The organism is Virgibacillus sp. W0181 (genome assembly GCF_051846915.1).
In the GTDB taxonomy this organism is placed as follows: Bacteria; Bacillota; Bacilli; order Bacillales; family Amphibacillaceae; genus JBPYCR01.
In genome coordinates, this window is record NZ_JBPYCR010000010.1 from 1 (window position 1) to 93,517 (window position 93,517).

The following is a 93,517-nucleotide window of genomic DNA, read 5'->3' on the forward strand; positions in this document are numbered from 1 at the left end:
CATTACATCAGTCGCAGACAAGAGAAATCAAATACCAAGAAAATCTTTAAATTATCAAACACCATTGGAAACATTATCAAGGTACGTAAACGAATCAGATTTGTCTAGCTTATATTGACAAATGAAACTATATATATTTTATCATACATATGACACGAATCAGACTCATATATGCATTAAAAAATCCTAAACAAAAGTGTCTAGGATTTAATCTTTTTATCCACGAAATTCATTTTCATCTTTTATTTCCGCACGCATTCCTTCGATGGATTCTTCACGGCGCTTATTTTTTGATTTTATTTGTTGTTTTTGTTCCTCTGAAGCAAATTCCATTGATTCTTTAGCTTCGTCCATGTTTTCAAGTGTATTTTGTACCATACTTTGTAGCTTTTCTGCATTATCGGAACGATCATCGGGTTTTGCACGTTTATTATCCAAACATATTCTCTCCTTTTATTAAAATTTGAATAGAAATCATCTGTTTTAGTTTGTCTTATATACATTTTATTATGCAAAAAATTAACGCCTTTCTCCTATGAGAGAAAGACGTTAACTTAATGGGTTTTACTGCTTTACTTGTTGATCGGTCGAGTTTTTATAAGATTCGTGCAGCTTATCTTCCACAGTTCGTTCAATTCGTTCCATGAAAATTTGGTTTTCCAATATATTCTGACGATTTTCAGCGACCAGATCGTCAAAAGTAATTCTCTTTTTTAGCGAAATGGCTATCACTCCCTTTATGGAAGTATTCCCCATTTGTTAATTAAATATACCATATGAACATAAAAATGGATAAAAATATCACCCCTGTAAACATTTGCTTAAGGGGTGAATGTAAAATTATGCTTCTAGTTTACTGCGTAACACAAGTTGTAATATCCCGCCATGACGGTAGTAATTAATTTCCACATCACTATCAAAACGAGCAATGGCTTTGAACTCAGTCTCTTTCCCTTCATCATCAACAGCGACAACAGTAACTTTTTGATTTGGTTCGACACTTTCATCAATGTCTATGTTGAATTTTTCTTTTCCAGTCAGACCTAGCTTTTCAGCGTTTTGCCCTTTTTCAAATACTAACGGGATAACACCCATCATTACAAGGTTGGAACGGTGAATCCGCTCGTAACTTTCTGCGATAACTGCTTTTATGCCTAATAGATTAGACCCTTTCGCAGCCCAGTCACGGGAGGAACCCATACCGTAATCTTTACCGCCCATCACGATTAATCCTGTGTCATCTTCTTTATATTTCATTGCAGCATCATATATTGGCATGACTTCGCCTGTTGGCCAATAGGTTGTATATCCACCTTCTGTGCCTGGAGCAAGCAAGTTACGAATTCGAATGTTTGCAAATGTCCCACGCATCATGACTTCGTGATTACCTCGGCGCGACCCATATGAGTTAAAGTTTCTAGGAGATACGCCTTGTTCCTGTAAATATTGTCCAGCAGGCATATCTTTAGCAATTGCTCCTGCAGGTGAAATGTGATCCGTCGTAATTGAATCTCCAAATTTACCAAGCGCGCGTAAATTATTCAACGGTTTAATTGAATCCAACTCTTTTGACAAGCCAGTAAAAAATGGCGGATTTTGAATGTATGTTGATTCGCTATCCCATTCATATAAAGGCTCATCCGTTGTGTTAATTTCATTCCATTTATCATTTGATTCAAAGATATTTTCATACTCTTTGCGGAAGATTTCCGGATTTACAACACTGTTAACTGTTTTTTTGATTTCTTCCATAGAAGGCCAGATGTCTTTCATGTAAACAGCATTTCCATCCTTATCCTCGCCAATCGGCTCTTTTACTAAGTCGATGTCCACCGTTCCCGCCAATGCATAAGCAACGACAAGTGGCGGTGAAGCTAAATAATTCGCTTTTGTTAATGGGTGAATACGACCTTCAAAGTTCCGATTACCTGATAGAACAGAAGAAACAGTCAAATCATTTTCCATAATCGCCATTTCTATTTCTTCTCTTAGTGGCCCTGAGTTACCGATACAAGTCGTACATCCGTAACCAACAAGATTAAAGCCCAACTCATCAAGGTATTTGGACAAGCCGGAATCATCAAGGTATCTTGTTACTACTGTCGACCCTGGTGCCAAAGAAGTTTTTACATATGCGGGAACTTCTAAGCCTTTTTCAACCGCATTTTTAGCTAAAAGACCTGCACCTAGCATAACATATGGGTTTGATGTATTGGTACAAGATGTAATTGCTGCGATAGCCAATGCACCTGTTTTCATTACAGATTTTTCACCATTAGGATGTTCGATCGTTACTTCTTTGTCAAATTCTGATTTATCTAAACCAAAGCCTTGGTTTCCTACTGGAGCAGTGATGGCTTTATTGAATTCTTTTTTCATATTAGACAAAGCAATACGGTCTTGTGGTCGTTTTGGACCTGCCAGGTTTGGTTCCAATTCAGAAAGATTAATTTCTATTGTTTCTGTATATTCCGGATCCGGCTGGTCAGAAGAATACCATAAGTTATTTGCTTTACAATATTTCTCAACGAGTGCAATTTGCTCTTCATCGCGACCTGTTAAGCGCAAGTAATTCAATGATTCATTGTCGACTGGGAAAAACCCACAAGTAGCTCCATATTCCGGGGCCATGTTCGAGATGGTTGCACGATCCGCGAGTGGCATATCTTCTAGTCCTGGTCCGTAATATTCCACGAATTTCCCTACGACGTTCTTATCGCGCAACACTTGTGTAACGGTTAATGCGAGATCTGTTGCTGTTGTACCTTCAGGGAAACTTCCCGTGAACTTGACTCCGATTACTTCAGGAGAAGGGAAATATGATGGTTGTCCAAGCATTCCTGCTTCCGCTTCAATTCCACCAACACCCCAACCGAGTACACCTAAACCGTTTATCATTGGTGTGTGTGAGTCTGTACCGACTAGAGAATCTGGAAATGTATCGATAGTTCCTTCTTCATTTTCAATTCCATGTACGACATTAGCTAAATATTCCAGGTTTACCTGGTGAACGATCCCTCTGGCTGGTGGTACAGCGCGATAGTTATCAAATGCTTTTTGTGCCCAGCTCAGAAATTGATAACGTTCTGCGTTACGTTCAAATTCCAAGTCCATATTTGCTTGTAAAGCAGCATGTGTACCATATTTATCAACTTGAACAGAATGGTCAATAACCAAATCGACTGGTACTTCCGGGTTAATTTCGTTCGGATCTCCACCCATATCAACCATCGCTTTACGAAGTGATGCAAGGTCAACAACTGCCGGAACCCCTGTAAAGTCTTGTAAAATGACACGGGAAGGTTTAAACGGAACGTCTGTACCTTCTCCTTCTTTCGTACCCCATTTTGCCAAGCCTTTTACATGCTCATCTTTAATCACAGTTCCGTCATATTGACGTATAACAGACTCCAATAAAACTCGAATGGAGAATGGCAGACGGGAAACGTTGCCTAATTTAGCATCCTCAATCCCTTTTAAATTATAATAGTTATACGTTTTGCCATTTAAATCAAAACTTTCTTTGATACGAAATGAATTGTTCTTCCCCATATGTGCTTACTCCTTTCAACATTGATGATTGGTCATCACTGTATCCATTGTTATAAAAATTAGGTAAGTAAATATAAAAGAAACCCTCTATACCATTGTATTTTATCTGAATGAATAGGATTAAACAAATGTTTTGAAGTCTGTCACATATAGTATTAAATTATTTGACATGATAATTAACACTTATCGTATATGTAATTTTATAAACTTTATTAAAAAATACATCACTGTTATTTTGGGATTGACGATTATTTCCCCTTGTATTTTGGCAATATTATTCTGAAAGTACTGCCCTTATCTTTATTTTTAATAATTTTCAAATCGCCTTCATGGCATTGTAATATTTGTTTTGTTATCATTAATCCGAGTCCAGTTCCATTATCCTTTGTAGTAAAAAAGGGTTGCCCAAGTTTATTTATGAGTTCATCCGGTATTCCGATTCCTTCGTCTATTATATCGATTGCAATATGAGGCCCATACCCCTTTACACATATGGTTATTTTTCCGTTTGAATTACTTGCCTCTATACCATTTTTAACAAGATTGATAAGCACTTGTTTAATTTGTGAACGATCACAATAAACATCATATGAATCGTTTGCTTTAAATATAAATTCTACATTCTTAAGTGTTGCCTGTGACTTTAATAAAAGTAAAACATCTTCTATCATTGGTCCAATTGTTTCAATTTGCTTATCTTCCGTTAAAGGCTTAGAAATATTAAGGAGCTCTGAAGTGACCGATTCCATTTTTTCCACTTCATCAATCATTATTTTATAATATTCCTCTTTTCGATTGACACCTGCTTGTAATAATTGTAAAAATCCTTTTATGGACGTAAGTGGGTTCCTTATTTCATGAGCGACACCTGCAGCAAGTTGCCCCGCTACAGCCATTTGTTCAGAATGGATGACTACACGATCCGCCTCTAGTTGTTTTGTTAGATCTTTAAGTGCAGCAACTACATAGGTTGTGTTATTTGTATGATCTACTATTTTTTTCAAACTACCTTCTAAGTAGACTTTTTGTCCATTTTTACCAATGATCCACGTATTTGATTTATCTTTAGTAGAGGAGTTGTCTTTTGAAAAATTCAATATATACGAAAGTGTTTTTTCAGAAACCTTGTTTTGCCATTGCCTTCCAAGAAAGTCTACTTTATTGTATCCGAGTATATGTTGAATTGATTGAGAGACAAACAAGATTTCACCTGAATTATTTCCGACACATAAAATCATATCAGTGTTGGTATTCTCCAGCCATTCAAGAATTACATCCGGTAGAGTTGCAAGGTTTGTAAAATCATTTTCGACAGTGTCTATCTTCATTTTTCATCCCTCCCTATTTACTGTTATTATGTATACGTCGATTGCTACAAGATTATGACACTTGTATGTATAACTTTGCCGTATTATAATTAATATGAGATAATTTCTATTGAAGTTATAAGTAATGTTACTATAATTGGTAAAAAAAAGGAATCGTTTTTAACAGAATCCTTTAAAACTTTATGAAAATTTTAACTTATAAAAAGAAAATAGGTGGGTAGATGTCAATTTTAATTGATTACTTTATCATATTCTGGGGATTTTTATTAATTGGATTAATGGCAATTGGCGGTTATTTTATGTTCCGCAAATTTTTAAAGCAATTGCCGAAAGAGGACGGAAAATCCGATATGTACTGGCAGCACCACTATATTAATGAAACACGGCACATGTGGCGTGAGAAGGAAAAAGCATTACTTGAGGAGTTAGTGGCACCGGTACCTGAACTGTTCAGAGATGTCGCAAGACAAACGATTGCAAGTAAAGTTGGTGAGGTGGCACTGCAACGAAACAAACAACAAATAACACAGGATATTCTAATTGAAGGGTATATTATTGCAACGCCGAAACGTGATCACCGCTTTTTGCGGAAAAAACTAAAAGAAAAACATATTGACGTAACACCTTATGAACAATTCTTTGCCATGTCAAAGTCTGATTACCGAAGTAATTGGAAAAAGCGATACCAAATGGAAAATAAGTGAAAAATACGCCTAATCCAATAATAGGAAGGCGTATTTTTATATTGAATAAGCGGAAACCTTTTTCTTTAGTTTATAAAATTTGTATAGCATTGCCATCCTCCAGGTGAAAATCATACCAAATCCAAGCAAAAAAAACATCCCGCTTGTTTCCCCTAAAGAAATAGTAGATCCAATAATTAATTTAATAACAATACGGATAATAAGTAACCCAAATAATATAAAAACAAATGACTTGGAAGGAATTAGGTAAATATCTTTATTGCGTATTTCAAACTTCGATGTTCGTATTAAAAAAATCGAAAAAACCATACCGATACCAAGTGCTTCAATTACTTCTATACCTTTTAATTGAAATGGAGGGAATAAAAACATAAATGCACCAGTACTCATAAATAAAGGCGGTAAAATAATTTTCTTTACGGAGGCAGGCTTTTGCGCGGCTTTCAATCGTATAAAAATCATTGTCACAGCCATACACGCAGCAAAAATTGTGCTTACTATTAACCAAAACATGCAATCACACTTCTTTCGAACTCCATCAACAACTTCATCCATCCGTCCAATTTAATACCCGATTTACTGTCTCCAGTACTCTGTTTTCATCAAATGGTTTCACAATAAAATCCTTTGCGCCCAGTTCAATTGCTTGTACAATTGTTCTTTGTTGCCCCATTGCAGAACACATAATCACCTTTGCATCTGGGTCTATTTGTTTGATTGCTTTTATCGCTTCAATTCCATTCATAATCGGCATCGTTATATCTAACGTAACTAAATCCGGTTCTGTTTGTGTATAAAGTTCAATTGCTTCTTCCCCATTACTGGCTTTTCCAACAATTTGATGATTTGCCTGCTGCAAAATGTGTTCAAGCGTAACTTTCATAAAATTAGCGTCATCGACAATTAGTATTCTAGCCACTATTCTTCCTCCAATAGGTGTATGATCAATAGACTAAATTCGATCATCTGCAATGGTCAATATGATTGTAACCGTTGTTCCCAAAACAGTTAAAAATACGCCAATATCAAATAACATGGCCGTCGCCAATTCCAATTCTCCGAAAAAAGGAACAGTTATATGACCAAAAGTCTGAGTCAAAAATGGAACACCAAACAGCAATGAACCTAGACCAGTTAAAACTGCAATTAGTAGCCCAATAGGTACTAAAGTAATAAAGTTGATTGGAAGTATTTTTTCCACTGTATGCTTGCCGTACGACATGTACATAAGCAAGATAGCAGCTGATGTCGTCAATCCACCAACAAATCCGCCGCCAGGCGAATTGTGTCCGGCCATAAGTAAGTAAAAGGCAAATCCTAGCAAAATAAATACAATTAATGAAGTTGTTGTTTTTAAAATTAAGTCATTCGGTTTACTCACTCTAATTTCTCCTTATGCTTGTGTATAACTATTATCATAATATATAACACAAATAATTTCTATTAAAATCCGTAAAAACCAAAATAACCGGCAAGAAATGAAGTGAGTTTTGTCATCCAATCAAAAAATAACGCAATACCGAAAAATATCATGATATATCCACCAATTTTAACAAATTTCAAGCTGTTTTTCTTAATCCAGGAAAGCTTGCTGGTGAAAAATGACAAAATTAGAAAAGGTATAGAGAAACCTAATGCATAGCTTATCATTAAAAGCATTCCTTGATCCGGGTGTGAGGCAGCAAGTGATATGATAAAGACTAAAATTGGTCCTGTACATGGAGTCCACCCCATAGAAAAAGCCATACCGATAATAAACGACCCAAAAAACCCGGCAGGTCTATTTTTAAAAGTAACCTTTTTGTCCCTCATTAAAAATTGAAAGTTCAGCACCCCAACAATGACGAGACCGAAGAACGTAATAAGTATCGCACCAATTTGCCTTATAATGTCCTGGTATACTTTAAAAAATTCAGCTACAAATGTTGTTCCAAAGCCCATCATAATAAAAATACTTGAAAATCCAAGTAAGAATACAATCGTATGAATTAAGCTCTTCTTCGTAAGTTTACTGTTATCTTCATTTAATTCGCTCACACTCATACCAGTAATATATGATAGAAACGCTGGAAAGAGTGGTAATACACATGGTGATATAAATGAAAGAAACCCGGCACCAAAAGCAAGTAAAACATTCACTTCAGACATAGATTTCATCCTTTCCACATTCGCTGTATCTTATTTTAACAGAAAACATGGTGAAGAGTGTTGTATTAGTATGACAATTAACTGACTCTTTTTAATTACAATCTGTGTACATACTAAAACCACTTTTTAAGAAGTTCATCCATAAAAGTGGTTTTGTTTACACGTATATTATAATTACTGTTTATCCATCTGATTATTCATGGAGCGCATCATTTGATTAATTTTCTTCTGCGATGGTTTCTGCCCCATTTGCATCATTAGTGTACGCAACATTTGCTCATTAATAGGTGGATTCTTCTTCAAATAATTCATCATATATTTTCTAGCGATGAAAAATCCGAGCGCAACACCGGCAATTAACGCTGCGACAGCAATTAGTACAACCCAAATCCAACTTAACATTAAAAAACTTCCTCCCTCGTGTTGTCTCTACTACATTATATTAAATCAGGTTAGAGAATACAATAATTGATCTTTAGTAAAGTCATTACTAGTTAGAAAAGGTGCAATCCAGCCAAAATTGGGTGGATGTGTTCCTGTGATGAACAGAAATGGATTAAAAGACCGGAGTATTGGAAATAGAATTTCTTCTGCATCATGCAATGATCTGCAATAAAATTTTAAATATCGGTCAAAAAGATGTAATTCAATGGTTGTTTCTTCTTTCCTAATATAGACGATATGATCTTTTATATGTATGTCTAAACGTTTGTCACAATTGTTAATACAGTCCAGCAATATATGTTTTGAGAACGCTTTTGTTACGTAGTTAAATTGCTGCTCCAGGTCTTGTCCATGTGCACTGCGTTCATATTGTTGCAGAAATCGAAATAAAATGTCAGCTTTTTCAAAATACCGATAAGCAAATGGCTCTTTTATCCAAAAAACATAATATTCATTCAACAAAACCCCTCCTCTTACAACGTATTATACAAATATTTTTTAAAAATATTGTTGGAATACGTTATTTAATAGCACTAGTTTTGTCGAATGAATAAAGATGGATAAGGCAGTCAATGACTGCCTACAGTTTATTTTAATAGCGATTGTACACTTTGTACAACATTTTCTGTTGTAAATCCATATTTTTCTATTAATGTAGCCCCATTTCCGGATGCACCAAATGTATCAATTCCCATTACTTTCCCATAATCGCCAACATAGCGTTCCCACCCGAAAGGTGATCCCATTTCAACTGCTAAACGAGCCTTAACTTTTGGTGGAATGACGCTGTCTTTATAGGCTTGGTCTTGTTCATTAAATCGATCCCATGAAGGCATACTTATAACTCTTGTATCAATGTTTTTAGCTGCTAACTCTTTTTGAGCGCTAATAGCTAATTGAACTTCCGAGCCAGTAGCTAAAATGAGGGCATCAGGTATGTCATTTGTTGCATCACTTACAATATAAGCACCTTTTTTAACCCCTTCATATGCTTTTTCTTTTGTCCCGGAAAGGGTTGGTAAAGCTTGTCTGGTTAATATTAATGCTGTCGGTTTATCTTTAACCTCCAGCGCAAGTCGCCAAGCTGCTTGAGTTTCATTGCCATCTGCAGGACGGATAATCGATAAGTTAGGCATTGCCCGTAAAGATGCAAGCTGTTCTACCGGCTCATGTGTTGGTCCATCTTCACCAACAGCGATTGAGTCATGCGTAAATACGTAAGTAACCGGCATTTTCATTAAAGCGGACAAGCGGATCGCCGGGCGCACGTAATCGCTAAACACGAAGAAGGTCCCACCGTATACTTTCAAACCTCCGTGCAGAGCCATTCCATTTAAAGCTGCACCCATAGCAAATTCACGAACGCCAAACCAGATATTTCTACCGGCATAGTTGGTTTTGGTAAAGTCTTCCTCATCTTTAATCGTTGTATTATTTGAACCGGCCAAATCAGCACTTCCACCAAATAAATTCGGCACGCTTTTGGCGAGAACGTTTAATGCTTCACCTGAAGATTTTCGTGTAGCCAAAGTATCCTCTTCAGGCTCATATGAAGGAAGATCCTTCTCCCAGCCAGCTGGTAAATTACCGTTCATGGCAAGCTGTAATTCACTGGCTAGTTCTGGATAATGCTGTTTATAGGAATGAAATAGCTCCGTCCACTCCTTTTCAGCAGACTCACCATGCACACCTACCTTTTCCTTGAAGTCTGCATAAACTTCATTTGGCACATGAAAGTCGTGATGCGTCCATTTGTAATATTCTTTTGTCAATTTCACTTCATCCATACCAAGAGGGGCTCCATGGGAAGCAGATGAAGCAGACTTATTCGGTGAACCATAACCAATGACAGTTTTTATTTCGATTAAAGTAGGTTGGGTTGTATTTTCTTTTGCTCTACTTATAGCTTTGTTAATTTCACTGATATCATTTCCATTTTCCACTCGAAGCACTTCCCAACCGTATGCTTCAAAACGTTGTTCTGTGTTATCCGAAAAAGATCGATCCAAGTCTCCGTCCAAGGAAATATCATTCGAATCATAAAGTACAATTAATTTTCCAAGACCCAAGTGGCCAGCAAGTGAAGCTGTTTCATGAGAAATGCCCTCCATAATGTCCCCATCTCCAACAAGGGCGTATGTATGATGGTCAATGATAGGAAAGTTTTCTTTATTGTATTTTGCTGCTAAATGCGCCTCAGCCATTGCCATGCCTACAGCCATTGCAACCCCTTGCCCTAATGGACCAGTTGTTGCTTCGACCCCATCTGTATCATGAACTTCGGGGTGTCCTGGGGTTCTTGAATTCCACTGGCGGAATTGCTTTAAATCATCTATCGTTACATCGTATCCAGATAGATGCAGTAAGCCATACAATAACATGGATCCATGTCCTGCAGATAATACAAAGCGGTCCCGATTAAACCATTTTGAGTTTTTCGGGTTTTGCTTCATAAATTCCGTCCAAAGTGTGTAGGCCATTGGAGCAGCCCCCATTGGTAAACCCGGATGACCAGAATTTGCATTTTCTATTGCATCAATAGCAAGTGTACGTATTGTGTTGATTGATAATTGTGTAATATTATTCGACATAATATCTTCCCTTCTATAATCTCCAATAACTATTCATATATTCTATCGTTAAAAAAGCATTGCTACAAATAAATAGTCAATTTTTTTTGTTTTTCTTTTGTAGTTTTTTAACTTTCTCCGGTGTCACGTCGTTCCCTTCTTTGTCCATAACTGTCATGGTCTTTAATTGATTTGTAAATGAACTGCGAACATTTTGTATATACTCTTTTCGTAAAGATGCTTGTTCTTCTTTCTCTTTTTTAGTTAAGGAATCGGTTTTTGCTTTTCTCGCAAGTTCATTAATTCTATTTAACTTATCATTTGATAACAATCCAATAGAGCCTCCTCTATTTAACTTATCGTGCAATTTCAGTTATCAGTTGAAGTTTAATATATGAAGTACTACACATGTACATACGACATAACTTAAATTAATCAACGAAATCTCCAAAACAAGCACAAACAACAAAAAGGCAAGAACATTTTGTCCTTGCCTTTTAATTTTACCTCTATAAGACGATGTATTCAAGTTTTTTGAGATTCTTTATATCTCCGATGTACGGTAGCTTTTGAGACAGGATATCCCATTGCATTTATTATCCTCGTTATTTCTTCAAATGTTAATTGCTGTTGTTTCAGGCGCTGTACTTCATCCAATGGGAAATCGATTTTATGCCGACCGGGAGATTGGTTTCTCTTCGTAAGATTTCTGCTTGGGTCATATCCTTCTTCCATTGCCTTTTCTATACCTCGTTTAATTTTCAAGTTATGAATCTTACGCTGATATTCTTCTACAATACCGACTATTTCAAGAACCATCGAGTCGGATTCCGAAAGCTTTAATGTTCCTTGATCAACTACTGTATAAACAGGAATATTCAATTTGAGCAGTTGATGAAAAAGCGCTATTTTCGTATTGCCTCTTCCCAATCTTGTCTCGTCTTGAATAAGTAAACAATTTGCTTGTCCGCTCGTAAAAATATCGAGTGCTTTAAAAATACCATCACGGTCTATTTCATATCCACTTGCTCTTTCTTCTATGCAATCTACAATATGGAAGCCATATTGTCGTGCCAATATATGCAATTCCCGGCTTTGTCTACGCAAGGATGATTGTTGTTCTTGTTTATTTGTGCTCACTCGGCAGTAAATAATTGCTTGCATGGTAAGTCTCCTTCGACTATATCACGTTTAATAGGTGCTGGAAACCATCGTAAAGTATAATAGTACTAATGTTATTCCAAATGTAATTAAATAAAAAGCATCTGTTTTTGTCATCTTACCAAACATAAGATCAACTCTCCTTAAAAGGTTTTAAGAACGATTGTTCGCATATTTTCATTCTAATACAGAACAAATGATCTTGTCAAGGGTGAATTAGAACGAACGTTTGCGTTTATTGTTCTGCCATGCTAAACTTGTTCTAACTTAATCTATGTATGGGAGTGTAAAAAATGACAAAACTTTCAAAAAGGCAGCAAATGATTGTTGACTATATAAAAAGCGAAGTTCAATCCAAAGGTTACCCGCCTTCTGTACGAGAGATTGCCGAAGCTGTTGGACTTGCATCCAGTTCGACCGTCCATGGTCATCTTGAAAGAATTGAAAGCAAAGGATTTATTCGAAGAGATCCTACTAAACCGAGAGCGATTGAAATAATTGATACTTCAGAAAATAATCACGTACCGCGGGACGAAGCTATGTATGCTCCGCTTATTGGAAAGGTTACTGCAGGGGTTCCGATCACTGCCGTTGAAAATATTGAAGAGTACGTACCGGTTCCTTCATCCACAGTCCGTTCCGATGACAATGTATTTGTACTTACAATTGAAGGTGACAGTATGATTGAAGCAGGTATATTAAATGGTGATATGGTAATCGTTAAACAACAAAATACCGCTAAAAATGGTGATATTGTAGTTGCAATGACAGAAGATGATGAGGCTACAGTTAAACGGTTTTTTAAAGAAAAAGATCATGTTCGTCTCCAACCGGAAAATAGTAATCTCGAACCGTTATTGTATGATAATGTGGCTATTTTAGGTATTGTAATTGGTCTGTATCGGAAGTTGCAATAGGACAAAAACCCCCTTTATAAGTTTTGATATAGTAGAAAGTACGTTATGGCAAATAGTAGTTCGCTTAAACAAAGCCGCGCACTAGAGTGGATAAGCTTTGACCGACATAAAGCAAATAGAAATAATATCGCGAAAAAACAAATCTATAATATTTGTGAACACACAAAAAGCTAGAAGTCATATTCTAGCTTTTGGTAATATAGAACTTTATACAGATAATAATCCCTTTTTAATCATTTGCTTAACCGAATTGGTTATTGCTATTTTCACATGGGCATAGGTTAGACCGCCTTGAATAAAAGCGATATACGGGTCTTTTAAAGGTCCGTCCGCAGTTAGCTCAATGCTTGACCCTTGTATAAATGTACCGGCTGCCATAATTACTTTGTCATCATAGCCTGGCATATCGCTTGGCTCCGGATGTACATATGAATTTATTGGTGAATTTTCTTGTATAGCCTGACAAAAAGATACCATTTGGCGTTCATTTGAAAAGATAACAGATTGGATTAGATCAGTCCGTTCTGCCAAATAATGTGGTTTTGTTTTGTAGCCTGCCAACTCCAGTAATCGGGCTGTAAATAGAGCGCCTTTCAAAGCTTCACCGACAACATGAGGTGCTAAAAATAATCCTTGATACATTTCCTGCAGCATGTCAAGGCTAGCTCCTGCGTCTTTGCCAAGGCCTGGTGCTGTCAATCGGTTAGCGGCTTGTAAAACGAGATCTTTTCGACCAGCTATATATCCCCCCGCACGAACAAGTCCACCACCAGGATTTTTGATTAACGACCCTGCCATAATATCGGCACCGACATGTAATGGTTCCCTCGTTTCGACAAATTCACCATAACAATTATCGACAAAAACAATAATGTTATCATTTATTTTTTTAACAAAGGAAACCATTTTTTCAATTTCGCTAATTGAAAAGGAAGGTCGATCATCATACCCTTTGGAGCGCTGAATTCCGATGACTTTAGTCGTACTGGAGATTGCTTTTTTAATGCCGTTATAATCAATGCTGCCGTCTTCTTTCAACGCTGCTTCTTTATATTTTATATGATAATCTTTTAAAGAGCCGGCATTGTTACCGCGTTTACCAATTACCTCTTCTAGCGTGTCGTAAGGTGCGCCAGTGATGTACAACAATTCATCGCCCGGTCGAAGCAGACTAAACAGCGTCGTTGAAATAGCGTGTGTTCCGGATACAATTTGTGGGCGTACAAGAGCATCTTCACCACCAAAAACTTCTGCATATAATAATTCTATCCCATCTCTGCCCAAGTCATCATAACCATATCCATCTGTTGAATGGAAATGATGGTCACCTATTCGGTTGTTTTTAAAAGCGTTTAAAACTTTTTCTTGGTTTATTTCAACAAGCGTATTGATTTTATTATATAATGTAAAACAATCGGTTTCAGCTTGATTTACTATCTGATCAATCATTTCGTTGTCTGTTCTCCTTTATTAATCGTTGCAGTGGATGATTTTGAGCCATATATCCTTGCACTGTATATTCGTTTGTTTCTTCATTAAAATCTCGTTTAATCACAATCGTTTCGGTTGTCAATAAGTGTAGTTCTTTTCCTTTGTCGGCGGCTAAATAAATTGTATATAATTGCCATGTTTGTTTTAATAAGTGTTCTATTTTTATAAGCAAATCCGTCATATCCTGATCATTAAAAGCACTGACGGATATATATGGATGATTCATCGGAATAAAATCGCCGGTTAATAAATCTTTTTTATTATAAACAGTCAATGCAGGTATTGTGGCTGCATTTAAATCATCTAAAATTTGCGCTACTGTTTTTTGTTGTTCGTTTTGATCCGGATGCGAGCTATCCACTATATGTAATATGAAATCGGCTTCGGCTGCTTCTTCTAATGTTGAACGAAATGAAGCTATTAAGGCAGTTGGCAAATCCTGTAAAAAACCAACCGTATCTGTGACCAACGCTTGAAACCCAGAAGGAAACTGAATCTTCCGGGTTAGCGGATCGAGTGTTGCAAACAGCTTATTCTCTTCTAAAGAGCTGCTATTTGTCAGGCGGTTAAATAAGGTAGATTTTCCCGCATTTGTATATCCTACAACGGCAATCTGAAATACCTTATTCGTTTTTCTTCGATCACGATATTGTTTTCGTTGTTCAACAACCGTTTTTAACCTTCGTTTTATATCCGTAATTCTGCGTCTAATATGTCGTTGGTCCGTTTCTAGCTTTGTTTCACCAGGACCTCTTGTTCCAATTCCGCCTCCAAGACGAGATAACATTGCTCCTTGACCATGCAATCGAGGTAGTAAATATTCAAGTTGCGCCAGTTCGACCTGAAGCTTCCCTTCTTTCGTTTTGGCTCTCTGGGCAAATATATCAAGAATTAATTGGCTTCGGTCAATTAGTCGTACGGAAAAATAATGACCTAAATTTCGAATTTGACTTGGGGATAATTCATCATTGGAGATGACCAATCCGATTTCATTCGAATCAATTTCTTGTTTAATCTCTTCTACTTTCCCCTCTCCGATATACGTTGCCGGGTGTATTTCCTTTCTGTTCTGGATGATTATTTTGCCGACCTTTCCACCCGCAGTGTTGCAAAGTGAAATAAGCTCATTCAAGGATGACTTAAATTGATCATCTCCTTGATTGTTTTTATTGACTGCCATAATGAGTACTTTTTCCTCCGGCATGTATATAAAACCTCTTTCTGTATTATACATGTGTATTTATAGTACGATTTATTGGATTACGTTAATGATAACAAAATTAATCCATTTATGTGAGTTTTTTACTGTCCAATTTTGAAAGTTGTAAGTCCGATGCATATATTTTTGTTAAATCACCTAGTGTATAATTATTTTCACGTAACAGACGAACCGCCTGCATTCGGATTGCGTGCTCAATAATATTACGAACGTAACGAGCATTCGAGAAATTTCTTTCTGATCTTTTTTCCATAATATGTGATTTAATCTTTAATATGGCTCCTGTTGTCAGCTCATACTCTCTCTCTGCAGCCATACGCTGTGCTATTTCCATCAATTGATGAATTTCATAATCATTGAAATCTAAAATGAACGGAAACCTGGATTTTAATCCTGGGTTTTGAACTAAGAATCGCTCCATTTCATAGGGGTATCCCGCCAAAATAAGAATAAAGTCGTTATGATGATCTTCCATGTGTTTTACCAGTGTATCGATCGCTTCTTTTCCGAAATCTTTTTCTCCACCGCGCGCTAATGAATATGCTTCATCAATAAATAAAATACCACCCATTGCTTTATCAATAATGGATCGAGTTTTTTGTGCGGTCTGTCCGATATATTCACCGACTAAATCTGCTCTTTCCGCTTCAATAAAATGTCCCTTAGACAAAATATTCATTTCAAAAAAAATTTGAGCCAATTTCCTTGCAACCGTAGTTTTGCCAGTCCCGGGGTTTCCTTTAAATAACATATGAAGAACTTGATTGGAACAATGCAGGCCAAATTGCTGCCGTTTCGAATTAATGACGATCGTTGCATATATTTCCTTAATTGTTTGTTTTAGTTCTTCCATTCCAACAAAAGCTGAAAATTGTTCATCTATATGAATAAAGGGATCGTTTTTTATTGGTTTAAGCTCACCGGAAGACCGTCTTGACGGTTCATGAAAGACAATATTAATTTGCCCGCTTTTGTTATGAATCATTTCTGCTTTCAATTTATCACCCCTCAGTCATTTTAGTATACGCAGGGGTGAAAAAAATTGTGACAATCGCCTATAATGCATCAATGCATGTTAATTTTTGAAAAGCGTTTATAACGATAGACAAACAAAATTTCTCCGCTTATTATCAGTCATTTATGAAAAAACTATCCATTGCATTCAGCTTCATACGTTCATTTGGAATATACTTGTATGTAAAAAAAGAACACCTGTACTAGGTGTCCTTTATAACTCTTCATTCACTTTCGATCGAAATGTTTTTAACCGGAGCAAAAGTAGAAATAGCATGCTTATAAAGTAGTTGCTGCTTTCCATCTGATTCTAATAATACGGTAAAATTGTCAAATGCTTTTATAATCCCTCTTAATTGAAAACCATTTGTCAAAAAAACAGTTACTGGTACATGTTGTTTTCTCAATTGATTTAAGTATTGATCTTGAATATTAACCGCTTGGGCCATGATCGCTTCCTCCTTATTTCTATCTATGTTATAATAATTTCTATTTAACTCCTACGACTCCTGCTAAATCGTTTAAAATTGTTCGGAAACTTTCAGAGGCGTTATCAGGCGTGATAGGATACCATTGTATATTCATCTTATTCTTGAACCACGTATACTGGCGTTTCGCATACCTTCTGGAGTTTCGCTTAAATAATTCAATCGAATCTTCCATTGACTGTTCCCCTTTTATATATGAAAGAAACTCCTTATATCCGATTGCTTTCATGGCAGTGCTTTTTTCATACCCTTTGTCATACAGTAGTTTTACTTCATCAATCAATCCATTTGCGATCATTTGATCACATCGTTTATTAATCTGATTATACAGTATGGACCGTTCCATTTCTAATCCTATGAAAAAAATATTGTAAAGCGGCTCCTTATTCTCATGTTTATGATGATCTGACATTGGGGTGCCTGTTGTTTCATAGATTTCCAATGCGCGAATCACGCGTCTATAATTATTTGGATGAATTTTGTGAGCTTGGTGTGGGTCAATTCTTTTTAATTCGTTATGTAAATATTCAGCTCCCTTTTCATTAACGAGACGTTCCAATTCCGCAGTGTAGTCTGGATTTCTTTTATGGTTCGAAAAGCTATATCCATATATTGCAGCTTGTATATACAAGCCACTGCCACCGACAATGATAGGGAGTTTAGATTTTGCTGTAATACTATTCACATATTTTTCTACATTATACTGAAAATCAGCCGCTGTAAAATCTTCATCCGGTGGAATTATATCGAGCATGTAATGGTTAATCCCTTTCATTTCTTCACTCGTAATTTTAGCTGTGCCAACGTCCATCCCTTTATAAACTTGCATGGCATCTCCGTTTATCACTTCTCCGTTAAATGCTTTTGCCATTTCAATGCTAAGTGTTGTTTTTCCTACGGCAGTAGGACCTACAATTGCAACTACTGTTTTTTTCACTTGTATTCCCCTAAGTCACTATTATTCATTCATAAGCGAGATAAGCCTGAAGCATCCAAACATATTTTTCGAGCTTCATTTGCAGCGATATAAGTAAGTCGGCAGTTGGCTCGTCCCCTCTTTCTGATGCCAGTGGTATTCCTGTTTGTTTAATTTCTTCGATCAGTTGTTTATAATCATTTGTTAGTTGTAAGATCATTTCACTCTCTTTATCATCTGCGCTTGCTTCCTCGATGCTTGCCTCTTTTACATATTTGATCATAGTTGCAAAAGGCTTTCCATCAATCATTAAGATACGCTCAGCAATATCGTCGACGTCTTTGGCAAACACGGTATACATTTCTTCAAAGGTTTGATGCAGCTGAAAAAAGTGCCTTCCTTGGACAAACCAGTGATATCGATGCAACTTAACATATAAAACAAATGAATTAGCGAGCAGTTGATTTAAGAAGTTAATTAATTTTTGATTATCCATTATTCACCTCGGTACTTTTTTAATAGCTTTGTACAAGGTGAATCAATTTATACCTATTTACATAATTCGTTTAAACATTTTTTCAATTTCGTATTTGCTAAATTGAATAATGATCGGTCTCCCATGTGGACATGTAAATGGATCTGAACACAAGCGTAACTCGTCAAGAAGTTTTTCCATATCAGTTTTGTTTAAATAATGATTTGCTTTAATCGATCGTTTGCATGACATTAAAATAGCTGATTCTTCACGTATTGATTCAATATTTATTTTTTCATTTCGTATAATTTGCTCAATTAACTCACGAATGATTCCTTCTTCCTGACCCGTTGGGAACCAACTTGGATGAGAGCGTATAATAAAGGCTTGATCGCCAAAACTTTCAAAAAAGAGACCTACCTGTTCAAGAACATCGTGATATTCTTCTATAAATATCGTTTCTTGTTTTGAAAAGTCAAACGTCATAGGGATCAATAACTGTTGTAATTCATTATTTGGTGTAGCTAATTCTTTTTTAAAATATTCATATTTTATTCTTTCTTGGGCGGCATGCTGATCCACCATGTATAGACCTTTTTCATTTTGAGCTAATATATAAGTTCCTTCATACTGTCCAATCGGATAGAGTGGCGGGATGCGAATATCATTTACATCTGCTGTTTCATCATCAACTTCTTTTCCAGACACAGGATCGATAGAATGATCTGAATCCAAGTCTATTTCTTGTTTATAGAATGTGTTAGGCGGCTTCACGATCCCATTATAATCTTCACTAATTGTATTAGTCTTCTGATATGAAGTTGGTACGTTATCCTTAATGATCTGGGCATCTGAAACGGGATCCATTGAATTTTGCTTATGATCATCCACCTGTGGTTGCAGATGAAATGATTGCTGTAATGTTTCTTCTTTTTCAGTTCTTTCCCTTTTATGCTCCGGAATTAACGTTTCGGTACGAAATTTTTTCTTGATCATCGATTCGATTGCGTCAATAAGTTCCCTTTCTTTACTAAAACGTACTTCCAATTTCGTAGGGTGCACGTTTACATCTACAAGAATGGGATCCATGTCGATAGATAGAACAACAATAGGTGAACGATGAATCGGAAGCAACGTATGATAGGCTCGATTAATGGCATGTACTAAAGGCAAACTTTTAATATAACGCCCATTTATTATGGTTGAAATAAACGAACGAGATGCTCTTGTTACTTCCGGTACTGAGATATAACCTGTAATAGTAAAATCCAATGTAGTTTGCGAGACGGGAAGCATTTTTTTAGCAACACTCATACCGTACACTTTTGCGATTACTTGTAATAAATCTCCTGTACCTGCGGAATGAAATAAACTTTTATTATTATGAGTTGCTTCAAAACGTATTTCAGGATGTGCCAAAGCTAATTTATTAATGACATCTGTTATGTGTGAAAGCTCCGTATGAATTGTTTTCATATACTTCAAACGGGCAGGTGTATTAAAAAATAGATCGCGTACCGTTATTTCTGTTCCCTGACGAGCATCTGCCTTCTTCCTTTCGGTGATATTTCCCCCATGAATGGTCAAATACGTACTTGCCTGATTTCCGGGAGATGTTTTAACAGATAGCTTACTGACGGAAGCAATACTGGCTAATGCTTCTCCGCGAAAACCGAGTGATCTAACATGAAAGAGATCTGCCTCTCGCTTTATTTTACTCGTGGCATGCCTTAAAAAAGCGCGTTCACAGTCTTCCGCTGTCATACCTTCTCCATTGTCAATAATTTTTATTTGCTTGAGCCCTGCCTCATGAATGTCAAGCTTAATCCATGTACTATTTGCGTCAATGCTGTTTTCGATTAATTCTTTGACGACAGAAGCAGGCCTTTCCACGACTTCTCCCGCCGCGATTTTGTTTGCAAGTATGTCTGGGAGTTGGATGATCTTCAAAGTAAACAACCCTTTCTTTAAGAGGTAAGAAAGTATAAATTTTTCGCATAGCTGTCTAGCTTCGACGTACAGGAAGTTCTAGTGCAAATCTTTTCGGTGGGGCGAGCATTTACGCGCAGTCCCAGGCGACGCCACAGGACGTGGCGTTCTAAGCCTGCCAGCCCAGAAACTAGGCGACTTCCCGCAGCGCCTTACGATAAAGAAGACTTGCCGATTGGCTTTAGACAGAGGCTTAGTCGCCCTTATGCCCTTGGGTGAAAGTTATCATCGATTCGCACAGGTAAAGGAGGGCCAACTAAATACGCCCTCCCGCGCCAACGTTGGCATACCCCTTTTGCAGGGGCATGATTCCTTTATCTAGGATAGTTTGGAATGTTCGATTAAAACCGCCACTTTGCGTGGCAACATCGAACCACCAGCTTTGAGCTGGCGCAGTCGCTACGTTTCTAAGCAGGGCGCTTGCGCTTTTCTTTAAGACTGTTTATTACGGGCAAGTTTTTGTAAACGATTTAATTCATTCATCGCTTCAAGTGGAGTCATATCAAATAAATTAATTTTCTTAAGTTCACGAATCACTTTGTTTCCCGATGGTAGGGCGTCTTTTTCATTTGGATCCGGTGCAAAAAAAGTTAACTGGCCTGCTTCGTCCGCTTCATTGTTCTCCGAAGAACTAACTTTTTCAGTGTTTTCCAATTGCGTTAATATTTTATTTGCGCGATCAATTAGAGATTGCGGTAAATCGGCGAGTTTGGCCACGTGAATGCCATAACTTTCATCGGCGGCACCTTCTTCAATTTGATGTAGAAATACAACATTCCCCTCGAATTCTTCCGCACGAACATGTACGTTTTTTAATCGCTTCATTGATTCTTCCAATGTAGTTAATTCATGATAGTGAGTTGAAAATAAAGTTTTTGCCCCTACATGATCATGAATATGTTCAATAATAGCTTGTGCTAGAGCCATTCCATCATAAGTACTTGTCCCTCGTCCGATTTCATCAAGCAATATTAAACTCTGATTTGTCGCATGACTGATAGCATGGTTTGCTTCGAGCATTTCGACCATGAATGTACTTTGTCCTGCAACAAGGTCATCGGCCGCGCCGATTCTGGTGAAGATTTGGTCAAATAAAAGCAGTTTAGCCTTTTCTGCAGGTACAAAACAACCAATTTGTGCCATGATCACCGTATGTGCCAATTGACGCATATATGTACTTTTACCTGACATGTTCGGCCCGGTAATTAAAAGCATATTCTTTTCTTCATTCAACACAATATCATTCGGTACAAATTCCCCGTCACTCATAACTTGTTCTACAACTGGATGTCTACCCTTTTTTATATGAAGCTCCTGACTGTCGAAGGTGGGGCGAATGTAATCATTTGTCTCACTGACAGCGGCAAACGATTGAAGCACATCGATTTTACTAATAGTAGCAGCTAATTGCTGAAAATGTGGGATATGCTCCTTCATTTGTTCACGAATTTGAATGAATAAATTATATTCCAGCTCCACACTTTTTTCTTCTGCTTCCAAAATCAATTGTTCTTTTTCTTTCAATTCAGGCGTAATATACCGTTCTGCGTTCGCTAATGTTTGTTTTCGTTCATATTTTCCTTCTGGTATTAAATGTTTATTGGCATTTGTAATTTCAATAAAATAACCAAACACCCGGTTATATCCAATTTTTAGCGATTTAATGCCTGTCTCTTCTTTTTCTTTTCGTTCGAGTTCAGCAATCCATTTTTTTCCGTTTCTTGATGCATCACGATATGTATCCAATTGCTCATTAAAACCGTCCTTAATGATGGAACCGTCTTTTATTGAGATTGGCGGGTTGTCTATTAAACTACTTTCCAACAACGCCAACACATGATCTGGCAATGTCAACCGTTCATATAATTCTTGTAAATGAGAGGAGGAAAATTGTTGTAAAACTAATTTAACTTCTGGTATTTTCTCTAAAGATTGTTTTAACTGGATTAGATCACGTGCATTCACGTTTCCGAATGCAATTCTTCCAGACAATCGTTCCAAGTCATACACAGATTTTAATGTTTCTCGTAACTGGTCTCTCTCAATAAAATTTTTATAAAAGGATTCCACAATATTTTGTCGCTGCTCTATAAGCTGTAAATGCAATAAGGGTCGTTCAATCCATTTGCGTAGCATCCTTGCACCCATAGCAGTTACAGTATGATCCAATACAGATAATAAACTCCCATGTTTTCCTTTTTGCATGATAGATTCTGTTAGTTCCAGATTCCGTTTCGAGTACATATCCAATGAAAGATAGTCTTTTAATTCAATTACTTCCGCTGGTTTCAGGTGGTCTAAAGATCTTTTTTGTGTATGCTGAATATAGTTTAACAAGCGGCTGAAAGCTTTCATAATACGCTCATCATTAATATTATCGCAAAGACTCCTGTATTCAGCTGTAAAATCTACCTCTTTTTGGTAAGAGAGTGTGACATGCAACTTTTCTTGCAATTGAACCTGTAATTGTTCCGGAAAGTCAGGCGAAATGACGATTTCTTTAATGGATCTATTATACAATTCATGAATAATCGCTTCCCAGCCCGTTGTGAATATAATTGCACTATTTTCACCAGTAGATAAGTCATTGTAAATAATAACATATGAGCCATCCTGGAAATGGCTTAAGCTGGCGATATAATTGCTTTTACGATCGTCAAGCATAGAACTTTCCATAACAGTTCCTGGTGTAATTAACTGGACAACCTCTCTTTTAACTACCCCTACCGCTTCCTTAGGATCTTCTACTTGTTCACAAACAGCTACTTTATACCCTTGCTCCACGAGTGTTTTTATATAGTTTTCGGCTGAATGATGAGGCACGCCACACATTGGTATCGGTTCTTTCTGGCCTGAGTCGCGTTTCGTTAACGTTATCTCAAGTGCTTGTGATGCTTTTATTGCATCTTCAAAAAACATTTCATAGAAGTCACCAAGCCTAAAAAAAAGAAATGCATCCTGATGTTCCGCTTTTATACGTAAATATTGCTTCATCATAGGTGTATGTTTTGACATATTCCATCCTCCAAAACCCTTGAACTATCTCTGATGTCATTATAGCATAAGATGAAATTCAAAAGCGACTCATCAATTTTCGATATTGTATCAAGCTTTATTATTCAATCATACGATATTAAAGAAAAAAACAGGTATACTTGTAATAGATACTTCATTTCACTTATTTTATTAGGACGTGTTACAATGTTAACGAAAATTATTGCCCACAGAGGGGCTAGTCACGAAGCTCCGGAAAATACGCTACCTGCTTTTCAATTGGCATATGAAATTGGAGCGGAGGGCATAGAAACTGACGTGCATTTAACAAAAGATGGCGTTCCCGTACTCATGCACGATGAACACTTAAAGCGTACGACCGACGGTATAGGGTATATCAAGGATTATACATTGGAAGAGCTAAAGATATTTGATGCGGGAAGCTGGTTTTCCGATCAATATGCCGGTACTAAAATATTGTCCTTGGAAGAATTTTTGTTATGGGTGCGCCATAAAAATTTGTTAGTAAATATTGAGCTTAAAAACAATAAGATTGATTACTGTTACATTGAAAACATTATTTGTGAAATGGTCAATCATTTTCAGGTGCAAAACCGTACGACGTTATCGAGTTTTAATCCGAAAAGTGTAATGAGACTGAAACAAATCGATCCAAAAATGGAAATTGCCCTTTTAACCTCAAAAGGCAAGAGGTCACTTATAAACTACGCAAAAAGGCTTGGCGCCGATGCATTACACATTAAGTATCGTCTAGTATCCGAAAAGTTCATTAAACAATGCCAAAAACATAAAATGCCGGTTCGGGTTTATACTGTAAATAAAATGGCACATATGCAAAAATGTTTTCAATACGGTTGTGATGGGATATTTACGGATGTACCGAAGCGCGGTCTAATAAATCGCCAGTTGTATATGGAAAACAAACATGAATAAGGAGATTGTTCATTATGGAGATTACTTTTCTTGGTACAGGTGCAGGCGTTCCATCTAAACAACGCAACGTATCATCTCTTGCGTTATCGCTTCTGCAGGAAATAAATAGTGTATGGCTGTTTGATTGTGGTGAAGGAACGCAGCATCAATTGCTACATACACATGTGAAACCGTCAAAGATAAATAAAGTATTTATTACCCATTTGCATGGAGATCATTTATTTGGACTTCCTGGATTTCTGAGTAGCAGATCTTTCTTGGGAGGGGATGATTTATTGACCGTTTACGGACCTCCCGGAATTAAAACCTATATCGAAACAAGCCTGGGATTAAGTGATACACATACATCTTATCCAATGAATGTCATCGAATTGTCAGATGAAATTGTTTTTGAAAATGATTATTTCATTGTTTACTGTAAAGAACTTGATCATCGTATTCAAAGCTTTGGTTTTCGGATTGTTGAAAAAGATAAACGAGGATCATTATTGGTGGAACGACTAAAAAAAGCTGGTATTCCTCCGGGGCCCATTTACACAGAAATAAAAAACAAGGAAGAAGTTACGTTGCCGAATGGTCAAAAACTGAACACATCCCCTTTCCATGGTCCGACTAAGAAAGGAAGAATCATTACCATCCTTGGAGATACGAGGTATTCCAATAACCATGAATCGTTCGTTCAACAGTCAGATCTACTTATACACGAAGCAACATTTAGCAAAACAAAGGCGGACTTAGCGAGGAAATACTTCCATTCCACTACAACAGAAGCTGCTCAGTTAGCTAAAGATAGCCATGTTAAGAAGCTGGTTTTAAACCATGTGTCATCGCGTTATCAGCAGAAAGATTTTTCTGTTTTATTGGAAGAAGCAAGAACCCTTTTCCCGAATACAATATTAGCACATGACTTTCTTACTGTTGAAATCTAAACATACTGTTACTAAAACCGATATCATGACTGTAGTTTATGTAAATGAATATCATCATCCGTTTTATTTTTTAAATGGAATAAACACATTTTTTCCGTACTTTTTTGTCAGTTGGTCAATTGTTAATTGCAGTTTATCCCGTTCAATCTCTTTTTCAAATGAAAATAAATCGAGCTGTTTTGTAACTTTATGTTTTTCAGCAACGTCTTGGACCGTAATTCCCAACAATCGAATTGGTTCTAAGTTCCAATGTTGATAAAAAAGATCCATTGCTACATACAAAATTTTTGTTTTCTCTTGTATATACTCATTCAGCTTTTTACTTCTAGTGATCGTTTTTCGGTCACTGTATCTAATCATAAGCTGCACGGTAAGTCCAACAGCATTCCGACGTTGTAATCGTTTTTCCACTTTGGAAGCTAATTGATCAAGTTGCGTGCGGATCTCGTTTTCATCGGTTGTATCGAACGGCAATGTTTGAGAACTTCCCACACTTTTAAAGTCATGGACCGCCTCCGGATCAACAGGTCTAGAATCGATACCATTTGCGCGGTTTTTCAACCTTTCGCCGTTAATCCCAAGCAGTTGTGAAAGCTGATACACATCGCCTTTAGCTAATTCACCTATTGTTGTTATGTTGATTTGATGCAGTTTAACAGCTGTCTTATTTCCTACCCCATACATTTTTTCAATCGGCAGTTGCCACATCTTTTGTGGTAAATCCCGAATTCTCAATACTGTTATTCCTAAAGGTTTTTTCATATCAGAAGCCATTTTTGCCAAAAATTTATTAGGACCAATGCCAATACTACAAGGCAAATCAAGCGTTTGTAACATTCTTTTTTGCAGCAGTTTTGCTGTCTCTAGTGGATCGGATTGGATATTTGTAATGTCCATATATCCTTCATCAATTGATACTGGTTGAACATAAGGTGTAATTTCTCTCATCATTTTGAATAGCTTTTCCGAAGCTGAACGATAACGGTCAAAATTTGGACGTAAGACGATCAAATCGGGGCACAACTTCATCGCCTGCCATAACGGCATAGTTGTTTTCACCCCTTTAGCTCTCGCTTCATAACTGCTCGTCACGATTATCCCTTTTCTTTCTTCAGGATTACCGGCGATTGCTATAGGTTTATTTTTAAGGTCAGGATGGTAAATCCGTTCAACGGAAGCATAAAAACAATTCATGTCAATATGAAGAATAATACGTCGTTTTTTTGATTGAATTATTGTGATCACCCTTTTCGACTCTGCACTACCAAATCACCATCCACCTATTACAAATGCAAAAGTTACGTTTGGTTATTGTTTGGACGATGCGTTTTTTACTTCCGCTGTTTGTTTTACAATGGAACCGATTAACTCGGTTAGTTTCACTAAATCATTAATAGCTATACGTTCATTCGTCGTATGAATTTCTTCATAGCCTACCGCTAAATTGACGGTTGGAATTCCATGTCCGGATATAATATTTGCATCACTGCCACCCCCGCTATTTAACAGCTTGCTATTTAGCCCAATTGCGTTTGCCGCTTGTCGTGCAACTTCTACAACCGTGTCTCCAGCTTGCTGATTAAAACCAGGATACATAAATTGTATATCCACATCAGCAGATCCCCCATAATGGGATGCTGTTTGTTTAAAAACTTTTGTCATTTCATTCACTTGCTTATCAAATTTATTTCGATTAAGTGATCTTGCTTCTGCCAAAATTTCTACATAGTCACAAACAATGTTGGTTTGCTGCCCACCTCTAAAATAGCCAATGTTGGCGGTAGTCTCTTCATCAATCCGTCCCAGTGGCATACGAGAAATTGCTTTTGCTGCAATCGTAATAGCGGATATACCCTTTTCCGGAGCAACGCCTGCATGTGCTGCTTTACCCATTATTTTGGCTAGCAGTTTTGCTTGAGATGGTGCTGATACTATAATGTCTCCTACAGTTCCGTCACTATCAAGTGCGTAGCCATATTGAGCTGTAATTAATGACGGATCAAGGAATTTCGCCCCCACTAGCCCTGATTCTTCACCAACTGTAATAATAAATTGAATATCTCCATGAGACATGTCACTCGCTTTTAAGATACGAATCAATTCAAGTATTACAGCTATTCCAGCTTTATCATCAGCTCCAAGTACTGTCGTCCCATCGGAAACAATGTAACCATCTTTAATCGCAGGTGTAATTCCTTTCCCAGGGCTTACGGTGTCCATGTGAGCTGTAAAAAAAATAGGTTGGATAGTTTTGTCGCTTCCTTTTAATGTACATATAAGGTTGCCTGAACCATGACCAGTTTGGTGTTTACTATCATCTTCTATTACTTCAAGCCCTAGTTCAGTAAATTTTTGCTTTAAAATGTCCGCCATTTTTTCTTCCTGTTTTGTTTCTGAATCAATTTGAACAATTTCCATAAATTCATTGATCAATCGTGTTTCATTTACTTTCAGCATGGTCAATGTTTCCCTTCTCTTATCATGTCAACATGTATTGTAACTTTCCATGAATGTATGAATTTATTCTTTTTCCATCGATTGACATAACTCAAAAAGTACACCGTTTGTCGTTTGTGGATGGAGAAAAGCGACTTTACTATTGTTAGCTCCAGTTACTGGAGTATGATTCACCAGTTTAAATCCATTGCTTTTTAAATTACATATACGCTGTTCAATTTGATCAATCTCTAGAGCAATGTGATGAATGCCTTCCCCATTTTTAGTTAGAAAACGGCTAATAGTTGAATTATCATCTAATGGTTCCAATAATTCAATGCGTGATTCGCCTAATTTAATAAATGCTACTTTTACACGTTGTATTTCAATGAGTTCTATTTTTTCAATTTCAAGCCCAAGTTGTTCTGTATAAAATGGAAGCGCATCTTTTATACGGAAAACTGCAATACCTATATGTGCTATTTTTTTTGCTTTGTTCATATGATCCCTTCTTCTATATCTAGAAATGTCTTTTCAAAACAAAATGTACAATAACATACAAGATTTTTAAAAATACTTGTTCTATTTGCTGATTAACGCTAAAATATTAGTAGCAGAATAGTTAAAGGGGGATAATCCGTGGCTAAGAAAAGTAATGCAAATCCAACTCCAAGACGAAAATCAAAACGCGAACGCCGCTTAAGAATTGTTGTTTATATAATGGTTATTGCCATGATCTTATCATTATTTACTGCCGGTTTAAGCGGTATAGCCTTATTATAATAGATTATTTAGATTAACGACTTATAATACTTGACCCCCATCCACTATGAGAAGACCAGACATTTTCGTTTGGTCTTCTATAAATTTGGAGAAATCAACCTACTTTGTACGGGCTTCATTGCGAATCTTCCTTTTAGTCTTTCCCTTTACAACATCACTTTTTTTAAATTTCTTTTTAATTAGTAAATACTCCTCAATTTCATGCAATAATTGAAAAAGACTTGCTCTAGTTTCAAATTCCTCTTTTGTAGCCGGTAGTTCTTTTTCATGGAATGCAATACGTAATGCCTTTAATTCATCTAAAAATAGGATTGCAGTATTACCGGGATGAACTGATTCTGATAGTCGTTCAAAAAAAGAAGCTATTTGTTCAGCAGCAGAATCTGATTTTTTAATCCTCGTTACTAGTGGAAGCATTTGCTGAAGTAGTTCGAATTGTTTTGACCGCATTTTAAAATAATCGTAATACGAGTGATTATTACGCAGTAGATGGTTTTCTCGATCGACTTGTACCATATCATCTGTTTCCTCGAGTAATTTCTCCGTTTCTGTAAGTTCTTTCCCATCCCAGTCCATATAATCTTCTTTTATATAAATGGAAAGTTCATGTAATATAACTTGGAAGTTCTGTTCAAGTTTTTTTTGTTTTTCTTTCAGCTTTTTATCTAAACTGGGCATATATAGGTTCACAAGTAATCCTGTCCCAATACCTATTAATATCAAAAGAAATTGATCAAGTATAAAGGAAATCGGAATCGAGCCTGCACTGTACAAATTTAAAGTAATTACCGTGCTTGTTGTAATTCCTTGAGCTATTTTTAAGTAAACCGTTACAGGTATAAATATGGCTAGCATAACGCCTACTACAATCGGAGAATAGCCCAATAATTCAAAAAAGATGATAGAAAACACGATAGCCAACACACATGCAAGAAAGCGGTCCCACGCGCTAAGGACGGATCGCTTTCTCGAAGGTTGTATACATAAAATTGTCAATATTCCAGCTGATACAAAATTGGTTACTCCAAATAATTGAGCAATCGAAATAGCAATCGGAGTGCCAATTGCTGTTTTAATTGTTCGATAGCCAATCTTCACATTCATAATCTCCCTTAAAAGAATACCTAAATTATTCATTATGATGAAAATGAGACTGTCCCTCTCTATGCTGAGCCAGTCTCACTTTTAATTTTCTATTATTTAAATTTCTTCACAATGTTCATCAAACAATCCCTGTAACTTACCGACTACATCCATTGCAGTAAAGCCTTCAATGTCATGTCGTTCAATCATTGTTACAATTTTGCCGTCTTTTAAAAAGGCAAACGACGGGGATGATGGTGGATATCCTTCAAAGTAAGTACGTGCTTTTTCGGTTGCTTCACGGTCCTGACCGGCAAAAATGGTTACAAGATGATTCGGTCGCTTGTCATAATGTATTGCGTTCGTAGCAGCTGGTCTGGCCACACCTCCAGCACAACCACAAACAGAATTTATCATTACAAGCGTTGTACCTTCTCTCGTCAACGCTTTATCTACATCATCAGGGCTTTTGACTTCTTCGTAGCCCGCTTCTCGCATGTCTTGTCGAGCAACATCTACTACATCGTTCATGAACATGTTAAAATCCATATCCTTATTCAACCCCTTCTATATTAAATTCCTCTCGTTAACTAATTTTATTCTACCAACTTTATTATGCAATTTCAATTTTTCTAATTGCAGCAGTACTGCCCAATTTGAGCTCATCCACGGAAATAATACACTTTCTAGTAAATTGTCGTAGTTTCTTCATTTACATTTTCTAATGTTTGTTTTATTTTTGCTAAAAACTTTCCGCCTATTAACCCATCCAAAACACGGTGATCGATGGACAATGATAAATTAACGATATCCCTTGCTGCAAACATTTCATTAATTATAACCGGTCGTTTCACTATAGATTCAACTTGTAATATCGCTGCCTGTGGATAATTTATAATTCCCATGGAATGGATGGAGCCAAACGAACCTGTGTTGTTAACGGTAATTGTACCGCCCTGCATATGCTCCGGTTGTAATTTACCGGTGCGAGCCAATATAGCTAAATCATTTATTTGTTTTGCTATTCCTTTAATGCTACGGTCGTCCGCATTTTTGATAACAGGTACGAATAGTTCTTCATCTTTTGCGACAGCAATTGATATGTTAATGTCGTTCTTTTGAATAATTTTATCTCCTGCCCATACACTATTTAACTGCGGAAATTCCTTTAAAGCATTTGCAACAGCATGAACAAAAAATGAAAAATAAGTAAGATTATATCCCTCTTTTTGTTTAAAAGAAGATTTTTGCTTATCTCGGAATTTTACCAAGTCAGTAACATCAACTTCCACGGTCATCCATGCATGCGGAATTTCTTGTGCAGAACGAACCATGTTATCTGCGATCGCTTTACGTACGCCACTAACAGGGATTTCAACATCACCTGTTTGTGTTTCATTATGACTCGTAGTTTGTTTAAGTTCTTGCTTTTCTTCAGTTTCCGTTTTTGTATTATGTTGATTGAGTATATATTCATTCATGTCTTTTCGGGTAATTCTTCCGCCTCTTCCCGTTCCGTTTAATTGAAGTAAATCAATGTTATGCTCCTGTGCCATTTTTAATACGGCGGGCGAGTACCTATTTTTCATTGAGTTGTCCTGTTGTTTATCAAGGTTCGTTTGTGTTTTCTTTTCCTCTGTTGCTTTTATTTTTTCCTTTTCTTTTGACCCTTTAGAGGTTTCTGCATCTATATAACACATCAACGCTCCTACTTGAATCGTATCTCCTTCATGTGCGATGATTTCCGTTATTGTTCCTGAAAAAGAAGAAGGAACTTCCGCGTTCACTTTATCGGTCATGATTTCAGCGATTGGATCATATTTATTAACAGTATCGCCTTCTTTTACAAGCCACGTATTAATCGTACCTTCTGTAACACTTTCGCCTAATTGTGGCATCATAATACTTTCAATTGCCATGACAAGTTCACCTCCAATTATTTAAAACTCTGCCAGCTCACGAGCGGCTTCTGTTACTTTATCCAAATTAACGAGAAAATGTTTTTCCAAAGGAACAGCATATGGCATCGCAGGGATTTCAGGACCAGCTAGACGCTTAATTGGGGCATCAAGGTCGAATAAACAATTTTCAGCAATAATAGCCGCCACTTCGCCAATGATGCTCCCTTCTTTATTATCTTCTGTAATTAATAACACTTTCCCTGTTTTAACGGCTGCCTCAATAATTGCTCGCTGATCTAAAGGATAAACAGTTCTTAAGTCTAAAAGATGGACATCGATTCCTTCCTTCGCCAAAGCATCTGCCGCCTGCGAAGCAAAATGTACACATAATCCATACGTAATAATAGTTAAGTCAGTTCCTTCTCGTTTTACATCTGCTTTTCCGATTGGCACGATGTAATCATCTTCGGGCACTTCTTCTTTCAGTAAACGATAGGCTCGTTTATGCTCAAAAAACAACACAGGGTCGTTGTCGCGTATAGATGCTTTTAATAATCCTTTTGCATCGTAAGGTGTGGACGGCATTACAATCTTCAATCCCGGTTGATTGGCGAAAATGGATTCAACCGATTGTGAATGATATAAACCACCACTTACTCCCCCACCATAAGGGGCTCGGATTGTAATTGGACTGCTCCAGTCATTATTTGAACGATAGCGTATTTTCGCAGCTTCGGATATAATTTGATTTACAGCAGGCAAAATAAAATCGGCAAATTGCATTTCAGCTACTGGACGCAAACCATACATTGCTGCACCAATACTAACTCCAGCAATTGCTGATTCGGCTAACGGTGTGTCTAGCACTCTCTCCGATCCAAATTCATCGTACAAACCTTCTGTAGCCTTAAATACACCGCCTTTTTTACCAACATCTTCACCTAAGATAAATACTTTGTCGTCACGTTGCATTTCTTCTCTTAATGCAGCTGTAATTGCATTAATGTATGTTTTTACTGCCATAGTTCGCTTCCCTCCCTACTCCTCATATACATAGTTCAGTATAGAATCTGTACTTGCATAAGCTGCGTTTTCTGCATAATCTGTCGCCTGATTGATCAAATCATTCAGTTCTTTATTCATTTCTTTATCAATTGACTCTGTTAATATTCCGACTTCTTTTAAATAAGTACTATATGTCATATTGCAATCATTTTGCTTCGCTAGTTCCAGTTCATCATGTGGGCGGTAAAATTGATGGTCATCATCACTGGAATGTGCAGTCAAGCGTTCCGTTACTGCTTCAATTAAGGTCGGGCCTTCTCCGTTTACTGCCCTTTCTCTCGCTTCTTTTACTGCTTGGTAAACTGCTAGTGGATCATTGCCGTTAATTGTAACTCCCGGCATCCCGTAGCCTTTCGCCCGGTCGGCCACTCGTTCGCATGCCATTTGTTTATCAAGCGGGACGGATATGGCATATTTATTGTTTTCCACCATCGTGATTACAGGGAGTTTATGAACTCCAGCGAAATTTAACCCTTCATGGAAGTCTCCCTGATTGGTTGAGCCTTCTCCAAGAGTAGTTAATGCCACAATTGATTTTTTTTCCATTTTTGCCGCTAACGCAACCCCAACAGCGTGTGGCAATTGAGTCGTCACCGGAGAAGATCCGGTAATAATTCTATTTTTTTTCTGTCCAAAATGACCAGGCATCTGCCGTCCCCCGGAATTAGGGTCCTCCCCCTTTGCAAATCCGGACAGCATTAACTCTTGTGTAGTCATTCCAAAAGCGAGTACCATGCCCATATCTCGATAATACGGTGCGATATAATCTTCTTCTCGATTTAAAGCAAAAGCGGCTCCTACTTGGGCTGCTTCTTGCCCTTGACAAGATACAACAAAGGGGATTTTACCCGCACGATTTAACAACCACATTCGTTCATCAATTTTACGAGCTAGCAGCATAGTCTTATACATGTCTAATGCCTTGTCATCAGTTAAACCTAATTTTGTATGACGATTTTCTGCCATGATTTGTTTCTCTCCTTACCCATGAATTTGTAATCCTTCCACTGCAAGAGCCGCCTCTCCAAAAACTTCTGATAAACTGGGATGCGGATAAATGGACTGCGTAATTTCCCAAGGTGAAGCATTTAATACTTTTGCCAGGCCTGCTTCGGAAATCATATCGGTAACATGAGGACCAATCATATGTACTCCTATAATGTCATTTGTTTTTACATCGGCAATTATTTTAACAAAACCTTCTGATTCACCATATACGAGTGCCTTTCCATTGTTTTGAAAAGGAAATTGTCCTACCTTCACTTCAAATCCTTGCTCAACTGCTTGCATTTCCGTTAAACCGACACTTGCTGCTTCTGGAAAGGAATAAATGCACCGTGGCACATTGGTGTATTCAATCGGATACGGATTTTGTCCTGCTATATGCTCAGCTGCTAGAACCCCTTCTTGTGTGGCAACATGTGCTAGTTGCATGCCTCCGATACAGTCTCCTATCGCATATATATGGGATTCTTTTGTTCGGTAAAAGCCATCTGTTTGAATGACCCCGTCCGAAATCAATATATCCGTATTCTCCAGACCAATATTTGTTACGTTGGCTTCTCTGCCGACAGCAATTAATAGCTTGTCCGTATGTATTGTCCTTGTATCTTCATTCACACTGCAATTTATCTTCAGCTGTTCGTTTACTTCTAGTGTATCCGGTAAAATATGGGCATTTTTAATAAATTCAATCCCTTTTTTCCTTAATTCTGCTTCTAATTTTTTCGAGATTGCTTCATCTTCATTAGGCAATATGTTAGAAGAAGCCTCCACGACAGTTATTTTAACACCAAAATCGGAAAGCATTGATGCCCATTCAATGCCAATTACTCCCCCACCAACAATTACCATGGATGCTGGTAACTCTGTCAGTTCCAGCGCCTCCTTCGAGCCTAAAATATTTTTTCCATCGACCGCAAGTCCAGGTATTGACTTTGGATTTGAACCGGTCGCAAGAAGTATGTTCTTGGGAACGATCATTGTATTCTCTTGCTCATTTTCATATTCAATGGAAATGGTGCCTGGCATGGGGGAAAAAATACTCGGTCCGAGAATCCTGCCAATTCCTTTGTAGACGTCAATCTTCCCCTGTTTCATTAATGCTTCAACCCCACGATGAAGCGTGTCAATAATTTTTTCTTTTCTTTGCTGTACCTTTTTAAAATTTAAAGCAACAGTATTATTTATTTCAATCCCATAAGAACTTGCTTCATTTGTTTGCCGATAAACCTCAGCACTTCGCAATAATGCTTTAGATGGTATACAACCATAATGCAGACAGGTACCGCCAAGTTTATCTTGTTCCACAATCGCTGTTTGTAAGCCTAATTGAGAAGCCCGAATTGCAGCAGCATATCCTCCTGGACCACCGCCTAATACAACAAGATCATATTCTTTCGTCATATGTGATTACTCCTTTATTTTGCGATTCGTTGGATATGTTTTTGGTTGTTCCATATCCTTTAATACCCGCAATGTGCCTTCATTTAGCGCTTGCAATTCGTCTGCACCAGGGTAAACAAGTACATCAGCGATCCAGTTGATGCGCTCGGATATCATTTGGATTAGAAATTTTCCGTATGCAAGCTCTCCCGTCAATACGACCGCATCAACTTTTCCTGAAAGGACTGCACTCATTGAACCAATTTCCTTTGCAATTTGATATGCCATCGCTTCATATACTTCTTTGACTTGTTGATTGCCATTTTCTATATCGTTTTCAATATCATGAATATTGTCGGTTTGGAGGTAGGCTTTTAAGCCACTATTCCTGACTAATTTATCCATAACCTCTTTATAGTTGTATTGCTCACTGAAACATAATGCGATCAAGTCTCCAGCAGGTACAGTGCCTGCACGTTCTAGTGTAAAAGGACCTTCCCCGTCTAGGCCATTGTTCACATCTATTACTTTTCCCCGTTGATGCGCACCAATAGTTATTCCCGATGCCATATGAACAACAATCAAATTGGTTTCTTCATATCTTTTATTTAGCTCATTTGCTGCTCTTCTGGCGACAGCTTTATGATTTAATGCATGAAATATGCTTTTCCGCGGTAGGTCGGAAATGCCAGAATATCTAGCTTTTTCATCCAATTCATCTACTACGACGGGGTCTACAATATAGGCAGTAATATTTAATCCATCCGCGATTTGCTTTGCAATTACTGCTCCTAAGTTTGAAGGATGGACACCATTAAAACCGGATTGTAAATCTTTGATCATCTCATCATTTACTTCATACGTGCCGCCTTTAATCGGTTTTAATAATCCACCTCTTGCGCAAATCGCATCGAGCTTGGATAGATTCAGCCCTTCATAATCCAATTGGTCGAGAATACTTTTTTTACGAAAATTAACTTGATCCATTAGTTGATAAGAATTTTTTAATTCATTATTTCCATGTTGAATCGATCGTTCGAATACACATATTTCATTGTCAAAAACCGCTATTTTCGTAATCTCTGTTTTGGGGTTAATAACAAGTGTTCGATATTTGTGTGGCAAAATACTTATCCTCCAACTGGAATAATTATTTATTTGTTAATACACTTTTCTCTGTAGACAAAAACTGTTTTCCAGCGTTTTTTATGGCAGTCATTCTCTCTTCCGCCATGCGGTCAGCCGCAATATAAGTCGGAATATTATCATTATTGGATATTTCAAATACACGCATCAAGTTATCATAAATAGCTTGTACTTTTTTCATTGCTCGCTCTTGATTATAAACACCGTTTAATTCATCAGCTATATTTATAACACCGCCTGCATTAATGACATAATCAGGTGCATAGATGATTCCTTTGTTATGAATGAGGTCTCCATGATGATTAGCCTTTAATTGATTATTCGCAGAACCAGCAATTACTTTTGCAGTTAACTTAGGAATTGTATCATCATTTATTGTAGCTCCCAATGCACATGGGGAATAAATATCACACTCAACATCATAAATATCATCTGGTTCTACTGCGACTGCACCGAATGCATCTACCGCACGTTTCACTGCTGCTTCATTTATATCGGTAACGACAAGCCGTGCTCCTTCATCATGTAAATATTCGCACAGCGTATAAGCTACATGACCTACACCTTGTACTGCGATTGTTTTATCACGTAAAATATCGGAACCGAAAGCGGCGTTTGCTGCGGCTTTCATTCCAAGGTATATGCCATAAGCGGTGACTGGTGAAGGGTCCCCGGAAGAACCAGCAACTGTTGAAGTACCATTCACATAATTTGTTTCCATATGTATAAGATCCATATCCTGTTCGGTCGTGCCAACATCCTCAGCTGTAATATAACGGCCATTCAGGCTTTGAATGTATCTGCCAAAGGCTCGGAACATCGCCTCACTTTTATCTTTTCTTGGATCTCCAATAATAACCGCTTTACCTCCACCTAAATTTAAACCAGCCGCTGCATTTTTATATGTCATTCCTTTTGCCAATCGAAGTGCATCTTCTATTGCTTCCGATTCAGTATTGTATGTCCACATGCGTGTTCCACCTAGTGCGGGTCCAAGTGTCGTGTCATGAATCGCAATAATTGCTTTTAATCCAGAGCTTTTATCCTGACAAATGACGAGCTGTTCATAATCATCTTCTTCCATATACGAAAATAGTTCCATGAAGTTGTACCTCCCATTAAAGTTATTTTCATTTATATCTCGTATAGTCATTAAATTGAATCATTTCGTTTCCCTACTAAAAATAATACATGCAACATTCATGCCAATGTCTAAAGCGAGGTTGCGTCAGGATTCTTTCAGTGGCAGACCGTTAATCAGCATGCAAAAATGTTCAATTGCGCAAGTTATTGCGTGCTATTTTTTTCAATATTATGTTTGTTAAATTTATAGTATAGATTTCGGATCGATACATTGAGTTGTTTTGCAGTTTGTGTTTTGTTAAAATTATTCTTTTTGTACACTTCATATATAAATTCTTTTTCATAAAAATCAATTGCTTCCTGTAGGCTTAAATCTGCAACTGATTCCGCATCCGGGATACGCTTTGATTGATCTGTTTTTACATTATCGTTTAACTTGGGAAGATGGTGTTCTTCAATTATTTCTTCATTCATATCCATATAAATCATCGCCCGCCCAATGACATTTTCTAATTCCCGTATATTTCCCGGCCAATGATAGTTTTGTAAGTGAAGAAGGGCAGCATGTGAGATGCTTTGTATATTTCTTCCATAATCCCGGTTTATCTTTTCGATAATATGCTCTGTCAATTGAGCTAAATCCGAAATTCGCTCTCTTAAGGAAGGGATTGTAACAGGAAGCCTATTTATTCGATAATATAAATCTTCCCGAAATGTTCCATTCATAATCGCTTTTTCTAAGTTCACATTGGTCGCTGCGATTATGCGGACATCCAATGTAATCGGGACTGTTCCACCTACACGTAAAATTTCGTTTTCCTGTAACACACGAAGTAATTTCGATTGCATGGACAATGATAATTCACCAATTTCATCAAGAAAAATACTCCCATTATTCGCTTCTTCAAACAATCCTTTTTTACCGCCTGTTTTAGCTCCAGTAAATGCTCCTTCTTCATATCCGAATAATTCACTCTCCAAAATCGACTCTGCTATCGCTGCACAGTTCACACGAATAAATTTGTGATGCTTACGATTACTCTCATTATGGATTGCGTGAGCAAAAAGTTCCTTTCCTGTACCCGATTCACCTCGCAGTAGGACAATAGCGGGTGTTTTCGCACCAACTTTTGCTTGTTCGATTGCAAGGTTTATTTCAGGTGAAGTACCAATTATATCATCCAATGTATATCTCGCTTCCAAATTTCGAATAATTTGCCGCGCTCTTTCTAATTCTTTTGTTAACGATTGAATTTCAGAAACATCGTGAATAACACCGACACTACCTTTAATCTTTCCGTTAACAATTACAGGAGCAACATTTACAAGTACCTCTTTCTTTTTTGGCCCTACCTTCAGTTTAACTCCGCGTACAGGTCTTCTTGTTTGCAGAACTTTTAAATGCATACTTTCACCTTCGGAAATGTCTGCAGTTGCCGGTTTTCCTATTACATCTTTTTCGAGCAAACCTGTAATTCTCGTATAAGCAGGATTAATCATAATCCCCTTCCCATTTTCATCTACGACACTTATTGCTTCGTCTGATGAATAAATGATTGCTTCGAGCATCATTTTAATCTCTTTTAAATCGGTATTCTCTTCTGCCAAATTGACTACTTCTGTAATATCTTTAAAAATTGCGAAAGCCCCAAGTAAATGATCATTTCCGTTGATTATTGGAACTCTCGTCGCTATAACTTTTTTATCATTTTTTAACTGAAGCATTTGATTTACTTCTTTACGCCGACTTTTCAATACTTGAGGCAAGCGCGAGTTATAAATCACCTCGGTAATATCTTTGCCGATCGCACCACTTTCTATAAAGCCTGTGATTTCTTCTGCGCGCTTATTAATAAATGTAATAATACCTTGTTCATTTGTAACAATCATGCCATCTCGAATATTGTTTAATATTAAATCACGGTTAATTTTTTGAAGTTCTAGCTGTTCTTCCACAGATTTCTTTTTAATATGTAAGTCATAAAAGCTATCTGTTAGAACAGCCGGTATGACGTGCGTATGTTTACTTTTATTCGCCATTAATGCTTTAATAGTTGACTCATTTCCAGTTGATTCAATGATCACATCGATATCTTTAGTTATCCATTTTTTCCAATCACTGTCCACAGGGATATTTTTATTTAGAGCAAATGCAATACCTGGTGCATGTAGTTCAGAATCTATTACAGCTTTTATTTTTACACGTTTTGATTTAATTAGAAACTCCATAAGGGCAGTACTTTTATTACCGGCACCTATAAATATAATATGTTTCATTTTTATCACCCTGCAATAAATTGCGTTCACTTTTTGTTTATCATACGTTAAATTGCAAAGTTTAGCAATAATCGTCTTCTATTGGTTACTTGAATCATTTGTTTTTTCTTTGTTCCTGAATTTGCTATAATAAGGAACGTACATACTACCTGTAAAAGGAGAAAGCTAATTATATGGCGCGTATTATTGCAGTTATTATACTTTTCATTCCTGGCGTAATTGGAGCCTACGGTATAAAATTAATGCGGGATTCATTATTCGGGGAATTATATACTATTTTTTTTCATTTGGGGTTACAATTTTTCATTGGATTTCTGTTGTTTGCAATTGGACTAAGTTTCATTGGCGGATTTATCTTACATCGAGACAAGAAAAAGCAATTATATAAAAAAAGAAATAACAACAATACAAAGGATGGATAATACCATCTTTTTTATTTTTAATAAAGCCACTCATGATGTGCGTGCCGTGTTATCGTTTATTTACTAATTCTCCATGGTTATATGCTATTCGGCATTCTTACAACATATATAAAAAAAGTACACGATATTAGTCAATTTGTTTATAAAACCACTAACTATTTTAGCCATTATGTGGTATGATTTATTTTAAAAGTAAATTGTCAAATCAATTGGAGGATTTAAAAATTATGAAAGTCGCAAAGTTTGGAGGCAGCTCCGTTGCAAGTGCAACACAATTAAAAAAGGTTGGAGCAATTATCAAAGATGATCCAGAACGGAAAATTATTATCGTATCAGCTCCTGGGAAAAGAAATTCCGAGGATGTAAAAGTAACGGATATGTTAATTCAAGTTGCTGAAGCTGCATTACAAAATACAGATAATATGAGTGCGTATATTGATCCGGTAATGGATCGTTTTACTGAAATAGTGAAAGGCCTAAATATATCAGAAAAACTTCTTGATGATATAAAAAAATCTCTTGAACAAATTATAGCAAATGATCTACCTGAACAAGAAAAGTTAGACAATATTAAAGCAATTGGTGAAGATAGTTCAGCTAAATTTTTAAGTGAATATTTACGGATTCAGGGATTGGATGCCCAATATGTTAATCCAAAAGAAGCTGGCATTATCGTAAAAGATGATCCAGCTGGAGCACAAATTCTTCCGGAAAGTTTTTCGAAATTATATACTCTACGCGAGAAAAGCGGTATTCTAGTTATTCCGGGTTTTTTTGGATACACAAAAAATGGTCATTTGGCCACTTTTTCCAGAGGCGGTTCAGATATAACAGGCTCTATTGTAGCTGCTGGTGTAAAAGCATCTTTATATGAGAATTTTACGGATGTTGATTCTGTTTATACGGTTAATCCAACATTCGTTGACAACCCAAAAGAGATACAAACGTTAACTTATCGTGAAATGCGAGAACTCTCCTACTCCGGCTTTTCTGTTTTCCATGATGAAGCTTTAGTTCCAGCTTTTAATGAAGGAATTCCGGTTTGTATAAAAAATACAAATAACCCGGGTGCACGGGGAACGATGGTCGTTTCCGAAAAAACACCAAGTTATAATTGTGTCGTTGGAATTGCCAGTGATACAGGATTTACGAGCATTTACATTAGTAAATATTTAATGAACCGTGAGCTTGGCTTTGGTCGAAAGCTATTTCAGATTATGGAAGATGAAAATGTATCCTTTGAACATGCACCTTCTGGAATAGATGATATGACTGTTATAATTCGTGATACACAGCTGACCGAAGAAAAAAAGGAAATTATTTTAGAACGAATTAAAACGGAGCTTAAGGCGGATACGGTTTCCATTCACAATGACTTAGCGATGATCGCGATTGTGGGAGAAGGGATGAAGGAAACAATCGGTCTTGCACAAAAGGCTACAACTGCTTTAGGTGAAGCTTTAGTAAATATAGAAATGATAAACCAAGGTTCATCGGAAGTTTCCATGATGTTCGCAATAAAAGCAGAAGGTTTAAAAAGAGCGATCCAGTCATTATATGACGCATTTTTTGTTGATGAAAAAGGCAACTTTATCTAAATTAGTTTTTAATTTAACTAAAACAGTTACTGAATTATGCTCATAATTCAGTAACTGTTTTTAAATTAGCCAACTTTATACTCCAATCTCAATCTATCAGCAACCATTGCGATAAATTCACTGTTTGTTGGTTTCGCCTTTGAAATACTTACGGTATACCCAAATAAATCGGATATGGAATCAATATTTCCACGGCTCCAAGCGACTTCTATTGCATGCCTTATTGCTCGTTCTACTCTCGAAGCCGTCGTATTGAATTTTTTAGCTACTTCCGGATAAAGTATTTTCGTAATGGAACCCAACAATTCTATATCATTATAAACCATTGTAATTGCTTCGCGTAAGTACATATATCCTTTTATATGTGCAGGTACACCTATTTCATGGATAATACTTGTAATATTGGCTTCCAAATCTTTCTTGCTTTTTTGTTTATTACTTGCTCTTATATTCGTGCGGGCAGCAGGGGCCGTTGTGCCGTGTACTTGCCTTACTTGATCAGCGAGATTATCCAAATCGAATGGTTTTAAAATAAAATAGGATGCTCCTGTATCAACGGCTTTTTTCATAACTTCTTCCTGTCCAAATGCTGTTAACATAATTACACTTGGATAACTGTCTCTTTCCGAATCACGTAATGAATTTAAAACCGCTAAGCCATCCATATGTGGCATAATAATATCTAATATTAATACGTCCGGTTCTAACTCCTCAAGCATATGTAAGCAATCTTTACCATTAAATGCTGTTCCGATTACTTCAATATCTTTCTGTTCTTCAAAATAATCTTCCATCATCTGTACAAGTTCTTTGTTATCGTCAACTAAACAAACTGAAATTTTGTCCACTATTCTGTTCCCCTCCTAATGAATTGGTACCATTTACCTGTATAACTATTCGACATGATTTAATTATGTCCTCTTTCAAAATAGTAAAAATTTATTTTTTCTTTAATTAGCTTGTTTATTCTGTTTTTTTCTAACATTTATTACATATTACGATATGTGTAAAATTTTTCTCGGGAGCATTTTGATAATATTTCCTAGAAAAAATAGAGAAGGTACTCTACCATAAATGTAAGCTACCACGCAAATACATTTAGAAAGAGGCCTTCTCTATGGAACAAATTGTATCAAAAATTTATGAATTAATAAAGGAAACCAACAATTTAATTGCGTTTGAAGAGCAACTACGTTTGTTTATGTACGATACGTTCGCTTCCCTTGTTGGGGAGGCGTTTAGCCAGATCAACAGAGTCATTAAGGAAGATAAGCAGTCGGAGCAATGGACGATAGAAAGAGAGGATTCTAAAACGATCCAATTCACGTTTGGCTCGGTTAGGTTTAAGCGGACACTTATGCATGATGGGAACGGTAATCCGCATTATCCGTTGGATGAATGGCTGGGGTTCAGGAAGTATCAACGCAAAAGCCCGCTGGTTGAAGTGAAAGTGGCCGAACTGGCCAGTAAGAGTGACTATCGTGAGACGGCACGTATATTAAAAGAATGGACAGCCGTTGATATTAGCCATACTGCCGTTGGCAGTATTGTCCGGCGTGTCGGCGAAGCTCAAGCAGAAGCGGACAAAAAGGCCGTGGAGGACTTGGAAGAAGCAGCTTCTTTGCCGGAAGGGAAACAGGTGGACGTTTTATACGCTGAAGCTGATGGTGTTTATGTCCGTGGGACCACGAAGAAAAAGCATTTGGAAGTCTGCCATGGAATTACTTACGAAGGCTGGAACAAGAACGGATCACGCGTATCTTTACGTGATCAAAGAGTCGTTATGACGACGCAGCCGACGGATGAGTTTTGGAAAGAGGTCCAGGCACTGACAGCCAACGATTATTCACTGGAACATACGCAATTGATTACGAATAGTGATGGGGGCGCAGGATATACGCCTGATAAGTTCCAAGCGGCTTTTTCTCAGTCGAACTATCCGGTATGGAATCAATTGGACGATTACCATGTAAAACAAGCGATAAACCGGACGTTGGGATGGAAGGACAGCGAATACAAACAGCACATCAAAAAAGCGCTAAAAGAGCATAATAAAAGCTATTTCACATTATGGTTAGATACGTACGAGAGTACGTTAGAAGACGAAAAAAAGATAAAACGCACGAAAGAATTTCGCACGTATATTTTAAACCACTGGGATCGCATATTTGATTGGCGCGAAAAGATAGAAAATCCTCCTAAGGATGCAAGGGGTTTGGGCGCGATGGAGTCCAATCAACGACGTATATCCTATCGCATGAAAAAAAGAGGTATGCATTGGAGTGCTAAGGGTGCAGAGGCGATGGTAAAAGTAAAACAAGGGATGTTGAATGGAACGTTACGAGACGTGTATTTAGCGTCACAGCAAAGGAGTAAGAGAAAGCAGCGTAATCCGTATGGCAGAATTTCTACGCCAGCCAACGCGGGCATCAATTGGCGCGAAACAGGGATCAATCAGTCTATATACAGCTCATTCATCAGCAATAGGACGGTTGTTGAAGAGTTTACAATAAAATCCTGGGGCAGCAAGCGATAGCGCGGTAGCCGAAAAAGCGTACAAAAATAGAGTGCCGGAAATATTGGTGCAAAAGGACGACCGAGAAAAACTTGACACATACCATAATACGACGAAGTTTGATTTATATAAAAAAACTTGTTAAGATAATTTAGATCTTAACAAGTTTTCTCCTAGCTTGCTTCTGTTTCATTTTTGTAAATATTAATACCTGCTGCTTCCAGCATCCATTCAATATGCACCCCATAACCTGATGTTGGATCGTTTACAAATACATGGGTAACTGCTCCAATAACTTTGCCATCTTGTATAATTGGACTTCCACTCATTCCTTGCACGATTCCTCCTGTTTTTTTCAGCAATTCAGGATCAGTAACTTTTATAACCATACCTTTTGTAGCTGGCGTTTTTTGTGAGACACTGCTAACAATTTCAACATCAAATTCTTCTACTTTTTCCCCCTCTATAACCGTTAATATTTTTCCAGGGCCTTCCTTCACATCAGCGGATAATGCAATGGGCATCGGTTTATCGTACATCCCATTTTTTATTGATTCATTCAGTTTACCAAAAATTCCAAATGGACTATTTTTAGTAATTGACCCGATTTTATTTCGATCAATTGAAAATTGTGCTTGTTTTTCACCGGGAATACCGTTATTCCCCTTTTCGATAGAGGTTACGTTTGACTTTACGATAGTACCTTCATGAATATCAATTGGTTTTTTTGTATCCATGTCCGATATTACATGCCCTAGTGCTCCATATTTTTTGGTTTTAGGATCGTAAAAAGAAACTGTTCCAATCCCTGCTGCTGAGTCTCTAATATATAATCCAAGCTGGTATTGGCTTTCTTTTTTATCCATTATTGGTTTTATTGTTGCATTAACCATTTTGGAATCTCTTTTGATTTTTAAATCCATCGACTCATTTTCTTTTCCCGCTTTTTCCACATACGGCCTTACCTCTTCCATACTTTCAATTTGATGTCCGTTTATTTCCAAAATTACATCACCAACACGAATTTCCGCATCTTCACCTGGTGACAAGGGTCCGTTTTTTCCGTTAACTAAATGATGACCGACAACAAGGACACCCTTCGTATGCAGTTGGACACCGACAGATTGTCCACCAGGAATAACTTTTATATCATCAAGTATGGACACGTTGACTTTTTTTATCGGAAGACCGGATACTTCATAAAAAAGTTCTCCAGTTCCTGGTTCGCTCGTATAAAATGATGAATCAATAGCTTGTATGCTTCCATTTTGCGAAGCAACCTGCACATTGTCTAACTTAGGAACTTCCAAGGGAGACTGATTGTGAAAAGTAACAACATCTTTTGGAATGGAAAGATACTCGTTTATTGGGGTTGTAAAAGGAACTGCAAACAGAATAGCAAGGAGCAGAACACCAATTAACCTTCTTATTATTTCATACTTCAATCCGCTCACTCTCCTCGTTCCTAACCCATACCATTATTTTTTTCTGTATAACTAATTTGACCTAATAAGCGGATTTTTAAACTGGTGAATAATAAGAAAAGCTGTGTAACATTTCCTTTTATATAAAATAAAAGTAAAAACCGTTCTATTTATCGGCTTTTACTTTTTGTTTCGATTTAAATTTCTTCGCTGAAAGCAGCATTTCCTGCGCGTGTTCCGCAGCAGCTTCGGTAATTTCTCTACCAGTAATCATTCTGCTTAATTCTTCTGCTTTTTCATTTATTGTTAACTCTTTTACAACTGTAGACGTACGACTTTCCGATTCCTTTTTTTCAATTAATTGGTGTGTGTCGGCCATTGAAGCTACTTGAGGCAAGTGGGTAATACATAAAACTTGAGAAGTAAGTGATGTTTCATATATTTTTTCCGCTATAGCCTGCGCAACTCGACCGCTTACACCTGTATCGACTTCATCGAAAATGACGCTTGTTACACCTTGATGTCTCGCAAATATCCCTTTCAAAGCAAGCATAATTCTTGAAAGTTCTCCACCCGAGGCAACTTTGTTTAATTCTTTCAATGGTTCCCCGGAATTTGTTGAAATCATAAATTGAATGATATCGTAACCATTATGATTTAAGTCATTTTCATTTAAATTTTCAGTCGGTTTGTCATGAAATTTTATCGAGAATAACGTGTTTTCCAAATAAAGGTGCTTTAATTCATTGTGAATATCCAATTCTAATGCATGTGCTGCTTTTTTACGAAGGTTATGCAATTGTGCTGCTTTTTTCACGGCTTTATTAACTAATTTATCGATTTCTTTTATAAGATTTGTTAAATGAAAATCTTTATTCTTTATTTGTTCTATTTCTTTATTTACTTTGAGTCGATATTCCAAAATTTCGTTCACGGAAGAGCCGTACTTTCTTTTTAGTCGATTTATTTCATCAAGCCTTTCTTCGATGGCATCCAACTGGGCTGTATCAAATTGCAGCGAATCTTTAAAGTCACGAAGGTCAGCACTTAATTCTTCAATAAGAAAATAGTGATCGGTTAACTTATCCGCTTTCTCTGCAATAAATGGATCAAATGACCGATTCTCTTCCAAAGCGATTTTAGCTTTATTTAGCCATTCAAGTCCCTTTCGATCGCCATATAATGCATTATAGGCGTCTTGAACACCAAGAAAAATTTTTTCAAAATTAACTAAATACGCCCGTTCTTTTTCCAAGTTCACATCTTCATCTTCATGTAATTCAGCCTGTTCAAGTTCATTTGCCTGGAATTGAAGCAAATCAAGACGTTGTGTTATTTCTTGTTCATTTTCACTTAATCGTTTATATTCTTTTTTTACGGCTTGGAGCTCATCGTATAATGTGGTATATTCTTCTTTTACGTGTTGAATCGACTCTTGCGCATATAAATCAAGTAAATGGATATATTTAGAACGATCCATTAACGTTTGCGTTTCGTGCTGACCATGAATATCAATTAATGTACTTCCTAATTTCTTTAAAATTGTTAAAGTCACTAATTTACCATTCACACGGCAGATACTTTTTCCGGAATCTGTAATTATGCGGTGGATGACAAGCATCCCATCTTCCATTTCCAGGCCATATTCATGCATCAGGGCATATATCGGATGATTTGAATTCGATTCATCTAATATAAATAAACCTTGAATTTCAGCCTGTTTTGTACCGTGTCTTACATAATGAACAGACCCTCGTTCTCCTGCCAATAATCCCACTGCATCGATAATAATCGATTTACCTGCCCCGGTTTCACCTGTCAGTACGGTGAGCCCATTTTGAAAAGTTATCGATATTCGATCAATAATCGCAAAGTCTTTAATCGACAGTTCGGTTAACACGATTAAGATTCACCTCATTCATTAGCTTAAGTTAATTACAGCATATCTAAAAAACGTTCTTGAATTAATTCCGCGTCAGCTTCCGTTCGGCAAATGATAAGGCAAGTATCATCGCCACATATCGTACCCATTATTTCATTCCAGTCCAGATTATCAATTAAAACTCCGATTGCATGTGCATTTCCAGGTAAAGTTCTTAACACGATAAAAAGACTTGTATAATCAATTTTTACGAACGCATCCATAATTAATCTTTTCAATTTTTCTAACGGATTGAAGCGTTGATCCGCGGGTAAACTGTATTTATAGTTTCCATTTATCGAAGGAACTTTAACTAGGTGAAGTTCTTTTATATCTCTAGAAATGGTCGCTTGGGTAACGTTATATCCGAGCGTTTTTAATTGATCAACCAATTCATCCTGTGTTTCTATATCATTTTCCGTAATTAATTCCCGAATTTTTATATGGCGTTTAATTTTACTCATAACGTACCTCCCAAATTGGCAAACGGAACAGTAAAAAAGATATTCTGTAAAGGCTGCAGCATCCACCTGGCTGCATTATTTCTTCTTCAAAGCCTCGTGTGCTTCTTGAACGACTTGGCTTATTTTATCATGTGACATACCACCATTGCTTTTAACATCTTTCTTCCATCCGAGATGGGCGAGGAACTCAATATTCCCATCTCCACCCGTTATCGGTGAATGAGTCAGTCCTAGCAGTTCAAACTGATGTTCTTCCGCAAATGTTACGATTTTGTTTAATACATCTTCATGCACGCTTTTATCACGAACAACACCTTTTTTTCCTACGAATTCTCTTTTCGTCTCAAACTGTGGTTTAATTAGTGCAATGACATCACTGTTTTTTGCTAAGAGTAGTTTTAAAACAGGCAGAATCAACGTTAATGATATAAATGAAACATCGATTGTTGCAAGATCCGGTTCTCCGTGTTTTAACATATCTTCTGTCACATACCGGAAGTTCGTGCGCTCCATTACAATAACTCGCTTGTCACTTCTTAACTTCCAATCGAGCTGGTTGTAGCCAACATCAATAGCATAGCTAAGCTTTACGCCATTTTGAAGAGCACAATCTGTGAATCCGCCTGTTGAAGAACCGATATCAATCATTACTTTATCTTTTACGTGAAGTGTAAAATAATGTAATGCTTTTTCCAGTTTTAAGCCACCCCGACCGACATAAGGAAGCAATTTACCTTTGACGGTCAATGGTATATCTTCTTTTACTTTCATTCCGGGCTTGTCCAGTAAATGGTTACTTGAATAAACTTGCCCTGCCATAATGACACGTTTTGCCTTTTCTCTTGTTTCAATTAAATTCCTTTTTACTAATAATACATCCAGACGCTCTTTCTTCATTTTAATTATCCTCTTTTAGTAAAATACATCATTATTTTGTTTTAGGCAGTATACGTATTTTAAAGTTTTTCTCAATAAATGCAATAATTTTACCCGTATAAATAATTATATTGGTGGAAGAGTGTATGGCAAAATACTTCCCTATCGCCTTTCCTCCAACAGTCAGTGCAGCAATAAAGCTTGTCAGCAATACGGAAAGTGTTATTTGAGTCGTGCTCCCGCCATCGCTGATCAAAAAAGCTACTTGCAAGACAACAATCGTTAATGCGCTTCCACTAACAATTCCTGATATATCACCAATAACATCATTACAAAAGCTTGCAAATTTATCGGCATTCTTTATAATAATTACCGCTTCTCTTGCACCGGTAATTTTCTCTGATGCCATCGCATGAAAAGGCGCTTCTTTTGCAGCTGTCGAGGCAATACCGAGCATATCAAAAATAATTCCAGTAAAAACGATTAGAAGTACAATGATAAAACCAATGTACCAAGCCACTTGCTCCAGAAGTGCAGATGACACGATTGAAAAAAAAGCCGCTAACACAAAAGTGATAACGGCTATGGTCAAACTGAATTTTAGAGATCTTTTTATTCGAGGGTGCATAATAAACCTCAACTTCTATTATTATGTAAGTGAAGGGATGGCTGTTTAAAAAGTTAAAACTGCGGCTTAGGTCCAGCAGGTTTTCCCAGATAGCCACCTCGTGTTGCCACGAAGGCGGTTCCCCTTTAAGGCTATCTTGGCTTTGTCACCAAAAGCCAGACTGGATTACCACTTAGTCCACACTATAATCCTTTTTAAACATCCATCGGAACAGTCTAGGAGATTTCCTCAGCAGTCTTTTGTCATTCTCTAGCCTCTTTTGCAGTAGTGATTTCATAGAGATAAAAAGAACAATCCAGTGGCCACCTGAAATTGATCATTTGCAAGCTCTACTCCTCTCACATACCACTCAAGGCAGGCTACGCTGTGCATAAGAGTCCCTTCCCTTATGCTACAGGTTCATACCCCATTCCATACTGCAACTAGGCTTAGTTGCGAATACAGAGATGGGCCTCCGCGGTAATTGGGTCTACGCCCACATGCCTTTGTGGATCGCCCAAAAACCTTAACTCCCAGCACTGACCCAAGGCTGGGCGCCTCAAGCCAGCACAAGGAACTTCATCGATATGCCCTTTGGCAGATTTTTAGGCCCGCCTTCAAGAATGGAGGACTGACTAGAATACTGCACCATCCCTTTTGTATTCTTATTATACCATAAATCATTCATTTATTCTATACATACAATGCCGACTGATGGAGGTATACAAATAAAAATATTGTTAAAACAATTAGCCTATTGTTCGCGTTCACTAAAATGGTTAGTAAGCATATGTAAAGTAGAATTAGCTGCTTTTGCTTTATTTAATTCATCAAGCGCATTATTTACATAGACCTGTTTTTTTTCAATAGCTCCATCCATTCCTAGTAGATTAGGATATGTGCTTTTTTGATTTTGGGCGTCACTTCCTACTGGTTTTCCCAATTTAGATTCGTCCCCGGTTACATCAAGTATATCATCTTGTACTTGGAAGATAAGTCCTAAATAATAGGCGAAGTTGTTTAAATGTTTTAACTGTGTTTCATCAGCATTGCCTAAATAGGCACCGGCCATGATGGCAAAGGTTAATAACTTTCCGGTTTTTAACGTATGAATGTGCTCTAATTCATGTAATGAAATGTTTCTATCTTCTGATTTCATATCAAGTAATTGGCCAGCTACCATTCCTTTTGGACCACTTGCTGCAGCTAGCATATTCGTTAAATAAACTTTTTCTTTGTTAGCTAAAAGCGGATCACCGCTTATTACTTCGAAGCTATACGTCAATAGTGCATCTCCAGCTAAAATAGCTGTTGCTTCGTCAAACGCCTTATGATTGGTCGGTTTTCCGCGCCGAAAATTATCATCATCCATCGCTGGTAAATCATCATGAATTAACGAATATGTATGGACCATTTCCAATGCGATTGCAGCCGATAGTGCTTTGTTAGCATTTTTTTCATATGCTTCATAACTTGCCAATAAAAGAACTGGCCTTAATCTTTTTCCACCTGCTTGAACGGAATAAACCATGGACTCTTTCAAACGTTGCGGAATATCTAATTTTTCTAGATAATGATTTAATTCCTCTGCTATTATTTTCTTTTTATGGCTTATATAGGAACTCAATTTATCCTGCACGTCTTAGTCTTCCCCCTGTATTTCAAACGATTCTGTATCACCATGTTCATTCATTATCTCCGTCATCTTACTTTGAACATTTGATAATTTTTCATTACAAAGTTTGGAAAGCTCCATACCCTGCTGGTATAAGGAAATTGATTTTTCAAGTGGTACATCCCCTTCCTCCAATTGCTTTACAATTTCCTCTAATTTATTCATCGCATCTTCAAACGATAATTCCTGTTCAGTAGTCATTATTCTCCTCCCTTATATTCGTAATATGACAATTCAGTTCACCATCTAGCATTTTTATTGTAAGTTGTTCATTTTCATGCACTTCTGAAACAGATTTGATAATAATTTGATTTTCATTATAAGGAATGGCAAAACCGCGCCTCATAATTTCAAGTGGATTTAATATAATTAGTTTTTCGATAACATTTTGGTTCTGATTTTGTTTGTGGTTTAGAAGTTGTCTCATAGATGTATTATTTTTTTTCACCAACTGTTTTAAATGGAGTGCGGCTTCAGTTATTTGCTTTTCTGGATGTCTGAGCGAAAGACGCTCATGTACGTTAGCAAAATTTCGTCTGTGGAATTGGAGTTTATGTTCGACATTTACTTCTAATCTTTCTGCTGCTTTATCCAGTTGCTGTTCTTTTTGTAAGGTTAATTGCATTGGAAAACGAAAAGCATATGATTGTTTTAGCCGGTTTAAATGTTTTTGATGTGTAGCTACAAGTGATTGAAGCATACGGCTCATCGTCTGTTTGTTTTTGTTTATTCTTTCCTTCAAGTCTTCCTGCGATGGGACGGCGATTTCAGCGGCCCCCGTTGGTGTAGATGCACGGACGTCTGCAGCAAAATCACTAATGGTTATGTCTGTTTCATGTCCTACAGCTGAAATAATTGGTATTGTAGAATGGTAAATAGCTTTGGCAACAGCTTCCTCGTTAAACGCCCATAAATCCTCAATGGAACCCCCGCCACGCCCGACAATAAGCAAATCAAATGTATTTAGGCGGTTCGCTAATTGAATGGCCCGTTCTATCATTGGTGCGGCTTGTGTGCCTTGGACAGAAACAGGGATGATCGTTGTTTTGACGACTGGAAATCTTCGTTGTAACGTAATTATAATATCCCGTATTGCAGCACCAGTTGGAGAGGTGATTATACCGATATGTTTTGGAAAAAAAGGAATTTGTTGTCTTTCCTTGTCAAAATAGCCTTCTTTTGTTAATTTTTCTTTCAGCTGTTCAAAAGCGAGATACAAGGAGCCTATTCCATCCGGTTCCATATGTTTTATATAAAGCTGATATTGACCATACGGCTCAAACACACTGATGTTACCAGTAATTAACACTTCCATTCCGTTTTCAGGCATGAATTTTAATCGGCGGTTATTCCCAGCGAACATTACTGCTTGAATGCGGGAATGATTATCCTTTATCGTTAAGTACATATGCCCTCGGCTATGGTGTTTAAAGTTTGAGATTTCCCCTTTTAACATAATGCCTTGTAAATGTGCGTCTGTATCCATTTTTCGTTTAATGTATTTGGTAAGCGCGTTTACTGTTAAGTAGTTGTCTCGCACAGTCTATTCCAATCCTTTTGCAGCTTTAATTGTGTTTTTTAGTAACATCGTAATTGTCATTGGTCCTACTCCTTTAGGAACAGGTGTAATGTATGCTGCTTTTTTACCAACATCTTCAAAATCGACATCTCCAGTTAAAGATCCATCTTCCAATCGGTTCACACCAACATCAATGACAATCGCATCTTCTTTTACAGCATCTGCATGAATGACATGAGGTTTTCCCACGGCAACAATTAATATGTCTGCCATTTTTGTGTATGATTTTAAATTGACGGTTCTGGAATGACAGTGAGTAACTGTTACATGCTCGTTCAGTAGTAATTGTCCGACCGGTTTTCCAACAATGTTACTGCGACCGATAATTACAGCATGCTTACCCTCTAATTCAATATTTGTTGATTTCAACATTGTTATAATTCCGTATGGGGTACAAGGTAGGAATGTATCTTCCCCAATCATCATCCGGCCAATATTTACGGGATGAAAACCATCTACATCTTTCCGTGGATTGATCGTTTCTATAATAACTTGTTCGTCAATATGGTCAGGGAGCGGTAACTGAACTAAAATGCCATGTACCTTTTGATCTTCATTTAAGGTATTCACTACTTGTACAAGTTCATCCTCTGTCGTTTCCTTTGGCAATTCAATAACCTCTGAAGAAATCCCCACTTCAGCCGATGCCTTTTTCTTACCTTTGACATAGGATTTTGAAGCTGGATCTTCTCCAACAAGTACTACAGTTAAATGTGGTGTTAATCCTTTTTTCGCTAATTCAGATACTTCCAGTTTCATATTTGTTCTTAGCTTTTGTGCCAAGTCTTTACCGCTGATGATTTCTGCATACATCTGCTACGCCCCTTTTACGCAATGATTTTTGATAAAACACCATTTACAAATTTACCCGACTTGTCCTCTCCATATAAATTGGCCAATTCAACAGCTTCATTTATAGAAACACCGAACGGGATATCTTCTTCATAGTTTATTTCATATGTTGCAATCCGCAATACTGTTTTTTCCACGGATGCCAATCGGTCAAAGGCCCAATTTTCAAGGTGTTTGGCAATGATTTGATCGATATCCAATTTATGTTTTATTACACCTGCTACCAAGACCTTTGTATATGAATAATTGTTTATATCTTCGATTAGGTCAAGGTCCATTGTTAAAATTTCATTATTTATATCAAGCTGAAACAACGTTTGAAAAGCTGTTTCTCTCGCTTTCGATCGACTCATCCTGTATGCTCCTTCTGTCTTTTCTTTCTCTACAAGTCCGTATTCAAAAAGGAGGATAAATTTCACGGAAGCTTAAACCGATTTTTTTCCTGGACTTTTTGAATAACCTCTACAAATAATATCATGATTAAGTATGCAATGCTAGAATGAAATCATACATTTCAAGCTCGTAAGATCGTTTGCTGTAAAAACAAACAAGGCCAGAGGATAAGCTATCCTGTGACCTTGAGTTATTATTCGTTTAACGGCTCGTTGTTTACAGTTGGATCCATTTGGATTCCGACGACATGTATGTTTATTTCTGCTATTTCTAGTGCGGTCATGCTCTTTAATGATTGTCTGATTGTTGATTGTAACTTTTGTGCAACCTCCGGAATTGTTACCCCATAATTTAGTACGACATAAAGGTCGATGATAATTCCATTGTTGGTTAGATCAACTTTTACACCTTTACTATGTGTTTTCTTACCAAACCGTTCCACTACACCTGTAGCGAAATTGCCACGCATCGAAGATACTCCATCTACTTCCGATGCCGCAATTCCAGTAATCACCTCAATAACCTCAGGAGCAATTTCAACCTTACCTAAATCAGGGTTGTTGCTAACATTTAACAATGGTTGTTCACTCATACTTTCACTCCTACTTTATATAATAAATATAATTCCAATATTCCATTTAAAAGTACTGAGTGTTTTCCTTTTAATCTTCTTTCTCTACAATCGGATGGTATTCCAAAAACTTAGTATTAAAGTCCCCTTTTATAAACACATCATGTTCCATAACGGATTGATGGAACGGTATTGTGGTATGAACACCTTCGATTATGAACTCTTCAAGCGAACGTTTCATACGTTTTATTGCTTCTTCCCTTGTAGGGCCATACGTTATTAACTTTGCAATCATGGAGTCGTAAAAAGGTAAAATTGAATAGCCCGGGTACACAGAGGAATCAACTCGGACACCGAAACCTCCAGGCGGTAAGTACATATCGATTTTTCCTGCAGAAGGCATGAAATTTTTAAATGGATTTTCTGCATTTATTCTACACTCGATGGAGAAACCATCAAACGTTATCTCTTCCTGGCTGATCGATAACCTCTCATTGTTAGCGATCTTTATTTGTTCTTTGATTAAATCAATACCAGTCACCATTTCTGTAACAGGGTGTTCTACTTGTATCCTAGTATTCATTTCCATAAAATAAAACGCATTATTGGAGCGGTCAAAAATATATTCTATCGTCCCTGCACCTGAGTAATTAACAGCTCTGGCCGCCTGTACGGAAGCTGCACCCATTTTTTTTCTGATTTCTTCTGTGATTGCCGGTGATGGAGTTTCTTCAATAAGCTTTTGCAGTCTTCGTTGAATCGTACAATCTCTTTCGCCTAAATGAATAACATTGCCATGATTATCAGCTAAGATTTGAATTTCCACGTGTCTGAAATCCTCAATGTTTTTTTCCAAATATACGCCAGGATTACCAAATGCTGTCTCTGCTTCTTTGCGTGTAATTCGAAATCCTTTTACAAGTTCTTCTTCATTATATGCAACCCTTATGCCTTTACCACCACCGCCGGCTGTCGCTTTTATAATAACCGGATAACCAATCGTATTTGCAACGTTAATTGCAGCTTCTTCATTTTCAAGAATGCCATCTGAACCTGGAACAATAGGTACACCGGCTTCTTTCATTGTTTTTCTTGCAACATCTTTTATTCCCATTTTTTGAATAGCTTCTGGAGTTGGACCAACAAAGGTTATATTGCATTCTTTACAAATCTCTGCAAAGTCTGCGTTTTCAGCCAAAAAACCATACCCGGGATGAATGGCGTCTGCTCCCGAAGAAGTAGCTACACTCATAATATTGGTTACATTTAAATAGCTATCTTTGCTTGAGGTTGGACCAATGCAAAACGCTTCATCCGCCAACTGTACATGCAAGGCATCTTTATCAGCTTCGGAGTATACGGCAATTGTTTCAATATCCATCTCTTTGCATGCACGTATAATTCTTACCGCAATTTCTCCTCTGTTGGCAATTAAAAGTTTATTAATCATGCGAACGACACCTCAATTATTTTTCACTCGGAATAACGGCTGACCATATTCAACCAATTCACCGTCTTCAACCATAATCTCTACAATTTCACCAGTTGTTTCTGCTTCAATTTCATTAAATAATTTCATTGCTTCAACAATACAAACAATGGTGCTGTCTTCCACTTTACTATTAAGTTTTACATAAGGATCACTTTCTGGAGATGGTTTAGAGTAAAATGTCCCTACCATTGGAGAAACTATTTCGATATCATAATGCACATTATTTTCAGTAGCTTTTGTTGTGTCAACTTCTTTACGATTCGCTTCTGGAGCTTCTACCTGTTTGTTTTCTGATTGCATTGTTACTTGAGGTGGAGTGTTCTGTTCCGTTATTTTTTCCGGCACAGGAATTCCTACAGTACTCCCTGATTTTTTCATCGAAATTTTTGCACCGTTCGTTTCATACGAAAATTCATTGATTGACGACTGGTCAACCATTTTAATAATATCTTGAATTTCTTGTACATTTAACATGTTTATTTGCACCTCTTCACTAATTAACATTTGATGTTATATTAACATAACTCTTTTAAATTGACTAAACGTTACTTGAAAAATATGCAGGCTTTTTTATTATATCAACCTTTATGCATCAAAGCGAGAACTTTTTAAACATTTGACGGCGTTTAAAATCCAGAACGGAAAAAAATAAAGTTCCGATGGAATGGAATCCTCCCCGGAACTTGAATCGTTCATATAATGATTTTCTTAATGCTGCTTTTTGTAATTCTTTTTCTGAACTCCATTTAATTTTAAGACAGAATGCTATAAAACGGTACTTTTTTCTAAGTGATGTAACTATTTGTGCTAACTTCCAGTTGGTTGGAAATTAACATCTACAGTTACTTGACCAAATTCATCTCTCACCATCTGCATAATATAATTTGCTTCCTGCTTGGACAGTTCATTTACTTTTACATGCACATGAACCTTTCCGTCGTCTTGGCGTACTAACACATCTTCATATTGATCTTTGGCAGCTAGAATCGATTCTTGCAAAATTGTTTCTTTTGTCGTCAATTGATCTAATTTATCAATTTCATTTAATGCTTCATTTATCTCTGTAGCCGATGCTGAGCTTGAAGCAACAACTTCTTTTAATCGATCTTTTTTCATGCTTCTTTCATCTTGTAGTTCCATTCGTATTGTTGCGAACAGTTCGTCGTGTCCGACGTTGTTAATACTGTCTACTTCTGCACCATCATCATTCCCCGGATCAGTGGAACTTGCTTCCTCTGACTCATTTTCCCCCCGGTCAATATAAGCCAAATCTTCTTTATCCGACATCATGTAGTAAACACTAAGCACAATCATTAAACTAAGCATAGTAAGCAGCCAAACGGTTTGTTTTTTTAACATATATATTCCTCCCTTAATTCTTTGGCATTACGGATACACGATGAGTAGGGACATCGAGGACTCTTGCAGTGGATTCTACAATCCATTTTTTCGTAGTTGCATGGTCTGCCCCTTTTGCGACAATAAAAACACCTCTTACATCGGGTTTTTTAGTGTGAATAAGTATTGGCACTTCTTGATCTCCTTGGCGAATCAAAACGACCTGAGATTCCTCTGTACTGTCCTCCACCTTGCGGATACCACCATTCTGATCAGATTCATTTGTCTTTTGCTGTCCTAAAATTAAATTTTTTTCATATACTTTTACATTTGTTGAATCAAGATTTACCATTACTTCCACACCGGATACACCTTCGATTTTTTCAAGCATCTCTTTTAATTCATTTTCAAAGCTTGTTTCCAAATTATCCACTTCGTTCATTACAGAAGTTTCAACTGCTTCAGTGTTCCTGTTTTTGTCACTTTCTTTTATTTGAATTTCCTCTTGATCGTTCTCCGGATCCTTAGATAATGTAGCAAATGTGTTGGATATAATAATGAGCAGGATTCCGATTAAAGCAATAATAATTAAATAATTTGTTTTTTTGGAAGTTCCATTTTCTTTATGGACGGGAATAACTTTTTGTAATAATTTTTTTAGTTTGTCCTTCACTATGTCCCTCCCTCCCATTGAATGGTAATTGTTTCTTTTTCAAGTTCCCAAATATCTTCCAGCTTGTCTTTAATCTCTTCTGAATTCTGTATTGGATCATCTGTCTGCTTTTTGTCTGTATTGATCACTACTTCTTCAACAGCACTCACAGCTCCTTTCTCATCTTCTGCTTCTGTTAGATATACAACCAGTTGATCCAACTCCTCATATACCGGCTTGGACTCATTTTGAAATGAAAACTGTATACCTGAAATGTTGAGATGGTAATTTTCTGCTAGAGGAGTATTTGCCATACCTATCAAGTGATTTTCCATTTGTTCTAAAATATATGCATCTTGGGAGGCTTGTATTTCTTTTTTTTGAAATTCCATTGAACTTTCTATCGACGCGCTTTTTTGATTTTCGTCAAAAACACTTGATATCGCCGGCTGTAAAGATGTTTCAATATCTATTTGAAAAAGTATAAATAACGGTTTTAAAAAAATAAGTAATAATATCAATCCCATCACAAGCTTTACATATTTTTTCATTGCCGTTTTAGGAATTAGTAAATCAATGATTGCTGCCAGTAGTAAAAATATAAGAATTTCGGTTATCCATTCTATGAGCATGTTCATGTATTTATCACCCTATCTAAGCAACAATGTGACATTGCTGGCAGCAACGATGAACACAATGGCTAAAAAAAACATAAGTGTAACTGCCAGTAAGCAAGCTAAAATATAGACAATGTACTTACTAATTGTGTTTAAACTGCTAATAATAGGTCCGTCTCCGACCGGCTGCAATAAAGCAGCTGCTAATTTGTAAATAATGGCGATTGCTACTATTTTGATGACTGGGAATAACGCCAGAAAGACAATAATCGTGACGCCTACGATCCCTACAGCATTTTTCAACAATAAAGAGGCACTAAATACCGTATCAGCAGCATCTGTAAAGGTTCGTCCGACAACCGGAATGAAGTTTCCCGTTATAAACTTTGTGGTCTTCATGGCAACTCCATCTTGTATTGCACTTGCCGTTCCCTGGACAGACATCACCCCAACAAATACGGTTAAAAATAAGCCTAACGTACCTAGGCTGACCGATTTTAATAGATTGGCTAGATGCGTAACTTTATAATTTTCATTTAAACTGCTTACAATTATTAGCAGTGCAGATAAATACAATAAAGGCATAATGAATGTTGAAATAAGTACACCACTTAGATGGATAAGTGACATAACGATTGGATGAAAAAATGCAACGCTCATTACATTCCCAAACGTGGCCATCAATCCTAAGACGAGTGGAAGCAATGCAATCATAAAACTACTCATCGTATCGATGGCATCTTTCGTATAGGAAAAGACGGTATGAAAGCTATTCAGTGCAATAAACAATAAAACGATGTAAACGATAAAGTAAGCAATTTTGCTTATTGTGCTTTGTTCAAAGGCTGTATGCATCGTTTGCAAAATAGTTGAAAATAAAGTGAGCATAATAAGCGTTCCTAAAAGTTTTCCATTAACAATAATTTCATGAAATAAAAATTTTATAAAACCGGAAAAGACAGCTTTTAATGAAAATGCTTCACTATTACTAATCATGTCTCTTACAGACGTTTTACTTATTTCGGGCATATAGCCGCCGTAATTATCAATAATGTCATTCCATTCAGATTGTAATGGCGCCAGCGAAATTTCATCCAGAATCTCGTCTTCGGCTTCATCTACATTCGCTTCTGCATAAATAGAATCCTCGGTGATTAAGAGCAACACAGCAGTGAATAAAAGAAAAATAGTAATGCCTTTAATATGTTTCATTCACCCGGTATGCTCCTTTCTTTACTAAAATGTATTAGGCATAAAATTTAAGATCGCCTCAATCACTGCTGTAATAATTGGAATAGCGAGCAAAAGAATGAATATTTTTCCGGCCAGTTCAATCTTGGCGGCTACTGCGCCCAATCCGGCATCTTTTGTAATATTCGCCCCAAGCTCTGCAATATATGCAATACCAATAATTTTTAAAATAGTTTCTAAATACATACCTTCAATGGACGCTTTTTGTCCCATTATATGAATGAGCTGAATGACCAATCCAACTTGATTTATAATTGCCAGGAAAATAATAATTCCTGTAATAACAATAATGAAAAATGCAAATGTAGCATTTACATCTTTTAAAATAATGTATAATATACTTGCAATCAGACCCAAAAGGACAATTTGAACGATATCCATTTGACATTACCCTTGAAACAAAAACACAGATTTTATTTGTTGAAACAGCCCTGAAAGACTATTTATAACAATGACGAGTACAATTATGAAGCCGACCAATGTTGCGAATTGGGCAATTTCTTCTTTTCCCATCTGTTTTAAAATTGTGTGTATAAGTGCTACAATCACACCAATTCCGGCTATTTGGAATAAAATAGATGCGTCAGCGAACATGGATGTGCTCCTTTCTTGAAAGATAAGAATGTATATAATTTTGTGCATAGCTGTCTAGCTTCGACGTGCAAATTTTTTCGGTGAGGCGAGCATTTACGCGCAGTCCCAGACGGCGCCACAAATCTTTTCGGTGAGACGAGCATTCACGCTCAGTCCCAGGACGCGGCATTCTAAGCCTGCCAGCCCAGAAACTATGCGACTTCCTGCAGCGCCTTGCAATAAGTCATCATCGATTCCATAGGTAAAGGAGGGCCAACTAAATGCGGCCTCCCGCGCCAACGTTGGCTTACCCCCTTTTGCAGGGGCGTGATTCCTTTATCTCAAGATGTTTTTGGAATGTTCGATTAAAAGCGCCACTTTGCGTGGCTACATCGAACCACCAGCTTTGAGCTGGCGCAGTCGTTACGTTTCTAGGAAGGGCGCTTGCGCTTTTCTTTAAAAGGTAAGAAAGTATAAATTTTTGCGCATAGCTGTCTAGCTTAATCGCCCAGAAACTAGGCGACTTCCCGCAGCGCCTTCCGATAAGTTATCATCGATTCGCCATGCTCATCGTGATTCCTTTATCTCAGTTGCTTCGGTCCAGTCGCTGCGTTTCTAAGTGGGGCGCTTGCGCTTTTCTTATTAAATAAACAGTAATATAATAAACAAGCCACATAAAAAACCAATACTTTTGGCCATTTTTCCGTATCTTTGCTGGTTGTCTCTTGCCTCTTCCAGCTCTCTATCAAGATGTTTAATGGCAAGCTGAATATGTTTCTGCTGCTGGTAAAAGTCATGCTGTCCCAATGTTTGTCCAAATTGCTTCATTACTTCTCTTTCGTTTGCTCCAATTGCTGATATGTTCATGTACTTTTCAATTTGCTCATTCCACAAATAACCGAGGTCGATTCTATTTCCCGTCATTTTATTACTTAATTGCTTAAATAAATAGTTAGTTGGATACGGTATCTGGTTAGATATTGTTTGAAAAGCGTCTTGTAAAGGTAACTGACTATATAATATTTCAGCTTCTAAAATTTGCAGGGCATTTTTTAATTGACGAATATGTTTTGGCCGTTTATGGAAATGGTTACTCCACTCAAACCCAATCCAAGTAGTCGTTGCGATAAATAATAAAGCACCTATCCACTTCATGATCTATCACCCCCAAATAAGCTGTCTCGAGCCATTATAAATAGATTTTACATGACCTGGGGTTTGCCGCTTAGATAATAAAACATAACGGTCAAAAACATCATTCCGAAGCAAATCGTGTAATGAAGGGCGCTTATTTAACTCGTCCATCGACTGACCGTGAATGGTACAACAAATTTGAACACCAGCATGGATGGCCTCCATTAACGCTTGTACATCTTGTGTACTGCCTATTTCGTCTATGATAAGAACATCAGGGGACATAGAGCGAATCATCATCATCATCCCTTCTGCTTTTGGACAAGCATCCATTATATCTGTTCTCAAGCCGAGATTATGCTGTGGGACACCTTTGATCGAAGCGGCAATTTCAGATCGTTCATCAATAACTCCTACCTTTTTAGGTGGGGTATGCTTCCAACCAGTCCCAATTACTCGTGCAACATCCCGTATCAAAGTTGTCTTTCCTGTTTGCGGTGCGCCTATAAATAACGTGTTGAAATAGTTATTATTTGATCTGTTATATAAATGTGGCAAAATACCAGAAGAAATTCCTGTTAATTGCTTAGCAATACGAATATTGAAGAATGTAATATATTGTAGGGCTTTTACATGACCTTGTGCTGTATTAACTTTGCCAGCGATGCCGACTCGATGACCACCTTCAATGGTAATGTATCCTTCTCTCAACTCATCTTCCATTCGGTATAAGGAAAATTGACTCATCTGATTTAATAGAAAAATACCATCTTTTTTATTTGGCTTTACTGTTTCTATCCATTCTGTATTTTCATCAAAGGCAATTTCTAGCGGTTGATAGAGGCGAATGCGTATTTCTTGTAACTTGTCCCAGCGATTTTCAACTTTAGAAATGACAGCCTGTTTAATGTCATCCGTAAATAAACGCAATATTTCTTCCATTTTAAGTACCACCTTAGATAACAGCTATATCATAAATGTATGTGGAGAGAAGAAAAATATGACAAATGAATGATGCAGGAAGATGGTCATTTAAAGGTAAAGACAGGGGAGATATATAGGGTATTCAGAAAATTGTAGGAAAAACAAAGTTCCTACATTACCTCTCATGGAATATACTCGCTTTCGCCGACAGGGCACAAGCGCGACATCCGTTTATACATTTGCATTCACGGTGTCTTCTTTGCCGTGGAGAGTGGTGAGCCTTGGACTAGCACGATGTTAGTCATGGAGGTGTTGCGACAAATGCTTCCGGTGAGGCGAGCATATACGCGCAGTTCCACGATGTTGTGTCATTAACCATTTTGAGTGCACGGCTCGTGCGCTAGAAAGGGTTATGGGATTTAAAAAAGCTTAATCGCATTTACTAAAGCGATATCTTTTTCTGCCCAACAAAAAACAGCCGCATTGCGACTGCTTCTAAGCTATCTATTATATTCCATTATGCTCTTGATACATATTTTCCTTCCGAAGTGCTAATTACCAGTACATCTCCTTGATTAATAAAAAGAGGGACTTGTACTTGATAACCTGTTTCTAATGTGGCTTGTTTAGAACCGCCGCTTACGGTATCCCCTTTAAGACCGGGTTCTGTTTCGGAAACTTCTAATTTTACGTTTTTAGGTAATGACACCCCAAGGATTTCTCCTTCATAAGTGATAATATCTACTTCCATATTTTCCTTAATAAAATTTAACTCATGTTCAATCTGACTTTGTTGTAACTCTATTTGATCATATGTATTTACATCCATAAAAGCGTGAGAATTACCAGATCCATATAAATATTGCATTTTTTTATTTTCAATATGCGCTTTATTTACTTTTTCACCTGCGCGGAATGTTTTTTCCTGGATATTGCCATTTCGTAAATTGCGCAATTTGGAACGAACAAATGCAGCGCCCTTCCCTGGTTTTACATGTTGAAATTCCAGCACTTGCCAAATATTATTATCGAACTCAATAGTTAATCCTGTTTTAAAATCATTTACAGAAATCATGACGTATTCCTCCTTGATTAAACTTATTCTATAGCTTAATTAAATGTTTAGGGGCGTGAGTTAATCGCTCATTTCCAGTATCTGTTATTACAATGTCATCTTCAATTCTACAACCACCAGTATCCGGTACATATATACCGGGCTCAACCGTTACGACCATCCCCGGTAAAAGCTTTCTGTCAGCACGTGGAGTAAGCCCCGGTCCCTCATGCACTTCCATGCCCAGTCCGTGTCCGGTAGAGTGACCAAAGAATTCTCCGTATCCTTTTTTAGTTATGTAATCTCTCGTAATTGCGTCCGCCTCTTTACCTGTCATACCAGGCTTTATTAGCTCAACCCCAAGTGACTGTGCTTCTAGGACAGTTTCATAAATCTCTTTTAATTCGTTGCTAATTGATCCAACAGCTACCGTTCTCGTAATGTCTGAACAGTAATTGTTATAAAACGCACCAAAATCCATCGTGACAAGTTCGCCTGTCTGAACCGTCTTTTCTGAAGCTACTCCGTGAGGAAGTGCTGAGCGAAAACCTGAAGCAACAATAATATCAAAACTAGAGGAAGCTGCTCCTTTTTTCCGCATAAAAAATTCAAGTTCATTGGCAATTTCCACTTCACGAACACCCGGGCGGATATAATCCAGAATATGTTCGAAAGCTGCATCGGCAATGGTGGCAGCATGTTTCATAATAGCAATTTCCTGATCTGTTTTGATCAACCTGATTTCTTCAATAATACTACTGACCGGCACTAGATCTGCCGAAAACAATTTGGAATATCGCTCGAAAGTTGCATAAGTTACGTTGTTTTTTTCAAACCCTAATCGTTTCACGTTTAAATTATTCAATTGTTTATTAATCTCTTCAGCAAGAAGCTTCTTATGTTCAATGATTTTAAAATGCTTTGCTTGCACTTTTGCTTGCTCTGTATAACGAAAATCCGTTATAAAAAGTGCTTCATTCTTTGTGATTAACGCCACTCCTGCCGTCCCCGTAAAGCCGGTTATATATTTTCGATTAACCGGATCTGTCACCAACAACCCGTCAATTTGATGATTTTCCAGTGTGCTTTGGAGGTTTTTTAATTTATTGGTCATATTCTCATCCCTTTCCGACCTTCCCAAAGAAGTGGGTTTCATTAAAAAATTACATCATCAGTATTAGGATTAAAAAACGATCGTTTGAAAAAATAAATACCATAATGTAGAAAAATCTTACAACAATGGTCAGATGTGAATAGTTTAACATAAATAGGCCATTTTGAATAATTACTACCACTTATTTATTTTACATACGAATGGCGTTATTCAATCTTCTATTATTGAATCGAAGTAGTCGTATGATATGGAATAGCCAATAAATGTTCCGTATAAAATAAACAAACAAATTGTAGAGGTAATTGTTTCCTTGCTCATCTCTTTTAAAGCGGGTATATTCGTGAAGACAGGTTGTAAAAGGTAAAAAATTACTCCCCATAAAATTATTCCATATAAAACTCCAACCCATATTTTATTTTGTTTTTTTAATAAGCTATAATAGACAATTGCAGATAATATCGAAACTATTCCTGTTAATAGAACGGAAGCAATATCCCCTATCCATTTATCTGTCCACGCTTCTGAAATCCAAGGCCGCACTAAAAACGATGCTGGAGATACTTCTGAGAAATTGAAGTAATAAAGAAACACTCCTATACTCCCCCAAAAAAGACCGGCAAAAATTCCAGTAATTATGGATCTTTTCAATAATATCCCATTTATTTTCGGTTTTTTTTGTGATGTTTTAGATGACAAAACAAGCACCTCCATTTTATTTATATTCGGTATTAATTGTATCCATCTAGCCTTAAAATAGTAGTAATACTCAAAAACACTAGTTTTAGCTTTTCCAATTACATAAAAATAAATCATAGTACAAAATGTATTTACTCTGGTTAACTAGTTATCTGAACAATTATCTTGTAAAATAAAGATAATTGCCTTTTTTGATAAAGAAAACGATAATAGGTGCATACTTCTTCAATAAACAGGGAACAATTTAATGTATATATGATAAATTACCAAATTCGTATTGATGCAGTTTAAGACCTGGTTCATTCTGATGATAGTGATGTATAATATGAAGTGTAGTAACTCTGTAACATCTACTTTATCAAGTACAATACATTTTATGATTTTCATTGTTGCGCTTTAACTTTTGAGCTTTATTGTATAAAAAGATCCACATTCACAATCTTTTATAAACTGTACAAATCAGATTATTGGAGAAAGGAGGATATAGATGGGTAGAAATAAATTCACTTTCTTAGTCTATGTCATCTTGGGTCTAGCGGGCATCGGGTTGATAACGCAATTGTTTGGCAATACGAAAAACTTTTTAGCAAATGTGTTTGTCATGATTGGAATGGGGTTAGCAGTATTTGCGGTGATTTATTTTATCTTCCTAAGAAAGAGACCAGGTTCAAACTCGGAAATGAAAAAGTATAGAAAGGCAGTCAAACAATCAAAAACAAAATATAAAATGCATCAGGATAAAAACTATAAAAAGAAAAGTCCGATACAAGCAAAACAAAAAAGAAGAATGAGTAAACGACCCTCACATTTACGTGTGATCGATGGTAAAAAAGAAAAAGACCGGGCAACCTACTAAGCTGCTCGGTCTTTTAATATTCCTGAATATAAACTGTTATTTGGGCCATCTGCGCAAAAATTCATCTGCTCTTTTATTGCCGATTTCAATCAAATCAGCTTTTGATTTTTCATCGATAGAAAAATTTGTTGAACGAATATGGTTTACAGGTATAAAAATAATATTGTTTTTCTTCGATGTTGAAATATATCTTGAATCATGCGCTTGCTTCATTGTATCGAATAACGCATATAACATATCTAAAGCGTTTTTTATTTTATTTGGCTCTATTTGATCCATTGATTCACTTAACTTAACTCCGAGTATCGGCCGATCAATTCGTTTTTCTTTTCCTTCAAAAACCCATAGCGGAAAATTACTTAAGAGTCCACCATCCACAATAAGACTTTTTTCTTTACTCGCCTGCGATAATGCTGTCGGCATGAAGAAGTATGGAAAACCTGCACTCATCCGAACCGCTTTGGCTATAGGGAAATACCAAGGATCGATTCCATATACACGTTCCAGATCGTCGGGTATAACGATCAACTTACCTAATGTTAGGTCGCTGACAACTACTTTCAAATAGCCACGCGGCAAGTCTTTGAAGGTATATACATTTTTTGCAGCTAAATGATCATACATCCATTTTTCAAGTTGATCTCCTTTATACAACCCCATTTTAAAATATAGAACAAGCCATTTACTCCACGGAATGATTTTACTTAAAGTGGGTTCATCCAAAAACATTTTCTTATCCAATTTATCAATTGTTTTAATTATTGAATCCTTTTGATAACCAGCCGCTAGTAATGCAGCTATCATAGCTCCTGCTGATGTCCCAGCTGTACGTTTTATGGATAATTTTTTCTTCTCTATAGCTTCGAGAACGCCTATAAAAGCATATGCCTTAACTCCTCCACCAGAAAAAACAAGATCAATTTCCATTGATGTCTTCCCCTCATAATTTTTTAAATATGTATAATAATGATTAGTTATAAGTAAGTCAACAATTAAGAAAATAGAACTTTTTTCGATGAAAGTGCGGTTCAAATAGGTGGGAGAAAAATGACCAGCCGGCTAAGGTCGTTACTTCCTATGATAATGCCGATACTAGCATAACTGGTGCATCGAGGAGTAAGCGAAGCATTGCATAGCGTAGCGGACTTCTGCCGAGTGTGATGACTTCTGTATATCGCCATAAAGCTAGTCGGTAAGTCGTACAGACATTTGCGGCCACCAGAACGTAGAAAACGTTAAAAGAAATTCCTAAAGTACATGAGCAGGGGTAAGTCTTGTTACGACAAAGATCGATCCGTCAATTTGATCGGAATTTTTTTATCACTTCTAAAATATTAAAAATCGATTCATACAAACAATTCGCTGTTTGCATGAATCGATCGTTATACTTTTGCCTCATTATCTCTGTCGTGCAATTGTTCCAGCTTGCTAATCCGGGTTGTGTCCTCGTTAAAGTAATTAACCAAATCACTAATACGATCAATTGAATTCCAGCTTAAGTGGTGTTCAATACCTTCGACATCATCATAAATATTTTCTTCATCCACCCCAATTATTTCAAGAAATTGTTCCAGTAAATCATGTCGGAATACTAACCGTTTTCCAATTTTATTTCCCTTATCCGTTAATACAAAACCTCTATATTTTTCATAATCAAGGAAATTATCTTTATCTAATTTCTGAACCATTTTCGTTACGGACGATGGGTGGACATCTAAAGCTTCAGCTATATCCGATACTCGCGCATATCCTTTATTATTAATTAAGTTATAAATTATTTCAATATAATCTTCCATACTCGGAGTTGGCACAATAACCCTCCTTTGCATCATTTTTTACGAAGTGCAACTTTGTTTACACTTATAATGGTATCGCATTTTAACAAAAGAAACAACCTTTCTTCTTATGCCTTTTAAACATTCCAACTTTGTTGCACACAATAGTTACCAAAACTTAATTGATACAAAATGACTCTCTAATCCTTTATCTTGTTAGTATCATGCCTTTCTTTCAAGAAAAAGAAGTTTCCGCAAATGTTAACGGAAACTTCTTCTCGATCGATATTCAAATTAATTTAAATTATAATCCACACTTCAATTGTGCCCCGCAACTTGTACATGTATTACATCCGCCAACATCTGCAACATGTCCTTCTCGACAAACCGGACAGCGATCACCAATTTCCGACCCGATCGTAATGTTCGTTTTTTCAAGTTCCTGTATTGTATCCATAATAACAACACGTGGCTTTTCTTCCGTAACGTAATTTTCTTTTTCTTGTTCAAACTCGCCTTCCTCAGATTCAAGTGTCAATACTTGCGAATCTCTACTGCCATCCACATATACGGTTCCGCCTTTTGCTCCGCCATGGTAAAGTCGGCGGTAGACACTTTCCACCTGGTTCACCGTATAACCTCTAGGTGCATTTACTGTTTTCGAAATCGAGCTGTCCACCCAGCGCTGAATAACACATTGTGTATCTGCATGGGCTTCAGGGGACAAACTCATAGCAGTTACAAACCAATGCGGCAAATTATTTTCATCTTTTTCCGGATTATCGCGTAAATATTCCTGAACGATATCTGCTTTCACTTCGATAAATTTGCCAAGTCTCCCACTGCGATAGTAAGAAAAGGAAAAGTATGGTTCAAGTCCAGTACTTACACCTACCATTGTACCTGTGGATCCAGTCGGCGCCACTGTCAATAGGTGTGAATTCCGTATGCCATATTTGATAATTCCTTCTCTGATATCTTGCGGCATTTGTTTCATGTAGCCGGTGTGAATGAATGCCTCTCTTAATTCGCTTGTTTCTTCATCCGTTTTCCCTACTAAAAATGGAAAACTTCCTTTTTCTTTCGCCAATTCAATTGAAGTGCGATAAGCAGTTGTAGCAATTGTTTCAAAGATTTGATTAACGAGCTGGTTACCTGCTTCTGAACCATATTCGGTTTCACAGTATATTAGTAAATCATGTAAGCCCATAACACCTAAACCTACTCGTCTTTCGCCTAATGCTTGCTTTTTATTTTCCTTTAAGAAATATGGAGTTGCATCGATGACATTGTCCTGTATTCTAACCCCGGTTTCAACCGTTCGTTTCAACTTCTCAATATTAATGGTTTTGGATTGTTTATTCGCCATTTGAGCTAAATTAACTGCTGCTAGGTTACAAACGGAATAAGGAGCTAGCGGTTGTTCGCCGCAAGGGTTAGTCGCCACCACTTGTTGTCCGTAACTTTTAGCATTTGTCATATCATTTGCATTATCTATAAAGAAGATACCTGGTTCTGCCGCGTATGTTGCACAAATATTAATTAAATCCCAAAGCTCTTTCGCTTTAATACGCCGGTAGACGCGAACGCCATACCCCATTTTTTCCCATTTACGCACATCACCAATTTCATGCCATTTTTCATTATAGTCTTTCATTTCTTTTTCAGAATAATTTTCCACATCAGGAAAACGCAATTCATACATAGCATCATTTTCAACAGCGTGCATAAACTCTTTAGTTAAACATACTGATATATTCGCTCCTGACAAAAAGTCCGGATGATGAACTGTATAAGTTCCGCCGGTTGTTATTTTTTCTTCTGCTTCTTTGATCGCTTCTTCGGTGAATCCACCAATTCCAGGCATGCTTTTATAATTTAATATACCTTGATAAAGATCTTGCTCTGTATTGGTTAATGGAGTGAATTTTAGTTTTTCGTTTGCTAATCGTTTTATTTGGTCATCTTTCGTGTTTTCAATCAGATAGCGCAAAATTCTTGGATTTTGCATCTTAGAAATAATAAATTCGATTATATCCGGGTGAGAGTCAACGAGCATAATCATTTGTGCACCTCTTCTTGACCCGCCTTGTTCTACAAGATGTGTTAATTTCGCTATATCATCCAGCCAAGAAACGGAGCCGGATGATTTTCCATTTACACCTCGTGCCAATGTATTCCGTGGACGTAGTGTCGATCCATTCGTTCCTACTCCCCCACCGCGTGACATAATTTCCATCACTTGTTTTCGGTGATCCGAAATACCTTCTCGTGAATCTTTAATGTAAGGCATAACATAACAATTAAAATACGTAACATCTGTGTTTGCGCCTGCCCCATATAAAACTCTACCAGCAGGAATAAAATTTAAATCGGATAATTCTTTATAAAATTTATCAAACCATTCCTTCTGTTTTTCGCTTGTGTTTTCTACAGCGACTAATCCTGTAGCGTTTCTTTTGGCAATCTGTTCATAAAAAATTTCCAACGGTTTGTCTATTACGGCTAGATTACGTTTCACGATACCCGTTTCCGCTTCAACGCCTTCCAGGATACCGGTAAATTCTGAGGAAACAATAATCGTGGCCATATTATTATCCCAGTCAATATCCTTTATAAAACCGAAACCTCTCGCAGGAAAATTCGGATCAGATTTAACGGTTAATACAACAAAATCACCTTTTTTGACTGTTTTTTTCTCTGTATCTTTAAATGCATAACGATCAAGCATCACTAATCGGGATACTCCTGTATGTGTTATTTTCATATCATTATCAATTGGATGTACTTGTGGAAATAGTTGAATATCTTTATTTAGAGAAGATACGTTTATTTCCATTTGCTCTTGAACTGTATTCGACATCATCAATCGCTCCTTTTAATCAACATTTCATTTTAAACGATTTTTGTTGGATTTTATGTTAATATAAATATATCATCCATTCTATACTAAATCAATATATAGTATTTTTATAAAAATACTACATCTATATATTGACATTTTGCTTTATTTATGTAATTAGATAAGAATTGCTTGTTTCTTGATAGATTAATGGATGATATAATTTACGTATGTACATTTATATGCTGCTTAGATAGAAAAAGGAGGTCTTACCATGCTTTATGTAACAATTGCACTAATAATTGCTATTATTGCTTTTACGGCTTTTCGTTACTTTAAACAACGTACATTTTTACATGTGCTAACAGAAGAACAATTCATAGAAGGATATAGAAAAGCACAGTTAATTGATGTAAGAGAACCACAAGAATTTGATAATGGTCATATTCTTGGGGCAAGAAACATTCCATTGACGCAAATGAAACAACGTCTAGTAGAAATTCGTCCCGATAAACCCGTATATTTATATTGTCAAAATAGTGGACGTTCCGCTAGAGCAGCTCACTTATTGAATAAAAAAGGCTATCAAAACATTAATCAATTACAGGGCGGATTTAAAAAGTGGACTGGAAAAGTAAAAAAGAAGAAGTAAAAAAAGTCGTCTTTATTAAAAGGCGCTTTTTTTTATATAATTTTATAAACTACAGCATTATGCGAAAAACCTTCAATTAATCAAATAACCCTTCGCTGCCATCGGTCACATAATGAAAATTACTTCTCTTGGTTATACTAATATTGAAACTGATGACGAATCAATCACATCAAAAAATTTTAATTTACAGTACAACACAAACAAAAGAGGTATTCCATGGAACTAATTAACGTTAAAAAAGACCACACCTTCATTAAAGAATTGGAATTAAATCTTAAAAACGAAGGGCCTTTTTCATCGTGGCAACTATTTCAACTTGCATACGAAGCAGAGGCCAATTCGATTTCTCCTGATTTTAATGGACTCCGTGCACTTAAACATTTACCACATGTCCAATTTTTGGACCACCAAATTAAGTCTGCCGAAACCGTCATAGAGGATATGAATGGTCGTGCTATTTTAGCTGATGAGGTAGGGTTAGGAAAAACAATTGAAGCGGGACTAATTATTAAGGAATATATGATCAGAGGGTTAGTTAAAAATATTCTGTTGCTTGTACCCGCTTCACTAGTTAACCAATGGGTACGAGAATTAAATGAAAAATTTTACATACCTGCTGTAGCTTATCGTAAAAATTATGCCTGGAATCAACATAATGTATTTGTAACATCTATGGATACGGCGAAACGCTCCCCTCATAAAGAGGATATTCAGAAGTTGGATTACGATTTACTTCTCATTGATGAAGCACATAAATTAAAAAACCACAAAACAAAAAATTATCAATTTGTCCAATCGATTAATAAAAAATATTGTTTACTTTTAACCGCTACACCGGTCCAAAATCAGCTTATAGAAATATTTAATTTAATCTCTATATTAAAACCCGGACATTTAGGAAGTTATTCCTCCTTTCAAGAAAAGTTCGGTAAAAATCGGAGCCAAATAAAAAAGGATGCATTTTTAAAAAAATTAGTTCAAAAAGTGATGGTTAGAAACACGAGAGAAAATACTACATTAAATAATGTGAAACGGGATATTCAGACCATTTGGATTGACTTTTCTCCGGAAGAATTGGAAGTATATACGGATATAGAGAGTAATGCTGAATTATTTACTGCCTTTTCAAGAATAATGTACTTGCGTGAATTATGCTCATCGAGAGAAGCTTGCTATTTATCATTGACAAAGCTGGCCAACGAAGGAAATGAAGCTACGGTTAGACCAATTATTAACAAAATAGAGCAGCTTCCACATCATCAAAAAGCAAAGAAGCTAATTGAGCTTTTGAAGCAAATTGGGGATGAAAAGGTAATTATTTTCACCGAATATCGAGCCTCACAATATTACTTACAATGGTATTTACAGCAACATGGGATAACAGCTGTGCCTTTTAGGGGCGGTTTTAAACGAGGTAAAAAAGATTGGATGCAACAGCTTTTTAAAAACCACGTACAAGTCATGATTGCAACAGAAGCTGGTGGAGAAGGGATTAACTTGCAATTTTGTAACCATTTAATCAATTATGATCTCCCGTGGAATCCGATGCGTCTGGAACAGCGAATTGGTCGTATTCATCGTTTCGGTCAATCCAATGAAGTTGTTCACATTTATAATTTGTCCATCAATGGAACTATTGAGGCGCATATTATGAAATTGCTCTATGAAAAAATAGAACTGTTTGAAAAAGTGATCGGTCAGCTTGATCAAATATTAGACGAACTTCATATTCATGACTTGGAATCGGAAATTGAAACTATTTTTTCGGAATCAGCTTCTCAGGGAGAAATGAAAATTAAAATGGATAACTTAACATCGATCATCGAACAAACAAACAATGACATGAACAATAGGGAGAGTGAATATGGAACTTACTGATCTGCATCGTTTATTAGAAGATTATTTCACAGCTCACCGTTGTGAAATTTTAAAAAATCAACACGGAGTATTAACTGTACAATTAACGGAAGAAATGGATAAAACACTGATGAACCGCCCCTTTTATTGGCATTTTGTTAAAAGCAGCGGAAATCAGGGGGAGCCAATGAAATTAACATTAATTACGAATCCCGTTAAACGCGATGAATACGGTGAATGGATCCATTTCGGAAGTCCACGGCTACAACAAATTTTTAACCATTTAAAACAAAAGGAAAAATATATCCACCTATTTCAACAAATTGAAACTGTGGACAACACCGCTTTATTCCCGTGGTTATTAATTAATATAAAAATAAGCTATGAAGGAAAACAGATGAAGAACGAATTATTCTCAATTGGATTAAATTTGATAAACGGGGAAATGAAAACGGATATGATGCACAGCTTACAGCAGCTTTCTTTAATTAAAACGATTCCGGATTATTGTTATACCCTATCTCCACTTATTACGGTTTCAAGCGGATTTATTAGAATAGAAAAAGTAATTGACCAATATATCGAAAAACAGCCCCACACGTGGGCTGAAGAGGCTATACAAACGATGGAAGAAGAAATCAAAATGATTAATCGCTTTTTTACGGACGAAGAAGATGAAGCATTTCGTGAAAAAGAAACAAAAGATTTGAAGAAAAGATATGCGCCCCGTATTGTATACGAAGTCGTAAATGGCGGACTTATTTATTTAGCAGAAGATTTCAATAAAAACATTTAGGCGTAAAGCTATTTATTCTTCTTCCATAATGTTTTCAAAGCGAGGGGAAAAACGCCGAACCAATGGTTAGACAGTTTATTTTGCTGTTTTTGTTGGGTTTCTGCTCTTTTCAATTTCCTTTGTTTCTTTTCATCAGCAGGCATATCTACGTAAGAAACAAATTGTTCAGTAACATATCGAACTAAATCGTTGATAGACATAATTATCCACCCTTTCCCTATTTATTATTGCATCCGCTGCTCATTTTATACATCAGAAATCATTTGTAAAAAACTTTCAAAAAAAAGAAGGAGTTAATAGAAAAGTGTCGAATAATGTATTTGTTGCATCATTGTAAGGAGGTGAAATTCATATGAACCCTGCTGCAACATTATCGAACGAACTTCTTCATGCCGCCTTTCAAAAAGAGGCCTCCGATATTCACTTCTATCCTTATCAAAACAAAACGGAAATTTACTTCCGCATCCAAGGCAAGAGAATATTTCACCAAGCGCTACCATCCAACCACTACCAAATATTACTCACATATTTTAAATTCACGTCAGGAATGGATATCGGAGAAACTAGAAGGCCACAAAACGGCACAATTACACAACAAATTCATTCGAACACATTTTCACTTCGGTTGTCCACTTTGCCGATAAAACAAATGGAAAGCTTGACAGTCCGCATCCTACCCCAAAAAGAATCCTACACACTGCAAAATCTTTTTCTATTTCCAAATCAATTGAAAAAAGTAAAAAACTGGATAACAAATCAAGCCGGAATCATTTTGTTTACCGGACGAACAGGCTCTGGGAAAACGACAACATTATATGCGCTGCTTCAACAAATGTTGCAAGAAAATTCGTATCAAACCATTACACTTGAGGATCCTGTCGAGAAAAAAATTGATAATCTGCTTCAAGTTCAAGTAAATGAAAAAGCGGGAATAACGTATCAGACAGGGCTTAAAGCGGCACTAAGACACGATCCGGACATCATTATGGTTGGAGAAATACGTGACCATTACACCGCTCAATTTGCCTTCGAAGCTGCTTTAACCGGACACCTTGTCTTTAGCACCTTGCATGCAAAAGATGCGGTTGGAACTATTTATCGGCTGGTTGATTTAGGGATTAATAAAGTCGATTTAAAACAATCACTTATTGCGATTGCAGCTTTGGATTTAATCCCTATCTATCTTCATGGAAATCAATATCGTCGTGCAGCAATTATGGAGCAATTGGAAGGCGAGCTGTTAGAGAACATTATAAATGGCGATTGCCATCAAATGGAACGTTCACAAACATTTGATCACTTAAGAAAGAAGGCCTATGCATATGGTTACACTGCGAAAGATATTTTTTAAATGGCGTAATCGACGTAAATTGGATAACAATGTGCAACTGCAAATTTTAAGACGTTTAGCCCGGCTGCTAAAAAATGGTTACACACTCATTGAAGCACTTGAGACGATGACATGGGAAAATCAGTTAGTTGCTCCAATAAAAATTATAATTCGTTCTTTGAAAGAAGGGTCCACGATCGATGAAGCATTTGAAACAGCAAAATTTCATCCAGTGATCATTTCCCATTTATATTTTGTCCGTTTGAACGGTGATCTACAAAAAAGTATAGATAATTGTATCGAAATATTTGCAACACGAATGCAGCAGATGAAAAAGTTCAGGCAAATTATGCATTATCCTCTCTTTCTTCTTATAATCTTCTGTATTCTACTCCTATTTATTAAAAATTCTATTCTTCCTTCTTTTATTGATCTCGTTCAATCAAGCAGTGATGCCTCTCGATCCGTTATTTTATCGATTCAATTAATTAATTTATTAGGAACAACGATGATTATCCTCACCATCCTGACAGTCATCACCTCCGTTATTTGGTACTTTGCAAAAAACAAATTATTAATAGAAAATCAAATTAAAATATATAACATGATCCCCATATACCGCACAATGATTCGCCTTCAGACTTCCTATCATTTTGCCACCCATATGAGCATACTTTTTCGGACCGGATTAACAATTAAAGAAGTATTGAACCAAATGAAATTACAAAAAAAACTGCCCATTGTTGCTCATTACTCGTTTTTAATAAAAAACTATCTGTCGAAAGGTTTTCATGTTTCCGATTTTCTTACTCAACTTTCCATGCTTGACCATCAACTTGCGACAATACTCCAAAATAATTCAAATATAGAAACGCTTCAAAGAGATTTGGACACTTACTCTGAACTGCTGCTTGAACAACTAAAAGAAAAAATGATAAAAATAATAACGCTCATTCAGCCACTGTTTTTCATTGTTATTGCGGTATTCATTGTTTTTATTTACGCCATTTTAATGTGGCCGATGTTTCAGCTAATAAATACCATATAAAGGAGACGAAATTTATGTATAAAAACAACCGTGGTTTTACTTTAATCGAAATGTTGATTGTACTTATGGTAATAACCGTTTTAATCGTGCTAATTATCCCTAATTTAAGCGGAAGGACTGAAGAAGTTCATAACAAAGGATGTAGTGCGCTGGCCGCGACAGTACAAGCACAAGTCGACGCATATTATCTAGATGAAGGAAGTTATCCTACAAATTTAGATACATTGGTTGGGAAGTATATATCCGATGAACAAAAAACATGTCAAAACGAAAAAGCGTTAAATTATGAAAAGAGCTCTGGTAAAGTTAGTATTCCCGATGAGTAAATTAAATGGCTTCACCTTGATTGAGTTACTATTTGTTTTAGTAATCTTATCTATCATTGTTACCATTACTGTCCCACCTATTTTTTCAACGCTGAAAAAGCAGGAAGCAGAACAACTTATGACCGTTTTCCGCTCCGATGTGCAGTTTATGCAAAATAAATCAATTGGGTCCAAAGACGACATTCGAATGATTTTTAAAAGTGATCATTATGTTGTAACCGACTATATGACAAATAATGTACTTGTAAAAAGAAGCTTACCTGATCATATCAGCATTGATCCACGAACGTTAGATTATGTATCGTTTAATGATAAAGGCTCCATTCGTTATCCAGGAGTAGTTTATATTGAAACAGCGCATATTGATTACCGCTTAGTTTTCCCTTTAGGTAAAGGAAGGTTTTATATTGATGAAAAGTAGTAAAGGTTTTACATTAACTGAAACACTAGTGGCAACTTCGATCATCTTTATCATGATCGGAACTATCCTACCAATCGCTACACTTCTTCATTCAGAACAGGATATATTAGCAGACAGGCGTTCAATAGCCTCACATCTGCATGATGAACTTCAATCAGTGATTCACGACAAGCACTCTCCCCTTCCGGATATGTATACAGAGAAAATAAATAATAAAAACATCCGATTTCAATTTAAGCAAAATGAAGAAAATTTTATTAAAGGATGTGCTACATGGCAAAATGGTAAACAAATCGAGGAAGAAATATGTCTTTATGGGTATGATGACAACTGAGCGTGGTTTTACGCTCGTTCATTACCTTTTGCTTCTAACAATGATCGCTGTTTCATTGCCGCTAATGAGTTATTTAATAAAATCGGTCCACTATCCGATCCCTAAAGAAGAAATGGCCATGCAGACTTTTGTTAATTTTGTTCGGGACGACATCATTCGAGCATCAACTTATCATATACAAGACGATGAGCTTACTCTTGAACTGCATAATGGTAAAGAAGCAACAATATCGCAATATAAAAATACCATTCGACGACGTGTGGACCTAGAGGGGCATGAAATTTATTTAATGAATGTGGAAAATTTGTCATTCTCTCCTGTTCCCAAAGGTTTTCGTATACGAGTGACTTCCATTCAAGGAGAAACATATGAAAAATCAATCACCTTTTACAAATAGAGAGTCCGGATTTTATTTACCTTATGTGCTCTTCATTATTACGATAATTTTTATTGTTATCACAGCGAGCATACAAGTTTATAGCAATGATATACAAATGACCCGTAAACATCTGGAGCAATTAAAAATAGAAACATTATTTCAAATAAGCAGGACCAAATTAAAAGAAGATATCAAAAACAATAGCCCATCCATACGTAATAAAGACCATGTCATTTATGTGCTTCCTGAAGGTACGGTTACAATAAATTTCATGCCACTAGAAGTAAATACATTTCAACTCCATTTCACGATACTGACGGATGAAAACACAACGTACACCCTGACAAACAAACTTAAAATTAACGATGAAAACAAGTTAAATTCCACTTAGTTGGTAGTAAGTTAAACATACCGCAAAAATGCTACTATGATACAGATAAAAAATGTATTAATTCTAAGACTTTGAATCAAAATAAGAGTAAATTAGTAATAAAATATAAGAAAACAGGTGAGAATAAAGAATGTTTGAATAAGATACATTTACATTATGCGTATCCTGGTCTATAATAATAATGTAAAAAGGTTTCCGAAAAGGAGGGGAAAAAAGCATGGATCGAATGTTTCGTGTGCTTGCCTTTTGGACAGGAATATTTACAATTATGTTTTATGTAGGAGATATGCAAAAAACAGCTTTAATATTCTTAGTACAAACGGCTTTTTTCCTAACACTCAGCTATTTAAAACTATCAGAACGAATGTATATGTATTTGTTCGGAGCTTACCTGACTGTGTTCATTGTCGGGTTCACTTGGTACTCGGAATTCATTCTTGTACCAGGGTTTGGTTAAAAAATAAAAAACTGCTGTCTACATCGATTGTAAACAGCGGTTTTTTGTTTTTTTTGAAGGATAAGAATGTATATAATTTTGTGCATAGCTGTCTAGCTTAAGCGCCCAAAAACTAGGCGACTTCCTGCAGCGCTTTGCGATAAGTCATCATCGATTCGCGGTGCTCATCGTGATTCCTTTATCTCTGTTGCTTCAGTCCAGTCGCTACGTTTCTAGGCAGGGCGCTAGCGCTTTTCTTTAAATCATTTTTCCTGTACGTGCATGCTCAAAAAGTATCGAATTAGCAGCAAGAAGGTAGAGGCGGCGTAGTTTTGAACCGCGGGGCATGTACAGGGCGTACTGACTTCTACGTTGCACACACGATGTGGGCGGTTTAATTAGAAGTTCTTAGGTATAAATGCTAAAGTAATGTTACCTTGAATCCGCATCGCATGCAGGAAATGTGTCTTTTTTTTCCAACGAGCGGAGAAAACAAGCCAACGAAGAGAATCGTCGCTAATAATATGATGACTTTTTGAACAACCTTTATAAACGGATATATGGATTGTTGCGCTTCTCTTCACCAATAGTCGTTCGATTCCCATGTCCGGGATATACGATAAACGTATCGGGTAACGTAAACAAATGGTTTTTAATGCTTTCCATTAATTGACTAAAACTGCCTTCTGGTAAATCTGTGCGCCCTACACCATGATTAAATAATGCATCCCCACTAATAATAAATCCTTCTTTCTGAAAGGTAAATCCGACACTTCCCGGTGAATGCCCTGGTATATGGACAACATCAAATTCGAATGAGCCGACTTCCCATGTACCTGCTTTTAATAAGTGGTTCGGTGCCTGTGTTTTGATTGCGCCCAACTCCCCACCATAAATCTCAGACCGATTTAGTTTAGGGTTTTCCAACCAGTCTTTTTCCTGCACGTGAAGGTAAACATCAATGTTGTAGAAATTTCGTAACTTATCCACGCCTCCGATATGATCGAAATGAGCATGTGTTAATAATATAGCTGTCGGCTTGACATTGTTGTTATCCAGAAATTGAATAATTGTATCTGGACTTCCACCAGGATCGACAATTAAAGCGTCTGATTCTTTATATACAATATAGCAATTCGTTCCTAGTGGTCCTAAAGAAAATGATTTAATATTCATAAAGCCCTCCATTAAATTAGCCTTTATAGATTGTTCATATTTTACTGCTTATATTTCTCGACATTTGGGGAAAAATACTATAAAATAAAGAATAAATGCATTAGATACATAATAATATAAATGATACTGTAATATCAAATAAGGAGGATATAATAAATATGGTACTGGCAATTATACTATTAGTCGTAACACTATTAGCTGCAGTTTCTGTAATGCGTCAATTAAAGTTAAAAAACATATTCGCCCTTGGTTTCTCTGCGGTTGCAGTGTTAAGCTTTGGCTTTTTCTCGGTTATGACGATTTTGTGTGAATTAACTACTGCATCAATTTGTCAATAAGCACGTATAATAAAGCTGTTCCTCGATATGTTGTGAATCGTGGAACAGCTTTTAATATTATATTCAACTTTTTTCTATAGCAACTACAGCATTATGCTTTCATAATTACGAGCCTGTATCGTTTGAATTAAAATCAACGAATCGGAACAAATCCCCATATATTATTTCATCCGAATATTCAAGCTCTGTTTCCACTTTTTTTAGAAATGGAGTACAAGGTGTTTCTTCTGCTGTTTCACTTTCCGTCCCAACCTCTTCGCCATTCGATCGATCATAACAAATCCCACTGGCGGACAAATAATTCTCACTGACAAAATCACCATTTCTAAATGCGATAAACTCTTTTCGGTCATTATGGAAAAGATCGTTACCGAAATAAATATCATTTGTTGTATCTATTCCAAGCATATGCAAAATCGTCGGTTTTAAATCAATTTGTCCCGCTAATTTACTCATTACTTTCCCTTCATTGGAACCTGGAATATGAATAAATAAAGGTACACGCTGTAATTGTACATAATCATAAGGTGTTATTTCCTCTTTGTTCAAATACTCACTCATAGCTTTATTATGATTCGCACTGATGCCATCATGATCACCCATAATTACAATAATGGAGTTCTCATAAATAGGCGTCTGTTTCAACATATGAAAGAATTGTTCAATCGCCTCATCAGTATAGCGAACCGTTGGAAAATAATTGTTTAGCGTATTCGAATTGGAATCATACTTTTCCACCGATCGATCTTCCTCTCCCAACTCAAAAGGAAAGTGATTGGTTAGCGTAATAAATTTTGCATAAAAAGGTTCTTCAATGGATTGAAGATATTTCATGGATTGTTCAAAAAAGGGTTTATCCTTAAGTCCCCAACCAACCGAATTTTCATCTGTTATTTCATATGCATCTCTATCGTAAAAATCATCAATAGCTAAATTGTTATAAATTTGATCCCTGTTCCAAAAGCTTTTATTATTTGCATGAAATACCGCAGAATAGTATCCTTTTTCTTCAAGCATTTCGGGCATGGCATGGTATTCATTTTCCCCATGGGTAAAAAACACTGCACCTCTGGAAGATGGGTATAGCGAGTTTTCCGTTACGAATTCCGAATCCGATGTTTTCCCTTGCTGTGTCTGATGATAAAAATTTTCAAAGTAATACGTATCCTTATCGTTGACTAATTGATTCATAAATGGTGTGATTTCGTCTCCATAAAGTGTATTTTGAATAACAAAAGACTGAATTGATTCTGCTGAAATAAAGATTACGTTTCTACCTTCATATGTGCCCATCAATTTGGATTGTTTATTACTTCTAATTTCTTCATTAATATAGCTTTTGATTTCAGGTAATTTATTCCCGTCCGCTAATACACGCTGCGATTTTACTTTGGATTGAACAGCTGCATCGTAAATATGATAGTAAAACAATCCGATATTTTTCACTAAATACTCCCGATCAAATGCTCTTGTAAATAATTGTGGTCTTTCCATTTCAGCTAAAAAAAAGTTTCCTGATAAGAGCATTAACGATACAGCAAATGCAAATGTCTTTCTTCTCTTTGTATAATTAGTTGTTAAATTCAACTCTTTATTTTTCGACAAATACCATATAATGACGACATCAACGAAAAAGAATACATCATAAAATTTAATTAATGACAGTACACTTGTACCAAGATCTGCCGTGTTACTCGTTTGAAACAGTTGCGGTATTGTTAAAAAATCAGTAAATGAGCGATAAAATACAAGATTAAAATAAATAACAAGTGTACCGATTAATGCTGCATAACGTATAAAATTAATTTGTCGTGAACTTTTTTTGAACCAGATCGCAATTGAAAAGAAAATAATGGAAGATACAAATGGGTTAATCAATAAAATAAATTCCTGCAACATATTTTCAAGTTCTATATTGAGCATAAACCGATACACAATATATGTTTTTAAACTAAACAAAATACTTGCAGTTAAAAATAATGGAATTTTTTTCCCCTTAACTACCATTTTCCTTTCCTCCTACTGCATATAAAAATATACTATTAATTCAAATACCCGTTATATAATTTGTGAAACATTGTAATATGATTACAAATAGATACAAGCAAGTATTAGTTATCCAGCAACGATTTTTCTTTCCGTAAAACGATTCGTGCAAATTGATAATCAGAGAGATTTAATACGTTATTTCTATAAAGTTCCGTTATTTCCATCTCCATTAATTCCAAATCGCCTTTTCTGTCTCCTGTGTAAATGAATGTTCCATATCTTTTTAATAATTGCTGTACATCATAAACTGTTTTCATCTTTTTCACCATTTTTTTTGTATATTTTCATAACATATCAAGCAGATCATTACATACATATAAAGTAATACAAGCTGTTAAAGGAATGAATAGGTTATGAAACAATATAAAGTCTATTTTCTTTTTATCCCTATTATGTTTGTTATCTTCAGTACCATATATTTTGTGTATTCTAAATCCGTCACAACTATTAAATTTTTTCCGATTGACGACAATGCTACTTTTTTATATGCTAATACAAATTTAAAAGTGAATACATCAAGTGATGAAAAATATAAAATAAATTGGTCAAGTAAATCAAAAACGGATAAAACACACTATTTAAGACAAGATGTTTCTCTACTCTACAGTAACGGTAAGCTAAAAGGAATACGAAGCAAATGGGTGGAAAACACTGATGCAATTCAAATTAATGAAGAGTTATTCGACAAAGGTGAGAACGTTCTTGAAACAATCACATTTCACCATGGAGAAATACACGATTCGCATGACCGTATTACGAGTATCCAAACTATGTCTAATTATCAATTATATATTATAAAGGATCAAAAAAGAAATGTTTCAGCTTTTTCAGTGCCAACAAACAATAAAGAACAGGAGAAAAAAGAATTGAGTGATCTCCAGAAGGAAGACCTATTGTCCATGCATTGGAAAAAGTTGATTCAAGCTTTTCATATCGATATAAATAAATATCAAACTGTCCCTTTAACTGGGCTTTACAGATTCAATGAACAAACGCTTCCCACATTTACAATGGAACAAACCGATCAAATTATTGGTCAACTTTGGGAGGGGCTGTATAAAAATTACGTTATACCCATTTTAACGAACGAAGATAAAACCCAGTCACATAAAAATTATACGCCTTTAATATTGTTTGCCAAAGATAATACCCATCTCATTGTTCTATTTGAATTAAACGGGGAGCCAGAAAAATTAATACAAAAATACTCGGTTTAAATGCAATTAATATTCTTATTTATTTTCGTATAAACATCTAACCGCGCATCGTTTTATTAATTGCTCTCAAGTCCAAATACGACCATCGTTGTAATAAACAGAAGATATAAGACGAGCGCTATTATTTGTAAGCCTGTTTGTTTCTTTGAAGGCAATTGACATATTGCCGATGCTAAAAATCCGGCTGTTAAGCCACCCATATGTGCACCAATGTCTATTTGTGGAACAACAAAACTAAATACAATGTTAAAGGCAAGGATGAGGAGCAAGCTTTTTCCCATCGTTTGAAAAAATATTTTCTTGTAAATCAAGCCGAAAAAAAGAAGTGCTCCAAAAAGGCCAAACAAAGCACCAGAAGCTCCTGCAGATACACTCTCTGAAAGTGTAAAGCTCGCTAATCCACCACCAATTCCTGCAAGAAAATAAATAAATACAAAACGAATGGATCCATATATCCTTTCTACGATCATCCCTAAATAATAAACAGCGATCATATTCATAACTAAATGGAGTAAGCCAATATGCAAGAACATAGAAGTGATAATCCGCCACCATTCCCCATTAACGATAGCAGGGTTATATTTTGCACCAAATTGAATTAAATTTTCGATATTCATACTCCCGCCAGTTAATTCAAGCGCTAAAAACAGGAGGATATTAATAGCAATCAAATAATACGTTAATAACGGTTTACCGTATGTAAATATTTTTTCAACTTCTTTTCTTTTGTTATAAAAATGATCTTTAAATTGAACTTTGTAATCATGTACTTCTTTTTCCTGTAGTTGTTCCGACGGAGTTGTCGACATCGCTTCAACGGATGCGTTACTATCCCCAATAAATCTTTTTTGTTCTTCAGTATAATTATTTTCTTCCATGTAATACACTTTCATTTTTAAAGGATTTTTTTCTTTTAATTGAAGCGGTTTTTTTAACATTTCCCAATCATCAATAGGAGGTAGAGAAGCTATATATATATTATAAATTTCTATGTTTTTACTCATTAATCGTTTTTTCATCATTTTTGTCTTTTGAAAAACGGTAGCAATATCTTTTTTTAAATGGTTTTTCCAATTAAATCCTTTATGGAACAGACGGACAACCTTCGTTTTTTTATTTTCTGTTTTTTCTAGCCATACTTCATCTTGAGCATCATTAAAATAAAGTATTTCATAATCGTCGTTTGTAACTAACTGTGATGCTAACCGGTACAAAGTATATTGTTCCATTAAGTACATATAATGCACACCTCCCTCCCTTATCATATCAAAAGTTGGAATAACATACTCAATGAAATGATTGGTTACTAAAAAAGAGACTGTATGATCACAGCCTCTTTTTTACGAGTTCTACTTATAGATTGGAGCGGTTTAAAAATAATGGGAGAAGTTTATCTCTTAATGCTGGTATTTTCATTGTTAATGCAACGGAAATTTTTCTGAGAATGGTAATTGCCAATATCATATTCATAATACGATAACGCCACCTAAATAAAACGGTTAATATTGCTAGCAGTGACGTAATTATTACAAAAAGTCTCATCGAAGCAGCATCCTTTTTATTGTATATTAATTTTATTTTGTACTACTGCTTGTCTTTTATACATTTAAGAACCGATATATCGATCGTACCAAGTTCTTGCTTTACCAATATCCTCCGTTCCTTGTACGAGCACACGACCGTCAGGGAAAATAGCAAATTGAATACCTTCATCGAAATGGACTTTTAATAAAAAAGGTGTCTGTTGCACGGTTGCAACTGCTGTAAGTCTCTTGGACCAGTAGGCTAAGTCCATCGAGTGACGTCTATGAATCTGAACCGTACTCCTTCCGCACAAAACCGTTTCCTCTTGTTGATTATTTTTAAATAATGCCGGATATTTATGTAGCCCACAAGTAAGACAGCTCGGATTTGGTTGCGAAAACTTCATATTGTATGTTTGATTATACCATCCATCAAACGTGAAAAATGTATTTCGGAGATGATGGAGATTATTCGTTAAATATTTCAGTACTTCCGTCACTTGCAAAGAAGACACAATATCCACAGCGGGAGATATAACACCTACCGTGTCACACGTTTGTCCTCCTTCTGCATTTTCATTTATTAAGCATCGTAAACAAGGTGTTTGGTTCGGGATAAAAAAAGCCGTCATCCCACGAGAACCAACTACTCCTCCATAAGAAAAAGGGATGTTTTCTTTAAAACAAATATCATTTAATAAATACCGTGTAGCGAAATTATCTGTCCCATCAAGCACGGCATCTGCTGTTTCTATAAGTTCTAATATATTTTCACCTGTAACATTTGTTACTATTGCTTCAATTGTTACATCACTATTTATTTGTTTTAATTTATTTTTAGCTGCAATTGCTTTAGGAACTGCATCCTTTACATCTTGTTCATCAAATAACATTTGTCGCTGTAGATTACTCATTTCAACATAATCCCGATCTACAAGTCGTAAAGTTCCAACGCCTGCTCGTACAAGATGATTACAAATTACTGTGCCAAGTGCACCTGCACCGACAACAAGTACGGTGCTGTCTTGTAACTTTTTTTGACCGTTCTTTCCAATAGGGGCAAACAGCATTTGGCGAGAATATCTTTTCATGTCCACTCTACAACCCCCTTATTGATTATTCTCGTTGGTGTAATTAACATTTGTACCGGGATATCAAAATGACTGACCGGTATGTTGTTAACCAACTGTTTATCGTGCAAAAGCGAAAGCGTGTTATTTTTATAATCACTTAAAAAGCGATCAAAATATCCTCCTCCAAAACCAATTCGATACCCTTGTTCATTAAATAATAAGCCCGGAACAACTAAGAGATCGATCGAATTTTTATTTGTTATAGCTTCCAAATTCTCTTTTGGTTCAAGCAAATTATAATTTCCCCGTTCTACATCTTGAAATGAACGGACAGGGTAAAATTGAAGCAATTTATGAACAGGATCACTTTTAGGTATAGAGATGTTTTTGTTTTGCTTCCAGCCCTCTTCTATAATAGGAACTGTATTCCACTCAAAGTCTTGTGATATCGTTATACCAATTGATTGGGCTTGCTTCCAAAATGGAGTAGAGAAAAGATGATGATACAATTTACTTTCAATTTGTTGTCTATGGTCATAGGAAACACTTTTCAGTTGTTTTAAAGTCTTGTTTCGAAGTTGGTTTTTTCTCATCAATATAATCCCATCCATAAGCCGTACTTATTTAAATTCTAGCGTAAACTATTTCATTTGTAAAAAAGCATTCATTTAAATCAATTTCAATTCGTTATTTCCAATAAGCTACGTAGAAAAATTAAAACTCTTATCATTTTGAGATAAGAGTTTTGCTAAATAAACATATTATTTTGTTTCACGATGTAGTGTATGTTTTTTTAAACGTGGACAATATTTTTTAAGCTCGATACGCTCTGGATTTGTACGCTTGTTTTTTGTTGATATATAATTACGGTCTCCTGTTTCTGTACAAGCTAGTGTAATGTTTACGCGCATTTATTTTCCCTCCAAACTATAAAAATTCCTTTAACGAAATTATTAAGGACACTTCAGACCCTATTATAATAGCAGAAATCTGCAATTCGTTCAAGAATTCTACTCGTTTTTTTTACTGTTTTTTCTTCTTGGTTTCTGTAGTGTAATGTAAAAGGAATGGAGGTAAGGTCATGTTAAACGTTATTATTGCTTTAATTGCTGTCGCTATTGTTATGTTTATACTGTCATTTTTTATGAACGACAAATTTCAACAGCTGGAAACGCAACTTGAACAGTTTTCCATATCAACGATGCAAGATACATATCAGATGAAGAAAAAAATCAAAATTTTAGAGGAAGAATTACTAACAGATGATGTAACAGTCGGCACTATTTCACCTAATATTAAGAATAAGCCTTTATTAATTCAGAAAGTGTACCATTTAAATCAGCAAGGTTACTCGACAGAAGACATATCCAGACAAACAGAGCTTAGTGAACATGATATTCAAGCTATTCTAAAAAATAATATTTAATTTCATGGAGAGATATATATGAGGCAACCAATCCGTGCTTTTTCGATTGGATTATTAACAGCAAGCGTTATTTTATTAGTGGTATTTCTTTTTTTTAAAGACAATAGCGTAACGGAACAACAATACACGATGGATGAATTAAAAAACAAAGTGGAAGAAAAAGGCTATCGTATCGTATCTGAAGAAGAATACATAACGTTATCGTTAATGGAAGAAGAAGAACTAGAAAATGATAACAATTCCGAGAAAACAGAAACTAAGTCTGATAATAAAGCAGATAAAACAAACAAAACAGAAGAAGGCGAAAATAAGGAAGAAAGTGTATCAGAAGAGTCAAAATCATACACGCTTAAAGTTGAACCGAATATGATGCCGCATATTGTAAGTGATTTATTAGAAAAAAATAAAATTATAGAAAATGCATCTGAGTTAGATCAATATTTGGAGGAACACGATATAAGTAATCTAATACAAATTGGTGATCATCAACTAAATAGCGACATGACTATAGCTGAAATAGCGGAAGAAATAACAAAATAACGAAAAAATTAGAACTGATTAATTGGAATTCATCCATTTAGTCAGTTTTTTATTTACGAAATGCCTAAAAAAATAGCCTGAACACAAAATTGGTTCAGGCCAAATTAGTCTATTATTATGATTCTTCTCTCTCTTTTTTTAAATCGAAATAAGCATCCATTAATCGCGTCCCCAGTTTATGGTTTACGGGGTAATTAGAACCTTTCCCAGTATTTGGAACCATAACAGCAAAAGCAATTTCTGGATTATCCATTGGTGCGTAGCCAACGAGTGCAAGGTTTTCGGTGTCAGCCAATTTTTTACCATCTTCATAAATAGCATTCTCCGCTGTACCAGTCTTTCCTACTGCATTATAGCTTTTGCCTGACCAATATTTATAACCGGTTCCACCTGACTCTTGAAAAACTCGTCGAAACCCTTCTTGTACGCGTTTAATTTCACTATCTTCCATTTGAACACGGTTCAGCACTTTCGTATTTAAACCCTTATACAATGACCCCAACTCATTTTCTTCAACAGTCGGTTCTCTTATTTCCTTTACAAAGTGAGGCTTGACTCTATACCCGTCATTGGCGATGGTTGATATATATTGTGCCATCTGCAGCGTTGTATACGTATCATACTGCCCAATAGCATAGTCCATCAACAAACCAGGTATATAATCATCGCCTCGCACACCGGTTGCTTCATAAGGAAAATCAACACCTGTTTTTACACCAAGACCAAATTGGTTAAAGTAACTCCTCATTTCATCGAAGGCCGCACTATTAAATGTCGGCCGGCCATTATCCGGAAATGGATGGCGATATTCTCCACCCATACGCAATGCAATGTAATACATGTAGACGTTTGACGATAATTTAAGGGCCGTTTGATCATTAACAGCTCCTATACCAGAACGATACGATTTTTTTGGAGGTGTATCTATAATTTTAATCGTCCTATCATAAAAAACCTGATGAGGTGAAATTACACCAGACTCATAACCCGCCAATACGGTTGCGCCTTTTATGGAAGACCCGGGAAGATGAGCATCATATAACGCCTTATAAGACTTATCTTCAAATTTATTTTTATCACGGTTGTAATGCTGGCCAGATAGAGCAATAATTTCTCCGGTTTGTGGATTCATTGCAACGGCAATTGCATCATCCAAATACTGGTTTTGATAAGGGGATTTTTGAATGGTGTTTTTCAATTCCTCCCGAACAATCTCATCCAGTCGTTCCTGAAACTCCATATCAATCGTTAATATTAAATCTTTTCCTCTTTCTCCAGGTACGATTACTTCAGAATCAATCACTTTGCCGGATTTTGTTGTCGTATATTGAATTTGTTCTTTTCTTCCACGCAACACGTCTTCATATTGTTCTTCTAGCCCACTTATTCCTACTCGGTCATTTCTGTTGTATCCGCGCGATAAATAATATTGTTCTTTGTCTGCCGGTATACCCTGATCTTGCGATGTAATCGATCCAATAAAAGAATTAAATGTATCGCCATAAGTTTGTTCTCGCTTCCAATCGGTTGTTGCATTAATACCCGGTAAAATATCGAGATGTTCTGCAATTTGTGCATACTCTTCCGGTGTTACATTTTCATTTTTTACGACATGAGGTGTGAGTGAGTATGCCTTATCCAATTCTTTTTTGATAGCAATTACTTCAAGAACCTTTTTAGAGTAATTACTCACCTCTTTTTCCTTAATTCGTTCCAAAGCAAGATCATATTGTTCAACATCATCCAGATCTTCTTTTTCTTCATCTGAAATTCTACTCACTGCTTCTTCCTTGTTTTTTAAATACCAGTACTCTTTTTTATTTCTTAAACTTAGCTTATCTAGATAATCATCACTGTCCATGGACATATACGTTGCTAATGTTTCAGCAAGCTCAAGTTTTTTCTCTGGTTGTATGCCTTTTGGCGGAGTATACGTAATGGAGTACAATGGTTTATTATCAACAATAACGTTAAGGTTCCGATCAAACATCTTTCCTCGGGGAACTGGGAGTTTCGTTGTATCTTGAATTGTCCGGTCAATTTCTTGTTGAAAGCCCTCACCTTTTAAAATTTGTACAATTCCTAGCTGGACAATTAATACAGAAAACAATAGAAAAACAACGAAAAACAATATATTTAATCGAAAAGGGAGTTGTGCCTTTTTCTTTTTCATTCTCGTAGATCGCTCCCGCCTGTAAACATTTCTTTATTTTTATACCTAATTATTTATTATACCATCTTCTCCCTAATATTTTAATGGGTCTTAACGTTTTTTTTCATCTGACAATTGTTCTTTAACAATAACTTCTTCCTTGCCAGAAAGATCTGCTAAATTTACATCTTTCATAAAGAAGTAAATAATTAAATATCCGGCTCCAAATATTGCTAGCAGAACAGGTATAACTTTTTCCGCAGACATAATCGACACTGAGATAAGAAAAATGACGATTGCCAGTACACGTCCAATATTTACAAATAGTTCCCGCACAACAATATATTCAACACGCAATTCTTTTGCAAAACGTGCTTGGCCAATTACATCATACGTCATAGAAATATATGGTACGTTAATAATCGGATAGGCAATCCCAATTACAATTGCATAAACCATTAAATGCCAATAGCTAATTTGAAACAATATAATATAAATGGAGAAATACAACATGAGCCCACCGATTAAGATTGCTTTTTTACGTTTCGAAGGCTTAATCACTTTTGTTGCTACAAAATAAAAGATAAACGAAAGGCCGGATAAAAATAAATTAAACGTACCTAATGCCAGCTCGCTTTTTGTCGTTAAAAACACCCATATTGTAATGACAAATAAAAATATGCCTTCCCTCAATCCCTGAGAAACATGAGCATGTAAGGCCTTTTGCCAATTTTTATTATTTAGTCGTTCATTTAAAATTAACTTAAATTTAAATTGACCTTCAGCATTTCTTCGTTTAAGAAAAAAACTAAACACAACTGCAAGTATAAACAATAGAAATGATACGGTAAATATAGTAGTATACCCTGTATTGGCAGCCATTATGGAAATAATAAACCCTGCAAGAATAGGGCCAATCATGCCTCCAAAAGATTCCAACACTCCTAAAAACCCATTAAAAAAATCTCTAGTATCCGGTTCCGTTATTTCAAATGTCAATACATTAAAAGCCAGCCAATAAAATCCGTAACCAATACCTAGAAAACTTCCGAGCATAAAATTAAAGTAAGCCGCCTTCTCACCAATAATCAATACGCTCAAAAAGAAAATCGATAAAAAGATAACTCCTAAACGTAAGACAATAATTCGATCAACTTTCTTCGCTAATTTTCCAGCAAGGATAAATGCCGCTGGTTGAAACAAAAAAATCCCCAAATTATACATTGCAATTGTTATATAATCACCGGATTGCTTCCATAAATAAACATTAACAAATGTATTTGACAAAAATATACCCAATGAATACAATCCACCAATTACTAACAAGAGAATTAAATCACGGGTAATTTCCACTTTATCGAATAAAGAATGTAATAAACGATGCATATCTCAAAACCCCTTTTGTATAGTTTATAGTGTAAACAAAACGTTTTGAGATATGTAAAAAAGCTTTATGTAATACATATGAAAATAGTGGTATTTGAATAGACATTAATAAAGGCACGAAGCATATATGCTTCGTGCCTTTATTGCTAAATTATTTACTTTGCATTATTAAAGTTTTTTTCCACTTCATCCCAGTTCACGACGTTCCAGAAAGCTTTTGCGTATTCTGGTCTTCTGTTCTGATACTTTAAATAGTACGCATGCTCCCAAACATCAAGTCCTAATAAAGGAGTCTTTCCCTCCATTAGAGGTGAATCTTGGTTTGGTGTACTTGTAATTTCAACATTTCCGTTATCCATTACAAGCCATGCCCACCCGGAACCAAATCTTCCAGCAGCCGCAGCTTCGAAATCTTCTTTAAACTTGTCAAAACTGCCAAATTTAGCATTAATTTTATCCGCTAATTCACCTGATGGCTCACCGCCGCCATTCGGAGATAGTGTCTTCCAGAAAAGACTATGGTTTGCATGTCCACCACCATTATTACGTACAGCAGTACGAATGTTTTCAGGTACAGCATTTAGATCAGAGATTAAGTCTTCTACGGATTTTTGCTGAAGATCACTGTGCCCTTCGAGTGCACCATTTAACTTTGTAACGTAAGTATTATGGTGTTTCGTATGGTGAATATTCATCGTTTCTTTGTCAATTGTAGGTTCTAAAGCATCGTATGCATAAGGTAATTCAGGTAATTCAAATTTAGCCATTGTTTATCGTCTCCCTTTAAATTACTTTGTTTTTGGAAGAATTGGTAATTCAACCCTTCATTTAAAGAGTAACAAAGCTATTACGTTCATGCAAATTATAAGCATATAAAGAGCACAGTCGCTATCACTGTGCTCTTTATATAGAATGGCTCGAGACGGAATCGAACCGCCGACACAAGGATTTTCAGTCCTTTGCTCTACCGACTGAGCTATCGAGCCGTAATATGTAATTGATTACCTAAAATCTATACTAATAATGATTATTGATTGACCCCTGCATCTTCAAGATATCCAGAGATGTTCTGTGCTTCGGGGTTACTCGTAGCTTATTCGGTGGATGTTAATGCTCGTTGCTCTACCGACTGAGCTATCTAGCCATATGATATTAAATTGTACATTGTATTATGTATGAGTTCATGCATGATTGCTACATCTTCAAAATTATTCAGAGATGTTTCGGACTGACTCGTACCTTATTCTACGGATGTTATGCCCGTTGCTTTACTGACTGAGCTATAATATATTATGAAGATGCACGAACCTATGTAAAACAAAATAAGGAGGAAGAGGGATTCGAACCCCCGCGGGCTTTGACACCCCTGTCGGTTTTCAAGACCGATCCCTTCAACCAGACTTGGGTATTCCTCCGAATTATTGAAATGGTGGACCCTGCAGGATTCGAACCTGCGACCGATCGGTTATGAGCCGATAGCTCTAACCAACTGAGCTAAGGGTCCAGCAAATTAAAATTTCATGGTAGCGGCGGAGGGGATCGAACCCACGACCTCACGGGTATGAACCGTACGCTCTCGCCAGCTGAGCTACGCCGCCACAAGGCTCCACAGGTAGGATTCGAACCTACGACCGATCGGTTAACAGCCGATAGCTCTACCACTGAGCTACTGTGGATTATTTTTAACTTAAAATAGAAAAAAATTAAGCCGAATAAATACTGTCACCAAGTCCTTTTTACTTCATGTAAATAATTAAGGCGACGAGATATAATTTACCATGTTCGACAACATCTGTCAACATATTTTTTGAATTAAAATATTAAAGAGCATTTTTGAAAGGGCTATAGTATATGCACCAGACAAAACACCAATACATACTATAGCACTTTCAGTTATCGTTTTCAACTAAATTATTAAAATTGAATAATTATAATTTTTCGCTTAATACTTCTTCTGCTATGTTAACTGCATGATCCCCTATACGCTCTAAGTTACTAAT

97 protein-coding genes, 5 tRNA genes and 2 pseudogenes are annotated in these 93,517 nt (G+C 36.4%); 25 read left to right on the forward strand and 79 right to left on the reverse strand.

Going from position 1 to position 93,517, the window contains the following annotated elements; all coding sequences use genetic code 11:
* Positions 1-118: pseudogene (locus ACLIBG_RS06105) on the forward strand (IS30 family transposase); the annotation flags it as partial.
* Between the two features lie 98 nt (positions 119-216).
* Here ACLIBG_RS06105 and tlp read toward each other — a convergent pair.
* The 4 genes from tlp to ACLIBG_RS06125 all read right to left on the reverse strand — a co-directional run bounded on the left by tlp (position 217) and on the right by ACLIBG_RS06125 (position 4,880).
* Positions 217-438, reverse strand: coding sequence for a small acid-soluble spore protein Tlp (tlp, locus tag ACLIBG_RS06110; RefSeq protein WP_439311873.1), 222 nt, complete (start codon positions 436-438; stop codon positions 217-219).
* A 126-nt stretch (positions 439-564) separates the two neighbouring features.
* Entirely contained in the window at positions 565-756 is a 192-nt protein-coding gene (locus tag ACLIBG_RS06115; RefSeq protein WP_439311874.1) for an FbpB family small basic protein, read from the reverse strand.
* 84 nt (positions 757-840) lie between these two features.
* A complete protein-coding gene (gene acnA, locus ACLIBG_RS06120) occupies positions 841-3,552 on the reverse strand; it encodes an aconitate hydratase AcnA (protein WP_439311875.1) in 2,712 nt (903 codons plus the stop codon).
* 248 nt (positions 3,553-3,800) lie between these two features.
* Positions 3,801-4,880 (reverse strand): ATP-binding protein, encoded by a 1,080-nt coding sequence (locus tag ACLIBG_RS06125; protein WP_439311876.1) that lies wholly within the window; start codon positions 4,878-4,880, stop codon positions 3,801-3,803.
* Positions 4,881-5,101: 221 nt separating this feature from the next.
* Between ACLIBG_RS06125 and ACLIBG_RS06130 the strand changes: the two genes are divergently transcribed.
* Positions 5,102-5,584 carry a DUF2621 family protein gene (locus tag ACLIBG_RS06130; protein ID WP_439311877.1) on the forward strand — a complete coding sequence of 161 codons (483 nt, stop codon included), beginning with the start codon at positions 5,102-5,104 and terminating at the stop codon, positions 5,582-5,584.
* Positions 5,585-5,620: 36 nt separating this feature from the next.
* On the opposite strand, the gene ACLIBG_RS06135 is transcribed toward ACLIBG_RS06130, so the two are convergent.
* The 9 genes from ACLIBG_RS06135 to ACLIBG_RS06175 form a co-directional block, all read right to left on the reverse strand.
* The gene (locus tag ACLIBG_RS06135) at positions 5,621-6,097 is read right to left on the reverse strand and encodes a CcdC family protein (RefSeq protein ID WP_439311878.1); all 477 of its coding nucleotides are present in this window, start codon (positions 6,095-6,097) and stop codon (positions 5,621-5,623) included.
* A 34-nt stretch (positions 6,098-6,131) separates the two neighbouring features.
* Positions 6,132-6,503, reverse strand: a complete 372-nt coding sequence (locus tag ACLIBG_RS06140; RefSeq protein WP_439311879.1) for a response regulator — start codon at positions 6,501-6,503, stop codon at positions 6,132-6,134.
* Between the two features lie 33 nt (positions 6,504-6,536).
* Positions 6,537-6,965, reverse strand: a complete 429-nt coding sequence (locus ACLIBG_RS06145; RefSeq protein ID WP_439311880.1) for a Na(+)/H(+) antiporter subunit B — start codon at positions 6,963-6,965, stop codon at positions 6,537-6,539.
* Between the two features lie 62 nt (positions 6,966-7,027).
* Positions 7,028-7,732: a cytochrome c biogenesis CcdA family protein gene (locus ACLIBG_RS06150; protein ID WP_439311881.1), complete on the reverse strand. Its 705-nt coding sequence runs from the start codon at positions 7,730-7,732 to the stop codon at positions 7,028-7,030.
* A 174-nt stretch (positions 7,733-7,906) separates the two neighbouring features.
* Positions 7,907-8,134 (reverse strand): YneF family protein, encoded by a 228-nt coding sequence (locus ACLIBG_RS06155; RefSeq protein WP_439311882.1) that lies wholly within the window; start codon positions 8,132-8,134, stop codon positions 7,907-7,909.
* 45 nt (positions 8,135-8,179) lie between these two features.
* Entirely contained in the window at positions 8,180-8,635 is a 456-nt protein-coding gene (gene sirA / locus ACLIBG_RS06160) for a sporulation inhibitor of replication protein SirA (protein ID WP_439311883.1), read from the reverse strand.
* Between the two features lie 128 nt (positions 8,636-8,763).
* Positions 8,764-10,767, reverse strand: coding sequence for a transketolase (gene tkt / locus ACLIBG_RS06165; RefSeq protein ID WP_439311884.1), 2,004 nt, complete (start codon positions 10,765-10,767; stop codon positions 8,764-8,766).
* Positions 10,768-10,843: 76 nt separating this feature from the next.
* Positions 10,844-11,077 carry a DUF896 domain-containing protein gene (locus ACLIBG_RS06170; protein WP_439311885.1) on the reverse strand — a complete coding sequence of 78 codons (234 nt, stop codon included), beginning with the start codon at positions 11,075-11,077 and terminating at the stop codon, positions 10,844-10,846.
* A gap of 194 nt (positions 11,078-11,271) precedes the next feature.
* Positions 11,272-11,910, reverse strand: coding sequence for a YneB family resolvase-like protein (locus ACLIBG_RS06175; protein WP_439311886.1), 639 nt, complete (start codon positions 11,908-11,910; stop codon positions 11,272-11,274).
* Positions 11,911-12,200: 290 nt separating this feature from the next.
* Here ACLIBG_RS06175 and lexA point away from each other — a divergent pair, with 290 nt between their 5' ends.
* A complete protein-coding gene (gene lexA, locus ACLIBG_RS06180) occupies positions 12,201-12,824 on the forward strand; it encodes a transcriptional repressor LexA (protein WP_439311887.1) in 624 nt (207 codons plus the stop codon).
* A 207-nt stretch (positions 12,825-13,031) separates the two neighbouring features.
* Here the strand turns inward: lexA and ACLIBG_RS06185 are convergent, their stop codons facing one another.
* From ACLIBG_RS06185 to mutS, 8 genes are all read right to left on the reverse strand, one after another.
* Positions 13,032-14,273, reverse strand: coding sequence for an aminotransferase class I/II-fold pyridoxal phosphate-dependent enzyme (locus tag ACLIBG_RS06185; protein WP_439311888.1), 1,242 nt, complete (start codon positions 14,271-14,273; stop codon positions 13,032-13,034).
* Positions 14,266-15,519, reverse strand: a complete 1,254-nt coding sequence (hflX, locus tag ACLIBG_RS06190) for a GTPase HflX (RefSeq protein ID WP_439311889.1) — start codon at positions 15,517-15,519, stop codon at positions 14,266-14,268. Before hflX ends, ACLIBG_RS06185 begins: the two co-directional genes overlap by 8 nt.
* 85 nt (positions 15,520-15,604) lie before the next feature.
* Complete coding sequence (locus tag ACLIBG_RS06195) at positions 15,605-16,531, reverse strand: AAA family ATPase (protein WP_439311890.1); 927 nt, start codon at positions 16,529-16,531, stop codon at positions 15,605-15,607.
* Positions 16,532-16,772: 241 nt separating this feature from the next.
* Positions 16,773-16,997 carry an RNA chaperone Hfq gene (hfq, locus tag ACLIBG_RS06200; protein WP_439311891.1) on the reverse strand — a complete coding sequence of 75 codons (225 nt, stop codon included), beginning with the start codon at positions 16,995-16,997 and terminating at the stop codon, positions 16,773-16,775.
* 40 nt (positions 16,998-17,037) lie between these two features.
* The gene (gene miaA, locus ACLIBG_RS06205; RefSeq protein ID WP_439311892.1) at positions 17,038-17,973 is read right to left on the reverse strand and encodes a tRNA (adenosine(37)-N6)-dimethylallyltransferase MiaA; all 936 of its coding nucleotides are present in this window, start codon (positions 17,971-17,973) and stop codon (positions 17,038-17,040) included.
* Between the two features lie 25 nt (positions 17,974-17,998).
* Positions 17,999-18,448: a Dps family protein gene (locus ACLIBG_RS06210; RefSeq protein WP_439311893.1), complete on the reverse strand. Its 450-nt coding sequence runs from the start codon at positions 18,446-18,448 to the stop codon at positions 17,999-18,001.
* A 57-nt stretch (positions 18,449-18,505) separates the two neighbouring features.
* Positions 18,506-20,377 carry a DNA mismatch repair endonuclease MutL gene (gene mutL / locus ACLIBG_RS06215; protein WP_439311894.1) on the reverse strand — a complete coding sequence of 624 codons (1,872 nt, stop codon included), beginning with the start codon at positions 20,375-20,377 and terminating at the stop codon, positions 18,506-18,508.
* Between the two features lie 471 nt (positions 20,378-20,848).
* Positions 20,849-23,431, reverse strand: a complete 2,583-nt coding sequence (mutS, locus tag ACLIBG_RS06220) for a DNA mismatch repair protein MutS (RefSeq protein WP_439311895.1) — start codon at positions 23,429-23,431, stop codon at positions 20,849-20,851.
* 186 nt (positions 23,432-23,617) lie between these two features.
* On the opposite strand from mutS, the gene ACLIBG_RS06225 reads away from it, so the two are divergent.
* The gene (locus ACLIBG_RS06225; protein ID WP_439311896.1) at positions 23,618-24,364 is read left to right on the forward strand and encodes a glycerophosphodiester phosphodiesterase; all 747 of its coding nucleotides are present in this window, start codon (positions 23,618-23,620) and stop codon (positions 24,362-24,364) included.
* Positions 24,365-24,378: 14 nt separating this feature from the next.
* The gene (gene rnz, locus ACLIBG_RS06230) at positions 24,379-25,293 is read left to right on the forward strand and encodes a ribonuclease Z (protein ID WP_439311897.1); all 915 of its coding nucleotides are present in this window, start codon (positions 24,379-24,381) and stop codon (positions 25,291-25,293) included.
* A 63-nt stretch (positions 25,294-25,356) separates the two neighbouring features.
* Here rnz and ACLIBG_RS06235 read toward each other — a convergent pair whose 3' ends face one another.
* The 3 genes from ACLIBG_RS06235 to mce all read right to left on the reverse strand — a co-directional run bounded on the left by ACLIBG_RS06235 (position 25,357) and on the right by mce (position 28,230).
* The gene (locus ACLIBG_RS06235; protein WP_439311964.1) at positions 25,357-26,535 is read right to left on the reverse strand and encodes a DNA polymerase IV; all 1,179 of its coding nucleotides are present in this window, start codon (positions 26,533-26,535) and stop codon (positions 25,357-25,359) included.
* 66 nt (positions 26,536-26,601) lie between these two features.
* A complete protein-coding gene (locus tag ACLIBG_RS06240; protein WP_439311965.1) occupies positions 26,602-27,750 on the reverse strand; it encodes a M20/M25/M40 family metallo-hydrolase in 1,149 nt (382 codons plus the stop codon).
* 63 nt (positions 27,751-27,813) lie between these two features.
* The gene (gene mce / locus ACLIBG_RS06245; protein ID WP_439311898.1) at positions 27,814-28,230 is read right to left on the reverse strand and encodes a methylmalonyl-CoA epimerase; all 417 of its coding nucleotides are present in this window, start codon (positions 28,228-28,230) and stop codon (positions 27,814-27,816) included.
* Positions 28,231-28,368: 138 nt separating this feature from the next.
* On the opposite strand from mce, the gene prli42 reads away from it, so the two are divergent.
* Positions 28,369-28,512, forward strand: coding sequence for a stressosome-associated protein Prli42 (gene prli42, locus ACLIBG_RS06250; RefSeq protein ID WP_439311899.1), 144 nt, complete (start codon positions 28,369-28,371; stop codon positions 28,510-28,512).
* Positions 28,513-28,611: 99 nt separating this feature from the next.
* Here the strand turns inward: prli42 and ACLIBG_RS06255 are convergent, their stop codons facing one another.
* The 9 genes from ACLIBG_RS06255 to ACLIBG_RS06295 form a co-directional block, all read right to left on the reverse strand.
* Entirely contained in the window at positions 28,612-29,610 is a 999-nt protein-coding gene (locus ACLIBG_RS06255) for an aromatic acid exporter family protein (protein ID WP_439311900.1), read from the reverse strand.
* A 102-nt stretch (positions 29,611-29,712) separates the two neighbouring features.
* Positions 29,713-30,144 (reverse strand): BrxA/BrxB family bacilliredoxin, encoded by a 432-nt coding sequence (locus ACLIBG_RS06260; protein WP_439311901.1) that lies wholly within the window; start codon positions 30,142-30,144, stop codon positions 29,713-29,715.
* 137 nt (positions 30,145-30,281) lie between these two features.
* On the reverse strand, positions 30,282-31,514 hold the full coding sequence (locus tag ACLIBG_RS06265) for a dihydrolipoamide acetyltransferase family protein (protein WP_439311902.1): 1,233 nt from the start codon (positions 31,512-31,514) through the stop codon (positions 30,282-30,284).
* Positions 31,515-31,535: 21 nt separating this feature from the next.
* Positions 31,536-32,519: an alpha-ketoacid dehydrogenase subunit beta gene (locus ACLIBG_RS06270; protein ID WP_439311903.1), complete on the reverse strand. Its 984-nt coding sequence runs from the start codon at positions 32,517-32,519 to the stop codon at positions 31,536-31,538.
* A gap of 15 nt (positions 32,520-32,534) precedes the next feature.
* Positions 32,535-33,527: a thiamine pyrophosphate-dependent dehydrogenase E1 component subunit alpha gene (locus ACLIBG_RS06275; RefSeq protein ID WP_439311904.1), complete on the reverse strand. Its 993-nt coding sequence runs from the start codon at positions 33,525-33,527 to the stop codon at positions 32,535-32,537.
* Between the two features lie 15 nt (positions 33,528-33,542).
* Positions 33,543-34,967, reverse strand: a complete 1,425-nt coding sequence (gene lpdA, locus ACLIBG_RS06280; RefSeq protein ID WP_439311905.1) for a dihydrolipoyl dehydrogenase — start codon at positions 34,965-34,967, stop codon at positions 33,543-33,545.
* Between the two features lie 6 nt (positions 34,968-34,973).
* The gene (buk, locus tag ACLIBG_RS06285; RefSeq protein ID WP_439311966.1) at positions 34,974-36,074 is read right to left on the reverse strand and encodes a butyrate kinase; all 1,101 of its coding nucleotides are present in this window, start codon (positions 36,072-36,074) and stop codon (positions 34,974-34,976) included.
* A gap of 22 nt (positions 36,075-36,096) precedes the next feature.
* A complete protein-coding gene (locus ACLIBG_RS06290; protein ID WP_439311906.1) occupies positions 36,097-37,194 on the reverse strand; it encodes a Glu/Leu/Phe/Val family dehydrogenase in 1,098 nt (365 codons plus the stop codon).
* Between the two features lie 185 nt (positions 37,195-37,379).
* Positions 37,380-39,452, reverse strand: a complete 2,073-nt coding sequence (locus ACLIBG_RS06295) for a sigma 54-interacting transcriptional regulator (protein WP_439311907.1) — start codon at positions 39,450-39,452, stop codon at positions 37,380-37,382.
* 173 nt (positions 39,453-39,625) lie between these two features.
* On the opposite strand from ACLIBG_RS06295, the gene ACLIBG_RS06300 reads away from it, so the two are divergent.
* Both ACLIBG_RS06300 and ACLIBG_RS06305 read left to right on the forward strand, forming a co-directional pair.
* Positions 39,626-39,874 (forward strand): DUF2627 domain-containing protein, encoded by a 249-nt coding sequence (locus ACLIBG_RS06300; protein WP_439311908.1) that lies wholly within the window; start codon positions 39,626-39,628, stop codon positions 39,872-39,874.
* Between the two features lie 227 nt (positions 39,875-40,101).
* The gene (locus tag ACLIBG_RS06305) at positions 40,102-41,472 is read left to right on the forward strand and encodes an aspartate kinase (protein WP_439311909.1); all 1,371 of its coding nucleotides are present in this window, start codon (positions 40,102-40,104) and stop codon (positions 41,470-41,472) included.
* Positions 41,473-41,537: 65 nt separating this feature from the next.
* On the opposite strand, the gene spo0A is transcribed toward ACLIBG_RS06305, so the two are convergent.
* On the reverse strand, positions 41,538-42,320 hold the full coding sequence (gene spo0A / locus ACLIBG_RS06310) for a sporulation transcription factor Spo0A (RefSeq protein ID WP_439311910.1): 783 nt from the start codon (positions 42,318-42,320) through the stop codon (positions 41,538-41,540).
* A 269-nt stretch (positions 42,321-42,589) separates the two neighbouring features.
* Here spo0A and ACLIBG_RS06315 point away from each other — a divergent pair.
* Positions 42,590-43,985: pseudogene (locus ACLIBG_RS06315) on the forward strand (ISLre2 family transposase).
* 175 nt (positions 43,986-44,160) lie between these two features.
* Here ACLIBG_RS06315 and spoIVB read toward each other — a convergent pair.
* From spoIVB to ACLIBG_RS06435, 24 genes are all read right to left on the reverse strand, one after another.
* On the reverse strand, positions 44,161-45,441 hold the full coding sequence (gene spoIVB / locus ACLIBG_RS06320) for a SpoIVB peptidase (RefSeq protein WP_439311911.1): 1,281 nt from the start codon (positions 45,439-45,441) through the stop codon (positions 44,161-44,163).
* Between the two features lie 136 nt (positions 45,442-45,577).
* Positions 45,578-47,311, reverse strand: a complete 1,734-nt coding sequence (recN, locus tag ACLIBG_RS06325) for a DNA repair protein RecN (protein ID WP_439311912.1) — start codon at positions 47,309-47,311, stop codon at positions 45,578-45,580.
* Positions 47,312-47,346: 35 nt separating this feature from the next.
* Positions 47,347-47,796, reverse strand: coding sequence for a transcriptional regulator AhrC/ArgR (gene ahrC / locus ACLIBG_RS06330; RefSeq protein WP_439311913.1), 450 nt, complete (start codon positions 47,794-47,796; stop codon positions 47,347-47,349).
* Between the two features lie 75 nt (positions 47,797-47,871).
* Positions 47,872-48,699 (reverse strand): TlyA family RNA methyltransferase, encoded by an 828-nt coding sequence (locus ACLIBG_RS06335; protein WP_439311967.1) that lies wholly within the window; start codon positions 48,697-48,699, stop codon positions 47,872-47,874.
* Between the two features lie 25 nt (positions 48,700-48,724).
* Positions 48,725-49,300 (reverse strand): hypothetical protein, encoded by a 576-nt coding sequence (locus tag ACLIBG_RS06340; protein ID WP_439311914.1) that lies wholly within the window; start codon positions 49,298-49,300, stop codon positions 48,725-48,727.
* A 733-nt stretch (positions 49,301-50,033) separates the two neighbouring features.
* Positions 50,034-50,918 (reverse strand): polyprenyl synthetase family protein, encoded by an 885-nt coding sequence (locus ACLIBG_RS06345; protein WP_439311915.1) that lies wholly within the window; start codon positions 50,916-50,918, stop codon positions 50,034-50,036.
* Between the two features lie 3 nt (positions 50,919-50,921).
* On the reverse strand, positions 50,922-51,155 hold the full coding sequence (gene xseB, locus ACLIBG_RS06350; protein WP_439311916.1) for an exodeoxyribonuclease VII small subunit: 234 nt from the start codon (positions 51,153-51,155) through the stop codon (positions 50,922-50,924).
* On the reverse strand, positions 51,145-52,494 hold the full coding sequence (gene xseA, locus ACLIBG_RS06355; RefSeq protein ID WP_439311917.1) for an exodeoxyribonuclease VII large subunit: 1,350 nt from the start codon (positions 52,492-52,494) through the stop codon (positions 51,145-51,147). The genes xseB and xseA overlap by 11 nt, the downstream gene beginning before the upstream one ends.
* Before the next feature lie 3 nt (positions 52,495-52,497).
* On the reverse strand, positions 52,498-53,346 hold the full coding sequence (gene folD, locus ACLIBG_RS06360) for a bifunctional methylenetetrahydrofolate dehydrogenase/methenyltetrahydrofolate cyclohydrolase FolD (protein WP_439311918.1): 849 nt from the start codon (positions 53,344-53,346) through the stop codon (positions 52,498-52,500).
* Positions 53,347-53,360: 14 nt separating this feature from the next.
* Positions 53,361-53,738, reverse strand: coding sequence for a transcription antitermination factor NusB (gene nusB, locus ACLIBG_RS06365; RefSeq protein WP_439311919.1), 378 nt, complete (start codon positions 53,736-53,738; stop codon positions 53,361-53,363).
* 233 nt (positions 53,739-53,971) lie between these two features.
* Positions 53,972-54,370: an Asp23/Gls24 family envelope stress response protein gene (locus ACLIBG_RS06370; protein WP_439311920.1), complete on the reverse strand. Its 399-nt coding sequence runs from the start codon at positions 54,368-54,370 to the stop codon at positions 53,972-53,974.
* Between the two features lie 70 nt (positions 54,371-54,440).
* Entirely contained in the window at positions 54,441-55,799 is a 1,359-nt protein-coding gene (gene accC / locus ACLIBG_RS06375) for an acetyl-CoA carboxylase biotin carboxylase subunit (protein WP_439311921.1), read from the reverse strand.
* 12 nt (positions 55,800-55,811) lie between these two features.
* Positions 55,812-56,315 carry an acetyl-CoA carboxylase biotin carboxyl carrier protein gene (accB, locus tag ACLIBG_RS06380; protein ID WP_439311922.1) on the reverse strand — a complete coding sequence of 168 codons (504 nt, stop codon included), beginning with the start codon at positions 56,313-56,315 and terminating at the stop codon, positions 55,812-55,814.
* 333 nt (positions 56,316-56,648) lie between these two features.
* Entirely contained in the window at positions 56,649-57,200 is a 552-nt protein-coding gene (locus ACLIBG_RS06385; RefSeq protein WP_439311923.1) for a SpoIIIAH-like family protein, read from the reverse strand.
* Positions 57,201-57,213: 13 nt separating this feature from the next.
* Positions 57,214-57,852, reverse strand: a complete 639-nt coding sequence (spoIIIAG, locus tag ACLIBG_RS06390; protein ID WP_439311924.1) for a stage III sporulation protein AG — start codon at positions 57,850-57,852, stop codon at positions 57,214-57,216.
* Positions 57,852-58,469, reverse strand: a complete 618-nt coding sequence (spoIIIAF, locus tag ACLIBG_RS06395) for a stage III sporulation protein AF (RefSeq protein ID WP_439311925.1) — start codon at positions 58,467-58,469, stop codon at positions 57,852-57,854. The genes spoIIIAG and spoIIIAF overlap by 1 nt, the downstream gene beginning before the upstream one ends.
* Before the next feature lie 12 nt (positions 58,470-58,481).
* Positions 58,482-59,660, reverse strand: a complete 1,179-nt coding sequence (spoIIIAE, locus tag ACLIBG_RS06400) for a stage III sporulation protein AE (protein WP_439311926.1) — start codon at positions 59,658-59,660, stop codon at positions 58,482-58,484.
* A gap of 24 nt (positions 59,661-59,684) precedes the next feature.
* On the reverse strand, positions 59,685-60,080 hold the full coding sequence (spoIIIAD, locus tag ACLIBG_RS06405; RefSeq protein WP_439311927.1) for a stage III sporulation protein AD: 396 nt from the start codon (positions 60,078-60,080) through the stop codon (positions 59,685-59,687).
* Between the two features lie 6 nt (positions 60,081-60,086).
* Entirely contained in the window at positions 60,087-60,293 is a 207-nt protein-coding gene (spoIIIAC, locus tag ACLIBG_RS06410) for a stage III sporulation protein AC (protein ID WP_439311928.1), read from the reverse strand.
* Positions 60,294-60,914: 621 nt separating this feature from the next.
* Positions 60,915-61,427 (reverse strand): stage III sporulation protein SpoIIIAB, encoded by a 513-nt coding sequence (spoIIIAB, locus tag ACLIBG_RS06415; RefSeq protein ID WP_439311929.1) that lies wholly within the window; start codon positions 61,425-61,427, stop codon positions 60,915-60,917.
* Positions 61,428-61,433: 6 nt separating this feature from the next.
* Positions 61,434-62,348, reverse strand: a complete 915-nt coding sequence (gene spoIIIAA, locus ACLIBG_RS06420) for a stage III sporulation protein AA (protein ID WP_439311930.1) — start codon at positions 62,346-62,348, stop codon at positions 61,434-61,436.
* A 499-nt stretch (positions 62,349-62,847) separates the two neighbouring features.
* Positions 62,848-63,405, reverse strand: a complete 558-nt coding sequence (efp, locus tag ACLIBG_RS06425) for an elongation factor P (RefSeq protein WP_439311931.1) — start codon at positions 63,403-63,405, stop codon at positions 62,848-62,850.
* A 28-nt stretch (positions 63,406-63,433) separates the two neighbouring features.
* Positions 63,434-64,498: a M24 family metallopeptidase gene (locus ACLIBG_RS06430; protein WP_439311932.1), complete on the reverse strand. Its 1,065-nt coding sequence runs from the start codon at positions 64,496-64,498 to the stop codon at positions 63,434-63,436.
* 210 nt (positions 64,499-64,708) lie between these two features.
* Positions 64,709-65,194, reverse strand: coding sequence for a YqhR family membrane protein (locus ACLIBG_RS06435; protein WP_439311933.1), 486 nt, complete (start codon positions 65,192-65,194; stop codon positions 64,709-64,711).
* A 487-nt stretch (positions 65,195-65,681) separates the two neighbouring features.
* On the opposite strand from ACLIBG_RS06435, the gene ACLIBG_RS06440 reads away from it, so the two are divergent.
* Entirely contained in the window at positions 65,682-66,050 is a 369-nt protein-coding gene (locus ACLIBG_RS06440) for an SA1362 family protein (RefSeq protein WP_439311934.1), read from the forward strand.
* Between the two features lie 36 nt (positions 66,051-66,086).
* Here the strand turns inward: ACLIBG_RS06440 and ACLIBG_RS06445 are convergent, their stop codons facing one another.
* From ACLIBG_RS06445 to ACLIBG_RS06455, 3 genes are all read right to left on the reverse strand, one after another.
* The gene (locus ACLIBG_RS06445; RefSeq protein WP_439311935.1) at positions 66,087-66,977 is read right to left on the reverse strand and encodes a patatin-like phospholipase family protein; all 891 of its coding nucleotides are present in this window, start codon (positions 66,975-66,977) and stop codon (positions 66,087-66,089) included.
* Positions 66,978-67,432: 455 nt separating this feature from the next.
* Positions 67,433-67,861: a transcriptional regulator MntR gene (mntR, locus tag ACLIBG_RS06450; protein ID WP_439311936.1), complete on the reverse strand. Its 429-nt coding sequence runs from the start codon at positions 67,859-67,861 to the stop codon at positions 67,433-67,435.
* A 268-nt stretch (positions 67,862-68,129) separates the two neighbouring features.
* On the reverse strand, positions 68,130-70,688 hold the full coding sequence (locus tag ACLIBG_RS06455) for a vitamin B12-dependent ribonucleotide reductase (RefSeq protein WP_439311937.1): 2,559 nt from the start codon (positions 70,686-70,688) through the stop codon (positions 68,130-68,132).
* 253 nt (positions 70,689-70,941) lie between these two features.
* Between ACLIBG_RS06455 and ACLIBG_RS06460 the strand changes: the two genes are divergently transcribed.
* From ACLIBG_RS06460 to ACLIBG_RS06470, 3 genes are all read left to right on the forward strand, one after another.
* Positions 70,942-71,319, forward strand: coding sequence for a rhodanese-like domain-containing protein (locus tag ACLIBG_RS06460; RefSeq protein WP_439311938.1), 378 nt, complete (start codon positions 70,942-70,944; stop codon positions 71,317-71,319).
* Positions 71,320-71,535: 216 nt separating this feature from the next.
* Positions 71,536-73,197 (forward strand): DEAD/DEAH box helicase, encoded by a 1,662-nt coding sequence (locus tag ACLIBG_RS06465; protein ID WP_439311939.1) that lies wholly within the window; start codon positions 71,536-71,538, stop codon positions 73,195-73,197.
* Complete coding sequence (locus ACLIBG_RS06470) at positions 73,184-73,972, forward strand: YqhG family protein (RefSeq protein ID WP_439311940.1); 789 nt, start codon at positions 73,184-73,186, stop codon at positions 73,970-73,972. The genes ACLIBG_RS06465 and ACLIBG_RS06470 overlap by 14 nt, the downstream gene beginning before the upstream one ends.
* Before the next feature lie 8 nt (positions 73,973-73,980).
* Here the strand turns inward: ACLIBG_RS06470 and ACLIBG_RS06475 are convergent, their stop codons facing one another.
* A complete protein-coding gene (locus ACLIBG_RS06475; RefSeq protein WP_439311941.1) occupies positions 73,981-74,172 on the reverse strand; it encodes a YqzE family protein in 192 nt (63 codons plus the stop codon).
* A gap of 152 nt (positions 74,173-74,324) precedes the next feature.
* Here ACLIBG_RS06475 and comGA point away from each other — a divergent pair, with 152 nt between their 5' ends.
* From comGA to ACLIBG_RS06515, 8 genes are all read left to right on the forward strand, one after another.
* Positions 74,325-75,323 (forward strand): competence type IV pilus ATPase ComGA, encoded by a 999-nt coding sequence (gene comGA, locus ACLIBG_RS06480; protein ID WP_439311942.1) that lies wholly within the window; start codon positions 74,325-74,327, stop codon positions 75,321-75,323.
* On the forward strand, positions 75,295-76,350 hold the full coding sequence (comGB, locus tag ACLIBG_RS06485; protein ID WP_439311943.1) for a competence type IV pilus assembly protein ComGB: 1,056 nt from the start codon (positions 75,295-75,297) through the stop codon (positions 76,348-76,350). Before comGA ends, comGB begins: the two co-directional genes overlap by 29 nt.
* A 14-nt stretch (positions 76,351-76,364) precedes the next feature.
* The gene (gene comGC / locus ACLIBG_RS06490; RefSeq protein WP_439311944.1) at positions 76,365-76,676 is read left to right on the forward strand and encodes a competence type IV pilus major pilin ComGC; all 312 of its coding nucleotides are present in this window, start codon (positions 76,365-76,367) and stop codon (positions 76,674-76,676) included.
* Entirely contained in the window at positions 76,669-77,097 is a 429-nt protein-coding gene (comGD, locus tag ACLIBG_RS06495) for a competence type IV pilus minor pilin ComGD (RefSeq protein ID WP_439311945.1), read from the forward strand. Before comGC ends, comGD begins: the two co-directional genes overlap by 8 nt.
* The gene (locus tag ACLIBG_RS06500) at positions 77,087-77,431 is read left to right on the forward strand and encodes a prepilin-type N-terminal cleavage/methylation domain-containing protein (protein ID WP_439311946.1); all 345 of its coding nucleotides are present in this window, start codon (positions 77,087-77,089) and stop codon (positions 77,429-77,431) included. Before comGD ends, ACLIBG_RS06500 begins: the two co-directional genes overlap by 11 nt.
* Positions 77,412-77,828, forward strand: coding sequence for a competence type IV pilus minor pilin ComGF (gene comGF, locus ACLIBG_RS06505; protein WP_439311947.1), 417 nt, complete (start codon positions 77,412-77,414; stop codon positions 77,826-77,828). Before ACLIBG_RS06500 ends, comGF begins: the two co-directional genes overlap by 20 nt.
* Positions 77,800-78,201 carry a hypothetical protein gene (locus tag ACLIBG_RS06510; RefSeq protein ID WP_439311948.1) on the forward strand — a complete coding sequence of 134 codons (402 nt, stop codon included), beginning with the start codon at positions 77,800-77,802 and terminating at the stop codon, positions 78,199-78,201. Before comGF ends, ACLIBG_RS06510 begins: the two co-directional genes overlap by 29 nt.
* A 217-nt stretch (positions 78,202-78,418) precedes the next feature.
* The gene (locus tag ACLIBG_RS06515) at positions 78,419-78,658 is read left to right on the forward strand and encodes a DUF2626 domain-containing protein (RefSeq protein ID WP_439311949.1); all 240 of its coding nucleotides are present in this window, start codon (positions 78,419-78,421) and stop codon (positions 78,656-78,658) included.
* A 525-nt stretch (positions 78,659-79,183) separates the two neighbouring features.
* On the opposite strand, the gene ACLIBG_RS06520 is transcribed toward ACLIBG_RS06515, so the two are convergent.
* Positions 79,184-79,813, reverse strand: a complete 630-nt coding sequence (locus ACLIBG_RS06520; RefSeq protein WP_439311950.1) for an MBL fold metallo-hydrolase — start codon at positions 79,811-79,813, stop codon at positions 79,184-79,186.
* Between the two features lie 158 nt (positions 79,814-79,971).
* Between ACLIBG_RS06520 and ACLIBG_RS06525 the strand changes: the two genes are divergently transcribed.
* Complete coding sequence (locus ACLIBG_RS06525; RefSeq protein ID WP_439311951.1) at positions 79,972-80,151, forward strand: DUF2759 family protein; 180 nt, start codon at positions 79,972-79,974, stop codon at positions 80,149-80,151.
* A gap of 105 nt (positions 80,152-80,256) precedes the next feature.
* Here the strand turns inward: ACLIBG_RS06525 and ACLIBG_RS06530 are convergent, their stop codons facing one another.
* Complete coding sequence (locus tag ACLIBG_RS06530; RefSeq protein WP_439311952.1) at positions 80,257-82,158, reverse strand: LTA synthase family protein; 1,902 nt, start codon at positions 82,156-82,158, stop codon at positions 80,257-80,259.
* Positions 82,159-82,262: 104 nt separating this feature from the next.
* Entirely contained in the window at positions 82,263-82,457 is a 195-nt protein-coding gene (locus tag ACLIBG_RS06535) for a YqgQ family protein (protein ID WP_439311953.1), read from the reverse strand.
* Positions 82,458-82,553: 96 nt separating this feature from the next.
* Between ACLIBG_RS06535 and ACLIBG_RS06540 the strand changes: the two genes are divergently transcribed.
* Positions 82,554-83,417, forward strand: a complete 864-nt coding sequence (locus ACLIBG_RS06540; RefSeq protein WP_439311954.1) for a hypothetical protein — start codon at positions 82,554-82,556, stop codon at positions 83,415-83,417.
* 56 nt (positions 83,418-83,473) lie between these two features.
* Here the strand turns inward: ACLIBG_RS06540 and ACLIBG_RS06545 are convergent, their stop codons facing one another.
* The 5 genes from ACLIBG_RS06545 to rpmG all read right to left on the reverse strand — a co-directional run bounded on the left by ACLIBG_RS06545 (position 83,474) and on the right by rpmG (position 86,924).
* Positions 83,474-84,655 (reverse strand): rhomboid family intramembrane serine protease, encoded by a 1,182-nt coding sequence (locus ACLIBG_RS06545; RefSeq protein WP_439311955.1) that lies wholly within the window; start codon positions 84,653-84,655, stop codon positions 83,474-83,476.
* Positions 84,656-84,770: 115 nt separating this feature from the next.
* Complete coding sequence (locus tag ACLIBG_RS06550) at positions 84,771-84,959, reverse strand: hypothetical protein (protein WP_439311956.1); 189 nt, start codon at positions 84,957-84,959, stop codon at positions 84,771-84,773.
* A gap of 64 nt (positions 84,960-85,023) precedes the next feature.
* On the reverse strand, positions 85,024-86,031 hold the full coding sequence (locus ACLIBG_RS06555; RefSeq protein ID WP_439311968.1) for a ThiF family adenylyltransferase: 1,008 nt from the start codon (positions 86,029-86,031) through the stop codon (positions 85,024-85,026).
* On the reverse strand, positions 86,028-86,606 hold the full coding sequence (locus ACLIBG_RS06560; RefSeq protein WP_439311957.1) for a 5-formyltetrahydrofolate cyclo-ligase: 579 nt from the start codon (positions 86,604-86,606) through the stop codon (positions 86,028-86,030). Before ACLIBG_RS06560 ends, ACLIBG_RS06555 begins: the two co-directional genes overlap by 4 nt.
* Before the next feature lie 168 nt (positions 86,607-86,774).
* A complete protein-coding gene (rpmG, locus tag ACLIBG_RS06565) occupies positions 86,775-86,924 on the reverse strand; it encodes a 50S ribosomal protein L33 (RefSeq protein ID WP_439311958.1) in 150 nt (49 codons plus the stop codon).
* A gap of 170 nt (positions 86,925-87,094) precedes the next feature.
* On the opposite strand from rpmG, the gene ACLIBG_RS06570 reads away from it, so the two are divergent.
* A complete protein-coding gene (locus ACLIBG_RS06570) occupies positions 87,095-87,439 on the forward strand; it encodes a hypothetical protein (RefSeq protein WP_439311959.1) in 345 nt (114 codons plus the stop codon).
* A gap of 18 nt (positions 87,440-87,457) precedes the next feature.
* The gene (locus ACLIBG_RS06575; RefSeq protein ID WP_439311960.1) at positions 87,458-87,979 is read left to right on the forward strand and encodes a hypothetical protein; all 522 of its coding nucleotides are present in this window, start codon (positions 87,458-87,460) and stop codon (positions 87,977-87,979) included.
* A 115-nt stretch (positions 87,980-88,094) separates the two neighbouring features.
* On the opposite strand, the gene ACLIBG_RS06580 is transcribed toward ACLIBG_RS06575, so the two are convergent.
* The 9 genes from ACLIBG_RS06580 to ACLIBG_RS06620 all read right to left on the reverse strand — a co-directional run bounded on the left by ACLIBG_RS06580 (position 88,095) and on the right by ACLIBG_RS06620 (position 93,517).
* Positions 88,095-90,152: a peptidoglycan D,D-transpeptidase FtsI family protein gene (locus tag ACLIBG_RS06580; protein ID WP_439311961.1), complete on the reverse strand. Its 2,058-nt coding sequence runs from the start codon at positions 90,150-90,152 to the stop codon at positions 88,095-88,097.
* Between the two features lie 90 nt (positions 90,153-90,242).
* Positions 90,243-91,517, reverse strand: coding sequence for an MFS transporter (locus ACLIBG_RS06585; RefSeq protein ID WP_439311962.1), 1,275 nt, complete (start codon positions 91,515-91,517; stop codon positions 90,243-90,245).
* 155 nt (positions 91,518-91,672) lie between these two features.
* Complete coding sequence (locus ACLIBG_RS06590) at positions 91,673-92,284, reverse strand: superoxide dismutase (protein WP_439311963.1); 612 nt, start codon at positions 92,282-92,284, stop codon at positions 91,673-91,675.
* 146 nt (positions 92,285-92,430) lie between these two features.
* A tRNA-Phe gene (locus tag ACLIBG_RS06595) sits at positions 92,431-92,503 on the reverse strand.
* Between the two features lie 339 nt (positions 92,504-92,842).
* Positions 92,843-92,932 (reverse strand) — tRNA-Ser (locus tag ACLIBG_RS06600).
* Positions 92,933-92,944: 12 nt separating this feature from the next.
* Positions 92,945-93,021: transfer RNA gene (locus ACLIBG_RS06605), tRNA-Ile, on the reverse strand.
* A gap of 17 nt (positions 93,022-93,038) precedes the next feature.
* Positions 93,039-93,115 (reverse strand) — tRNA-Met (locus tag ACLIBG_RS06610).
* A 6-nt stretch (positions 93,116-93,121) separates the two neighbouring features.
* Positions 93,122-93,193 (reverse strand) — tRNA-Asn (locus tag ACLIBG_RS06615).
* A gap of 252 nt (positions 93,194-93,445) precedes the next feature.
* A complete protein-coding gene (locus ACLIBG_RS06620) occupies positions 93,446-93,517 on the reverse strand; it encodes a PhoU domain-containing protein (protein WP_439311969.1) in 72 nt (23 codons plus the stop codon).

Bases quoted from the DNA above. Each gene is read 5' to 3' on its own strand.
- spoIIIAB (WP_439311929.1), bottom strand. From the start codon at position 61,427: ATGAAGTGGATAGGTGCTTTATTATTTATCGCAACGACTACTTGGATT.
- ACLIBG_RS06525 (WP_439311951.1), top strand. From the start codon at position 79,972: ATGGTACTGGCAATTATACTATTAGTCGTAACACTATTAGCTGCAGTT.
- ACLIBG_RS06465 (WP_439311939.1), top strand. From the start codon at position 71,536: ATGGAACTAATTAACGTTAAAAAAGACCACACCTTCATTAAAGAATTG.
- ACLIBG_RS06520 (WP_439311950.1), bottom strand. From the start codon at position 79,813: ATGAATATTAAATCATTTTCTTTAGGACCACTAGGAACGAATTGCTAT.
- nusB (WP_439311919.1), bottom strand. From the start codon at position 53,738: ATGAGTCGATCGAAAGCGAGAGAAACAGCTTTTCAAACGTTGTTTCAG.
- spoIIIAA (WP_439311930.1), bottom strand. From the start codon at position 62,348: ATGGAAGAAATATTGCGTTTATTTACGGATGACATTAAACAGGCTGTC.
- ACLIBG_RS06270 (WP_439311903.1), bottom strand. From the start codon at position 32,519: ATGGCAGTAAAAACATACATTAATGCAATTACAGCTGCATTAAGAGAA.
- ACLIBG_RS06385 (WP_439311923.1), bottom strand. From the start codon at position 57,200: ATGTTAAAAAAACAAACCGTTTGGCTGCTTACTATGCTTAGTTTAATG.
- ACLIBG_RS06560 (WP_439311957.1), bottom strand. From the start codon at position 86,606: ATGAGAAAAAACCAACTTCGAAACAAGACTTTAAAACAACTGAAAAGT.
- spoIIIAE (WP_439311926.1), bottom strand. From the start codon at position 59,660: ATGAAACATATTAAAGGCATTACTATTTTTCTTTTATTCACTGCTGTG.
- ACLIBG_RS06590 (WP_439311963.1), bottom strand. From the start codon at position 92,284: ATGGCTAAATTTGAATTACCTGAATTACCTTATGCATACGATGCTTTA.
- accC (WP_439311921.1), bottom strand. From the start codon at position 55,799: ATGATTAATAAACTTTTAATTGCCAACAGAGGAGAAATTGCGGTAAGA.
- ACLIBG_RS06580 (WP_439311961.1), bottom strand. From the start codon at position 90,152: ATGAAAAAGAAAAAGGCACAACTCCCTTTTCGATTAAATATATTGTTT.
- comGF (WP_439311947.1), top strand. From the start codon at position 77,412: ATGGGTATGATGACAACTGAGCGTGGTTTTACGCTCGTTCATTACCTT.
- ACLIBG_RS06240 (WP_439311965.1), bottom strand. From the start codon at position 27,750: ATGCTGAAAGTAAATGAAACACGATTGATCAATGAATTTATGGAAATT.
- ACLIBG_RS06125 (WP_439311876.1), bottom strand. From the start codon at position 4,880: ATGAAGATAGACACTGTCGAAAATGATTTTACAAACCTTGCAACTCTA.
- ACLIBG_RS06340 (WP_439311914.1), bottom strand. From the start codon at position 49,300: ATGCACCCTCGAATAAAAAGATCTCTAAAATTCAGTTTGACCATAGCC.
- tkt (WP_439311884.1), bottom strand. From the start codon at position 10,767: ATGTCGAATAATATTACACAATTATCAATCAACACAATACGTACACTT.
- lpdA (WP_439311905.1), bottom strand. From the start codon at position 34,967: ATGACGAAAGAATATGATCTTGTTGTATTAGGCGGTGGTCCAGGAGGA.
- ACLIBG_RS06300 (WP_439311908.1), top strand. From the start codon at position 39,626: ATGGCGCGTATTATTGCAGTTATTATACTTTTCATTCCTGGCGTAATT.
- ACLIBG_RS06130 (WP_439311877.1), top strand. From the start codon at position 5,102: ATGTCAATTTTAATTGATTACTTTATCATATTCTGGGGATTTTTATTA.
- ACLIBG_RS06540 (WP_439311954.1), top strand. From the start codon at position 82,554: ATGAAACAATATAAAGTCTATTTTCTTTTTATCCCTATTATGTTTGTT.
- ACLIBG_RS06370 (WP_439311920.1), bottom strand. From the start codon at position 54,370: ATGAGTGAACAACCATTGTTAAATGTTAGCAACAACCCTGATTTAGGT.
- ACLIBG_RS06150 (WP_439311881.1), bottom strand. From the start codon at position 7,732: ATGTCTGAAGTGAATGTTTTACTTGCTTTTGGTGCCGGGTTTCTTTCA.
- lexA (WP_439311887.1), top strand. From the start codon at position 12,201: ATGACAAAACTTTCAAAAAGGCAGCAAATGATTGTTGACTATATAAAA.
- ACLIBG_RS06185 (WP_439311888.1), bottom strand. From the start codon at position 14,273: ATGATTGATCAGATAGTAAATCAAGCTGAAACCGATTGTTTTACATTA.
- ACLIBG_RS06265 (WP_439311902.1), bottom strand. From the start codon at position 31,514: ATGGCAATTGAAAGTATTATGATGCCACAATTAGGCGAAAGTGTTACA.
- ACLIBG_RS06290 (WP_439311906.1), bottom strand. From the start codon at position 37,194: ATGGAACTATTTTCGTATATGGAAGAAGATGATTATGAACAGCTCGTC.
- ACLIBG_RS06225 (WP_439311896.1), top strand. From the start codon at position 23,618: ATGTTAACGAAAATTATTGCCCACAGAGGGGCTAGTCACGAAGCTCCG.
- rnz (WP_439311897.1), top strand. From the start codon at position 24,379: ATGGAGATTACTTTTCTTGGTACAGGTGCAGGCGTTCCATCTAAACAA.
- ACLIBG_RS06455 (WP_439311937.1), bottom strand. From the start codon at position 70,688: ATGTCGAATACAGTTCAAGAGCAAATGGAAATAAACGTATCTTCTCTA.
- mce (WP_439311898.1), bottom strand. From the start codon at position 28,230: ATGAACAAAGCAAAAAAAATAGCACATATAGGTATTGCAGTTTTCCGT.
- spoIIIAF (WP_439311925.1), bottom strand. From the start codon at position 58,469: ATGAACATGCTCATAGAATGGATAACCGAAATTCTTATATTTTTACTA.
- comGD (WP_439311945.1), top strand. From the start codon at position 76,669: ATGAGTAAATTAAATGGCTTCACCTTGATTGAGTTACTATTTGTTTTA.
- ACLIBG_RS06135 (WP_439311878.1), bottom strand. From the start codon at position 6,097: ATGTTTTGGTTAATAGTAAGCACAATTTTTGCTGCGTGTATGGCTGTG.
- comGA (WP_439311942.1), top strand. From the start codon at position 74,325: ATGAACCCTGCTGCAACATTATCGAACGAACTTCTTCATGCCGCCTTT.
- ACLIBG_RS06295 (WP_439311907.1), bottom strand. From the start codon at position 39,452: ATGAAACATATTATATTTATAGGTGCCGGTAATAAAAGTACTGCCCTT.
- ACLIBG_RS06260 (WP_439311901.1), bottom strand. From the start codon at position 30,144: ATGGATTTTAACATGTTCATGAACGATGTAGTAGATGTTGCTCGACAA.
- ACLIBG_RS06545 (WP_439311955.1), bottom strand. From the start codon at position 84,655: ATGTACTTAATGGAACAATATACTTTGTACCGGTTAGCATCACAGTTA.
- ACLIBG_RS06550 (WP_439311956.1), bottom strand. From the start codon at position 84,959: ATGAGACTTTTTGTAATAATTACGTCACTGCTAGCAATATTAACCGTT.
- ACLIBG_RS06515 (WP_439311949.1), top strand. From the start codon at position 78,419: ATGGATCGAATGTTTCGTGTGCTTGCCTTTTGGACAGGAATATTTACA.
- ahrC (WP_439311913.1), bottom strand. From the start codon at position 47,796: ATGAGTAAAATTAAACGCCATATAAAAATTCGGGAATTAATTACGGAA.
- hfq (WP_439311891.1), bottom strand. From the start codon at position 16,997: ATGGCCCAAGCGGTTAATATTCAAGATCAATACTTAAATCAATTGAGA.
- mutS (WP_439311895.1), bottom strand. From the start codon at position 23,431: ATGTCAAAACATACACCTATGATGAAGCAATATTTACGTATAAAAGCG.
- ACLIBG_RS06470 (WP_439311940.1), top strand. From the start codon at position 73,184: ATGGAACTTACTGATCTGCATCGTTTATTAGAAGATTATTTCACAGCT.
- efp (WP_439311931.1), bottom strand. From the start codon at position 63,405: ATGATTTCTGTAAATGATTTTAAAACAGGATTAACTATTGAGTTCGAT.
- ACLIBG_RS06555 (WP_439311968.1), bottom strand. From the start codon at position 86,031: ATGAAAAGATATTCTCGCCAAATGCTGTTTGCCCCTATTGGAAAGAAC.
- ACLIBG_RS06500 (WP_439311946.1), top strand. From the start codon at position 77,087: ATGAAAAGTAGTAAAGGTTTTACATTAACTGAAACACTAGTGGCAACT.
- hflX (WP_439311889.1), bottom strand. From the start codon at position 15,519: ATGCCGGAGGAAAAAGTACTCATTATGGCAGTCAATAAAAACAATCAA.
- ACLIBG_RS06445 (WP_439311935.1), bottom strand. From the start codon at position 66,977: ATGGAAATTGATCTTGTTTTTTCTGGTGGAGGAGTTAAGGCATATGCT.
- ACLIBG_RS06460 (WP_439311938.1), top strand. From the start codon at position 70,942: ATGCTTTATGTAACAATTGCACTAATAATTGCTATTATTGCTTTTACG.
- ACLIBG_RS06530 (WP_439311952.1), bottom strand. From the start codon at position 82,158: ATGGTAGTTAAGGGGAAAAAAATTCCATTATTTTTAACTGCAAGTATT.
- ACLIBG_RS06305 (WP_439311909.1), top strand. From the start codon at position 40,102: ATGAAAGTCGCAAAGTTTGGAGGCAGCTCCGTTGCAAGTGCAACACAA.
- folD (WP_439311918.1), bottom strand. From the start codon at position 53,346: ATGTATGCAGAAATCATCAGCGGTAAAGACTTGGCACAAAAGCTAAGA.
- ACLIBG_RS06575 (WP_439311960.1), top strand. From the start codon at position 87,458: ATGAGGCAACCAATCCGTGCTTTTTCGATTGGATTATTAACAGCAAGC.
- ACLIBG_RS06510 (WP_439311948.1), top strand. From the start codon at position 77,800: ATGAAAAATCAATCACCTTTTACAAATAGAGAGTCCGGATTTTATTTA.
- rpmG (WP_439311958.1), bottom strand. From the start codon at position 86,924: ATGCGCGTAAACATTACACTAGCTTGTACAGAAACAGGAGACCGTAAT.
- accB (WP_439311922.1), bottom strand. From the start codon at position 56,315: ATGTTAAATGTACAAGAAATTCAAGATATTATTAAAATGGTTGACCAG.
- ACLIBG_RS06570 (WP_439311959.1), top strand. From the start codon at position 87,095: ATGTTAAACGTTATTATTGCTTTAATTGCTGTCGCTATTGTTATGTTT.
- ACLIBG_RS06475 (WP_439311941.1), bottom strand. From the start codon at position 74,172: ATGTCTATCAACGATTTAGTTCGATATGTTACTGAACAATTTGTTTCT.
- ACLIBG_RS06535 (WP_439311953.1), bottom strand. From the start codon at position 82,457: ATGAAAACAGTTTATGATGTACAGCAATTATTAAAAAGATATGGAACA.
- ACLIBG_RS06115 (WP_439311874.1), bottom strand. From the start codon at position 756: ATGGGGAATACTTCCATAAAGGGAGTGATAGCCATTTCGCTAAAAAAG.
- ACLIBG_RS06275 (WP_439311904.1), bottom strand. From the start codon at position 33,527: ATGGCAGAAAATCGTCATACAAAATTAGGTTTAACTGATGACAAGGCA.
- ACLIBG_RS06210 (WP_439311893.1), bottom strand. From the start codon at position 18,448: ATGGATAATCAAAAATTAATTAACTTCTTAAATCAACTGCTCGCTAAT.
- ACLIBG_RS06155 (WP_439311882.1), bottom strand. From the start codon at position 8,134: ATGTTAAGTTGGATTTGGGTTGTACTAATTGCTGTCGCAGCGTTAATT.
- acnA (WP_439311875.1), bottom strand. From the start codon at position 3,552: ATGGGGAAGAACAATTCATTTCGTATCAAAGAAAGTTTTGATTTAAAT.
- ACLIBG_RS06585 (WP_439311962.1), bottom strand. From the start codon at position 91,517: ATGCATCGTTTATTACATTCTTTATTCGATAAAGTGGAAATTACCCGT.
- comGB (WP_439311943.1), top strand. From the start codon at position 75,295: ATGGTTACACTGCGAAAGATATTTTTTAAATGGCGTAATCGACGTAAA.
- comGC (WP_439311944.1), top strand. From the start codon at position 76,365: ATGTATAAAAACAACCGTGGTTTTACTTTAATCGAAATGTTGATTGTA.
- spoIIIAD (WP_439311927.1), bottom strand. From the start codon at position 60,080: ATGGATATCGTTCAAATTGTCCTTTTGGGTCTGATTGCAAGTATATTA.
- ACLIBG_RS06175 (WP_439311886.1), bottom strand. From the start codon at position 11,910: ATGCAAGCAATTATTTACTGCCGAGTGAGCACAAATAAACAAGAACAA.
- spoIIIAC (WP_439311928.1), bottom strand. From the start codon at position 60,293: ATGTTCGCTGACGCATCTATTTTATTCCAAATAGCCGGAATTGGTGTG.
- ACLIBG_RS06440 (WP_439311934.1), top strand. From the start codon at position 65,682: ATGGGTAGAAATAAATTCACTTTCTTAGTCTATGTCATCTTGGGTCTA.
- xseB (WP_439311916.1), bottom strand. From the start codon at position 51,155: ATGACTACTGAACAGGAATTATCGTTTGAAGATGCGATGAATAAATTA.
- ACLIBG_RS06430 (WP_439311932.1), bottom strand. From the start codon at position 64,498: ATGACCAATAAATTAAAAAACCTCCAAAGCACACTGGAAAATCATCAA.